The sequence below is a fragment of the Streptomyces sp. 5K101 genome (genome assembly GCF_046506645.1).
Classification (GTDB): Bacteria; Actinomycetota; Actinomycetes; order Streptomycetales; family Streptomycetaceae; genus Streptomyces.
Genome location: NZ_JBKFFO010000011.1, coordinates 57,672 through 172,122, shown reverse-complemented (window position 1 = coordinate 172,122; position 114,451 = coordinate 57,672). Strand labels below are relative to the sequence as shown.

The window sequence follows — 114,451 nt, the reverse complement described above, 5'->3', positions numbered from 1 at the left end:
CGCGTCCGGCTCGATCCGTGCCCCGAGCGCCGCCAGCGACGCCCCGGCCGCCGGGTCGTCCGTGACGACCACCACATCGCGCACCGCCGTGCAGGCCAGCGCCGCCGCCACGGTGTCCTGGGCGAAGGCGAGCGCGAGCCGCGGCCGCAGCACGTCGTCCGCGGCTTCCGCGAGCCTGCTCTTGGCGAGGGCAAGGGGCTTCAGCGGGACGATCAAGGACCACAGGAGGGTCGGCTTCGTGTCCGTGGCGGGCTCTCCGTCCGTACGCGTCGGGGCCCCATTGTCGCCCGGGGCGGCGAAGGGGCCCCCGGGGGCGGGTGCGGTGGCGAGGCGTACCGTGTCCTCGACAGACCAGGGGCGTGGGGCGACACTTGACCCCCAGCAGCCAGGCAGTAGCCCGGTCGTAGAGGAAGGTGTCCGAGTGTCCCGCCGTAGAATCGGCTTCTGGTACCGCCTGGCGGCGGTCATCGCCAAGCCGCCGCTGTTGCTTCTGTTCAAGCGGGACTGGCGGGGAATGGAACACATTCCGGCCGAGGGCGGATTCATCACCGCCATCAATCACAACTCGTATCTCGACATGTTCTCCTACGGGCACTTCCAGTACAACACCGGACGAGTGCCCCGCTTCCTGGCCAAGGCGGCGCTGTTCAAGGCGCCCGGTGTCGGGCTGATGCTGCGCGGCACGGGCCAGATCCCCGTCTTCCGCGAGTCCTCGAACGCGGTGGGCGCCTTCCGCGCCGCGGTCGAGGCCGTGCAGCGCGGCGAATGCGTGGCCTTCTACCCCGAGGGCACGCTCACCCGCGACCCCGGCCAGTGGCCGATGACCGCGAAGACGGGAGTGGCCCGCGCCGCCCTGCAGACCAAGGCGCCGGTCATTCCGGTCGCCCAGTGGGGCGCCAACTTGGCCATGCCGCCGTACGCCAAGGAGAACAAGGTCCGCCTCTTCCCGCGCAAGACGCTCCAGGTGCTGGCCGGCCCGCCCGTCGACCTCACGCGCTTCTACGGCCAGGACCCCACACCCGACGTGCTCAAGGCCGCGACCGAGGAGATCATGGCGGCGATCACCGCGCTCCTGGAGGAGATCCGCGGCGAGCAGGCGCCCGAGAAGCCGTACGATCTGCGCGAAGCCCGCGCCGAGCAGCGCCGCAAGGCCGCCGGGGAGGAAGTGAAGTGACCCAGCCGGTCAAGGCAGCCGTCTTCGGAACGGGCTCGTGGGGCACCGCGTTCGGCATGGTCCTCGCCGACGCGGGGTGCGACGTCACCCTCTGGGGCCGCCGCGCCGAACTCGCCGACGCGATCAACACCACCCGCAGCAATCCGGACTACCTGCCCGGCATCGAGCTCCCGGCGAACCTGCGGGCGACCACGGATCCGGCCGAGGCCCTCCACGGCGCCGACTTCACCGTCCTCGCCGTCCCCTCCCAGACGCTGCGCGGCAATCTCGCCGCCTGGGCCCCCGAACTGGCCCCGGACACCGTCCTCGTCTCGCTGATGAAGGGCGTCGAACTCGGCACCGCCAAGCGGATGAGCGAGGTCATCGAGGAGGTGGCCGAGGTCCCCGCCGACCGCGTCGCCGTGGTCACCGGACCGAACCTCGCCAAGGAGATCGCCTCCCGCATGCCGGCCGCCGCCGTGGTCGCCTGCCGCGACGAGGCCGTGGCCCGGCGGCTGCAGTCCGCCTGCCACACGCCGTACTTCCGCCCGTACACCAACACCGACGTCGTCGGCTGCGAACTGGGCGGCGCCGTCAAGAACGTCATCGGGCTCGCCGTCGGCATCGCCGACGGCATGGGACTCGGCGACAACGCCAAGGGATCGCTCATCACCCGCGGCCTCGCCGAGACCACCCGCCTCGGCCTCGCCATGGGAGCCGACCCGCTCACCTTCTCCGGACTCGCGGGCCTCGGCGACCTCGTCGCCACCTGCTCGTCGCCCCTGTCGCGGAACCACACCTTCGGCACCAACCTCGGCCGCGGCATGACGCTCCAGGAGACGATCGCCGTCACCAAGCAGACCGCGGAGGGCGTCAAGTCCTGTGAGTCGGTGCTCGATCTGGCGCGCCGGCACGATGTCGACATGCCGATCACGGAGACCGTCGTCGGCATCGTCCACGCGGGGAAGCCACCGGTCGTCGCGCTCAAGGAGCTGATGTCCCGCGCCGCCAAGTCCGAGCGGCGCTGACGCGCCACGAACCAGCGGGTAGTCTCATCGCGATATGAGCACCGACAACCTCCCCCAGAGCCCCGAGCAGCAGCTCCGCAAGCCGCGCGTAGCCGTCGTCTTCGGCGGCCGCAGCTCCGAACACGGGATCTCCGTGGTCACCGCGGGTGCGGTGCTGCGGGCCATCGACCGCACCAAGTACGACGTGCTGCCGATCGGCATCACCAGCGACGGCCGGTGGGCTCTGACCGCCGACGAGCCGGAGCGGATGGCGATCACCGATCGCCGTACCCCCAGCGTCGACGAGCTGGCCGAGTCCGCCGAGGGCGGCGTGGTGCTCTCCGTCGACCCGGGCAGCCGTGAGGTCGTCTACAGTGAGCCCGGCTCCGTGCCCAAGGTGCTCGGCGAGGTCGACGTCGTCTTCCCGATGCTGCACGGCCCCTACGGCGAGGACGGCACGCTGCAGGGACTCCTGGAGCTCTCCGGCGTCCCGTACGTCGGCTCGGGCGTGCTCGCCTCGGCGGTCGGCCAGGACAAGGAGTACATGAAGCGCGTCTTCATCTCCTTCGGTCTGCCCGTCGGCCCCTACGAGGTGATCCGCCCGCGCGAGTGGGCGGCCGACCCGTCCGCGGTCCGCAAGAAGATCGTGGACTTCGCGGCCGAGCACGGCTGGCCGCTGTTCATCAAGCCCGCACGCGGCGGCTCCTCGATGGGCATCTCCAAGGTCGACGGCCTCGCCGGACTCGACGACGCGATCGCCGAGGCGCAGCGCCACGACCCCAAGATCCTGGTGGAGTCGCTGCTGCGCGGGCGCGAGATCGAGTGCGGCGTGCTCGAGTTCGAGGACGGCCCGCGCGCCAGCGTGCCCGCCGAGATCCCGCCGGTCTCGTCGCACGACTTCTACGACTTCGAGGCCAAGTACATCGACTCGGCGGCCGGTCTCGTGCCCGCGCCGCTGACCGACGAGCAGACGGCCGAGGTGCAGAGGCTCGCGGTCAGGGCGTTCGACGCCGTCTCCTGCGAGGGCCTCGTGCGCGCGGACTTCTTCCTCACCGAGGACGGCCGGTTCGTCATCAACGAGATCAACACCATGCCGGGCTTCACCCCGATCTCGATGTATCCGCGGATGTGGCAGGAGAGCGGCGTGACGTACACCGAGCTGGTGGACCGGCTCATCCAGGCGGCGCTGAACCGTTCCACCGGACTGCGGTAGCCCCGAGCCGGGTCAGAGCGTGGCCGGGACCGTCTTCTCGACGGCCCCGGCCAGATCGGTGAGCGGGCTCGCGTCGTGCAGGTACTGCTTCCCGAGCGTGACCTCGACATAGGTCTTGCGGTACGTCGTGGTGAACCGCGGACCGTCGTCGCGCTCCTCCAGCAGCCAGTTGACCCCGTTCACCTCGACGCCCTGCGCCTGCGGATCGGACATCCGCTCCGGCCGTGGCACACCGCAGCGCAGTACGATCGCGGCATCGCCCCAGCCGGCGGTGAGTTCGGACGCGGGCTCGGGATCCTGCCGTTCCTGCCCCGCGACCGACTGGGGCAGCGCTCGGTCGAGCGCACGGCACAGGGCGGCTTCCGCGGCCGGGGGGCTGGGAACCGCCACCGACGCCGACGCGTCGCTGGAGGAACAGCCGGCCGCGGCCACCAGGAGCGCGGCGGCGGACAGGACAAGGGGCCGGCGGTCGAAAGACGTCACCGGCCAAGGGTAGACGGGGGCTACAGGTGGACGACGGGGCAGGTCAGGGTGCGGGTGATGCCGTCGACTTGCTGGACCTTGGCGACCACCATGCGGCCCAGCTCGTCGACCGTGTCGGCCTGGGCGCGCACAATGACGTCGTAGGGGCCGGTGACATCCTCGGCCTGGATCACGCCCGGGATCTTGCCGATGGTCTCGGCGACCGTCGACGCCTTGCCCACCTCGGTCTGAATGAGGATGTACGCCTGTACCACGGAACCTCCAGGGCGGCAGCAGGATCATGTCCCCTACCGTCGGTGGGGAGATCCCAAGGAGAAGGGTCGCCACGGTATCGCGTCGTCGCGGGCCACGGGGAGACCCGCGCGGATGACGGCGCCCGCAGCGTGGCGTACGCAGAGCAGAAGTTGACGTATCTCAGGACGGTACCGACGGCGTGACGGCCCGCGGCCGCGGCGCTCGGTCGTCGGCCCGGGCCGCCGGTGCGTCGGTTCCATCGGACACATCACAAACGGAGAGGTGAACCTCGGTGAAGGGCACTGTGGGCGAGTTGGGGGAGTACGGGCTCATCAGGGAGCTCACCTCCCGGCTCACCTCCACCCCCGCGGTGCGGCTGGGACCCGGCGACGACGCCGCGGTCGTGGCCGCACCGGACCGGCGGGTCGTGGCGAGCACGGACCTGCTGCTGGAGGGCCGGCACTTCCGCCGTGACTGGTCGACGGCGTACGACGTCGGGCGCAAGGCCGCCGCCCAGAATCTGGCCGACATCGCGGCCATGGGCGCGGTCCCGACCGCGCTGCTCCTCGGCCTCGTGGTGCCCGCCGAGCTGCCCGTCACCTGGGCCACCGAGCTGATGGACGGCATCCGGGACGAGTGCCAGGTCGCCGGGGCAGCCGTCGTCGGGGGCGACGTCGTACGCGGCGACGTGATCACCCTCGCGATCACGGCACTCGGCGACCTGCGCAACCACGAGCCGGTGACCCGCGCGGGCGCCCAGCCCGGCGACGTCGTGGCCTACACGGGCTGGCTGGGCTGGTCCGCCGCCGGGCACGCGGTGCTCTCCCGCGGCTTCCGCTCGCCGCGCGCCTTCGTCGAGGCGCACCGCCGGCCCGAGCCGCCGTACCACGCGGGCCCCGCGGCCGCCGGGCTCGGCGCCACGGCCATGTGCGACGTCAGCGACGGACTCGTCGCCGACCTCGGGCACATCGCCGAGGCGAGCAAGGTCCGCATCGACCTGCGCTCTGGGCTGATCGACATCCCCTCGCAGATGAACGACATCGGCCAGGCCGTCGGCGTCGACCCGCTCCAGTGGGTGCTCACCGGGGGAGAGGACCACGCGATCGTCGCGACGTTCCCGCCGGACGCCAAGCTGCCCGCCCGCTGGAAGGTGATCGGCGAGGTGCTCAACCCGTCGGCGCTGCCCCAGGTGACGGTCGACGGGGCGCCGTGGACCAGCAAGGGCGGCTGGGACCACTTCGGGGGCATCGAGGACGGCAGGCAGCCGGACGCCCGGTAGGTCCGGGCGCTCGGCGGTTCCGGACGCCCAGTAGATTCGGGGACATGCCCCTACCCCCTCGCGTGCTCACCGTCGCCGGGTCCGACTCCGGCGGCGGTGCCGGTGTCCAGGCGGACCTCAAGACCATGCTGGCCCTCGGCGTGCACGGCATGAGCGTGCTGACCGCCGTCACCGCCCAGAACTCGACCGGCGTGCAGGGCGCGTGGGAGCTGCCCGTGGAGGCCGTACGGGCCCAGTACCGCAGCGTCGTCGACGACATCGGCGTGCAGGCCGTGAAGACCGGCATGCTCGCCTCCGCCGAACTCGTCGGGGCCGTCGCCGAACTGCTCGCCGCCACCGACGTACCCGTGGTCGTCGACCCGGTCGGCGTCTCCAAGCACGGGGACCCGCTGCTGGCGGACTCCGCGCTCGACTCCGTACGGGAGAAGCTGCTGCCCACGGCCACCGTCGCCACCCCGAACCTCGACGAGGTCGCCCAGCTGACGGGCATCGAGGTGCTCGACGAGTCGGACATGCGCCGGGCCGCCGACGCCCTGCTCGGATTCGGGCCGCGCTGGGCGCTCGTCAAGGGCGGTCATCTCGCGGGGGACGCCGTCGACCTGCTGACCGACGGAACCGAGGAGCACTGGCTGCGCGCCGAGCGTCACGACAACCGGCACACGCACGGCACGGGCTGCACGCTGGCGTCGGCGATCGCGTCGGGGCTGGCCAAGGGGTTGTCCGTGCCGGACGCGGTACGGGCGGCCAAGGACTACGTCACCGGCGCGATCGCGGCAGGCTTCGCCCTGGGCTCGGGCATCGGCCCGGTCGACCACGGCTGGCGGTTCCGGTAGCGGGAAAGGCGAAAAGCCGGTCCACCGAGGTGGACCGGCTTTCAAGGCAACCGCAGGGGCTGCGCTACGACGAAACGTCGCGGTTAGCGCGAGACCTTGCCGGCCTTGATGCACGAGGTGCAGACGTTGAGCCGCTTCGGCGTCCGACCGACCACGGCACGCACGCGCTGGATGTTCGGGTTCCAGCGACGGGACGTACGGCGGTGCGAGTGCGAAATGTTGTTGCCGAAGCCCGGCCCCTTGCCGCAGACGTCGCAGTTGGCAGCCACGGGTCACTCCAAAGACTTCAGATGCACTTACAGTGAAATCCGGCGTGCCGGAATCAGTGATCTGAAGTGGCTTGCCGGGGGAATGGCCCGATTCTCATCGGGCAACCGGAGCAGCATACAACGGCTGCGTCCGAGATACGAAACTACCATGGCTTCCTCCGTACCCTCCCCCGTGCCTGGTGGGGGCCGGGGTCTACGCTGCGAGGCACCCCGCCGCCCACGGCCCGCACGGCCGACCGAGGAGGACCACCAGGTGCCGCAGACGATGGACGCCGCAGCGGTACGCGCCTGGTGCTCGCTGGCGCTGGAGGCCCTCGGCCGGGAGCGCGAGGAGATCGACGCGATCAACGTCTACCCGGTCGCGGACGGGGACACCGGCACGAACCTCTACCTGACGGCGGAGTCGGCTGCGCAGGCCGTGGAGGCCGTCTTCGCCGCCCACGAGACCGGGCGGTCGGCGCCCTCGCTCGCCGACGTGATGCACGCGATGGCCCACGGTGCGCTGATAGGCGCCCGGGGCAACTCGGGCACGATCCTCGCCCAGCTGCTGCGGGGCATGGCCGAGCGCATTGGAACCGGGGACCAGCTGGCCGGAGCCCTGCGGCGGGCCGCCGAGATGGCGCGCGAAGCCGTCGCCCACCCCGTCGAGGGCACCATCCTCACCGTGGCCGCGGCCGCCGCCGACGCGGCGGAGAACACCCCGTCCGACGCGCTCCACGCGGCCTACGCCGGCGCGCGGGCCGCCCTCGACGAGACCCCGCGCCAGTTGGCGATCCTGGGCCGGGCCGGCGTCGTCGACGCGGGCGGGCGCGGGCTGCTCGCGGTACTCGGCGCCCTGGTGGAGGCCGTGTCCGGCGAGGCGCCGGCCGCGCCCGAGCTCTCGGCGGTGCGGCCGGCGCTCCAGGCCCGTGCCGTCGAACCGTGCGAAGGCGGCGGGCCCGCCTTCGAGGTGATCTACCTGCTGGAGGCGGACGACGAGGCCGTCGCGGGGCTGCGCACCCGGCTCGACGGGCTCGGCGACTCGCTCGTCGTCGTCGGCGGCGACGGCCTGTGGAACGTCCACGTCCATGTGGACGACGCGGGCGCCGCCGTCGAGGCGGGCGTCGAGGCGGGGCGGCCGTACCGGATCCGGATCACCCACTTCGGCGCCCAGGCCGCCGAGCCGGCCGCGGAACCACGCGAGCGGGTGCAGCGGGCGGTCGTCGCGGTCGTTCCCGGCGACGGCCTGGTCGACCTGTGCGACCAGGCGGGCGCCACCACCGTGCCCATGCGGCCGGGGGAGCCGCCGGCCAGCGGCGAACTGGTCGACGCGATCCGCCGGGCGCACGCCCGCGAGGTCGTCCTGCTCCCCAACGACGCGTCCCTGCGGCACACCGCCGCGGCCGCGGCGGAACAGGCCCGCGCGGAAGGCGTGCGCGTGGCGCTCATCCCGACCCGCTCGGCGGTCCAGGGCATCGCGGCGCTCGCCGTCCACGAGCCGGACCGCCGCTTCGACGAGGACGTGGTCGCCATGTCGGCGGCCGCGGGCGCGACCCGGTACGCCGAACTCGCCGTGGCGGAACGGCAGTCGTGGACGTCGGCCGGCGTGTGCCAGGCCGGTGACGTACTGGGCCTGATCGACGGCGACGTCGCCGTCATCGGCAAGGACCTCACCGACACGGCGCTCACGGTCCTGGACCGGATGCTCTCCTCCGGCGGCGAGCTGGTCACCCTCGTGCTCGGCGACGGCGTCTCCGCCGTCCTCGCCGCACAGCTGGAGGCCCACGTCCGCGAGGGCTACCTCGCCGTCGACACCCTCGTCTACGAGGGCGGCGGCCGCGGGACGCCGCTGCTCATCGGCGTGGAGTAGGCGCACGGGCGCCGCCGGGCGCGCGTTGTCCACAGGTGCGCGACGACTGTCGGTGGTGTGGTGTGCAATGGATGGCGTGCCCGCGCTCGACGAACCTCTCAAGAACGCGCTCGGAGCCGCCACCGCGAAGGTGATGGCCGAGCACCTCGACCTGCACACCCTCGGTGACCTGCTGCACCACTACCCCCGGCGGTACGCGGAGCGCGGCGAGCTGACGTCGCTGGCCGAGCTGCCGCTGGACGAGCACGTCACGGTGGTCGCCCGCGTCGCCGACGCGCGCGTCCTGACCTTCAACCAGGGCCGAGGACGGAGGCTGGAGGTGACCATCACCGACGGCAGCGGCCGGCTCCAGCTGGTCTTCTTCGGCAAGGGCGTGCACAAGCCGCACAAGGACCTGCTGCCGGGCACCCGCGCGATGTTCGCCGGCAAGGTCTCGATGTTCAACCGCAGGCTCCAGCTCGCCCACCCCGCCTACGAGCTGCTGCGCGGCGACGACGGCGAGGAGGCCGTGGACAGCTGGGCCGGGGCGCTCATCCCGATCTACCCGGCCACCACCAAGCTGGAGTCCTGGAAGATCGCCAAGGCGGTCGACGCCGTCCTGCCCAGCGCGCGGGAGGCCGTCGACCCGCTGCCGCCCGCCCTGCGCGAGGGCCGCGGGCTGACCGACCTGCCCGACGCCCTGCACCGGATCCACCGGCCGCGCACCAAAGCCGACATCGAAGCCGCGCGGCAGCGGCTGAAGTGGGACGAGGCGTTCGTCCTCCAGGTCGCCCTCGCCCGCCGCAGGTTCGCGGACACCCAGCTGCCCGCCGTCGCCCGCAGGCCGGTGCCCGACGGCCTGCTCGACGCCTTCGACGCCAAGCTGCCCTTCACCCTCACCGAGGGCCAGCGCTCGGTGAGCAAGGAGATCTTCGACGACCTGGCCACCGAGCACCCCATGCACCGCCTCCTCCAGGGCGAGGTGGGCAGCGGCAAGACGATGGTCGCGCTGCGGGCGATGCTCGCCGTCGTCGACGCGGGCGGACAGGCCGCGATGCTCGCGCCCACCGAGGTCCTGGCCCAGCAGCACCACCGCTCGATCACCGAGATGATGGGCGACCTCGCGGAGGGCGGCATGCTGGGGGGCTCGGACCAGGGCACCAAGGTCGTGCTGCTGACCGGTTCGATGGGCGCGCCGGCGCGCCGCCAGGCGCTGCTCGACCTGGTCACCGGCGAGGCGGGCATCGTCATCGGCACCCACGCCCTGATCGAGGACAAGGTGCAGTTCCACGACCTCGGCCTCGTCGTCGTCGACGAGCAGCACCGCTTCGGCGTGGAGCAGCGCGACGCCCTGCGTTCCAAGGGGAAGCAGCCGCCGCATCTGCTGGTCATGACCGCCACCCCCATCCCGCGTACGGTCGCGATGACGGTCTTCGGCGACCTGGAGACCTCCGTGCTCGACCAGTTGCCGGCCGGACGGTCGCCGATCGCCAGCCACGTGGTTCCGGCCGCCGACAAGCCGCACTTCCTGGCCCGCGCCTGGGAGCGGGTGCGCGAGGAGGTCGAGGGCGGCCACCAGGCGTACGTGGTCTGCCCCCGGATCGGCGACGCCGAGGACGAGAAGCCGAAGAAGAAGTCGGCCGAGGACGAGGCGGAGAAGCGGCCGCCGCTCGCGGTCCTGGAGGTCGCCGAACAGCTGACGCGCGGCCCCCTCGCCGGACTGCGCGTCGAGATCCTGCACGGGCGGATGGCGCCCGACGACAAGGACGACGTGATGCGCCGCTTCGCCGCGGGCGACGTGGACGTGCTGGTCGCCACCACGGTCATCGAGGTCGGAGTGAACGTGCCGAACGCCACGGCCATGGTGATCATGGACGCGGACCGCTTCGGCGTCTCCCAGCTCCACCAGCTCCGTGGCCGTGTCGGTCGCGGCTCCGCGCCCGGGCTGTGCCTGCTGGTCACCGAGATGCCCGAGGCGAGCCCCGCCCGCGTCCGGCTCGGCGCGGTCGCGGCCACGCTGGACGGCTTCGAGCTCTCCCGGATCGACCTGGAGCAGCGCCGCGAGGGCGATGTGCTCGGCCAGGCCCAGTCCGGCGTGCGCTCCTCGCTGCGGATGCTCGCCGTCATCGAGGACGAGGAGGTCATCGCCGCCGCCCGCGAGGAGGCCGCCGCCGTCGTGCAGGCCGACCCGGACCTGGAGCACCTGCCCGGGCTGCGGATCGCGCTGGACGCCCTGCTCGACAAGGAGCGGGAGCAGTACCTCGACAAGGGCTGAGAGACTCGGGAGCGGTATCTCGACAAGGGCTGAGAGACTTGGGAGGTCAGCCCGCACAGAGAGGCCCGAGATGACCCGCGTGATCGCCGGTGCGGCCGGCGGACGCCGCCTCGCCGTTCCGCCCGGCAACGGCACCCGCCCCACGTCCGACCGCGCCCGGGAGGGGCTGTTCTCCAGCTGGGAGTCCCAGCTCGGCAGCCTCGACGGCGTGCGCGTCGCGGATCTGTACGCGGGCTCGGGCGCCGTCGGCCTGGAGGCCCTGTCCCGCGGCGCGGCCCACGCCCTGCTGGTCGAGGCCGACGCCCGCGCCGCCCGCACCGTCCGGGAGAACGTCCGCGCGCTGGGCCTGCCCGGTGCCGAGGTCCGTATCGGCAAGGCCGAGCAGATCGTCACGGGCCCGCCTCCCGAGCACCCCTACGACGTGGTCTTCCTCGACCCTCCGTACGCCGTCACCGACGACGATCTTCGGGAGATTCTGCTCACACTCCGCCGCGGGGGCTGGCTCGCGGACGCTGCGCTCGCCACCGTGGAGCGCAGCACCAGAGGCGGAGAATTCAACTGGCCCAAGGGTTTCGAGCCGCTGCGGGCCCGTCGCTACGGCGAAGGAACGCTTTGGTACGGTCGCGCCGCCTCTACGTGCGAAGACGCACCATGACCGGACCGGAGAGCGAGGGACTTCAGTTGCGCCGCGCAGTCTGTCCGGGGTCGTTCGACCCCATCACCAATGGACACCTCGACATCATCGCCCGCGCCTCCAAGCTGTACGACGTCGTACACGTGGCGGTGATGATCAACCAGTCCAAGAAGGGGCTGTTCACGGTGGAGGAGCGGATCGAGCTGATCCGCCAGGTCACCACCGAGTACGGCAACGTCGTGGTGGAGTCCCACCACGGTCTCCTCGTGGACTTCTGCAAGGAGCGCGACATCCCCGCGATCGTCAAGGGGCTGCGTGCCGTCAGCGACTTCGACTACGAGCTGCAGATGGCCCAGATGAACAACGGGCTCTCGGGCGTCGAGACCCTGTTCGTCCCGACCAACCCCACCTACAGCTTCCTCTCCTCCAGCCTCGTGAAGGAGGTCGCGGCCTGGGGCGGCGACGTCTCCCACCTGCTGCCGCCGGTGGTCCACGAGGCCCTCGTCCGGCGGCTCGCCGAGAAGTGAGCCGCTGACAGTCCGTCACCCGGTGTCGAGAGGGCGCCGACTGCCCGTACAGTCGACCCGTCCGTTTCCAATCCGGCTGTAGAGAGTGGCAAACACACGGTGGACGTGCAGAAGAAGCTCGACGAGATCGTCGAGGCGGTCGGGAGCGCCCGGTCCATGCCCATGTCGGCCTCCTGCGTGGTCAACCGCGCCGAGCTGCTCGCCATGCTCGAAGAGGTCCGCCAGGCGCTGCCCGGCTCCCTCGCCCAGGCCCAGGAGCTCATCGGCGGCCGGGAACAGCTCGTGCAGCAGGCCCGCCAGGAAGCCGAGCGGATCATCGAGTCCGCCCACGCCGAGCGCGGATCGCTCATCTCCGACACCCAGGTCGCCCGCGAGTCCCAGGAGCGGGCGGACCGGATCCTGGCCGAGGCGCGCCGGGAGGCGGAGGAGATCCGCGCGGAGGCCGACGACTACGTCGACTCCAAGCTCGCCAACTTCGAGGTCGTCCTCACCAAGACCATCGGCTCGGTCGACCGCGGGCGCGAGAAGCTGCTCGGCCGTGGTCCCGGCCTCGACGAACAGGGCTTCGCCGACGAGGACGCCCCCGAGCACAGCAGCGACCCGCAGACGCTGATCCGCCGCGCGGACGAGTACGTCGACGCCAAGCTGGGTGCCTTCGAGGCCGTGCTCTCCAAGACCCTCGACGCGGTCGGCCGCGGCCGGCAGAAGCTGCACGGCCGGATCGCCACCGACGATCTGGGCGCCCACATGGCCGCCCAGGACGCCGCGGGCGGCCACCAGCACACGAGCGACGCCGACTACCTGGCGGGCCTCGCCGAGCTGGCCGACCCCGCCCCGGAGCCCGAGCGGCAGGAGACGTACGCGGCGTACCAGCCGCAGCCGGCGCCGCAGATCCCGGCCCAGCAGGACGTGTACGGCTACCAGCCGCAGGAGGCGTACGCCGCCGACGGCATGTCCCACGCCGGGGGCTACGGGGCCCAGGTCACCGACCCGTACGCCGCGTACCAGCAGCAGGGCTACGACCCGCAGCAGTACGCGCAGCAGGACCCCTACGCCTATCAGCAGCCTCAGCCCCAGTCGCAGGCCCAGCAGGGCGCGGCGCTCGACGAGACCAGCCTCTTCGACACGAGCATGATCGACATGGAGCAGCTGCGCCGCTACGAGGAAGGCCGCTAGGCCCGGAAGGCCGCCGAGCAGCCCGGATTGGGTCTACGGCGGCCGGTCCAGTATCCTGGCTCTTCGGTCGCGCGTAGTTCCGCGATCTCGGCTGCCCGCTTCGCCCCGCGAATCGGGACGGCCCCTCCCCACGATCCGAAAGCAGGAAGAGCCGTGAGCACGCGCCTCGACCACCGCAACCCTCTCGTGTTCGACACGCACGAGCTGGGCCGGCGGCCCGGTGCGCTCCAGCGGCTGTCCCGCACGGTGGACGCGCCCAAGGACCTGGGCATCGAAGGCGTCATCGGAGTGCCCGAGGGCAAGCCGGTGGAGCTGGAGCTGCGGCTCGAGTCCGTCATGGAAGGGGTGCTCGTCACAGGCACCGCCCGTGCGAGCGCCGAGGGGGAGTGCGTAAGGTGTCTGGAGCCGCTGCGCCAAGAGGTCGCCGCGGACTTCCAGGAGATGTTCACGTATCCCGACGCCGACGACCGGGGCCGCCCCGCGGAGCCCGTCGACGACGAGGACGAGGACATTCTCTATCTCGAGGACGGCATGTTCGACCTCGAGCCCGTGCTGCGTGATGCGGTGGTGCTCGCACTGCCGATGCAGCCGGTGTGCCGGGAGGACTGTGCCGGCCTGTGTCCCCAGTGCGGGATCAGGCTGGACGACGACCCGGACCACCACCACGACGCCGTCGACATCCGTTGGGCGGCACTGCAGGGACTCACCGATTCACTCGGAACCGGTGAGAAGGACAACATGGGCGGCGCCGAAGCGGGCGTCGACGAGAAGCAGGAGAAGTAGCCGTGGCTGTTCCGAAGCGGAAGATGTCGCGCAGCAACACGCGCCACCGCCGGTCGCAGTGGAAGGCTGCGGTCCCCACCCTGGTTTCGTGTGAGCGTTGCCAGGAGCCGAAGCAGCAGCACATCGCGTGCCCGAGCTGCGGCACCTACAACAAGCGCCAGGTCCTCGAGGTCTGAGCGGCTGGTGAGAGGCCCGATGTCTGAGGTGTCCCCTGCCAAGAAGCAGGCAGACGCAACGAACACAGTCAACGCAGCCTCGTCCCACACGCTTCTGGAAGGGCGGCTCGGGTATCGCCTCGAGTCCGCCCTTCTGGTGCGCGCGCTGACCCACCGTTCGTACGCGTACGAGAACGGCGGTCTGCCCACCAACGAGCGTCTGGAGTTCCTCGGGGACTCGGTGCTCGGCCTGGTGGTCACCGACACGCTGTACCGCACCCACCCCGACCTGCCCGAAGGCCAGCTGGCCAAACTGCGGGCCGCGGTGGTCAACTCGCGTGCGCTGGCGGAGGTCGGCCGCGGCCTCGAACTGGGCTCCTTCATCCGGCTGGGCCGGGGCGAAGAGGGCACGGGCGGCCGGGACAAGGCCTCCATCCTCGCCGACACCCTCGAAGCGGTGATCGGCGCCGTCTATCTCGACCAGGGTCTCGAAGCGGCGTCCGAGCTGGTGCACCGGCTCTTCGACCCGCTGATCGAGAAGTCCTCGAACCTCGGTGCGGGCCTGGACTGGAAGACCAGTCTCCAGGAGCTCACCGCGGCCGAGGGACTCGGTGTGCCGGAGTACCTCGTCACCGAGACCGGACCCGACCACGAGAAGACCTTCACTGCTGCCGCCCGCGTCGGTGGTGTCTCGTACGGCACCGGCACCGGCCGCAGCAAGAAGGAAGCGGAGCAGCAGGCGGCGGAGTCCGCGTGGCGGGAGATCCGCGCCGCCGCGGACGAGCGCGCCAAGGCGGCGGCCCAGGCCGCGGCCGATCCGGACGCGGGCAGTGGCGAAGAGGCCGCCGACACCCCTGCCGCCCCGGCGCCGACGGACCGGGCCTCGGCCTGAGCCGGTCCTTCCCCGCGCAGACGCTTCCCCAGCAGTTCCTGTGAGGCCCCTCGCCCCAGCGGCGAGGGGCCTCACGGCTGCATGCCCCGCGTCGCGCGGTACGCTGCGGGCATCGTCCCGCCCTCCCGCGGAAGGAAACCCGTGCCCGAGCTGCCCGAGGTCGAAGTCGTACGCCGTGGACTGGCCACCTGGGTCGGCGGACGCACGATCGCCGAGGTACAGGTGCTGCACCCGCGCGCCGTTCGCCGGCACGTCGCGGGCGGCGAGGACTTCGCGGCCCGGCTGAAGGGGCAGGCCGTCGGGGATGCCTGCCGGCGCGGCAAGTACCTCTGGCTGCCGCTCACCGACACGGGCATCTCGATCCTCGGTCACCTCGGCATGAGCGGCCAGCTGTTGGTGCAGCCGCACGACGCCCCGGACGAGAAGCACCTGCGCGTCCGGCTCCGCTTCGACGACGCGCTCGGCACCGAGCTCCGCTTCGTCGACCAGCGCACCTTCGGCGGTCTGTCGCTGCACGACAACACCCCCGACGGACTGCCCGACGTCATCGCGCACATCGCCCGTGACCCGCTCGACCCGCTCTTCGACGACGCCGCCTTCCTCACCGCGCTCCGCGCCCGCCGCACCACGGTCAAACGCGCACTGCTCGACCAGTCCCTGATCAGCGGCGTCGGCAACATCTACGCGGACGAGGCGCTGTGGCGCTCGCGGCTGCACTACGACCGCCCGACGGCGACGCTCACCCGGCCGCGCTCGGCGGAACTGCTCGGCCACGTACGCGAGGTCATGACGGCCGCCCTCGCGGTCGGCGGCACGACCTTCGACCGCCTGTATGTGAACGTGAACGGCGAATCGGGGTACTTCGACCGCTCCCTGGACGCGTACGGGCGCGAGGGGGAGCCCTGCAACCGCTGCGGCACGCCCATGCGGCGCCGCCCCTGGATGAACCGGTCCAGCTACTTCTGCCCCCGCTGCCAGCGGGTCCCGCGCACCACGGCCTGACGCCGCCGTCCCCTAGCGGGCCGCCGTCGGGCGCCGGTCTCCGTCTGGCCGGCGTCGTACCGCAGCCGCGCCTGCAGCACCTCGGGCATCCGGCCCTCGACCAGGCGGATCAGACCGAGCAACTGCGCGGTGACGGCCCGGCCGAGCGGGGTGAGCTCGTAGTCCACGCGCGGCGGATTCGTCGGCTGCGCCTCGCGGTGCACGAGCCCGTCGCGCTCCAGCGCGTGCAGCGTCTGGGACAGCATCTCTCGCTCACGCCGTCGACCCGGCGGCGCAGCTCGTTGAACCGCAGCCGCTCCCCGTACAGGGCGCCCATCGTCAGGCTGCCCCAGCGACCCGTCACATGCTCCAGCGCGCCGCGCGAGGGGCACTGCCGGGAGAACACGTCGAATCCGCGGTCGTCGCCCATGGCCGCCACCCTACGCCGCCACAACGCTGTGCCCGAAACAGCCCATTGGACACGTCAGCGCCCCACGACACGTGTGGCAACGGGTCGGGCCCCCGGCGCCGAGGTACCAGGGGCCCGACCCTTGTCGCCTGTCGTGAGCGGCCGTCAGAAGCCGAAGAAGTGACGGGTCGGGTCTCTGACCTGCGGCCATGTAATCGATCAACGCTGCGGCCTGCGGCTTGGCTGTCGTCGGTTGTCAGCGTTGGTCGTCGTTTAGCACCCTTCGACGGCCCCACGGCGGCCCCGAGGGAGGGCTCTCCGGGAACGACGGGATGCGCGGGAACACTGGGCTGGCTGTACTGGAGCTATGGCAGATGATGACGACTTCCCCGAGCCGTACTCAGGGTGGCTATCTCGATTGGAGGGCTGGGGGCCCTCGTCGGAGGAGCGGCGGGATGCGCTGAAGATGAAGATTGAGGCCCAATTGGTCTTGGATCGGCTAGCAGCGGCGCGGGACGACCGAGCGGCTGCAAAGCTCGCTTCCGACAGCTTGAACAGGGCGACGTGGGTGCTGGCAGCGGCAACGATCGTCTTGGTGGTTGTAACCGTCGTAGACATCTTTGTGGACTGACGCTACGTCCAGTTGCGTTGCATCTCAGGTCGGCGTAGCGGCTTTGGGCGGGAGCTGCCATGGGGCGAGAGATCGGGGCCCGTACGCTGGTCAGCGAAATCGGGCAGTCTGTGGACCTGCCCGTTAAGGCCCGATGTGGGCCCCGATCTTCGAGGCTCGCCCCATGGTGGCTGCCTAAAGCCGTGGAGCCGACCGCCCCAGCCACAGCGGACCTCCTCCACCGTCAACCCTTCGCCGTTTCGGCGTGCGGCCGGCGGGCGGGTGGCCGTGGGGCGAAGACAGGAGCGGCGGCCCGGCCGACGGGCCGCGCGCTGCCGCGCCGTGCGCGGCAGAAGCGCCTTGATCGAGGTAGAGAAACCTGTAACAGGCCTAGCTTGCGCGACTCAGCGCGGTCAGGTGATCCAGGTACTCCCGGCCCGTCGCTTCCTTGGAGAAGTCTCGGTTGACGATGGCTGCAAGCTCGCGGCTGACCATGAGCAGGGACGGCAGTGACTGCCGGTCGCCTCGCAGGGCCCACTCGCCGTAGTTCACGGCCTGGTCCAAGTCGCCCTGTCGTGCCGCGACTACTCCGAGCGTGATCCGCGCCTCGGCCATGCGCATCGGTGAGCGCTCGGAACCGTCGAAGTCTGTGCCCGCCCGGATCACCTCGTGGGCAAGGTTCTCGGCGAACCGATCTTCTCCGAGCAGCCGGTAGCAGTCCATCGCGTAAAAGTCGAACTTCGCCGGGTCCACCACAAAGTGGTGATCCAGGTTCTCGGGGTACGGCATCCCTTCGAGGAGCTTTCGCCCTCGGTCCAACGCCACTTCGGTCTGTCGCCGGTCACCCAGCCGCGCCCACCCCTTCGCCTCCTGGGCGGCAAGCTGGACGGCAACGCCATGCGAGGGAGCCGACTCCGTCCCGGCCTGGGACGCCGCGAGGATTCCGCGGTAGTCACCGGTCGTCAGTGCGAACCAGGCGCGCATCTCGTGGGCCCAACCGGAGATCTCCGCGTTGCCGGACTCACGAGCTAAAGACAGGGCCGCCTTCCGGGTGCTCTCGGCTGCGGCCCGGTCGCCCATGTCGTACTCGACGCATCCGATCAGGAGTGCGAGCCAGCCGGACAGGGTGAGCACTTCGCGGTGCTGCGCGAGCGTGAGCCGCTGGGACTGGAGCGCTGCGACACGCTTGAGCCACTGCCTGCCCTCGGCGGCGAGCTGCCCGCTCGGCAGATACGGGTACTCGGAGCACAGCCGGTCGGTGGTGATCCGGAGGGCATCAAGCGTGGCGTTGTCGACGTCGGACGCCTGCAACCTGCTGATGATGTCCAGCGTCTCCATGCCGCTGACGGCGGCGATCTCCGCGTTCCCGTCTCGCTGCCCGGTTACCGGGAAGATCGCATGGGTGACGGTGCCGAAGGTGGCCGCGATGATCGGTTGGTAGAAGTCGCTCGGCATCACTTCGCCGGACTCCCACCGCTTCCACTGGCGGACCATGCTGGAGCCCTCGGGCAGTGGCTTCGGAGCGTGCGCGCGCAAGGCGGCAACCACTTCGGCTTGGGACCACTGTCGGGCTTCTCGCTCTGAGGCGATACGTCGCGCCCATGCCGGCCGTTCGTCGCTCATGTGCTGCCCTCCCGTCGGGGTGCTTGGCTTCGAGTCTGGCACTCGGGGAGCTGGTGACACGGGGGGTGACAGGGGGTTGGCCCCAAGGCTGTCCCCCAGTGACACCATGCCTGTCCCTAGTTACCCGGTCGCGCCGCCCGCATGGTGGATCACTGTCAGGCACTGCTCGGGGACTGGGCGCGCTTCTCCAACTCGGCTACTCGGGCGGCAAGTTGCTGAATCTCGGAGTGGATAGCGTTGATCTCGTCTCGGTTAACAGGCCCGCTGGCATCCCGCCCGGCCTCATTCGTGCCCGTCGGGGACTGTACGAAGTACCCCCGCGTCGGCACCGAGACGATCACGCCTTCATCGGCAAGCACCTTGAGCGCGCTTCCCACGGTCACGGTGGTGACCTTGAACCGCTCCGCCAACTCCCGCAGTGAAGCGAGCCGGTACCCCGCTGGGAGCGCTGCGATCTCACCGCGCAAGGCGTCGGCGATCTGGACCTTCTTCGGCCTGGGGTCGTGGGCTTCAACCGTCATGCGGCGAGCGTACCGACTAGCACGACATAACACAGCCTATGCCGCGCTATCCCTTGTGCTCTACTCTGCTCTATAGCAAGCTAGGTCATGCGGCTTCCAGGCCGTAAAACCCGGAGGGCGACGCATCTACCGCCAAGCAGTCCGCCGCCCTCCTTCGTCCCACGAAGGGAGCCTCCATCATGCCCGCGACGCTCTACGTCACGCACCTTGCGCCGTTAACCGCTCCGCTCTCCCGCACCGAGGACGCTCAGGTTGTCCCATCGCCGTGTCAGGCGTGCTCTGCCTCTGGTGGTGCTGACTGGGGGAAGCGCGATGGTGTCGGCGTCCTGGTCCACCGCTCCGGCGAGCGTTGCCCGGTGGCCGTGCCCTTCGACTGGGCGACCGGCAAGCCGCTGCCCGCCCTCGCTGTCGGGGCGGTGGCGGCATGATCACTGCGACGATCACCGTGAACGAGCGGCTGCGTGCGGCGTTGGTGGCCGCGAATGTGACGATCGAGGGCCTGGCCTCCCGGCTCGGTGTCGACCCGAAATCGGTGGAGCGCTGGATCACCCTCGGCCGCACTCCGCACGCGAGGAACGCGCACGCCGCCGCCAAGCTCCTCCACACGGACCCGTATCTCCTGTGGCCTGCCCTGGGTGATCGTCACCGGTCGGTGCCGACGCCTCGGGATGAGCTGGTGACCTGCTACCCGACCCGCAGCGTGGTCCCGCTCGATCTGTGGCGCTCGGTCCTCCTCAACGCTGTGGGCAGCATCGACCTGGCGGTCGCGCACCCGCTGTTCCTGGTCGACGCCGTGTGGGACCTGGCCGCGCTGGTCGCCGACAAGGCCGCCGCCGGTGTCCGGGTCCGAATCGTCGGCCCCGTCGGCACTTCTCCCGTGACGCTGGCGGACGTCTTCCCCTCGCTCCTGGCGGTGCCTGGTGTCCGGCTGGGCGAGCACTCGGGGCTGCACGCGGATGTGGTGCGGGCGGATGACGATCTCCTCGTGACCACGCCCGTTGACGGCTTGGTCCCGGTGCTCTCACCGGTCATGCATCTGCGTCGCCTCGGTCCGGCCCCGCTCACCTCGGGCTATCTGACCGCGCTCGATCACCTCTTCGCCACCGCCGCCCCGGTCCACGCTCCTCGGCTTCGGGCGGTGGCCGCATGACGCACTTCCCCATTCCCTCGGCCGCCGTTGCTGACGTGGCGACGGCCGTAGGCCAGGACCCGATCACCGTGGCCGACCTGCTGCGCGTCGCCAACACCCCCGGCTTCGACCGCTGGCGCGAACAGATCCGGCGCACGGGCGGCTGCTCGGACCCGATCCACCTCCAGGGCTGGACGATCACCAAAGACCGCAAGACCGCCGAGACGCTGTACTCCTACTCGACCGCCGCCGAACCCGGTGGACGGCTGCGGGTGGCCTGCGGCAACCGCCGCGCCTCGCGCTGCCCCTCCTGCGCCTGGACCTACGCGGGGGACACCTACCACCTGATCCGCGCCGGGATCACCGGCGACGAACGCAAGGACGTCCCCGCCACCGTCCGGGACCACCCCCGCGTCTTCGCCACCCTCACTGCCCCGTCGTTCGGCCCGGTCCACAACCGGCCCTCTTCGGGTCGCTGCCGCTGCGGCCTCGTCCACCAGGACGACGACCCCGCCCTGGGTACGGCCCTGAACCCGGACCGCTACGACTACGCCACGGCCGTGCTCTGGAACAACCACGCCGGGCAACTCTGGCAGCGGTTTACCATCTACCTGCGCCGGGAGATCGCCGCCCGCGCCGGGCTCTCCCAGCGTGCCCTGCCCGACGCGTGCCGGGTCTCGTTCGGCAAGGTCGCCGAGTTCCAAAAGCGCGGCGCCGTGCACTTCCACGCCGTGGTGCGGCTCGACGGTCCGGACGGGCCCGACTCGCCGCCCCCGGCCTGGGCCACCGTGCCCCTGGTCGATGACGCGATCCGGGCGGCTGCCGCTCGGGTCCTGGTCGTCGTCCCGCCCGCCGGCACTGCTCCGGAACGGGAACTGCGCTGGGGAACACAGGTCGACGTGCAGGCCATCGGGGCTCTCGGCCGTGAGGACCTGACCGAGCAGGCCGTGGCCGCCTACGTGGCCAAGTACGCCACCAAGGCCGCCGAGACGACGGGCACGGTGGACCGCCGGATTGTCGAACTGGGGGAGCTGGACCGTCTCGGCCTGCCCGCCCACACTCGGCGGCTCATCGAAGCCTGCTGGGAACTGGACGCCGACTACCCGGACCGGCTGCTGGCGCGCTGGTCGCACATGCTCGGCTTCCGCGGCCACTTCTCCACCAAGTCCCGCCGCTACTCCACCACCCTCGGCGCACTCCGCCAAGTGAGGGCCGACTACCGCGCCCGCCAGGAACGCCAAGCCCGCGGGCTCCCCGAAGACCTGGACGACACGGAGGGCTCCACACTCGTGCTCGCCCACTGGACCTACGCCGGGCACGGCCACACCCCCGGCGAATCCTGGCTCGCCCAATCAATCGCCAACGACATCCGGCAGAACCGCCAGCTCGGCCGCGAGGAACTGGCCTCCCTGGACGACTCGGAGGGGTGGGCATGAGGCGACCGCTTCCCGACCGCTACCTGACCCCGGTCGACCTGGCCGACCTCCTCGGCGTGCCGGTCGAGACCGTTTACCAGTGGCGCCGCAAAGACACCGGGCCCCGTGGCTTCCGTGTCGGCCGGCACCTCCGCTTCGACCCTGAGGACGTGCGCGTCTGGGTCGCCTCGCTCATGGACAAGGGAGAAGCCGCCTGATGGCCGGACACATCCAAGACCGCTGGTACAGGAGCGCGCCCGGCCCGAACGGCAAGCCGGTCAAGGTCAAGACTGAACGCCACGGCGTCGGCCTCCGCTACCGCGCCCGCTACGTCGGACCGGACGGCACAGAGAAGTCCAAGAGCTTCCCGGACAAGCAGAAGCGCAGGGCCGAGACGTGGTTGGCCAACATCGAGGCCGACATGTCGCGCGGCGACTACATCGCCCCTGAGGCAGGCAAGGTCACCTTCGAGCAGTACGCCACCAAGTGGATGAAGACGCAGATGACCGACCCTGCCACCCGCGAGACGGTCGAGATGCGGTTACGCCTGCACGCCCTCCCGCACATCGGCCCGCGTCCGATCGGCTCGTTCAACCCGACGCACCTCCGCCTCTGGATGCGCACCCTCGAGGACCTGGGCCTGTCGGCCTCCTACCGGCGCGGGATCTTTGCGCACGTCTCGACGGTCTTCACGGCCGCCGTGGAAGACCGCGTCATCCGGGCGAACCCGTGCAGCGCGCGGTCCGTCAAGGCTCCTCGCCTCGACCCACGCAAGGTCAAGCCGTGGTCGGTCGACCGGGTCAAGGCTGTGAGGGCTGCTCTGCCTGAGCGGTACCAAGCCCTGGTGGACCCTGCGGCCGGTTGCGGACTCCGCCAAGGCGAAGTGTTCGGCCTGGCTGTCGAGGATGTCGACTTCCTCGGCGGGGTCGTGCACGTGGTCCGCCAAGTGAAGCTGCTGCACAACCGTCCCGTGTTCGCTCCACCCAAGGGCGGCAAGGAGCGGGATGTTCCCCTGCCCGAGTCCATCGCCTTCGCTTTGGCCGGCCACCTGACCCTGTTCCCTGCGGCCGAGGTGACGTTGCCCTGGAAGACGTTGGACGGTCCGCCCGTCACGGCGTCTCTCATCTTCCGGAGTCCTGAGGGCCTCTCCCTGAACCGCAACCGGTTCAACGATCGCCAGTGGCGTCCTGCTTTACGAGCTGCTGGCGTGGCCACCGGGCGGGACAACGGAATGCACGCGCTGCGGCATTTCTACGCGTCCGTGCTCCTGGACGCGGGGGAGAGCATCAAGGCTCTGAGTGAGTACCTCGGTCACCATGACCCCGGCTTCACGCTGCGGACCTACACGCACCTGATGCCGTCGAGCGAGACCCGTACGCGGGCCGCCGTAGATACAGTCTGGGCCGCCTCGGTTGCCGATAACGGCCCCGAGACGGCCCAGGGAAGCTGACAGGTCGCTGACCTGCGGAAATCTCAATAGCCGAAGTTCTGCGTCCACCACGGGCCGCCGTCGCCCATGTACACGCCGACGCCGACGGTGGTGAAGTCGCAGTTCAGGATGTTGGCGCGGTGACCCTCGCTCTCCATCCACGCGTTCATCACCGCACCGGCGTCGGCCTGACCGCGCGCGATGTTCTCGGCGCCGAGGTTCGAGACACCGGCCGCGGCGGCGCGGTCCCACGGGTTCCGGCCGTCGGGGTTCGTGTGGTCGAAGAACCCGCGGGCCGCCATGTCCTTGGAGTGGGCGCGGGCCAGGTCCGCCAGGTCGGTGCTCGCCTTGAGGGGGGAGCAGCCGACGAGCGCGCGCTCCTCGTTGACCAGGTTGAGCACGGCGGCCTCGGCCGCCGACGCGTTCGAGGTGGGCGCGGTGGTCGAAGCGGACGGACGCGGCTTGGGCCGGTCCGCCTCGCGGGACTTCTCGGGCACCGGCGCCGACGTGGTCTTCTTCGGCTCGGGGTGCCGGGTCTTCTTCTCCGCGGGCTTGTCTGCGGGCTTGTCTGCGGGCTTCTTGGTGGGCGTCGCGGACGGCTTGGCCTTCTCGGCCTTCTTGGCCGGCTTGGTGGGCGACGGCTTCGCGGTGGGCTTCGACGACTCGGCGGTGCGGCTCGGCGACGAGGCGGACGGCGTCGGTGTCGGCGAGGTGCTCGCCTCCCCCTGCGTCTGGAGCAGGGCGGGTCCCCCGGTGCGTATCTCCACCGGGGACTCCTTGCTGGAGGAGCCGATCGTGTACGTGTCACCGACCGGCAGGAGTCCGGTGGTGACGGCCACGGCGCCTACCGCCATGGCAGCGGAGGCGCCGAGCAGCCCGGTGCGTACGGGCAGCCCCGCGCGCTTCTTCCGATGGCGACCCATCTGGTGTGCCTTCCCTGGTTCCCGACGCCGTCCCTCTGGGCGTCGAACGTCAACGAGTACACCCGAACGGGTGACGCTCATTGCGTCCGGACTGTACGCCATGGCACGCCGGGGGCGATGTGATCTGTGTGCATTCGGACGGTTACCGTGCACCCATGAACGACGATGCGCGCCTCACCGCGTGGGTACGCGGCCGGGTACAGGGAGTGGGCTTCCGCTGGTTCACCAGGGCGAACGCACTCGAGATCGGAGACCTCAAGGGCTTCGCCCTGAACCTGGAGGACGGCAGGGTGCAGGTGGTCGCCGAGGGCCCACGTGAGAATTGCCACCGTCTGCTGGACTGGCTGCGCTCCGGCGACACTCCCGGCCGGGTCGACGGCGTCACTGAGATCTGGGACACGCCGCGTGGCATCTACGCCGACTTCGCCGTCCGCTGAGCGTGCTCCGTCCGGGTGCTCGCCACGGCCTCCCCGCCTGGGGCCGGCATGTGCCGCGGGCATCGGTCCGCGAAGGAAACCGCCTGGTGGTTGCCAAGAAGAGGCTTGCCGTGCCAGGCTGCGGAGAGAAGGATGATCGCCACGCCCCCAGGGCCCCGCAGGTCAGGCACGCCGCTCGCCGGAGCGGCCGTATGCCCCCCGGGATGCCCGCCGATACGGGGTGTGATCGTGTTGACCGTCAAACTTTTTGGTGAGACCCTGGAAGCCCCGCGCACCTTAGCTGTTTGGCAGTAAAGAACCACAGCAGGACACCAGCAGTACGAGAAAAACTGTCAGCACCGCGGGTGCGAATCCCTCACGACCCACACCGCATCGGTCGGTCACTCAGTGTGGAGGACCATCCATCATGGCAAAGGCGCTTCTCGGTTACGTCGGCGGTTCCGATCCGCGACTCCTCGCCGAGATGCGACGGCTACAGCAGCGCGTCCAGGACCTCGAGTCCGAGCTCGTACGGATTCAGTCCGAGAACGACGCGCTCACGGCTGCCGCCGCTCAGCACCCGGGCGAGCCGCTTCTCAACGGCATCGACCTCGACGTACACCAGGGGGAGCCTGCGCTCACCTGAGCACGGACTCCGTCGCGCACCAAGATATGCAAGGGACGCCCAGGCGTCCCTTCTTTCTTTCCCCCGTCTCTCCCTGTCCCCGCCCTGTACATGCTTGCTTTACCGTCTGATGTGCCCTGCGCCTTCAGAGGCGAAACCGCGAGCGAAAGGTAGAGTCCGGCGGCGTGCACCTCAAGGCCATGACCCTCCGCGGGTTCAAATCCTTCGCGTCCGCCACGACGCTGCGCTTCGAGCCGGGGATCACCTGCGTCGTCGGCCCGAACGGCTCCGGAAAGTCCAACGTCGTGGACGCGCTGTCCTGGGTCATGGGGGAGCAGGGGGCCAAGTCGCTGCGCGGCGGCAAGATGGAGGACGTCATCTTCGCCGGGACGACCGGCCGGCCGCCCCTCGGCCGCGCCGAGGTCTCCCTCACCATCGACAACTCCGACGGCGCCCTGCCCATCGAGTACGCCGAGGTCACCATCACGCGGATCATGTTCCGCAACGGCGGCAGCGAGTACCAGATCAACGGGGACACCTGCCGGCTGCTCGACATCCAGGAGCTGCTGTCCGACTCCGGCATCGGCCGCGAGATGCACGTCATCGTCGGCCAGGGCCAGCTCGACTCGGTCCTGCACGCCGACCCCATGGGCCGCCGCGCCTTCATCGAGGAGGCGGCGGGCGTCCTCAAGCACCGCAAGCGCAAGGAGAAGGCGCTGCGGAAGCTCGATGCCATGCAGGCCAACCTCGCACGGGTGCAGGACCTCACCGACGAACTGCGCCGCCAGCTCAAGCCCCTCGGCCGTCAGGCCGCCGTCGCCCGCCGCGCCGCCGTCATCCAGGCCGACCTGCGCGACGCCCGCCTGCGGCTGCTCGCCGACGACCTCGTCACCCTTCGCGAGGCGCTGCGCGCGGAGATCGCCGACGAGGCCGCCCTCAAGCAGCGCAAGGAAGCGGCCGAGGCGCGGCTGAAGGCGGCTCTCACCCGCGAGGCGGAGCTGGAGGACGAGGTACGACGCCTCGCGCCACGTCTGCAGAACGCCCAGCAGACCTGGTACGAACTCTCCCAGCTCGCCGAACGGGTGCGTGGCACGATCTCGCTCGCCGACGCCCGGGTCAAGAGCGCCACCGCCCAGCCGCCGGAGGAGCGGCGCGGCCGCGACCCGGAGGACATGGAGCGCGAGGCGACCCGCATCCGCGAGCAGGAGGCGGAGCTGGAGGCAGCGCTGGAGGCGGCCGAGCGGGCGCTGGAGGACACGGTCGCGCACCGAGCCGAGCTGGAGCGGCAGCTCACGCTCGAGGAGCGCCGGCTCAAGGACGTCGCCCGCGCGATCGCCGACCGGCGTGAAGGGCTCGCCCGGCTGAGCGGTCAGGTCAACGCGGCGCGTTCCCGTGCGGCGTCCGCCCAGGCCGAGATCGAGCGGCTCGCCGCCGCCCGCGACGAGGCCCAGGAGCGGGCCGCCGCCGCGCAGGAGGAGTACGAGCAGCTCAAGGCCGAGGTCGAGGGGCTGGACGCGGACGACACGGCCCTGGCCGACCGGCACGAGACCGCCAAACGTGAACTGGCCGACGCAGAGAGCGCGCTGAGCGCGGCCCGCGAGGCCCTGACCGGTGCTGAGCGCCGCCGCGCCGCGGTCGCGGCCCGGCGCGAGGCGCTCGCCCTCGGGCTGCGCCGCAAGGACGGCACCGGCATCCTGCTCGCCGCGCGGGACCGGCTCGGTGGCCTCCTGGGCCCGGCCGCCGAGCTGCTCACGGTGACGCCCGGCTACGAGATCCCGGTGGCCGCGGCCCTGGGGCACGCCGCCGACGCGGTCGCCGTAGCCGACCCGGCCACGGCCGCGGAGGCGATGCGGCTGCTGCGCAAGGAGGACGGCGGGCGCGCGACCCTGCTCCTGGCGGACGCTGCGGCAGCCGCCGAGGCCCCGGACGCCCCCGCGGGTGACGGCCCCTCCGGACACCCGTACGCCGCCGGGCTGGTGCGCGGGCCCGAGGAACTGATGGGCGCCGTACGGCGGCTGCTGCACGACGTCGTGGTCGTCGGCACCCTGGCGGACGCCGAGGACGTCGTGTACGCGCACCCCGGGCTGACTGCCGCCACCGGCGAAGGCGACGTGCTCGGCGCGCACCTCGCGCAGGGCGGGTCCGCCGGGGCGCCGAGTCTCCTCGAAGTACAGGCATCCGTCGACGAGGCCGCCGCCGAGCTCGAACAGCTCGACGCCCGGTGCGAGGAGCTGACCGCCGTCCAGCGGGAGGCCGCGGCCCGACGCGGCACCTGCGCCGCACTCGTCGAGGAGCTGGGGGAACGCAGGCGCGCCGCCGAGCGGGAGAAGTCGGCCGTCTCCGGGCAGCTGGGACGCCTTGCCGGACAGGCCCGCGGTGCCGCGGGCGAGGCCGAGCGGGCCGGCGCGGCCGCCGCCCGGGCGCAGGAGGCGCTGGAGCGGGCGGCCGAGGAGGCCGAGGAGCTGGCCGAGCGGCTGCTCGTCGCGGAGGAGAGCCCGGTCGAGGAGGAGCCCGACACCCATGTGCGCGACCGGCTCGCCGCCGACGGGGCCAACGCCCGCCAGACCGAGATGGAGGCGCGGCTCCAGGTCCGTACGCACGAGGAGCGGGTCAAGGGCCTTGCCGGCCGGGCCGACGCCCTCGACCGGGGGGCGCGCGCCGAGCGCGAGACACGGGCGCGCGCCGAGCAGCGGCGCGCCCGGATGCGCCACGAGGCCGAGGTCGCCGCGGCCGTGGCGAGCGGTGCCCGCCAGGTGCTGGCGCATGTCGAGGTGTCCCTCGTACGGGCCCAGGCGGAGCGGGAGGCCGCGGAGGCGGCCAAGGCGGAGCGCGAGCAGCAGCTGGCGGCCGCCCGTAACGAGGGACGCGACCTCAAGAGCGAGCTGGACAAGCTGACCGACTCGGTGCACCGGGGCGAGGTGCTGGGTGCCGAGAAGCGGCTGCGCATGGAGCAGCTGGAGACCAGGGCCCTGGAGGAGCTCGGTGTGGAACCGGCCGGGCTCGTCGCCGACTACGGCCCCGACCAGCTCGTGCCGCCCTCCCCGCCGGCCGAGGGCGAACAGCTGCCCGAGGACCCGGAGCATCCGCTGGGCCAGCCGCGGCCGTTCGTCCGGGCCGAGCAGGAGAAGCGGCTGAAGGCTGCCGAAAGGGCGTACCAGCAGCTCGGAAAGGTGAATCCGCTGGCGCTCGAGGAGTTCTCGGCGTTGGAGGAGCGGCACAAATTCCTCTCCGAGCAGCTCGAAGACCTGAAGAAGACCCGCGCCGACCTGCTCCAGGTCGTCAAGGAGGTCGACGAGCGCGTCGAGCAGGTCTTCAGCGAGGCGTACCGGGACACCGCCCGTGAGTTCGAAGGGGTCTTCTCCCGGCTCTTCCCCGGCGGTGAGGGACGGCTCGTGCTGACCGATCCCGACAACATGCTCACCACCGGTGTCGATGTCGAGGCCAGGCCGCCCGGCAAGAAGGTCAAGCGGCTGTCGCTGCTGTCAGGCGGCGAACGGTCGCTGACGGCCGTGGCGATGCTGGTGTCGATCTTCAAGGCGAGACCGAGCCCGTTCTACGTCATGGACGAGGTCGAGGCCGCGCTCGACGACACGAACCTGCAGCGGCTGATCCGCATCATGCAGGAGCTCCAGGAGAGCTCCCAGCTGATCGTGATCACGCACCAGAAGCGGACCATGGAGGTCGCGGACGCGCTCTACGGCGTGTCCATGCAGGGGGACGGTGTCTCCAAGGTCATCAGCCAGCGCCTCCGCTGAGCGGCCGCTGCCGCGGTGGCCGCCGTGCCGGGGGAGGATGCGCTCCGGGCACCTTCGCTGAATCTTCAATACTTGAAGTCAATGTTTCGGTCGACGTCTTCTTACGGATTTTCAGCGACCCCTTGACTTCGAAACTTGAAGGCATAGTCTCTGCAACGTTGCTTTTACCTTCAAGTGGTGGGCGGCCAGAACTTGTGCGCCACTTGAAGGGCTCGCCCCACGCCCGGCGACGCTGCCGGTCGGCCCCAGGAGTACACGTGACCAGCACTGCGCAGCCCCCGCCGTCCTCGGGTGCCCGCGAAGCCCACCCCGAACACCTCGGGCATGTCGTCTTCATCACGGCGGCCGCCGCCATGGGCGGCTTCCTCTTCGGATACGACAGCTCCGTGATCAACGGCGCCGTCGAAGCCATCCGGGACCGCTACGACATCGGTTCGGGCACGCTCGCCCAGGTCATCGCCATCGCCCTGATCGGCTGCGCCATCGGCGCCGCGACCGCCGGCCGGATAGCCGACCGCATCGGACGCATCCGCTGCATGCAGATCGCCGCCACGCTGTTCACCGTCAGCGCCGTCGGATCGGCCGTCCCGTTCGCCCTGTGGGACCTGGCCCTGTGGCGCTGCGTCGGCGGCTTCGCCATCGGCATGGCGTCCGTCATCGGCCCCGCCTACATCGCCGAGGTCTCCCCGCCCGCCTACCGCGGCCGGCTCGCCTCCTTCCAGCAGGCCGCCATCGTCATCGGCATCGCCGTCTCCCAGCTCGTCAACTACGGCATCCTCCAGCTCGCCGACGGTGAGCAGCGCGGTGAGATCGGCGGACTCGAGGCCTGGCAGTGGATGCTCGGCGTCATGGTCGTCCCGGCCGTCCTCTACGGCCTGCTCTCCTTCGCGATCCCCGAGTCGCCGCGCTTCCTGATCTCCGTCGGCAGGACCGACCGGGCCAGGGCGGTCCTCGCCGAGGTCGAGGGCAAGACCGTCGACCTCGACGCACGGATCGAGGAGATCGACCTCGCGATGCGCCGCGAGCACAAGTCGACCTTCAAGGACCTGCTCGGCGGCCGCCTCGGCTTCCTGCCCATCGTCTGGATCGGCATCGGGCTCTCGGTCTTCCAGCAGCTCGTCGGCATCAACGTCGCCTTCTACTACTCGGCGACCCTGTGGCAGTCGGTGGGCGTCGACCCGGCCGGTTCGTTCTTCTACTCGTTCACCACGTCGATCATCAACATCGTCGGCACCGTGATCGCGATGGTCCTCGTCGACCGGATCGGCCGCCGGCCGCTCGCGCTCATCGGCTCCGCCGGTATGGCGATCGCGCTGGCCTTCGAGGCGTGGGCCTTCTCCGCGGACCTCGTCGACGGCAGGCTGCCCGAGACCCAGGGCGTCGTCGCCCTGATCGCCGCGCACGTCTTCGTGCTCTTCTTCGCCCTGTCCTGGGGTGTCGTGGTCTGGGTCTTCCTCGGCGAGATGTTCCCGAACAGGATCCGCGCCGCCGCGCTCGGCGTGGCCGCCTCCGCGCAGTGGATCGCCAACTGGGCCATCACCGCGAGCTTCCCGAGCCTCGCCGACTGGAACCTCTCGGGCACCTACATCATCTACACGGTCTTCGCCGTGCTCTCGATCCCCTTCGTGCTCAGGTACGTCAGGGAGACGAAGGGCAAGGCGTTGGAGGAGATGGGCTAATCCCCGCTGCCCCTCTCCTCGGCACGGAACTGCCCCGGCTCAGCGCGTGAGCCGGGGCAGTACGTCGTCGCACAGCAGGTGCAGACTGCGCCAGCCCTCGTCCACCGGCATCCCGCCGCACAGCGGATGGACCACCAGGCTCTCCGCGGCCAGGTCCACGCACTCGTCCGGCGTGACGACCCGGTACACGCCCTCCGCGCGCAGCTCCTCCACCGTGTCCGCGGCGGAGCGCACCGCCGAGCGGATGTCCTTCGACTGCCAGGACGCGTAGGTGCGCGCCTCGTGCAGCAAGTGGTGGCCGTACAGCGCCCACGCCCGGTCCGGGTCCTCGGCGACGTGCAGCAACGGCGTCGTGCGGGCGGGCATCATGCAGAAGCCCCCGGTGCCGTACTCGGCGCGCCGCTCGTGGTAGTACGCCTCCAGCTCCGGCAGGTGCGCGCTCGGGAAGAACGGCAGGCCGAGGCGCGCCGCCCGCCGGGCGGCCGCCCGTGACGAACCGCCGACCAGCAGCAGCGGATGCGGCTGGGTGAAGGGGCGGGGGGTGACGCGCACGGTGCGCCCCCGGTACACGAACTCCTCGCCCGTCCACGCGGCGATCAGCGTCTCGAGCAGCTCGTCCTGGAGCGCGCCCCGCCTGCCCCACTCCACTCCCGCCCGCTCGTACTCCTCCGGGCGGTAGCCGATGCCCGCGACCGTGACGAGCCTGCCCCGGCCGACGAGGTCGAGCACGGCGATGTCCTCGGCCATGCGCAGCGGATCGTGCAGCGGCCCGATGGCCGCGGACACGGTGACGGCGATCCGGCGGGTGGCGCCGAGGACCGCGCCCGCGAAGGCGAAGGGCGAGGGCAGCCAGTTGTTCGCCGCCCCGTGGTGCTCCTCGGTCTGGACGGTGTCGATGCCGCGGTCGTCGGCGTACGCGGCCATCTCCAGGGCCGCGCGGTAGCGGGCGGCGAGTGTGTCGGGCGTCGCGTCCGGCTCCACCAGGTTGAACCGGGCCACCGTGAAGGCCATGGGAAGTCCCCTCCGCCGGATGTGGGCATGGCGAGGGGGACGTTAGTTGACGCGGCGTCAGATGAGAACCCTGGTGTCGGCGGCGGTCGGCTCGGTCCGCTGCCTGGGCGGCCGACCCTGGGTGCACATCTGCGCACCGGGCGCCACCGCGTACCGAGTGGGCTGTGACTCCCCCCACAGGGGCTTCTCGCCGGTACCGGGCCCGGACGACGGACCAGCCCGGGCCCGCAGCGGAAACACCCCGCTGAGGGAGCGAACCGACATGCGAGAGGTCACGCCATACTGGGTTGCGTTATGGAAATCGTCATCCTTGCTGTAGTCATCGCCCTGGTCGCGATCGGCGCCATCAGCGGGCTCGTGGTCAGCAGCCGCAAGAAGAAGAAGCTGCCGCCCCCGGCACCGTCGAGCACGCCGACCATCACTGCTCCGCCCGCCGAACCGCACGTCGGCGACGAGGCGGAGACGCCGCGGGAGGAACCCCGCCGCACCATCGAGGAGGTCGACCTCCCGTCGGCCGAGGAGGCCGTCGGGACCCCGGTCGCCGTCGAGGACCCGGTCGTCGCGGAGCCTGTCGCGCCGGCGATCGAGATCCCGGAGCCGACCGCCGGCCGGCTCGTCCGGCTGCGCGCGCGCCTCGCCCGCTCCCAGAACTCCCTCGGCAAGGGACTGCTCACGCTGCTGTCGCGCGAGCACCTCGACGAGGACACCTGGGAGGAGATCGAGGACACCCTCCTCACGGCGGACGTCGGCGTCGCCCCGACCCAGGAGCTCGTCGAGCGGCTGCGCGAGCGCGTGAAGGTGCTCGGCACCCGTACGCCCGAGGAGCTGCGCACCCTGCTCCGCGAGGAGCTGCTCACCCTGGTCGGCACCGACCTGGACCGCGCGGTCAAGACCGAGAGCGGCCTCGACACCCCCGGCGTCGTCATGGTCGTCGGCGTCAACGGCACGGGGAAGACCACCACCACCGGCAAGCTCGCCCGGGTGCTCGTGGCCGACGGCCGTTCCGTGGTCCTCGGCGCCGCCGACACCTTCCGCGCCGCCGCCGCCGACCAGCTGCAGACCTGGGGCGAGCGCGTCGGCGCCCGCACCATCCGCGGCCCGGAGGGCGGCGATCCGGCCTCGATCGCGTTCGACGCGGTCAAGGAGGGCATCGCCGAGGGCGCGGACGTCGTGCTCATCGACACCGCGGGCCGGCTGCACACCAAGACCGGCCTGATGGACGAGCTCGGCAAGGTCAAGCGCGTCGTGGAGAAGCACGGCCCGCTGGACGAGGTCCTGCTGGTCCTGGACGCCACGACCGGTCAGAACGGTCTCGTGCAGGCGCGCGTCTTCGCCGAGGTCGTGGACATCACCGGCATCGTGCTGACCAAGCTGGACGGCACGGCCAAGGGCGGCATCGTCGTCGCGGTCCAGCGGGAGCTGGGCGTACCGGTGAAGCTCGTCGGTCTGGGCGAGGGTGCGGACGACCTGGCTCCGTTCGAGCCGGAGGCGTTCGTCGACGCCCTCATCGGGGACTGACCCGCTGACGTCACAGGGGCCCGGCCGCGTCGTGCGCGGCCGGGCCCCTGTGCGTGTCCGGGCGGAATCTCACCGGCTGCGGTGGCAGATGTACGCCAGCGTGCCGAGCAGCAGCCGGGCCTCGGGCGGCGCCACCGCCGTGTCGGGGGACGGCGCGCGCAGCCACCGCACCGGGCCGAGGCCGCCGCGGTCGGACGGCGGGGCGGTGATGTGGTCGCCGGGGCCCAGGCAGCGCAGATCCAGGTCGGCGTCGTCCCAGCCCATCCGGTACAGCAGGCGCGGCAGTCCGGCCGCGGCGCCCGGCGCCACGAGGAACTGGCAGCGGCCGTCGGGCGTCTGGGACACCGGACCGAGCCGCAGGCCCATGCGCTCCATGCGCACCATCGCCCGGCGGCCGGCCGGGGCCGCCACGTCGAGGACGTCGAAGGCGCGGCCCACCGGCAGCATCAGCGCGGCGCCCGGCACCTCCGACCACGCCTTGGCGGCCTCGTCGAGCGTGGCCCCGGGCGGGACCTCGAGTGCGAAGCCCAGGGGATGGGCGCCCGGCGCGGCGCACCGCGGGTCACCACAGGAGCAGCGGCCCGCGGCCGCGCGCGCTCCCGGGATCACGGACCAGCCCCACAGGCCCGTGTACTCGGCCACCGCGGTGGCCTCCGTCGCGCGTCCCCGGCGCCGGGAGCCGGACCGGATCTGACTGATCCCCCGGGTGCCGCCGATCGTGAAGCCCATGCCCCCTCCAACGGGTCGGGCGCGCCGGTGGTTACGAGCCGGAGCCTGCCGATGACTCTGCGTCGTCGACAGTCGGCTCCCGGATGCGCGTGGTGGCGTCCTGGGGAGCGCGGCGTGCGGCACGCGCCTGACCGTGCGACACTGCGCCACCTCTGAATCGTGCTGTGTCAAGTGAATCGTGCCTGGCCGTAACTGGGTTCACTCGCCGGGGTGGCGAATGGTGGCGTTTCCGCAATCCCACTCGCCGAGCCGTGATCGCGGGATTACTTTCAGTGCTCGAACCTGCAATTGCAGCGCACCGGCGAGTATGCCCCGGGCAACACGGCATCCTCGAGGACCGGGTGCAAGCGGGTCACCGGAGGCCGTGACGCACGGCATGCTGGTGGTGGGTTCGGACGGCACGGCATCGGCGGATGGGGGCACTCCAGTGAGCGGCAGCGGCGCAGACGGTACGAGCACCGGCAAGCGCCCGAACGAGCAGCTGAGCTCATGGTTCGTGCGGAGCGGCTGGTCGAAGGGCGAGCTCGCGCGCCAGGTGAACCGCAGAGCGCGCCAGATCGGCGCCCACCACATCAGCACGGACACCTCGCGCGTGCGCCGCTGGCTCGACGGCGAACAGCCCCGCGAGCCCATCCCGCGCATCCTGTCCGAGCTCTTCTCCGAGCGGTTCGGCAGCGTCGTCGCCATCGAGGACCTCGGCCTGCGCACCGCGCACCAGGCACCCTCCGTGTCCGGGGTCGACCTGCCCTGGGCGGGCGATCAGACCGTCACCCTGCTGAGCGAGTTCTCCCGCAGCGACCTGATGCTGGCCCGCCGCGGCTTCCTCGGCACCTCGCTCGCCCTCGCCGCCGGCCCCGCCCTCGTCGAGCCGATGCAGCGCTGGCTGGTGCCCACGCCCGGCGAGGGCGCGGCCCGCCCGGAGCCGCCCGCCCCGCTGCGCAAGTCGGCCCGGCTATCCGCCCCCGAGCTGGACCTGCTGGAGTCCACCACCGCCATGTTCCGCCAGTGGGACGCGCAGTGCGGCGGCGGGCTGCGGCGCAAGGCGGTCGTCGGCCAGCTCCACGAGGTCACCGACCTCCTCCAGGAGCCCCAGCCCGCCGCCACCGAGCGCCGCCTCTTCAAGGTCGCCGCCGAACTCGCCGAGCTGGCCGGCTGGATGAGCTACGACGTGGGTCTGCAGCCCACCGCGCAGAAGTACTTCGTCCTCGCCCTGCACGCCTCCAAGGAGGCCGGCGACAAGCCGCTGGGCTCGTACATCCTGTCCTCGATGAGCCGCCAGATGATCCATCTCGGCCGGCCCGACGACGCCCTGGAGCTCATCCACCTCGCGCAGTACGGAAGCCGCGACTGCGCCACCGCCCGCACCCAGGCCATGCTGTATGCGATGGAGGCCCGCGCGTACGCCAACATGGGTCAGCCCAGCAAGTGCAAGCGGGCCGTGCGGATGGCCGAGGACACCTTCGCCGACGTCGGCCTCGACGACGGCCCCGAGCCCGACTGGATCCGCTTCTTCTCCGAGGCCGAGCTCAACGGCGAGAACGCCCACTCCTACCGCGACCTCGCCTACGTCGCGGGCCGCAGCCCGACCTACGCCTCCCTGTCCGAGCCGCTCATGAACCGCGCCGTCGAACTCTTCAGCCGGGACGCGGAGCACCAGCGGTCGTACGCGCTCAACCTCATCGGCATGGCCACCGTGCACCTGCTGAACAAGGAACCGGAGCAGGCCACGGCCCTCGCCGACCAGGCCCTCGTGGTTGCCAAGAAGGTCCGCTCCGAGCGGGTCAACAACCGGCTGCGCAAGACCGTCGACACGGCGGCCAGGGACTTCGGGGACGTCCCCGAGGTGGCCCGGTTCACCGACCGTCTCACCGCCCAGCTGCCCGAGACCGCCGAAGCCGTCTGAGGGGCGGTCCACGCGCCCCGGCCGTGCCACCCACCCCGGACTTTCGACTCGGTTCCCCCTGTGCCAGGTCTTCCGGGTGGGTGACGCGGCCGGTCGCGCAATGCGCCAGAGGATACGCCCGGCACCGCTCGGCGATCACCCCGTTCATGGCGACGTAACACGCCGGACCCCTTCGTCACGGCCGCGAAACATCGAGTGGCATCGGCGGAAACCGCGCTGCGCCAACCTCGTGGCGCATAACCGGCCCGCTCTACCGCACCGGCTCCGCCCGCACGCGGCCGCACGACGACGAGGAGACGCCGATGCCCCCAGGCATCTCGACCCTTGCCGCAGACGCCCCCGAGCTGTCTGCCGCCAACACAGGGTTCATGCTCATCTGTTCCGCCCTGGTGATGCTCATGACCCCGGCCCTTGCCTTCTTCTACGGAGGCATGGTCCGCGTCAAGAGCACCCTGAACATGCTGATGATGAGCTTCATCAGCCTCGGGATCGTCACCATCCTCTGGGTGCTGTACGGCTTCAGCCTCGCCTTCGGCACCGACTCCGGCTCGATCATCGGCTGGAGCGCGGACTACGTCGGCCTCAGCGGCATCGGCGTCACCGAGCTGTGGGACGGCTACACCATCCCGGTCTACGTCTTCGCCGTGTTCCAGCTGATGTTCGCGATCATCACGCCCGCGCTGATCAGCGGCGCCCTCGCCGACCGTGTGAAGTTCACCGCCTGGGCGCTGTTCATCGCCCTGTGGGTCACCGTCGTCTACTTCCCGGTCGCGCACTGGGTGTGGGGCGCGGGCGGCTGGCTCTTCGAGATGGGCGTCATCGACTTCGCCGGCGGTACCGCCGTCCACATCAACGCCGGTGCCGCGGCGCTCGGCGTGATCCTCGTCATCGGCAAGCGCGTCGGCTTCAAGAAGGACCCGATGCGTCCGCACAGCCTCCCGCTGGTCATGCTGGGCGCAGGGCTCCTGTGGTTCGGCTGGTTCGGCTTCAACGCTGGATCGTGGCTGGGCAACGACGACGGCGTCGGCGCGGTGATGTTCGTCAACACGCAGGTCGCCACCGCCGCCGCCATGCTCGCCTGGCTCATCTACGAGAAGATCCGCCACGGCGCCTTCACCACCCTCGGCGCGGCATCCGGCGCGGTCGCCGGCCTCGTCGCCATCACCCCGGCCGGCGGCTCCGTCTCCCCGCTCGGCGCGATCGCGGTCGGCGCCATCGCCGGTCTGGTGTGCGCCATGGCCGTCGGCCTGAAGTTCAGGTTCGGCTACGACGACTCGCTCGACGTCGTCGGCGTCCACCTCGTCGGCGGTGTCATCGGCTCCCTGCTCGTCGGCTTCTTCGCCACCGGCGGCGTCCAGTCCGACGCCAAGGGCCTCTTCTACGGCGGCGGCCTCGACCAGCTGGGCAAGCAGGCCGTCGGTGTCTTCGCGGTCCTCGCCTACTCTCTGGTGGTCTCCGCGGTCCTCGCCCTCGTCCTCGACAAGACGATCGGCATGAGGGTCGACGAGGACGACGAGGTCGCCGGCATCGACCAGGTCGAGCACGCCGAGACCGCGTACGACTTCAGCGGCGCGGGCGGCGGTACGGGCTCCCGCAAGGCCGCACCCGTACCCGCGGACGCCGTCGCAGCCGCAGCCGAGAACAAGAAGGTGGACGCATGAAGCTCATCACCGCAGTCGTGAAGCCGCACCGGCTGGACGAGATCAAGGAGGCCCTGCAGGCCTTCGGCGTCCAGGGGCTCACGGTCACCGAGGCCAGCGGCTACGGCCGGCAGCGCGGCCACACCGAGGTCTACCGGGGCGCCGAGTACACCGTCGACCTCGTCCCCAAGATCCGCATCGAGGTGCTGGTCGAGGACGACGACGCCGAACAGCTCGTGGACGTGATCGTCAAGGCCGCGCGCACCGGCAAGATCGGCGACGGCAAGGTCTGGAGCGTTCCGGTCGACACCGCGGTCAGGGTCCGCACCGGCGAGCGCGGCCCGGACGCCCTCTGATCCCACGACGAACAGGAGCTGCTGGGTGAGTCTCGACGTGATCGGTGAAGCGGAAAGCTCGGACCCCAGCGGCTACGCGGCGGCCCGGCTGCGCCTCCTCGAGGAGAAGGCGCAGTCCGGGCCGCCGCGCCGTACGGCGCTCGCCAAGCTGACCGACGACTGGCTGTCCGCCCTCTTCGCCGCCGCGGTCCTCCAGACCGGGGTGCGGGGTGCGGCGCTCGTCGCCGTCGGCGGCTACGGGCGCGGCGAACTCTCGCCGCGCAGCGACCTCGACCTGCTCCTGCTGCACGACGGCAGCGCCGACCCCGCGGCCGTCGCCGCGGTCGCCGACCGGATCTGGTACCCCGTCTGGGACCTGGGCCTCGCCCTCGACCACTCGGTACGCACCCCCGCAGAGGCCCGCAGCACCGCGGGCGAGGACCTCAAGGTGCAGCTCGGCCTGCTCGACGCCCGCGCCGTCGCCGGTGACCTGGGACTCGTCGCCTCCCTGCGCACCGCCGTACTCGCCGACTGGCGCAACCAGGCCCCCAAGCGCCTGCCCGAACTCGACGAGCTGTGCCGCGAACGGGCCGCCCGCCAGGGCGAACTCCAGTACCTGCTCGAACCCGACCTCAAGGAGGCCCGCGGCGGCCTGCGCGACGTCACTGCCCTGCGCGCCGTCGCCGCCTCGTGGCTCGCCGACGCCCCCCGCGAGGGCCTGGCCGAGGCCCGCCGCACCCTGCTCGACGTCCGGGACGCACTGCACCGCACCACCGGACGCGCCACCGACCGCCTCGCCCTCCAGGAACAGGACCAGGTCGCCGCCGAGCTGGGCCTGCTCGACGCCGACGCCCTGCTGCGGCAGGTCTACGAGGCCGCGCGGACGGTCTCGTACGCCGGCGACGTCACCTGGCGCGAGGTCGGCCGCGTGCTGCGGTCCCGCGCCGTACGCCCCCGTCTGCGCGCCATGCTGGGCGGCGGGCGGAAGAGCGTGCAGCCGGAGCGCACCCCGCTCGCCGAAGGCGTCGTCGAGCAGGACGGCGAGGTCGTGCTCGCCCGCACCGCACGGCCCGACCGCGACCCGGTCCTGGCACTGCGGGCCGCCGCCGCGGCGGCGCAGGCCGGCCTGACCGTCTCCCGGCACGCGGTACGCCGCCTGAGCGAGGCGGCCGGCACGCACCCGCTGCCCGTGCCCTGGCCCGCGGAGGCCCGCGAGGAACTCGTCACCCTGCTCGGCGCGGGGAAGCCCACCGTTCCCGTCTGGGAGGCGCTGGAGGCCGAGGGCCTGATCACCAGGCTGCTCCCCGACTGGGAGCGGGTCCGCTGCCGGCCGCAGCGCAATGCCGTGCACACCTGGACCGTCGACCGGCATCTCGTCGAGACGGCCGTCAGGGCGTCCGCGCTGACCCGCCGCGTCGGCCGCCCCGACCTGCTGCTGGTCGCCGCGCTGCTCCACGACATCGGCAAGGGCTGGCCCGGCGACCACTCCGTGGCGGGCGAGACCATCGCGCGCGACGTCGCCGCCAGGATCGGCTTCGACCGCGCGGACGTCGAGGTCGTCGCCACCCTCGTACGCCACCACCTGCTGCTCGTCGAGACCGCGACCCGGCGCGACCTGGACGATCCGGCCACGGTCGCGTCCGTCGCCTCCGTCGTCGGCTCCAACGGCACGCTGGAGCTGCTGCACGCCCTCACCGAGGCCGACGCCCTCGCGACCGGACCGGCGGCCTGGTCCTCCTGGCGCGGCTCGCTCGTCGCGGACCTCGTGCGGCGTGTCGCCGCCGTCCTCGCGGGCGACGCGCCGCCCGAACCGGAGGAGCAGGCTCCCAGCGCCGAGCAGGAACGCCTCGCCGTCGAGGCCCTGCGCACCAGGGAGCCCGTCCTCACCCTGCACACCCAGGCCACGGCACCGCACGAGGAGGGCGAGAGGGAACCCGTCGGCGTGGAGCTGCTGATCGCCCTGCCCGACCAGCCCGGCGTCCTGCCCGCCGTCGCCGGCGTCCTCGCGCTGCACCGGCTCACCGTCCGCGCCGCCGACCTGCGTGCCATCGAGCTGCCGGACGACCTGGGCGGCGGCGCGGTCCTCGTCCTCGACTGGCGGGTGGCGGCCGAGTACGGATCGCTACCGCAGGCCACCAGGCTGCGCGCCGACCTGGTCCGCGTCCTGGACGGCTCGCTGGACATCCAGAGCCGCCTGGCCGAGCGCGAGGCCGCGTACCCGCGCAGGCGCGGCGTGACGGCCCCACCGCCCCGCGTCACGGTCGCGCCCGCAGCTTCCCACCACGCCACCGTGATCGAGGTGCGGGCCCAGGACGCTCCGGGCCTGCTGCACCGGATCGGCCGGGCGCTGGAGGGGGCCGGCGTACGGGTGCGCAGCGCCCATGTGTCGACGCTGGGAGCGAACGCCGTCGACACGGTGTACGTCGTCGGGAAGGACGGCGCACCCCTGCCGGACGGTGAGGCGCGGGAGCTGGCGCAGGCGATGGAGGAGGCGCTGCGGTGAGGGCGTGACCGGCGGCGGGGCCGTTCGTCGGTCACGAGGCGTGGTGGTCTTCAGGAGGACGGCGTCGTGGTCGACACCGCTGGTCGCTCCCGCCGAGATGTCTCCTCGGCCACCCGATCCGGCGGGCGGGGACGAAACATTTGCCGGGCCGGATACCCTTGAGGGCGATTCTCCGCCCCCGACCCCTGAGGACCGACGAGCGCCGTGTTCGATACCCTCTCCGACCGCCTTGCAGCGACATTCAAGAACCTCCGGGGCAAGGGCCGCCTCAGCGAGGCCGACATCGACGGCGCAGCCCGGGAAATCCGTATCGCCCTGCTCGAAGCGGATGTCGCCCTTCCGGTCGTCCGGGAGTTCATCAAGCAGGTCAAGACCCGCTCCCTCGGCGCCGAGGTCTCCAAGGCGCTGAACCCGTCGCAGCAGGTCATCAAGATCGTCAACGAGGAGCTGATCGGCATCCTCGGCGGCGAGACCCGCCGCCTGCGGTTCGCCAAGACCGCCCCAACCGTGATCATGCTCGCCGGTCTGCAGGGTGCGGGTAAGACCACCCTCGCCGGAAAGCTCGGCCTCTGGCTCAAGGGCCAGGGCCACTCCCCGCTCCTCGTCGCCTGCGACCTCCAGCGGCCCAACGCCGTCACGCAGCTCGGCGTCGTCGCCGAGCGCGCCGGCGTGGCGTTCTACGGCCCGCAGCCGGGCAACGGCGTCGGTGATCCGGTCCAGGTCGCCAAGGACTCCATCGAGTACGCGCGCACCAAGGTGCACGACATCGTCATCGTCGACACCGCCGGCCGCCTCGGCATCGACGCCGAGATGATGCAGCAGGCCGCGGACATCCGCGACGCGGTCTCGCCCGACGAGATCCTCTTCGTCGTCGACGCGATGATCGGTCAGGACGCCGTCAACACGGCCGAGGCGTTCCGCGACGGCGTCGGCTTCGACGGTGTGGTGCTGTCCAAGCTGGACGGTGACGCCCGAGGCGGTGCCGCGCTCTCCATCGCGCACGTCACCGGCAAGCAGATCATGTTCGCCTCCAACGGCGAGAAGCTGGACGACTTCGACGCGTTCCACCCGGACCGCATGGCGTCCCGCATCCTCGGCATGGGCGACATGCTCTCGCTCATCGAGAAGGCCGAGCAGACCTTCAGCCAGGAAGAGGCCGCCAAGATGGCCTCGAAGCTGGCGAGCAGCAAGGGCAAGGAGTTCACGCTCGACGACTTCCTGGCCCAGATGGAGCAGGTCCGCAAGATGGGCTCCATCTCGAAGCTGCTCGGCATGCTGCCCGGTATGGCGCAGATCAAGGACCAGATCAACAACATCGACGAGCGCGACGTGGACCGCACCGCCGCCATCATCAAGTCGATGACCCCGGGCGAGCGCCAGGACCCCATGATCATCAACGGCTCGCGGCGCGCCCGTATCGCCAAGGGTTCCGGCGTCGAGGTCAGCGCGGTCAAGTCGTTGGTCGAGCGGTTCTTCGAGGCCCGCAAGATGATGTCCCGGATGGCCCAGGGCGGCGGGATGCCCGGCATGCCCGGCATCCCGGGGATGGGTGGCGGCCCCGGCCGGCAGAAGAAGCAGCAGAAGCAGGCCAAGGGCAAGCGCAAGAGCGGCAACCCGATGAAGCGCAAGGCCGAGGAGGCCGCGGCCGCGGCCCGGCGCGAACAGGCCGCGCAGGGCGGCGCGTTCGGCCTGCCGGCCGGCCAGCCCGGTCAGGACTTCGAACTGCCGGACGAGTTCAAGAAGTTCATGGGCTGACGCCCACCGGTCCCGTGCGTACGAGGGGCCCGCGACCGATCCGGTCGCGGGCCCCTCGCGCGTAGCCGGGTCAGGGCGTGCGGGTGATCAGATAGCGGAAGACGTTCGGCATCCAGACCGTCCCGTCGGGCCGCACATGCGGGTGCAGCGCCTCGGTGATCTCCTTCTCCACCTGCGCCTGGTCGCTGTCCCGCACCGCCGCGTCGTACAGACCGGTCGACAGCAGCCCGCGCACGGCGCTGGCCACGTCCGCGTAGCCGAAGGGGCACGCGACCCGTCCGGAGCCGTCCGGCCGCAACCCGGCCCGTGCCGCCACGTCCTCCAGATCGTCGCGCAGCGCCGGCCGCCAGCGCCCTCCCCCCACGGCCTGGCGGCCGTGTGAAGTGCTCCCATCGGCGCGCCTGCGGCCGGAATGCCCCTCCGCGACCCGGAGCACGCCGGAGCTGGCGCACCGCTCCGGCGGTCCCCAGCCGGTGAGCACCACGGCACTGCCGCGCTCCGCGAGCGGGACGGCGCTCCGCAGTGCGGGGCCGAGCCCGTCCGCGTCGCCTGCTCGGCAGCCGATCGGCTGGAAGACCGTGATCAGGTTGTACGGGGGCCGGCCCGGATCGGCCGCGGCCCCTGCCTCACCGTCGAACAGGCGCGCGGCCTGTGCGGTGGAGTCGTGGGCGCTCATCCGCTCGCGCGCGAGGGCCAGCCGCTCGCGGTCCGTGTCCGTCCCGCTCACCGCGGCGCCGCGGGCGGCGGCGATCAGCAGCGCGAGACCCGAGCCGCAGCCGAGGCCCAGCACCCTAAAGCCCGCGCCGACCTCCAGACGTTCGTACACGGCTTCGTACAGCGGCACCAGCATCCGTTCCTGGATCTCGGCCCAGTCCCGGGCCCGTTCGCACGCCTGAGCAGAGGACATTGACGCCGCATGGGCTCGGTGCTGGACGAGCGTGGATGTCATCTGTGCGCCCCATTCCGCCGAGAGAGTCGGTTGTGCCCTGAAGGACTTCCCCCGTGTGCTTCCGCCGCGCCCCCGTAAGCCAGGGAACTGCGCGTGCGCCCCCACGTCCAGGGGTTGTACTGCACCGCTTGTGCGCCCAGGGCGTGCGCCCCGGCCGGCCTGGCCGATTCCCGATCCGGTCGCGCCCCGCCGTACCATGCGCGCCATGGCCAAGACACCTGTCCTGACGCCTCAGGCGGAGGACTTCCCACGCTGGTACCAGGACCTGATCAACAAAGCCGAACTGGCGGACAACGGCCCGGTGCGCGGCACCATGGTCATCCGGCCGTACGGCTACGGCCTGTGGGAGCGGATGCAGCAGGAGATGGACGCCCGCATCAAGGCCGCGGGCGCTCAGAACGCCTACTTCCCGCTCTTCATCCCCCAGTCTTACCTGACTCGGGAGGCTGAGCACGTCGAGGGCTTCGCCCCCGAGCTCGCCGTGGTCACCCACGGCGGCGGCAAGGACCTCGAGGAGCCCGTCGTGGTGCGGCCGACCTCCGAGACGATCATCAACGACTACTTCTCGAAGTGGGTCCAGAGCTACCGGGATCTGCCGCTGCTGATCAACCAGTGGGCGAACGTGGTCCGTTGGGAGATGCGCCCGCGGGTGTTCCTGCGCACCACCGAATTCCTCTGGCAGGAGGGCCACACGGCGCACGCCACCTACGAGGACGCCCGCGACTACGCCGCCCACATCCACCGGGACGTCTACGCGGACTTCATGGTCAATGTGCTCGGCATCGACGTCGTGCTCGGCCGCAAGACGCCCAGGGAGCGGTTCGCCGGAGCCATCAACACGCTCACCCTGGAAGGGATGATGGGCGACGGCAAGGCCCTGCAGATGGGCACGAGCCATGAGCTCGGCACCAATTTCGCCAAGGCCTTCAACACCAGCTACCTCTCCGGCGAGGGGCACCAGGAGCTCGTCTGGCAGACCTCCTGGGGCACCTCGACCCGGATGGTCGGCGGGCTGATCATGTCGCACGGCGACGACAACGGACTGCGCGTCCCGCCCCGGCTCGCCGCGGTCCAGATCGTCGTCATGGCGATCAAGGGCGACGAGGCGGTCGCCAAGGTACGCGAGCTCGGCGAGCGGCTCAGGGCGGCGGGCCTGCGCGTGCACGTCGACGACCGCGTGGACACCCCCTTCGGCCGCCGCGCGGTGGACTGGGAACTCAAGGGCGTGCCCGTACGGATCGAGATCGGCCCGCGGGACCTGGCAGCGGGCACCGCGATGCTGACGCGCCGGATTCCGGGAGGCAAGGAGCCGGTGAGCATCGAGTCGCTCACCGCGCTGCTGCCCAAGGTCCTCGACGACGACCAGGCGCTGCTGCTGGAGCAGTCCCGTCGGCGACGCGAGGAGCGCACCAGCGACGTGTCGACCGTCGCCGAGGCCGCCGAGGCGGCCGCGGCGGGCGGCTGGGCCCGTATCCCGTGGGCCACCCTGGGCGAGGAGGGTGAGGCCGAGCTCGCGGAACAGGCGGTGTCGGTGCGCTGCCTGGTCGCGGAGGACGGGTCGGTGCCCGAGTCCGACGACGCACCCGGTACTGTCGCGATCGTGGCCCGCGCCTACTGACGCGCCCCCCTTCGGTAGCACGCCCCGGCGCGAAGGGACCCGCCCCAGCGCCGGGGGCGTACGCCTTCGGTGGCATTCCGGGCGGGGCGCGCTACGTACCACCTTGTTGCGAGCTGCGAGGCTTCTCCGCAGATCAGCGCACCCGCCCTCGTCCGGACGCATCAACGGCAACTGACGGGTACGTGCAAAATATTTGGGATGCCCCGGAATGGAACCCGGCGGGGTCCCGGCTCGTTATCACGACGTGAGCACGACACCACCTGTTCTCGCCGCAGAGCTGGCACAGGCGTGGGCCGACATTCAGCGGCACCACCCCGAGCTGCCGGATCTTGCCGCGCCCGAGTCCCTGATCGGAGAGTCGTCGTCCGCCTGTGGCGCCGAGCTCTCCTTCGAGCGACTGCTCCACGAGGCAGTCCACGGCATCGCCGCCGCGCGAGGCGTCCGCGACACCTCGCGCGCCGGCCGCTATCACAACCGACGGTTCCTCGCGATCGCCGAGGAGATGGGCCTCGACCACGTGGAGGAGCCGCACCCGAGCAGCGGTTTCTCCCTGGTCGTCCTCAATCCCGAGGCCAAGCGGCGGTACCGCCCGACGATCGAGCGGCTGCAGCGCGCGCTCAAGGCGCACACGGCAGCGACGGCCTCCGACACCAAGCGCTCCTTCCGCGGGCCCGCCGCCCGGCACGGCTCCTCGGGCGGAGGCGTGCGGGTGAAGGCCGTCTGTGACTGCGGCCGCAACGTGAGAGTGGTGCCGTCGGTCCTCGCCCAGGCGCCCATCGTCTGCGGAGGGTGCGGAAAGCCGTTCCGTATCCCGGAAGCGGTCGGCGCCGCGAGCTGACCGGCGTACCGAGCACCGGCGTCGACGACACGGCGGCGCCGGCGTCTGAGCGGGCGCGTCCACCCGCCGGCTCACGCTTCCGCCTGCCTTCGGGGGCGGCGTGGCAGGCGGTCGCGGTGTGCCGGGCGGGTGAGATGCCGTCGCGTGCGTATGGCACAATGGCTAGCTGTACTCGACAGCCGCACAGGAACCCTCTCGCCTCCGGCTGACGCGTCCATCGGGCACCCGAGTACCGCAACCCCACGTGGCATCTCGTTGTGCCCAACCACGTCAAGACCAGGAGACACCACTCCCGTGGCAGTCAAGATCAAGCTGAAGCGTCTCGGCAAGATTCGCCAGCCCCACTACCGCATCGTCGTCGCCGACTCCCGCACCCGCCGTGACGGCCGGGCCATCGAGGAGATCGGCCTCTACCACCCGACGTACAACCCGTCGCGCATCGAGGTCGACTCGGAGCGTGCGCAGTACTGGCTGTCCGTCGGCGCCCAGCCGACCGAGCCGGTCCTCGCCATCCTGAAGCTCACCGGCGACTGGCAGAAGGCCAAGGGCCTGCCGGCCCCGGAGAAGCCGCTGCTGGCCCCGGCGACCAAGGAGGACAAGCGCGCCTCCTTCGACGCCTTCGCCAAGGCTCTGGAGGGCGACGACGCCAAGGGTGAGGCCATCACCCCGAAGGCGAAGAAGGCCGACAAGAAGGCGGACGAGGCTGCTGAGTCGGCGGCTCCCGCCGAGTCGACCGAGGCCTGAGCATGCTCGAGGAGGCTCTCGAGCACCTCGTGAAGGGCATCGTCGACAACCCGGACGATGTGCAGGTCGCCTCGCGCAATCTGCGCCGCGGCCGCGTGCTGGAGGTCCGGGTGCACCCCGACGACCTCGGTAAGGTGATCGGCCGCAACGGCCGCACCGCGCGCGCACTGCGTACCGTCGTGGGCGCCATCGGCGGCCGTGGCATCCGCGTCGACCTCGTCGATGTGGACCAGGTCCGCTGATCGAAGATGAGTGTGGATCCGGGAGCTCCCCGGGTCCCTGCAGCACCGGCTCGGGCCGGGGAGGGCCTATGGGCCCGCCCCGGCCCGTCGTCGTATCGAAGGAGACACAAGCGTGCAGCTGGTAGTGGCGCGGATCGGCCGCGCCCATGGCATCAAGGGCGAGGTCACCGTCGAGGTGCGCACGGACGAGCCGGAACTGCGGCTCGGTCCGGGCGCCGTGCTGGCCACCGACCCGGCCGCCGCTGGGCCGCTGACCATCGAGTCGGGCCGGGTGCACAGCGGCCGACTCCTGCTGCGGTTCGAGGGCGTACGGGACCGGAACGCCGCCGAGGCGCTGCGCAACACCCTGCTCATCGCCGAGGTGGACCCCGAGGAGCTTCCCGAGGACCCCGACGAGTACTACGACCACCAGCTGATGGACCTCGACGTGGTGCTCATGGACGGCACCGAGATCGGGCGGATCACGGAGATCAGCCATCTGCCCTCGCAGGACCTGTTCATCGTCGAGCGGCCCGACGGCAGCGAGGTGATGATCCCGTTCGTCGAGGAGATCGTCACCGAGATCGACCTGGCCGAGCAGAAGGCCGTCATCGACCCGCCGCCCGGCCTCATCGACGAGAGCCAGGCCGAGATCGCCTCCAGCCGCGAGGACGAGTCCTGATGCGGCTCGACGTCGTCACGATCTTCCCGGAGTACCTGGAGCCGCTGAACGTCTCCCTGGTCGGCAAGGCCCGCGCCCGCGGACAGCTCGGCGTCCACGTCCACGACCTGCGCGACTGGACCTACGACCGCCACAACACGGTCGACGACACCCCGTACGGCGGCGGCCCGGGCATGGTCATGAAGACCGAGCCCTGGGGCGAGGCGCTCGACGACATCCTCGCGAGCGGCTACGAGTCGGGTGCCCACGGCCCCGCCCTGGTCGTCCCGACGCCCAGCGGCCGCCCCTTCACGCAGGAACTCGCCGTCGAGCTCTCCGAGCGTCCCTGGCTGGTCTTCACGCCCGCCCGCTACGAGGGCATCGACCGCCGGGTGGTCGACGAGTACGCGACCCGCATACCGGTGTACGAGGTCTCCATCGGCGACTACGTGCTGGCGGGCGGCGAGGCCGCCGTCCTGGTCATCACGGAGGCCGTGGCCCGGCTGCTGCCCGGTGTCCTCGGCAACGCCGAGTCGCACCGGGACGACTCCTTCGCGCCCGGCGCCATGGCCAACCTGCTGGAGGGGCCCGTCTACACCAAGCCCCCCGTGTGGCGTGGACGCGCGATCCCGGACGTGCTGATCAGCGGCCACCACGGGAAGATCGCGCGCTGGCGGCGGGACGAGGCGTTTCGCCGTACGGCCCTCAACAGGCCCGACCTGATCGAGCGTTGCGACCCCGCGGCCTTCGACAAGAAGGACAGGGAGATCCTCTCCCTGCTCGGCTGGGTCCCCGAGCCCGGCGGCCGATTTTGGCGCAGGCCCGAGGCCGTGGAAGAATAGGCCGCTGTTGTACGTCCGGCTGGCGCCCCTGCCACAGGGGGAACGACGCCCGCCCGACGACGGCACCCCTTCTCATCACGACATTCCGTCGATGACCTGTGGCATCGGCGAGGAAGCAGACCACCATGTCTCACCTGCTCGACAGCGTCAACGCGGCTGCGCTGCGGACCGACGTCCCGGCCTTCCGTCCCGGTGACACCGTGAACGTCCACGTTCGCGTCATCGAGGGCAACCGCTCCCGTATCCAGCAGTTCAAGGGCGTCGTCATCCGCCGCCAGGGCGCGGGTGTGAGCGAGACCTTCACGGTCCGCAAGGTCTCCTTCTCCGTCGGCGTCGAGCGCACCTTCCCGGTGCACAGCCCGATCTTCGAGAAGATCGAGCTCGTCACCCGCGGTGACGTCCGTCGCGCCAAGCTGTACTACCTGCGCGACCTGCGCGGCAAGGCCGCCAAGATCAAGGAGAAGCGCGACAACTGAGCTCCGGCTCACACGCGCGCCCGGTGTCACAGGGCAGCCGGATAGGCTCTGCCACCCATGGACACCGAAGCACAGCACACGGAGCGCGACCGCTCTTCCGCACCCGACGACGGGACGCAGGGAGAGGGGTCGCGCTCCGCGCGTCGTTCCGGCTTCTCCCGGATGTCCCTGCGCAGCGCGGCGCTGACCGGTGTCGCCTGCACCGTCCTCGTGCTGCTGTTCAGCCACTTCGTGGTGCAGCCCTTCCAGATCCCGAGCAGTTCCATGGAACCCACCCTGCAGGTCGGCGACCGGGTGCTGGTGAACAAGCTGGCCTACGGATCCGGCTCCGGGCCGGCGCGCGGAGACGTCGTCGTCTTCGACGGCAGGGGTTCCTTCGTGCCCGAGGAACTGACGGAAAACCCCGTCAGTTCCGTAGTACGAGAGGGGCTCGCCATGCTCGGGCTCGCCGAGCCGGCCGAGACGGATTTCGTCAAACGCGTAGTGGGCACGGGCGGGGACCGGGTGGTCTGCTGCGATACGGAGGGCAGGATCGAGGTGAACGGTGTACCGGTCGAGGAGAGATACCTCCACCCCGACGGCGTGCCCTCGGAGGTGGCCTTCGACATCGTCGTCCCCGAGGGGACGCTGTGGGTCATGGGCGACCACCGCAGTGCGTCCCGCGACTCCCGGGACCACCTCGGTGAGCCCGGCGGCGGCATGGTGCCCGTGGACAAGGTGATCGGCCGGGCCGACTGGATCGGCTGGCCCGCGGGGCGCTGGACCGGCCTGGAGCCCACCGACGCCTTCTCCGGCGTCCCGGATCCCGGTCCGCTGTCCGGCGGTGTCCATGGGTAACCGCGGACGCCGTGCCAGCCACCGTGCCGACACCCGGCTGCCCACCGGGACACGGCCCACGGACGGCGGACGGCCCCTGCCCGGCCGGGCCGAGCGGCGCCGGCTCGCGCAGAAGGTCCGGCGCAAACGCCGCCGCTCGGCCGTCAAGGAGATACCCCTCCTGATCACCGTGGCGCTGCTCATCGCGCTGGTGCTCAAGACCTTCCTGGTGCAGGCCTTCGTCATCCCGTCCGGCTCGATGGAGCAGACGATCCGCATCCAGGACCGGGTCCTGGTCGACAAGCTCACGCCCTGGTTCGGCTCGAAGCCGCAGCGCGGCGACGTCGTCGTCTTCAAGGACCCCGGCGGCTGGCTGCCGCAGGACGAGAAGCCGAAGACCGCCGATCCCGTCGTGATCAAGCAGGTCAAGCAGGGGCTGACGTTCATCGGACTGCTGCCGTCCGACGACGAGCGCGACCTGATCAAGCGGGTCGTGGCGGTCGGCGGGGACACCGTGAAGTGCTGCGACGCGAACGGCCGCGTCACCGTCAACGGCGTACCGCTGAACGAGCCCTACCTGCACCCCGGGAACGTTCCGTCGACCATGAAGTTCGATGTGAAGGTGCCCGCCGGGCGGCTGTTCGTGATGGGCGACCACCGCTCCAACTCCGCCGACTCCCGCTTCCACCTCGACGAGGAGGGCGAGGGCACCGTGGCCGAGGACCAGGTCGTCGGACGCGCCGTCGTCATCGCCTGGCCGCTGGACCACTGGCGCAGACTGGAAGAGCCGGAGACATACGCATCCGTTCCGAACGCGCGCGCCGGGGAGACCGCGGCGGCACCGGGGTCGAATAGTGTGTCCTCTCAGGATCTGAACGGAATGGTCCTGCTCCCGAGCCCTGCGGAACTCCCGCTCGTTATGGGAGTGGTGGGCCTGCTCCATGTGCGGGGCAGGCGGTCGGCGTGGAGTGAGGAGTGGATGTGGGGGACGTGGCGGTCGGCGCACGGTCCGGACACGACGATCCCGAGGACAGGCAGGGGCGACCCCCCGAGCAGTCCTCGGACGTGACGGACGGGGCGGTGCCGACGACCGGGGACGACGACGCGTCGGAGGGCAGCGGTACGGGACAGAAGAAGCAGCGATCCTTCTGGAAGGAACTGCCGCTCCTGATCGGTATCGCGCTGCTCCTCGCGCTTCTGATCAAGACCTTCCTGGTGCAGGCGTTCTCCATCCCGTCGGAATCGATGATGAACACCTTGCAGCGCGGGGACCGGGTGCTCGTCGACAAGCTCACGCCGTGGTTCGGCTCGGAGCCCGAGCGCGGCGAGGTCGTCGTCTTCCACGACCCGGGCGGCTGGCTGGAGGGCGAGCCCACGCCGGAGCCGAACGCCCTGCAGGAGGTCCTCAGCTTCATCGGGCTGATGCCGTCCGCCGAGGACAAGGACCTCATCAAGCGGACGATCGCGGTCGCTGGCGACACCGTGGAGTGCAAGAAGGACGGCCCGCTCAAGGTCAACGGCGTACCGCTGAACGAGCCGTACATCTACCCGGGCAGCACCCCGTGCGACGCGCAGTCCTCCTTCGGGCCGCTGACCGTGCCGAAGGACCGCATCTGGGTGATGGGCGACAACCGCCAGAACTCCCAGGACTCCCGGTACCACATGGAGGACGTCAACGGCGGTTTCGTCCCCGTCGAGAAGGTCGTCGGCCGTGCGGTCGTCGTGGCCTGGCCGGTGGACCGCTGGTCCACGCTCCCCGTGCCGGCCACTTTCGAGCAGCCGGGAGTCTCCGCCGCGCTCTCCGCGGCTCCCGCGGCCCTCGGCCTGGCCGGTGCCGTGCCGATCGTGCTGTGGCGCAGGAGGAGGCTGACCGACAGGCGTACCGCCGGGTAGTGTGCGGTCCCGGACAGCAGACCCGGGACCGGCATCCGGGGACGGGATCTCCGAGGCGGGAGCGCTGGGATGAGCGGTGCACGACGTGAGGGCGACGGTCAGGGCCGGCTCGGGGCCGCTTTGTCGGGCATGGCCGTGGCCGTGGGCTGTGTGCTCTTCCTCGGGGGATTCGTCTGGGGCGCGCTCGTCTACCAGCCGTACACGGTCCCGACCGATTCCATGTCGCCGACCGTGCAGGCGGGCGACCGGGTCCTCGCCGAGCGCATATCCGGCGACGAGGTGCGGCGCGGCGACGTCGTCGTCTTCCGCGACACGACCTGGGGCGACATGCCCATGGTCAAGCGCGTGGTCGGGGTCGGGGGCGACGAGATCGCCTGCTGCGACGACGGGCGCCTGACGGTCAACGGCAAGGCCGTCGACGAACCGTACCTGCACAGCTCGGGGCCGGCCGCGGAGCAGTTCGGCGCGGAGGTACCCGAGGGCCAGCTGTTCCTGCTCGGAGACGAGCGCAAAAGCTCGCTGGACTCCCGGTCCCACCTCCAGGACGCGGGCCGGGGATCGGTGCCCCGCTCGGCCGTGGAGGCGCGCGTGGACGCCGTGGCCTGGCCGCTGAGCGGTGGGACGGTGGACCGTCCCGAGTCGTTCGCCGAGCTGCCCGGCGGGGTGTCCCGGCCGGGGCCCGTGGGGCTTATGGTCGCGGCCGTCGTGGCCGGTGCCGTCCTCATCGTGGGCGGCGCGGCGTACGGCCCGGTGGCGGCCCGGATCGGCCGGGGACGGCGCGGGAGGGCGGTGACCGCGGGTGCCGCATGAGGCATCGGGCGCGGCGCCCGGGGCGCGCAAGGTCGCCCGGGTCGTGCTGCTCGACCCCCAGGACCGGATCCTGCTCCTGCACGGCTTCGAGCCGGACGATCCGGCGGACGACTGGTGGTTCACCCCGGGCGGCGGTGTCGAAGGCGACGAAAGCCGCGAGGAGGCGGCGCTGCGCGAGCTGGCCGAGGAGACCGGGATCACCGAGGTGGACCTGGGCCCCGTCCTGTGGCAGCGGCACTGCTCGTTCCCGTTCGCCGGGCGGCGCTGGGACCAGGACGAGTGGTACTTCCTGGCGTACACCACCTGCACCGATGCGGTCCCGCAGGCGCTCACCGAACTGGAGCTGCGGAGCGTCAGGGGCCTGAGGTGGTGGACCTCCGCCGAACTGTCCGCGGCCCGTGAGACGGTGTACCCGACCAGGCTCGCCGAGCTGCTGCGTACGCTGCTCGACGAAGGACCTCCGCGTGTGCCCGTGGTGCTCGCCCCGGAAATCGTCTAGGGGTGCAGGACGCTGGCGCACAATAGGGGGACGCAAGGCTGAAGGGGAACATGCCATGAGCGCCGAGGACCTCGAGAAGTACGAGACCGAGATGGAGCTGAAGCTCTACCGGGAGTACCGAGACGTCGTCGGGCTGTTCAAATTCGTGATCGAGACCGAGCGTCGCTTCTACCTCACCAACGACTACGAGATGCAGGTGCACTCGGTGCAGGGTGAGGTCTTCTTCGAGGTCTCGATGGCCGACGCCTGGGTCTGGGACATGTACCGCCCGGCCCGCTTCGTCAAGCAGGTGCGGGTGCTCACCTTCAAGGACGTGAACATCGAGGAGCTCAACAAGAGCGACCTGGAGCTGCCCGGAAGCTGACCGCTGTCCCCGTCCGGGTGACGGAGTTTTCCACAATCCGTTGGTTGTCCACGGTTTTCCACCAAGATCCACAAATCCGGGGCGGGCGTATCAGAGTCGGTGCCGGAGGTGGTGCCGAGATGAACGCGACGGGGGCACTGGGACGGTACGGCGAGGACCTGGCGGCACGGCTGCTGGTCCGGTCCGGAATGCGCCTGCTGGCGAGGAACTGGCGCTGTGGACGCGCCGGAGAGATCGACATCGTCGCCCGCGACGGCGACACGGTGGTCGTCTGTGAGGTCAAGACCCGCAGAGCCGGCTGCTACGAGCATCCGATGGCGGCCGTCACACCGGCCAAGGCCAGACGGCTCCGGCACCTCGCCGACTGCTGGGTCGAGCGGTGCGGAGGCCCGCCGCCGGGCGGGGTGCGCATCGATCTCGTGGGCGTGATGCTGCCCAGGCGCGGGGCCGCCGTGGTGGAGCACGCGCGGGGGGTGGCCTAGATGGGGTTCGCGCGTGCGTGTTCCGTGGCGCTCGTGGGCGTCGAGGGCGTGGTCGTCGAGGTCCAGGCGGACCTGGAGCCGGGGGTCGCCGCGTTCACCCTGGTCGGGCTGCCGGACAAGAGCCTGGTGGAGAGCCGGGACCGGGTGCGCGCGGCCGTGGTCAACTCCGGCGGCGAGTGGCCCCAGAAGAAGCTCACCGTGGGGCTCAGCCCGGCCTCCGTGCCCAAGGGCGGGAGCGGATTCGACCTGGCGGTGGCCTGTGCCGTGCTGGGTGCCGCCGAGCGCATCGACCCGCGGCAGATCGCCGATCTCGTGCTGATCGGGGAGCTCGGGCTCGACGGTCGGGTCAGACCCGTGCGCGGCGTGCTCCCGGCCGTGCTCGCCGCGGCCGAGGCGGGATACGAGCACGTGGTCGTCCCGGAGCAGACGGCCGGGGAGGCCGCGCTCGTGCCGGGCGTCTCGGTGCTCGGTGTGCGCAGCCTGCGCCAGCTCATCGCCGTCCTGGCGGACGAGCCGGTCCCGGACGAGGAGCCCGTCGAGCCGGGCCGCCCCGACGCCATGCTCGCGGGCCTCCTGGTCCCCGGCGCGGGCGTCGGCACGGGACTGGCGGTCGACCGGGCGCACGGCGACGGACCCGACCTGGCGGACGTGGCGGGCCAGCACGCGGCGCGCACCGGGCTGGAGGTCGCGGCGGCCGGCGGACACCATCTGCTGCTGTCGGGGCCGCCCGGCGCGGGCAAGACGATGCTGGCCGAGCGGCTGCCCGCCGTCCTGCCGCCGCTGAGCCGGCGGGAGTCCCTGGAGGTCACGGCGGTCCACTCGGTGGCCGGCATCCTGCCGCCGAGCGAGCCGCTGGTGCGGACCCCGCCGTACTGCGCGCCGCACCACTCGGCCACCATGCAGGCCCTGGTGGGCGGGGGCAACGGGCTGCCGAAGCCGGGCGCGGTCTCGCTGGCGCACCGCGGGGTGCTCTTTCTCGACGAAGCCCCCGAGTTCTCGGGAAAGGCCCTCGACGCTCTGCGTCAGCCGCTGGAGTCCGGTCATGTCGTGGTCGCCAGGAGCGGGGGAGTGGTGCGGCTGCCCGCCCGGTTCCTGATGGTGCTCGCGGCCAATCCCTGCCCGTGCGGGAGGCACACGCTGCACGGCGCGGGCTGCGAGTGTCCCGCGTCGCTGATCAGGCGGTACCAGGCGCGGCTGTCGGGGCCGCTGCTCGACCGTGTCGACCTGCGGATCGAGGTCGAGCCGGTGAGCCGTTCCGACCTACTCGGCCAGGGCGGGCGGGGGGAGTCGTCGGCGACGGTCGCCGACCGCGTGCTGGAGGCCAGACAGCGGGCAGCCGCCCGCCTCGACGGCACGCCGTGGACGGTCAACAGCGAGGTGCCCGGCCATGAACTGCGCACCCGCTGGACCGTCGCGCCCGGTGCCCTGGGCGCGGCCGAGCGGGACGTGGAGCGCGGGCTGCTCACGGCCCGCGGCCTCGACCGGGTGCTGCGCGTCGCGTGGACGATCGCCGACCTCGCGGGGCACGACCGGCCGGAGGCGCAGGACGTCGCCCTCGCTCTCGAACTGCGTACCGGCATCTCCAGGGGTGTCCCGGCGGTCGCGGGAGCGGCGCGGTGACGGGCGCGGTGCGACAGGAGGGCGCCAGGGGCGGGCCGGGTCAGGAGCCCTCGCCGGGCGGGCCTGGACATGACGCGCCGCCGGGCGCACAGCGGCGCGAGCACTCGCCGGGCGGGCCTGTTCACGAGCACTCGCCGGGCGGGACGGGGCCGGAGGGCGAGGCGGAGCGGGTGGCGCGGTCGGCGCTGACGCAGATCCTGGAGCCGGGGGACGAGAAGGGCGGCCGCTGGCTGAGGGAGTTCGGCGCGCAGGGGCTGCTGGCGCTGCTCATGTCGGACGCGTGCGAAAAGGGGGCGCTGCCGGGGGCGACCGAGCGCCGGGTGAGGGGGCTGCTGACCCGTGCCGCCGCAGTCTTGCCGGGGCAGCGGCTGGCGGCGATCCGCGCGCTCGGGGGCAGGTTCGTCATCCCTGGGGACGCGGAGTGGCCGAGCCAGCTCGACGACCTCGGTGACGCCCGCCCGGTCGGCCTGTGGGTGCGGGGCCGGCCCGACCTGCGCACCTGGGCACTGCGGTCGGTGGCCGTGGTCGGAGCCCGTGCCTGCACGCCGTACGGGGCGCACTGCCTTTCTCTTGGGCTGGAAGCCGACGCGATGCTGTGATGAGCGTGACTGTGCAGCTCAGCGCGGGATTGGTCGACCTGTGCGGTGCGCGACACCTGTTGCTTTCATGCGAAGTCGTCCGGAGATCGTTTTTACTCATTAGGCAGGGTTGGGTGCGCAAAGTTATCGGCCTATGCCAAGGGCATCAATCAGGTTGGGCAAGGTAACGTGAATGACGTAATCGCGTAGGTCGACGGCAACCACTCCGTCCTCGGGACTGAGTAAGGCCTGACCCCGACAACCCCTGGAACTCCGCCGTTGTAAACGACGCTTCCTTGAGGAGCCGAGGTCAGGCCACTCTTGTCTCCGCCCTTTTCTGCCTAGTCATGGAGAGGGGGTGAGCGTGAATACCCCTAACGGCATAGGCGCCTTGCTCGCATGGCTCCGCTGGGTTCTGGCAAAACCGCAGCGATGGCTCGGACTCGTTGTGCTGGTTGTGGTTCTGGCGATGGCGATCAAAGTCGCCGGGCCTGGGTTCTGCGACATCGTTGATGCACTGTCACGCAGTGTGTTCCGCGAGGTAGCAGACATGGTTGTTCGGATCAGGAACAACCGGTAATTCACTCATGACCGGGTGGGCATGGAAGGGTAGCGCCGACCATGTCCGCCCCTTACTCCCTCAGGAGTCTTCCGACTCTAACTCCGATTCGCCCATAGCGAGAAATCGATCGTTATCGTTCTGTTGTCTTAGATCTTGTGGATGACGGTGTGTTGAGCTGGGCCATGAGTTCGCGGTTCGTAGCGCGCGCGGCGGCGAGGTCCTCGTCCCGTTCAGCGACGTCGGCCCGGAGGTCGAGGATCTGCTGCTCTAGCTCGGTGACCCGGCGGGTGAGCGTCTCGACGTCCGCGGGGGCTCCGAGACCGGAGGCCTCCCAGGCGGCTTGGCCGAGGGCCTCGGAGAGGCGTCGTTCAAGCCGGGTGACGTGGGCGGACAAGCGCCGGTTGCGGGCCGTTAGGTTGGCGACGTCGGCCAGCAGCGACTGACGACTGACCTGGTTTCCGGTGGTTGTGCCGGGCGGCGCTTCGGCCGCGCGGGCAACGACGGCCGCGTGGAGGTCGCCGTGGCGGTGGATCAGGCTGCGGTGAACGCCGGCTGCGCGGGCGACCGAGGAAACGGTGATCTCCTCGCCACTCGCGGCGAGCTGGTCGAGTGCCTTGAGGACGCGGGCTCGTCTGCGTTCGGAGTCGGCGGCTCGCGCTTTGGCCAGGTGGTCCGGTGATGTGGTCATGCGTCTCGCTCCAGCCGCAGGTTCGGCTCGGGCGGGCGGGTGCCGGGCATGCCCAGGGAGACCGTGCGGGTCTTGCGCAGCGTCCGGGTGGCTTCATTGATCTGCCCGCGTTCCTCGTCGGTGAGCCCTTCGAGGTCGGTTTCGACCCGCCGGATCAGGGCGCGGATGCGCTTGATCTCTTCCTCGGAGGGGGTGGCCTCGGTGCGGGCCCAGTCGTCCAGGTCGGCTGCGGCGGCGAGTCGTTCACGGTCCCGCAGCAGCGTGTCGAGATAGGTCCGAAGATCCGGCAGGTAGGACGGGTCGGTGCGGAAGTGGTCGCAGCCGACGCAGCGGAACCGGAACGGGCAGCCGTGGCCGCCGGCCTTGACGTTGCTCGGCTCGACGCAGATGCCGTAGGGGACGGAGACCTGCCCGATCCGCAGACGGGCGTGCTCATGGCCCAGGAGCTGGCGGGCCTCGGTCCAGACGCGGTTGCCGTGCCGGTCGAACTGGTGCGAGACGAGCTTGTCGACCGCGGACCGGGTCCGCTTCTCAGTGACTCGGTAGTAGCCCTGGGTCGTTTGCAGCGACCGGTGCCCCATGAGTTCGCGCAGGACATCCGGGAGGGTGCCGGCGTCGGCGTGCCGTTGCGCGTAGGAGTGCCGGTAGGAGTAGGGCACGAGCTCCAGCTTCGGGAACTCGGTGCCGTCGGCCAGCAGCAGGGGCGGCATGGCGTTGATCCAGCGGCGGTGGACGTTGCCGATGTGCTGGAAGCGGAAGGTGTGGGTGCCGTCGGAGTTCTGCCGGGGACGGGGGAAGAGAGCCAGCTGGGTGAGATCCGTGTCAGGGAAGCGGGCCCGGACGGACTTCTTCTGCCGGACGATGATCTCGGCGGTGGAGTCCGGGATCGGTAGCCGGCAGCCGACGCGGTTGTTCTTGAAGTCGGTGTAGACGAGGACGGATTTGCCGTGCTCGTCGGTCTCCATGCAGTCCCAGGGCAGAGAGCCAATCTCGTCGGGGCGGCGTCCGGTGTCGATGAGGATCTCGATCGCGTTGCGCATGTCCGCGCTGCCGTCGCGGATCTCGTCGAGGCTGGCCAGTCGTTTGCAGAGCTGGGCGAGGATCTCCTTCGGCAGGGCCCGACCCTGTCCTTCTTCCGCCACCGGTGGGGGCATGTCGTGCCGGCGGAGGATGAAGTCGTCGGGAAGGTCGGCCAGCATTTCGCCGGGCCGGGTGATGCCCAGGTCGCGGATCTCGTTCAGGAACCTGCGGACCCAGCGGCAGACGGTCACACGCCGGAAGGGGCTGACCTCGCCGGTGTGCTCCAGGTGAGCCATGTACTGGGTGAAGGCTTCAAGGTCGCGTCGGCCGAGGGCAGCCGGGTCCTTCCCGCCGTCCTCGCGGCTGCGTACCAGGCTCTGGGACAGGTGCCTCAGGCAGAGGATCATCTCGGAGAGGCTGTTGGGAATGTTCTTGCCGTAGCGGCGCGGGATCTCGTCCAGCACCCATGCCTTGCAGGCCCGGCGCATCCACTCCTGGAGGAGCTGGGTGAAGTCCAGCCGCCGCCACTGGCCCAGGCCGAAGGCACCCATGTTCCAGACGTCTTTGATCTGCTCCAGCTCAGGGGTGGAGACACCTGCGGCGATCAGCTGCCGCATCTTGTTGACCGTCCCGCTGACCTTTGTGTTGGGCCGGACCTGGATGTCGGTGAACTGTTCGACGCGCTGTTCACGCAGGTGCTGGACGATGCTGCGCAGCTGCATCGGCGGTGTCTTCACTTCGGCGTCCGTGCGGGCCTGGAGCACGTAGAGGACTTCGGTGACCACGAGGGGCGCCAGGCCCCGCAGGCTCACGGCCGTCGATTCAGCCGTTCCCGGCTCTGTGCGGCACCAGGTCTCGAAGTTGGAGCCGCGGGCCTCGGCGTCCTTCCAGCGCACCCAGTGCGGAGGGCAGAACGCCTTCGAGCTGGTCGATCGCATCCGGTGGCAGGCGTCCACCGAGCAGGGACCGAACCCGGGCATCGGCTTCACCCGCGGGTGGGCGAAGAACTCCTCAAGCGGCGGGCAGCCCTGCTTCTTGAACTGCTCGCGGTGCCAACTGCACAACTGCGTGCGAGACGAGGTCCAGGGCCGCTCGCACTTCGGGACAGCACAGGCTCCGGACGTGCCGCTGATGACCTTCGGCTGGCTGGCTAGGAACTCCTCGATGGGTTGCCCGGTCCGCTTCCAGCGGCTGCGGCAGGCCGAGCACAACCACAGCTCTGTCCGGCGGGCCTGTGCCCAGCAGCCGGGGCGGGCGCAGATCACCAAGCCCAGAAAGGGGTGATCTGGTGAAGGGCGTAAGACCTGGAACGTGTCGTCCCAGTTCAGCAGAGTCAGCGTCTCCGGGCGGATCAGTTCCCGCAGCCGGTTCGCGCGTGCGGGCAGCAGGTCCGATGCCGGGGGCGGCACCAGTTGCAAGGCTGCGGTCATGTGTTCCTCCTCGGAGCGAGAGCTGCGACTCGTTCGACTGCGGCTCTCAGCCGCTGCGGGTCGGGCTGCAGGTAGACCTGCGAGCTGGACGGGCTGGCGTGGCCGAGCAGGTCGGCGATCTCGTCCAGGACGGCGCCCGCGTCGGCGGCGTTGCTGGCGAACGCGTGCCGCAGGGCATGGGGGTGGACCCCGTCCTTCATGCCGGCCCGGCGCGAGAGCCGGTCGAACAGGTCGTTCAGGGCCGCGGGCGGCATGGGAGCACCAAGTGGCGGGCGGAAGAGGTTGACCAGCACGAAGTCGCTGTCCCGGGCCATCGGGCAGCCGTCTCGTTCGGTGACGTATTGGTCGTAAGCCTGGACCAGCAGGAAGTCGACGGGGACGGCGCGCGAGCGTTTTGACTTCGCCATGGCGCCGTTGTCGTTGTCTCGGCGCACCACGTGCAGGTGGGAGCCGGGAACCCGGCAGCCCAGTCCGCTGGCGTCGAGGACGAAGTGGATGTCCTGGCGGCGCAGGCCGCACGCCTCGCTGCGGCGCAGCCCGGCTCTGGCCAGCAGGAGCACGATGAACCGGTCCCGGGCGTTGCGGCAGGCCCGCAGCAGGGCCAGGACCTCTTCGTCGCTGGCGCGGTCGACCGGCTCGTCCGGTTCGGCGGCCCGGTGCCGGGCTTTGGCGAAGTAGCGCAGCCCGCTGCCCTCGCCGCGGGCATCGGGCGGCAGGTCACGGTCGTCGGCGATTTCGTAGAGCTGGGACAGCACGAACATCGGCACCGTGCCCAGGCTCGTGCCGTGCGCGAGGAACTCGCGGACTCCTGCGAGCACGGTGTTGATCCGGCGCGGCCCTCGGACCGGCTCGCTGCCCGGACCTACCACCACCGTGCTGTCGTCCCCGGCCCAGTGGCGCAGCCAGAGCATGAAGCTGCCCAGGCGGCCCGCAGCCGTCGTCCAGTCCCGCCCGGTGCACCGGCACCAGGTCAGGTAGAGGGCGACCGCGCCGGCGTACGTGCGCGTCGTCGACTCCGCTTGATCCCGCCCGAACCGCACGTGCCGCAGAAACTCGTCCGCCGCCGGAACGGGCGCCAGACAGTCATCGTCCAGCACTGTCCAGTACCGCTGGCCCGACGGCATCACTACACGGAAAGGTCGGAGTCTTCCGAAGATCTGATGAGTCACACGCCTTCAACGACAACCCCGACGTGCCCGACACGGCCTCGAGAAGCGTCGTACACAACACTCCACCTGCGGGTGACACGACAGTGCACGACAAGTCCACAAACACGAGAGAACATGGCGGCCGCGCTCGCCACCGGGCTCGCCGAGCGGGGCTGGGTCGTGGTGTCCGGGGCGGCGTTCGGGGTCGACGGCGCGGCGCACCGGGGCGCGCTCGCGGCCGGTGGCGCCACCGTCGCCGTGCTGGCCTGCGGGGTCGACGTCGGCTACCCGCCCGGGCACACGGCGTTGATCAAGCGCATCGTGCAACAAGGGCTCGTCGTCGGTGAGTTGCCGCCCGGAGACCATCCCACGCGGAGCCGGTTCGTCCTGCGGAACAGGGTGATCGCCGCCCTCACCCGGGGCACCGTCGTCGTCGAGGCCGAGTACCGCAGCGGCTCCCTGGTCACCGCCCGCCGGGCCCAGCAGCTCGGACGCTTCACGATAGGCGTTCCCGGGCCCGTGACCAGTGGTCTCTCGGCCGGGGTGCACGAACTGCTGCGCGGCGGCGCCGTGCTCGTCACCGACGCCGCCGAAGTCGTCGAGCTGGTGGGGGACATGGGCGACCTCGCGCCCGAGCGCACTGGTCCCGTCCTGCCCAGGGACCTGCTCGATCCCCGCAGCAGGCGGGTCCTCGAGGCGTTGCCCGCACGGCGCGCGGTCTCCTGCGCCGAGGCCGCCCGGTGCGCCGGTACGACGGAGGACGAGGCGCTCGGCAGGCTGTACGAACTGCATTCGCTCGGCTTCGTCGAGCGGTGCACGGAAGGATGGAGGTTGACGTCTTGCGCCAGAAGCGGTTCGAACGCGCGGCGAGGCGATGCTTGACCTGGAGCATTCGGGTGAAAAGGTTAAGGCGATGACCTTCGGAGTCCCGTGCGCGACGCCTGAGGGGCCGGTGCGCTGGGCATCGGCCCCGAATCGAAGCTGTGGGCGAGGGCGAATACCCGGGCAGGTTCCTTCCGCTTCCCTCGCCCACCGCGACGGCGTAGTCACGCTACGCTCACCGGGTTCCGGCCTCGGCCGCCCCTCACCGCCCCCTCACAGCAGAACGGCTCAAGGCAACGCATGCCCCAGCACACGTCCGGGTCTGACCGCGCGGCAGTGCCACCCGCTGCCCGTGGCACCGTGCGGCCCTCGGCTCCCTCGTCGGTCGAGGAGCTGTGGCGGTCGTACAAGGCCACGGGTGACGAGCGGTTGCGGGAGCAGCTGATCCTGCACTACTCGCCGCTGGTCAAATACGTGGCGGGCCGCGTCAGTGTGGGGCTGCCGTCCAACGTCGAGCAGGCCGACTTCGTCTCCTCCGGCGTCTTCGGTCTCATCGACGCCATCGAGAAGTTCGACCTCGACCGGTCGATCAAGTTCGAGACGTACGCGATCACCCGCATCCGGGGCGCGATGATCGACGAGCTGCGGGCGCTGGACTGGATCCCGCGTTCGGTGCGACAGAAGGCACGCGCCGTCGAACGCGCCTACGCCACCCTGGAGGCCCAGCTGCGGCGCACACCCTCCGAGGCGGAGGTCGCGGCCGAGATGGGCATCACGATCGAGGAACTGCACGCGGTTTTCAGCCAGTTGTCCCTGGCCAATGTCGTGGCGCTGGAGGAGCTGCTGCATGTGGGAGGCGAGGGCGGCGACCGGCTCAGCCTCATGGACACCCTGGAGGACACGGCCGCGGACAACCCGGTCGAGGTCGCCGAGGACCGGGAGCTGCGCCGGCTGCTCGCCCGGGCCATCAACACACTCCCCGAGCGGGAGAAGACCGTCGTCACGCTCTACTACTACGAAGGGCTCACCCTGGCCGAGATCGGCCATGTCCTCGGGGTCACCGAGAGCCGCGTCAGCCAGATCCACACGAAGTCGGTCCTGCAGCTGCGGGCGAAGCTGGCCGACGTAGGACGTTGACGCCGAGTCGCCACGGCCGCATCCGTACAGTGGAGGCGTGCCCAGGATTCGAGCGGCCTCCGTGGCCGAGCACCGGACGATGCAGCGAGGCGCCCTGCTGGACGCCGCGCGCTCACTCCTGTCCGAAGGCGGTACGGAGGCGCTGACCTTCCCCGCACTCGCCGAGCGCACGGGTCTCGCGCGGTCCTCCGTTTACGAGTACTTCCGCTCGCGCGCCGCGGTCGTCGAAGAGCTCTGTGCCGTGGACTTCCCGGTGTGGGCGGCGGAGGTCGAGGCCGCGATGGACCGCGCGGACACGCCCGAGGGCAAGGTCGAGGCGTATGTGCGCCGTCAGCTCGACCTGGTCGGCGACCGGCGCCACCGGGCCGTCGTCGCGATCTCCGCGAGCGAGCTGGACGCCGGGGCACGCGAGAAGATCCGCGCCGCCCACGGGGGACTGATCGCGATGATCGTCGAGGCGCTGGGGGAGCTCGGCCAGGAGCAGCCCCGGCTCGGGGCGATGCTGCTGCAGGGCGTCGTGGACGCCGCGGTCCGCCGTATCGAGCTCGGCGTGGCCGAGGACCCGTCCACCGTCGCCGACGCGGCGGTCGCGATGGCGCTGCACGGCGTCCGGGGCTGAGGCGGACCGCGGGACCCCGGGAGCGCGGGGCTACGGCAGTGGTGCGCGTAAGGCCGCGGGGCCGTGGGCTACGGCAGTGGTGCGCGTAAGGCCGCGGGGCCGTGGGCTACGGCAGTGGTGCGCGTAAGGCCGCGGGGCCGCGGGCTACGGCAGTGGTGCGCCGAGGGCCGTGGGAGCCACGGGCTACGGGAGCGGTGCGCGGAAGGCTCGGGGACCGCGGCTACGGCAGCGGCACGTGGAGGGCCGCAGGGGCCGGGGGCCACGGCAGTGGTGCGCGTAAGGTCGTCGGCCCGTCGGCTACGGGAGCGGTACGCCGAAGACGGGGAGCAGTCTGGAGGGCGGGCGGCGCAGCATCGACGGCGGGAGCAGGGACAGCGGGTCGAGGTACTCCGTCCCGCGCAGCAGCCCCCAGTGCAGACACCCCGCGGCGCAGTGCCACGGCCCCTCGGCGACCGTCGCCACCACCTGCCCGGCGGCGACCTCTTCGCCCTTGCCCACCTGCGGGCGGACCGGTTCGTATGTGGTCCGCAGCGGCGGGTCGCCCGTACCGGTGAGGCTGATCACCAGCACGCCGCGGTGCGCGACCCGGCCGGCGAAGGCGACCCGGCCGGCCGCCGCCGCGCGGACGGGGCTGCCGGGCGGCGCGGCGAGGTCGACGCCGCGGTGCCCGGCGCCGTAGCGCGAAGCGGGCGGCGCCCAGCCCCGTACGACGACGGGCCGGGGCGCCCCGACGGGCCAGCTCCGCGCCCCGCCGTTCCCGTCCGCGCGGAACCGCGGCGGCGCCACCGCCGCCACGCCCTCCGCCCCGGCACGGACCGTGAAGCCCCCGCCCGGCGCCCCCGCCGCCGCTCCCGCGGCGAGCGCCGGCCCCGAACCCGGCCCCGCACCCGGCCCGCGTGGGGACGACGAGGCGAGCAGCGTGAGCAGCAGCAAGACGGGCAGGGAGCGGCACAGGTGCCTCGCGGGAAGTGCGCAGTTCATGGGGACACCGTCCCGCGGCCCGCCCGACCCGCGCTGATCTTGGTCCTGATCTGTGGACAACCGGGTGGTTGTGGACAGCGCCGTCACCCGGCACGTCACGGGTCCCGTACACTTCTTCTGGCGATCCGGGTCACCGGGTCGACTTCGCACGCCCCGCCACCCACCCCTCGTCGGTCGGTGGCCGCGCTCCTCGGTCCCTTGCGGCACGGCGCGTATCGGGGCGTCAGGACACAACCGAGTACCCAAGGAGATACGGCCATGGCCGTCGTCACGATGCGGGAGCTGCTGGAGAGCGGCGTCCACTTCGGTCACCAGACCCGTCGTTGGAACCCGAAGATGAAGCGCTTCATCTTCACCGAGCGCAACGGCATCTACATCATCGACCTGCTCCAGTCGCTGTCGTACATCGACCGCGCCTACGAGTTCGTCAAGGAGACCGTCGCGCACGGCGGCTCCATCATGTTCGTCGGTACGAAGAAGCAGGCCCAGGAGGCCATCGCCGAGCAGGCGACGCGCGTCGGCATGCCGTACGTCAACCAGCGCTGGCTGGGCGGCATGCTCACCAACTTCTCCACCGTCTACAAGCGTCTGCAGCGCCTCAAGGAGCTCGAGCAGATCGACTTCGAGGACGTGGCCGCCTCCGGCCTCACCAAGAAGGAGCTCCTGGTCCTCTCCCGCGAGAAGGCCAAGCTGGAGAAGACCCTCGGCGGTATCCGCGAGATGCAGAAGGTGCCGAGCGCCGTCTGGATCGTCGACACCAAGAAGGAGCACATCGCCGTCGGTGAGGCGCGCAAGCTCCACATCCCGGTCGTCGCGATCCTCGACACCAACTGCGACCCCGACGAGGTCGACTACAAGATCCCGGGCAACGACGACGCGATCCGCTCCGTCACCCTGCTCACCCGCGTGATCGCCGACGCCGTCGCCGAGGGCCTCATCGCCCGCTCCGGCGCCGCGACCGGCGACCAGAAGCCGGGCGACAAGGCCGCCGGCGAGCCGCTGGCCGAGTGGGAGCGCGACCTGCTCGAGGGCGAGAAGAAGGCGGACGAGGCCAAGGCGGACGAGGCCAAGCCGGCCGAGGCCGCTGCCGAGGCTCCGGCCGCCGAGGCCGAGCAGGCCTGACCTACGGCCTGACCTTCACAGGTTCGGTTGACGACGGCGGGGGCGCGCAGCCCCCGCCGTCCACCCGTAGATCTTCCAGATCTTCGTAGATCTTTCAGACTTCGAGAGAGAAACTCAGACTCATGGCGAACTACACCGCCGCTGACGTCAAGAAGCTCCGCGAGCTCACCGGCGCCGGCATGATGGACTGCAAGAAGGCGCTGGACGAGTCGGACGGCAACGTCGACAAGGCCGTCGAGGCCCTGCGCATCAAGGGCCAGAAGGGCGTCGCCAAGCGCGAGGGCCGCTCCGCCGAGAACGGCGCCGTCGTCTCCCTGATCGCCGACGACAACACCTCCGGTGTCATCGTCGAGCTGAAGTGCGAGACGGACTTCGTCGCCAAGGGCGAGAAGTTCCAGGCCGTTGCCAACGCGCTCGCCGCGCACGTCGCCGCCACCTCCCCGGCCGACATCGAGGCGCTGCTCGCCTCCGAGATCGAGCCCGGCAAGACCGTTCAGGCGTACGTCGACGAGGCCAACGCCAACCTCGGCGAGAAGATCGTCCTGGACCGCTTCGCGCAGTTCTCCGGTGGCTACGTCACGGCGTACATGCACCGCACCATGCCCGACCTGCCCCCGCAGATCGGTGTTCTCGTCGAGCTCGACAAGCAGAACGCCGAGATCGCCAAGGGTGTCGCGCAGCACATCGCCGCCTTCGCCCCGAAGTACCTCTCCCGCGAGGACGTCCCGGCCGAGGTCGTCGAGGCCGAGCGCCGCGTCGCCGAGGAGACCACGCGCGCCGAGGGCAAGCCCGAGGCCGCTCTCCCGAAGATCGTCGAGGGTCGCGTCAACGGCTTCTTCAAGGAGGCCACCCTCCTCGGCCAGCCGTACGCGCTCGACAACAAGAAGTCGGTCCAGCAGATCCTGGACGAGGCCGGTGTCACCCTGAAGCGCTTCACCCGCATCAAGGTCGGCATCTGAGTCCGTACGCGACGGACCCCGGACCCCGGTAGGGTCTGAAGCAGTCGGCCGCGTTCGCGCCGGACGACCGCAGATCTGACGAGGAGGCCATTGCCGACAGGGAGAGCACGAACCCACGGCAATGGCCTTCTTCGCATGTGCACGAGGAGATCTCCATGAATCAGGGCGCCGCACAAGGCGACGACAACAACGGCAAAACGGCCGGCCGCTTCATGCTGAAGCTGTCCGGAGAGGCTTTCTCCGGCGGCACCGGTCTGGGCGTCGACCCCGACGTCGTACACGCCATCGCACGGGAGATCGCAGCGGTCGTCCGCGACGGCGCAGAGATCGCCGTCGTGATCGGCGGCGGAAACTTCTTCCGCGGAGCCGAACTCCAGCAGCGCGGCATGGACCGGGCACGCTCCGACTACATGGGCATGCTCGGCACCGTCATGAACTGCCTCGCCCTCCAGGACTTCCTGGAGAAGGAGGGCATCGACTCGCGCGTGCAGACCGCCATCACCATGGGGCAGGTCGCGGAGCCGTACATCCCGCTGCGCGCCGTACGGCACCTGGAGAAGGGCCGCGTCGTCATCTTCGGCGCCGGTATGGGCATGCCCTACTTCTCCACCGACACCACCGCCGCCCAGCGCGCCCTGGAGATCGACGCCGAAGCACTGCTGATGGGCAAGAACGGGGTCGACGGCGTCTACGACTCCGATCCCAAGTCCAACCCGGACGCGGTGAAGTTCGACGCGCTGGAGTACGGCGAGGTGCTGTCCCGCAACCTCAAGGTCGCCGACGCCACCGCCATCACCCTCTGCCGCGACAACGCCCTCCCGATCCTCGTCTTCGAACTCCTCGCCGAGGGCAATATCGCTCGGGCGGTCCGGGGTGAGAAGATCGGCACGCTCGTGAGCGACCGGGACACCCGGGCCTGACCCGAGGGCCTCGGGGGCGCCCTCGGGGGATGGACAAAGCCCTGCCGGTCGTACACCGTGCAGGGAACACGCGACGCAGGTTCCGCCGGCCCAGTCCGATGCCGGGCCCAACTCAAGACACGCAGGAGCAAGTGGTGATCGAAGAGACCCTCCTCGAGGCCGAGGAGAAGATGGAGAAGGCCGTCCTGGTCGCCAAGGATGACTTCGCCGCGATCCGCACCGGACGTGCGCACCCGGCGATGTTCAACAAGATCGTGGCGGACTACTACGGTGCCCTGACCCCGATCAACCAGCTGGCGTCGTTCTCGGTCCCGGAGCCGCGGATGGCCGTCGTGACGCCGTTCGACAAGACCGCGCTGCGCAACATCGAGCAGGCGATCCGCGACTCGGACCTCGGTGTCAACCCGAGCAACGACGGCAACATCATCCGCGTGGTCTTCCCGGAGCTCACGCAGGACCGCCGCAAGGAGTTCATCAAGGTCGCCAAGTCGAAGGCCGAGGACTCGAAGATCTCGATCCGCTCCGTCCGCCGCAAGGCGAAGGAGACCATCGACAAGTTCATCAAGGACGGCGAGGTCGGCGAGGACGAGGGCCGGCGTGCGGAGAAGGAGCTCGACGACACCACCGCGAAGTACGTGGCGCAGGTCGACGAGCTGCTCAAGCACAAGGAAGCCGAGCTGCTCGAGGTCTGATGAACGACTCTTCCTGGGGGGCCTCGCACGGCGCCGGATACGCCGGTGCATGGCCACCGCCCGACCAGGGGCCCCTCCCGGCGGGTCCTGCCGCCGATGGGCACGGCGCGCGGTATACATCAGAGACGCAGCCCATGCCCATCGTGCCGGTCTTTCCCGACGCAGGTAGAGACGCCGAATTCCCCGAGGGACCCAGCGGCCGGGCCGGCCGCGAGGACCGCGACCGGGGGGCCGCACGGCTCGGTGGCCCCCTGTTCCGCGACGAGAACACGCAGGAGCCCATGCCCAGCCCGCCGTCGGCAGCGCCCCAGCAACCGCAGCCGCCGCAGAAGAAGCGGGCCGGCCGCGATCTGCGGGCGGCCATAGGGGTCGGTGTGGGGCTCGGCGCGGTGATCGTCGCGTCGCTCTTCATCGTCAAGGCCGTCTTCGTCGGCGTGATAGCGGTCGCCGTCGTCGTCGGCCTGTGGGAGCTGACCACCCGCCTCCAGGAGCGCAAGCAGATCAACGTGCCGCTGGTGCCGCTCGCGATCGGCGGCGCGGCCATGGTCGCCGCCGGTTACGTGCGCGGTGCCGAGGGCGCCTGGGTGGCCATGGCGCTGACCGCGCTCGCGGTGCTCGTCTGGCGTATGACCGAGCCGCCCGAGGGCTACCTCAGGGACGTGACGGCGGGTGTGTTCGCCGCGTTCTACGTGCCCTTCCTCGCCACGTTCGTGGCGCTGATGCTCAGCGCGGACGACGGGCCGGAACGGGTGATCACCTTCCTGGTGCTCACGGTCGTCAGCGACACCGGCGCGTACGCGGTCGGCTGGCGATTCGGCAAGCACAAGCTCGCGCCGCGCATCAGCCCCGGAAAGACCCGCGAGGGACTGGTCGGAGCGGTCGCCTTCGCGATGGCGGCGGGCGCGCTGTGCATGCAGTTCCTCGTCGACGACGGCACCTGGTGGCAGGGCCTGCTGATCGGCCTCGCGGTCGCGGCCAGCGCGACGCTGGGCGACCTCGGGGAGTCCATGATCAAGCGGGATCTCGGCATCAAGGACATGGGCACCCTGCTCCCCGGCCACGGCGGCATCATGGACCGGCTGGACTCGCTCCTGCCGACGGCCCCGGTGGTGTGGCTGCTGCTGGTGCTGTTCGTGGGGGCCGGCTGACCCCGCGGGGCGGCACGCGCCGGGACCGTCGGGCAGCGACCGGCTGAACGGCTCCGGCCGGCTCCACCCGCTGTGCGGGGCCGACTGGCCTGCGGTCTTCTTCGTGAGGGCTCGTCGTCCATAGGGCGGCGAGCCCTCCGTCGCATCTCTGCGACACGAAGTCAGCGGGGTAGGCGCGAAGGCGCAGCCTCTCGCTCAGTGCCCTGTCCCTTGACGTCACGTTCTTCGTTTCCGACGCGACGGGCGGCCCTGCCCTCCAAGGGAAGGGCAGGCGTCGGGCGGTTTCAGGAGGTTGTCGGCGTCATGATCCGGCTGAGGATGTCGCTTGCGGTGGACAGCTGCCCTGGGTGCTGACCGTCCTTGTCTTTGCCTTTGTCGTCCTTGCCGATGGTCCCGATCGCCACCTGCTGCGGGGAGTCGCCCACCTGAACGGTGCTGATGACGGCGTTGAGGTTGGTGTTGATCACCGACACGGTGTCGTCACCGGCGTTGGTGACGTAGACGCGGCGACCGTCCGGGGTGATGGCCACGCCGGTGGGCGCGTCGCCGACCGGGATCGTGGTGACGGTTCTGGTGTTCCCTGTACTACTGCGATAACCGACACAAAGACCTCCTGCAGTGCACTTGATGCGGAGCTGACGATCGCTGCAGTGACGCTAAATGCCGGTATCTGCCAGATGGTTGGAGGTCACATGATTGGGGCCGTATGGGCGATTTGAATCCCCCTCTTGGCCACCTGTCGGCAGCATCGGGCACCGGGCTCCGACGCGACGCGTGGCCCTCCAGCGGTGTTCGGACCGGCGGCCTCCATGCCGACCGCCTGGCGGCTATTCGGTCGGCATCGCCCCTTCGGACCCGGCTGCGCTGCGGGCCTGCTCGGCCAGGTCTGGCTTGCTGTGGTCGGGCGCTGGTTCGGCAGGGACCACGCGCGGGGGAGAGGTTCGCCCTGCCGTGGTCGACGGCTCGTGCGGTCGTTCAAGCCGCTCCTTGCCCTGCCGGCCAGCCAGAACGTGTTCCGGCTGGGCCGTCTGCGGGCCGTCCAAGGTTGCCCCACAGCGACCGGCAACGACCGATGACGCCCACCGCCGGCATCGAGGCCCGCGGGTCACCGGACTCCGTCTGCGACACTGGTAGCACCATGCCCAAGCCCGGAGAACTCACTTTCGTCGCGCCCCGCGGAGCCAAGAAGCCCCCGCGGCACCTCGCCGACCTCTCGCCTGCCGAGCGCAAGGACGCCGTCGCCGCGATCGGCGAGAAGCCGTTCCGCGCCAAGCAGCTGTCCCAGCACTACTTCGCGCGGTACGCGCACGACCCCGCGCAGTGGACCGACATCCCCGCTGCCGCGCGCGAGAAGCTCGCCACGGAGCTGCTGCCCGATCTGATGTCGGTCGTGCGGCACATCTCCTGCGACAACGACACCACCCGCAAGACGCTGTGGCGCCTCCACGACGGCACGCTCGTCGAGTCCGTCCTGATGCGCTACCCGGACCGGGTCACGATGTGCATCTCCTCGCAGGCGGGCTGCGGGATGAACTGTCCGTTCTGCGCGACCGGACAGGCCGGTCTCGACCGGAACCTGTCCACCGCCGAGATCGTGCACCAGATCGTCGACGGCATGCGCGCGCTGCGGGACGGAGAGGTCCCCGGCGGCCCGGCCCGGCTGTCCAACATCGTGTTCATGGGCATGGGCGAGCCGCTCGCCAACTACAAGCGGGTCGTCGGTGCCATCCGCCGGCTGACCGACCCCGAGCCCGACGGTCTCGGCCTCTCGCAGCGCGGCATCACCGTCTCCACGGTGGGCCTGGTCCCCGCGATGCTGCGCTTCGCCGACGAGGGCTTCAAGTGCCGCCTCGCCGTCTCCCTGCACGCGCCGGACGACGAGCTGCGCGACACGCTCGTGCCGGTCAACACCCGTTGGAAGGTCCGCGAGGTCCTCGACGCCGCCTGGGAGTACGCGGAGAAGTCCGGCCGCCGGATCTCCGTCGAGTACGCGCTGATCCGCGACATCAACGACCAGGCGTGGCGCGGCGATCTGCTCGGCCGGCTCCTCAAGGGCAAGCGGGTCCATGTCAACCTGATCCCGCTGAACCCCACGCCCGGCTCCAAGTGGACCGCGTCGCGGCCGGAGGACGAGAAGGCGTTCGTGGAGGCCATCGCCGCCCACGGTGTGCCGGTCACGGTCCGGGACACTCGCGGGCAGGAGATCGACGGCGCGTGCGGGCAGCTGGCGGCGCAGGAGAGGTGACCGGGGGCCGTCGGCCGGGTGGCTGATACTGTGCCCTGTGCGTTCGCACAAATGAACAACGAAACATTCCGACAGGGGAGCGCAGCAGCGCTGAGAGTGCGGCAGGGCGTGCGAAGACGCCCAGGGGCCGCAGACCCTCGGACCTGATCCGGGTCATACCGGCGTAGGGAGTCAGCACCATCATGAACAGCCAGCTTCGGCGTGCCGCCGGCGCAGCACTCGCCGCCGCCCTCGGCGTCACCGCCCTCGCGGCCTGCGGCGGCGGGTCCGAGGACTCCGGGTCCGGCACAAGCGGCGGGTCCAAGACCGTCACCCTTGTCAGCCACGACTCCTTCGCGGCGTCCGACGCCGTCCTCAAGGAGTTCACCCGGCAGACCGGGTACACCATCAAGGTCCTCAAGAGCGGGGACGCCGGCGCCGCGCTCAACAAGGAGATCCTCACCAAGGGCTCCCCGCAGGGCGACGTCTTCTTCGGCGTCGACAACACCCTGCTCTCCCGCGCCCTCGACAACGACCTGTTCACGCCCTACGAGGCCCAGGGGCTGGACCAGGTGGCGGACGAGGCGCGGCTCGACGGGGACAAGCACCGTGTCACGCCCGTCGACACCGGCGACATCTGCGTGAACTACGACAAGAAGTACTTCGCCGACGAGAAGCTCGCGCCCCCGAAGACCTTCGCCGACCTCGCGAAGCCCGCGTACAAGAACCTGCTCGTCGTCGAGAACCCGGCGACGTCCTCGCCCGGCCTCGGCTTCCTGCTCGGCAGCGTCGGTGCGTTCGGCGAGTCCGGCTGGCAGGACTACTGGAAGAAGCTCAAGGCCAACGGCGTCAAGGTCGTCGACGGCTGGGAGCAGGCGTACAACGAGGAGTTCTCCGGCTCGGCGGGCGGCAAGAAGGCGGGAGCCGACCGTCCCCTCGTCGTCTCGTACGCCTCCAGCCCGCCGGTCGAGGTCCTCTACGCCGACCCGCAGCCCGCCGAGGCGCCCACGGGTGTCGCGACCGGCACCTGCTTCCGCCAGATCGAGTTCGCCGGGCTGCTCAAGGGTGCGAAGAACGAGGCGGGCGGCAAGGCGCTGCTGGACTTCCTGATCACCAGGACGTTCCAGGAGGGCATGCCGCTCACCATGTTCGTCAACCCCGTGGTCGAGGGCGCGAAGCTGCCCGAGCTGTTCACCGAGCACGGCGTGGTCGTCGACAAGCCCGAGACCGTCGCTCCCGGCACGATCGCCGAGAACCGTGAGCAGTGGGTCCGGTCGTGGTCCTCGCTCGTCCTGAAGTAAGGCAGTTGCTGCGGGGGAACGCGGCACGGTTCGCCCTGATGGCCGGACCCGTCGCGTTCTTCGCCGTCTTCTTCGCCTATCCGGTCACCGCGATCGTCGGCCGCGGCCTGCGCGTCGAGGGCGCCTGGCAGTTCGGGCGGTTCGGTGAGGTCCTCGGACGCCCGGACATCCTGCACGTCCTGTGGTTCACCACCTGGCAGGCGCTCGCCTCCACCGCGCTCACCCTGCTCGTCGCCCTGCCCGGCGCCTACGTGTTCGCCCGGCTCGACTTCCCCGGCAGGCGCCTCCTGCGTGCCGTGGTCACTGTGCCGTTCGTGCTGCCGACGGTCGTCGTCGGCACGGCCTTCCTCGCCCTTTTGGGCCGCGGCGGGCTGCTCGACGAGCTGTGGGGCGTGCGCCTGGACACCACGGTCTGGGCGATCCTGCTCGCGCACGTCTTCTTCAACTACGCCGTGGTCGTCCGCACCGTCGGCGGCCTGTGGTCGCAGCTCGACCCGCGTCAGGAGGAGGCCGCGCGGGTGCTCGGCGCCGGGCGGCTGACGGCCTGGCGGCGGGTGACGCTTCCCGCGCTCGTGCCGTCCGTCGCCGCGGCCGCGCTGATGGTCTTCCTGTTCACCTTCAGCTCCTTCGGCATCGTGCAGATCCTCGGCGGTCCCACCTTCGCCACCCTCGAAGTGGAGATCTACCGGCAGACGGCCGAGATGCTCGACCTGCCGACGGCGGCCGTGCTCACGATGCTGCAGTTCGCCACCGTCTGCGTCGTCCTCGCCGTCCACGCCCGTGTCGTGCGGCGCCGTGAGGGCGCGCTCAGGCTCGTGGACCCGGCCCGTACCGCACATCGTCCGCGCGGAGCTGCCCAGTGGAGCGTGCTCTGCGGGGTGCTGGGCAGCGTCGCCCTGCTGCTGATCGCGCCGCTCGGCGTACTGGTCGAGCGGTCCTTCGACACTCCCCGCGGCTACGGGTTCGACTACTACCGCGCGCTCACCGTGCTCGACGAGACCGGCGGCGCCTTCCTCGTCCCGCCGGTCGACGCCGTGGCCAACTCGCTGGAGTACGCGCTCGTCGCGACCGCCGTCTCGGTACTGGTCGGCGGGCTCGCGGCGGCCGCCCTCACCCTCCGGGCCGGCCGGCTCGTCCGGGGATTCGACGCCCTGCTGATGCTGCCCCTCGGGGTCTCGGCGGTGACCGTCGGCTTCGGCTTCCTGATCGCGCTCGACGAGCCGCCGGTCGACCTGCGCGGCTCGTGGATGCTGGTGCCGCTCGCGCAGGCGCTGGTCGGCGTGCCCTTCGTCGTACGGACGATGCTGCCCGTGCTGCGCGCCGTCGACGTCCGGCTGCGCGAGGCGGCGGCCGTGCTCGGCGCGTCGCCGCTGCGCGCCTGGCGCGAGGTCGATCTGCCGCTGGTGAGCCGGGCGCTGCTGGTGGCGGCGGGATTCGCGTTCGCCGTGTCACTCGGCGAGTTCGGGGCGACCGTCTTCATCGCCCGGCCCGACCAGCCGACGCTGCCCGTCGCCGTCGCCCGGCTGCTGGGCAGGCCCGGAGAGCTCAACTACGGGCAGGCGATGGCCCTCGGCACGATCCTGATGGTGGTGTGCGCCGCCGCGCTGCTCCTCCTCGAACGCCTCCGTACCGACACCACCTCCGAGGAGTTCTGATGGCGCTGCTGGAACTGGAGGGCGTCACCGTACGGTTCGGCTCCCGGGCCGCCCTCGAAGCGGTCGACCTGAAGGTCGCCGAGCACGAGATCGTCTGCGTGCTGGGACCGAGCGGCAGTGGCAAGTCCACGCTGCTCAGGGTGGTCGCCGGACTCCAGCGTGCCGACGCGGGCCGGGTGCTGCTCGCGGGCGCCGACCAGGCCGGAGTGCCGGTCCACCGCCGGGGCGTGGGGCTGATGTTCCAGGACCACCAGCTCTTCCCGCACCGCGACGTGGCGGGCAACGTCGCCTTCGGCCTGCGCATGCGTCCCTCCGGAGCGGGGGAGACCTCGCGCGTCGGCCGCCGCAGCCGCCGGGTGGACGAGTTGCTCGAGCTCGTCGGGCTGCCGGGGGCGCAGCGACGGTCCGTGGCCGCGCTGTCCGGTGGTGAGCAGCAACGGGTCGCGCTCGCCAGGGCGCTGGCGCCGGAGCCCAAGCTGCTGATGCTCGACGAGCCGCTCGGCCAGCTGGACCGCGGGCTGCGCGAGCGGCTCGTCGTCGAACTGCGCGGGCTGTTCGGCCGGTTGGGAACCACGGTCCTCGCCGTCACCCACGACCAGGGGGAGGCCTTCGCGCTCGCCGACCGTGTCGTGGTCATGCAGGAGGGGCGCATCGCCCAGACGGGGACGCCGCTGGAGGTGTGGCAGCGCCCGGCGTCGGAGTTCGTCGCACGCTTCCTCGGCTTCGACAACGTCGTGCCGGCCACGGTCAGTGGCGCGGCAGCCGACACCCCCTGGGGCAAGATTCCCGTCCCGGACTGCTCGCCGCAGGGCGAACGCTCGCTGCTCGTACGGCCGTCCGGGGTGCACGTCGTGGAGCCGGGCCAGGGCCTGGCGGCCACGGTCGTCTCGCGGACGTTCCGCGGCAGCCACGTCGCCCTGCGTCTGCAGCCTGCCGAGGGACCCGTGCTGGAGGCCGAGTGTTCCCTGCGCGCCGCGCCGGGCGAGGGGGCAGCGGTCGGCGTGGTGATCACCGCGGACGACGTGGTGGTCCTGACACCCGGCCCCTGACCCACGGGCCCGGTCCCGGCGCCCGGCACCCGACGCACGGTTACGTTGCCTGACCCGCGGTCCCTGTGCTGGTGCGCGGCGTACGGGCCTCGGTGTCGTTGCCGGGCCACGGTGCCGGTGCCGGTGCCGGACCAACGATACCGGTACCGGCCGCCGGGCCCACGGTCCCGCTCGCCTCGCCTACGCGCCGGTCCCCAGCCGCAGCAGCGCCCCGGGCACCTCGTCGACCGAGTCCACCAGGGCGATCCGGGACTCCATGGCCCGGCCCCGGGCCAGCGAGCGCAGCAGCGGCCACGTGGGCAGGTGGTCGGTCCAGTGGGCGCGGTCGACCAGCACCATGGGGGTCGGTTCGCCGCGTGAACCGTAGTAGTTCGGGGTCGCGTTGTCGAAGATCTCCTGCACCGTTCCCGCCGCGCCCGGCAGGAAGACCACCCCCGCGTCGCAGCGGGCCAGCAGACCGTCCTCGCGCGTGGCGTTGGCGAAGTACTTGGCGATGTGCCCCGCGAACGCGTTCGGCGGCTCGTGCCCGTAGAACCAGGTGGGGATGCCGACCGAGTCGGCGCCCAGCGGCCAGCGGACGCGCACCTCGAAGGCCGCCTGGGCCCAGTCGGTCACCGAGGGCATGAACGAGGGTGCCTTCGCCAGCAGTTGGAGGGCGTCCGCCAGCATCTCATCGGCGTGCCCAGCGGCGTACGCGCCGAGGTTGGCGGCCTCCATCGCACCCGGCCCGCCCCCCGTCGCCACCGTGAACCCCGCGCGGGTGAGGGAGCGGCCGAGCCGGGCCGCGCCCGCGTACGCCTCGGTCCCCCGGCCCATCGCGTGGCCGCCCATCACCCCCACGACGCGGGCGGTGACGAGGAGTTCGGCGAGGGCGTCCGAGACGGCGTCGTCGTGGATCGAGCGGAGCATCGAGGCGAAGACGTCGCCGTCGGCCTTGGTCCGCTGGAACCAGTCGTAGGTGAGGGCGTCCGGAGTGGCCGCGTATCCGCTGTCGAGCCCGGTGAACAGCTCGCCCGCGGTGTAGAGACTGCCGCGGTACGGGTTGAAGGGCAGGTCCGGTACGGGTGGGAAGACGAGCGCCCCGTCGGCACGGACCTTGGCCGCGGCCGCGGGCTCCATCGGGCAGCCGAGGAACACGGCACCGTCGGCGTCCGTGGCCAGCAGCACGGACGTGCGCCGGGTGAGGTCGACGGACTGGACGCGCATTCCGGCGAGCGACCCGCGGGAGACCACCCGGTCGAACGCGTCGAGTGACTCGATCTCGCGGTGCTCCGCCTGCGGCTCGGGGTGCGTCATGGGCCTACGATAGGCCGCGGGGGTGCCTACGACGCCGCGGGGAAGGGCCGGGCCCGCGCGCAGACGGTGAACGGGACGGAGAGAGGGCCTAGCCCCGCAGCGGCGCGGCCGCCAGGGTCGCGAACGTCAGGGTCAGCGGCGCGAACAGCGCGAGCAGGGCCCCCGCGCGCAGCCACGCCGCCTGGCGCAGTGCCGCCGGGTGCGCGCCCAGCCGCAGCAGGGCCTCGGTCGTGGCGGCGCGCGACTGCCGGACCTCCAGCGCCGCCGTGAGCAGTGTGGCCGTCGTGCAGGCGGCGACGAGCGTCGTGCCCAGAGCGGTCATCGGGCCCCAGGGGCGGACCACGTCGCCGTGGACCGCGATCACCGCGAGCGCGCCGGAGGCCACCGCGCACACCACGCCGAGCGGACGGCCGACGCGGCGGGCCTCCTCCATGAGGATGCGGCCCGCGAGCAGCCGGGTCGCACCGGGGCGTACGGCCTGCAGGACGCGGCCGCACAGATGGGTGAGCGCCGGACCCGCGAGCCACAGGCCGGCCGCGGCCAGCACCCAGCCCGCGAGGACCCCGGCCGGGTGGCCGCCGATCTGGCCGGCCAGGGCGAGCGTCTGCCCGGAGGGCCGTCCGCTCGTGTACGCCTCGACCGCGAGACCACCGGCGATCATGGCGATCCCCCACGGCAGTCCGGCGGGCGCCGAGGCGGGCGCCCCCTCCTCGGCGGCCGGCCGGGGGCGCAGCGCGAGCGCGGCGCCCGCCGTCGCGGCCACCGGGACGAGCGACAGCAGCAACAGCACGGCGCCGGGCGGCAGCCAGAAACCGGCCGCCAGCAGGTCGGCGGCCGCTCCGTCGAACGGCAGCCCGCTCAGGTCGCCCCGCAGGTGCAGGAAGAACAACAGCGCCACGACGCTCCCGAGCGTCGTCGCGACAGCCGTCGCCGTCGCGGCGACCACCGAGAGCCTGGCCGGCCCGAGACCGACGGCCGACAGGGCGGGCCGCGGCCGGGTGGTGGGATCGGCGCGGGCGACGGCGACGGCGAAGTACACGGTCACCGCGAGCGGGATCGCGCACCACAGCAGCCGCTGGGTGGCGGTCCCGGAGTCGGCGGGATGGGACAGCGCGTACGTCAGGGTGCACAGCAGCAGGAACCCGACGCCCGCCGACGTCGCGGCCACCACGAGCCGCCGCAGCTGGACGAGGGCGTGAGCGCCGCGAGTCAGACGGAGAGCGAGCACGCGGCCCGGCCTTCCACCTCGGCGAACTGGGGGGAGCCGGCCCGGCGGCCGTCGGCGAGCACGATCACGCGGTCGGCGACGGCGGCCACGTCGGCATCGTGCGTGGCGAGGACCATGGTCATGCGATGGGACCTGGCGGCGGCCGCCACCGTACGCAGCACGTGCGTGCGGTCGGTGCTGTGCAGCGCCGCGGTCGGCTCGTCGGCGAAGAGTACGGACGGCGTGGTGACGAGCGCCCGGGCGACGGCGACGCGCTGCTCTTCGGCCCGCACGAGGGCGTACGGCCGCTTGTCCACGGCGGCCCCGATGTCCAGGCGGCCCATCCACTCCAGGGCGGCCTTCTTGGCCGTGCGGCGGCCGACGCCGCACAGCAGCAGCGGCAGGGCGACGTTCTCCCACGCCTTGAGCTCGGGGACGAGCGTCGGTTCGGGGTCGATCCAGCCGAACCGGTCGCGGCGCAGCCGCTCCCGCTGGAGCGGGGGCATGGTGTGCACGGGCGCGCTGTTGAACCACACCTCGCCCTGCTGCGGGACGAGCTGACCGGACAGGCACCGCAGGAGCGTGGTCTTTCCACTGCCGCGCGCTCCGTGCACGGCGAGGATCTCGCCGTCACGTACTCCGAGCGACACCCCGACGAGCGCCGGTGAGCCGCGGTGGGAGTGGTGCAGGGAACGAGCCCAGATCACGTCGTTGTCCGGCGGGAGCACCATCGCGTACACCTCGGTTCTGATCAGATTTCCGACCCCCCGTACGGGGGAACGAGAACAGGGCCGATCGGTAACTGGCACGCTAAGGAGTCACTGCCGGGCTCCGGGGAAGCACGCGGCCCGGGCACCGCCCATCTCACTCGGATGGGGGCACCCGGGCCGTTCGTACGGGGGGGCCGGAGCCGGGGAGGCTAGAGCTTCGTCCAGGCCTCGGTGAGGACCGAGCGCAGGATCTGCTCGATCTCGTCGAAGGTCGACTGGTCGGAGATCAGCGGCGGCGCCAGCTGGATCACCGGGTCGCCGCGGTCGTCGGCCCGGCAGTACAGGCCGGCGTCGAACAGCGCCTTGGAGAGGAAGCCGTACAGGACGCGCTCGGTCTCCTCGTCGGTGAAGGACTCCTTGGTGACCTTGTCCTTCACCAGCTCGATGCCGTAGAAGAAGCCGTTGCCGCGGACGTCGCCGACGATCGGCAGGTCGTGCAGCTTCTGCAGCGTCGACAGGAAGTTGCCCTCGTTGTCGAGCACGTGCTGGTTGAGCTTCTCGTTCTCGAAGATGTCGAGGTTGGCGAGGCCCACGGCCGCGGAGACCGGGTGGCCGCCGAAGGTGTAGCCGTGCAGAAAGGTGTTGTCGCCCTTGTAGAACGGCTCGGCGATGCGGTCCGAGACGATGCAGGCACCGATCGGCGAGTAGCCCGAGGTCATGCCCTTGGCGCAGGTGATCATGTCCGGCACGTAGCCGAACTTGTCACAGGCGAACGTCGTGCCGAGGCGGCCGAAGGCGCAGATGACCTCGTCGGAGACGAGCAGCACGTCGTACTGGTCGCAGATCTCGCGGACCCGCTGGAAGTACCCGGGGGGCGGCGGGAAGCAGCCGCCCGCGTTCTGCACCGGCTCCAGGAAGACCGCGGCGACGGTCTCGGGGCCCTCGAAGAGGATCTGCTGCTCGATCTGGTCGGCGGCCCAGCGGCCGAAGGCCTCCGGATCGTCGCCGTGGATCGGCGCGCGGTAGATGTTGGTGTTCGGCACCTTGTGGGCACCGGGGACGAGCGGCTCGAAGGGGGCCTTGAGCGCCGGCAGGCCGGTGATGGACAGGGCGCCCTGCGGGGTGCCGTGGTAGGCGACCGCGCGGGAGATGACCTTGTACTTGGTCGGCTTGCCCTGGAGCTTGAAGTACTGCTTGGCGAGCTTCCAGGCGGTCTCGACGGCCTCGCCGCCGCCGGTGGTGAAGAAGACCTTGTTGAGGTCGCCCGGGGCGTGGTGCGCGAGGCGCTCGGCGAGCTCGACGGCCTTCGGGTGGGCGTAGGACCACACCGGGAAGAACGCCAGTTCCTGTGCCTGCTTGGCGGCGACCTCGGCCAGGTCCTTGCGGCCGTGGCCCGCCTGGACCACGAAGAGGCCGGCGAGGCCGTCCAGGTAGCGCTTGCCCTTGTCGTCGAAGATGTAGGTGCTCTCGCCACGCACGATGGTGGGCACGGGTGCGTTCTCGTACGACGACATGCGGGTGAAGTGCATCCACAGGTGGTCGTAGGCGGTCTTGGAGAGGTCCTTGCTCACGGCTATCGGGTTCCCCACATATAGGTCTGCTTCTTGAGCTTGAGGTAGACGAAGCTCTCGGTGGAGCGCACGCCGGGGAGCGCACGTATCCGCTTGTTGATCACTTCGAGCAGGTGGTCGTCGTCCTCGCAGACGATCTCCACCATCAGGTCGAAGGAGCCCGCGGTCATCACCACGTACTCGCACTCGGCCATGGCCGTCAGCGCATCCGCCACGGGGTCCAGGTCGCCCTCGACCTTGATGCCGACCATCGCCTGGCGCCGCAGTCCCACGGTGAGCGGGTCCGTGACGGCGACGATCTGCATCACGCCTTGGTCGAGCAGCTTCTGGACGCGCTGTCGCACGGCCGCCTCGGAAAGGCCCACGGCCTTGCCGATCGCTGCGTACGGACGGCGCCCGTCCTCTTGGAGCTGTTCGATGATGCCGAGGGAGACGGCGTCGATCGTCGGGGACGACGAACCGCTGCCCACCTGGTTCCTGGAGTCTGCGCTACGACTGGCCACGACCTCACTGTGCACCGGTACCCGTCGATCTGGCAAGCTCTGAATGATGAAATTCGTTGTTCAGGCGATAGAATCTCACCGAATCCGAAGTTGACGGCCGTCGGCCCTGTTGAAAACGTCGCACAAGCGATTAGGGTGGGGGTGTCTCACCCATCGGACATCTGACAGGAGGGGTGGCAACAGTGACCACCGAGCTGCGTCGTCTGCGCAACTACATCAACGGGGAGTTCAGGGACGCCGCCGACGGCCGGACCATCGACGTCGTCAACCCCGTCACCGGCGAGGTGTACGCCACGTCGCCGCTCTCCGGACAGGCTGACGTCGACGCCGCCATGGAGGCCGCCGCCGCCGCGTTCCCCGCCTGGCGTGACACCACGCCCGCCGAGCGCCAGAAGGTGCTCCTGAAGATCGCGGACGCCTTCGAGGAGCGGGCCGAGGACCTGATCGCGGCCGAGTCGGAGAACACGGGCAAGCCGCTCGGGCTGACCCGCACCGAAGAGGTCCCGCCGATGGTGGACCAGATCCGCTTCTTCGCGGGCGCCGCGCGCATGCTCGAAGGCCGCTCCGCCGGCGAGTACATGGAGGGCATGACCTCCATCATCCGCCGCGAGCCGGTCGGCGTCTGCGCCCAGGTCGCGCCGTGGAACTACCCGATGATGATGGCCGTCTGGAAGTTCGCCCCGGCGCTCGCCGCGGGCAACACCGTGGTGCTCAAGCCGTCCGACACGACCCCGGCGTCGACCGTGCTGATCGCGGAGATCATCGGCTCCGTGGTGCCCAAGGGTGTCTTCAACGTCATCTGCGGCGACCGCGAGACCGGCCGCGCGATGGTCGAGCACCCGACGCCGGCGATGGCCTCCATCACCGGCTCCGTACGCGCCGGCATGCAGGTCGCCGCCTCCGCCGCCAAGGACGTCAAGCGCGTCCACCTGGAGCTCGGCGGCAAGGCGCCGGTCGTGGTCTTCGAGGACACCGACATCGCCAAGGCCGTCGAGGACATCTCGGTCGCGGGCTTCTTCAACGCAGGCCAGGACTGCACGGCCGCCACGCGCGTGCTCGTGCAGGACTCCATCCACGACGAGTTCGTGGCGGCGCTCGCGAAGGCCGCGTCGGAGACCAAGACGGGTGCGCCGGACGACGACGACGTGCTCTTCGGCCCCCTCAACAACGCCAACCAGCTCGCGCAGGTCAGCGGCTTCATCGACCGCTTGCCGGCGCACGCCAAGGTCGAGGCGGGCGGCCACCGCGTGGGCGACAAGGGCTACTTCTACGCCCCGACCGTCGTCTCCGGCCTCAAGCAGGACGACGAGATCATCCAGAACGAGGTCTTCGGCCCGGTGATCACCGTCCAGTCCTTCTCGGACGAGGCGCAGGCGCTGGAGTGGGCGAACGGCGTGGAGTACGCGCTGGCGTCGTCGGTGTGGACCAAGGACCACGCGCGTGCGATGCGCATGTCGAAGGCACTGGACTTCGGCTGCGTGTGGATCAACACCCACATCCCGCTGGTGGCGGAGATGCCGCACGGCGGTTTCAAGAAGTCGGGCTACGGCAAGGACCTGTCGGCGTACGGGTTCGACGACTACACGCGGATCAAGCACGTGATGACGTCGCTCGACGGCTGATCGCGCCCGGTCGCGAGGGGCGGGGCGGGGAGGTTTCCCCGTCCCGCCCTTTTCGTGTCCGGGGGCATTGGTGTGGGGCAGACTGGCGATCATGAGCGATGACCGCCTGAACCCCCTTGTCACGTATGGCTTGTTGGCCGCCTGGGTCCTTCACGACGCCGAGGAGCTGGCCACCGGACCGCGCTGGCTGCGGGAGAACGTGCCCGTCCTGCGCAAGCGGTTCCCGCGGGTGCCGGAGCGTGTGTGGCGTGCGGCGGAGGCGGTCGACGAGCGCGAGTTCGCGGCCGCCGTGGGCGTGATGGCCGCGATCGTCGGCTCCGCCGCTGTCGCCGGTCACCGCTCGGGCGGCCGGTCCGGCTTCTACCAGGGCGTGTTGGACGGCTTCGGGCTGCACGGTCTGGTCCATCTCGCCCAGGCCGCCGCCGTCCGGGGCTACACCCCGGGCTCCGTGACCTCGCCGCTGATCGTGGTGCCGTTCACCCTCTGGGCGCGCGGGCGGCTGCGGCGCGCAGGGGTGCTGCGGCCCGCCCGGGCGCGGGACGCGGCGCTCGGGCTCGCCGTGGCCGCGGGTGCCACCGCCGTCGCGCACCTGATCGCCCGGAGAGTCACTGCGTAACCCGCTTTTGAACGCGTTCACTTCTCGCGTACTGTGGCGCCATGAGTGAGCGACAAGCCCTCCTTGGGGATACGCGTGTGGCTGGTCTTCTTCGTCGTGTGCCTGGTGCTCAGCGGTGCCACCGCCTTCCCGCTGGTCACCGAACTCCGCTGGCTGGAGGAGCTGGTGAACTCCGCCGCCTCGCCCGTCCCGGAGCACCTGCCCGGCCTCGCGGAGTGGATCGGCCGGGTGCGGGAGGGGCTCGACGCCACCGATGCGGCCCATCCCTTCGTGCTGTACGGCACCGACTGGCTGGCCTTTGCCCACCTGGTGATCGCAATCGCCTTCTACGGGCCCTACCGCGATCCCGTGCGCAACATCTGGGTGATCGAGTTCGGCATGATCGCGTGCGCCGGGATCATCCCGCTCGCCTTGATCTGCGGCCCGATCCGGGGCATCCCCTTCTGGTGGTCCGTCATCGACATGTCCTTCGGCGTCTTCGGCGTGATCCCGCTGTACGCGGTGCGCCGCAGGATCAAGCGGCTGGAGGGGCTGAGCACCACGGGGTCGGCTGCCGTCCCCTCCCCGGCGGGCGCCTGACGCACTGAAGGTCCGGAAGCCCGGGCCGTTGACTGCTCGAGGCGGCCGTCATGGGATGCGGCCCCGTCCCGCCGAACCGCGCGGACTCGGCCCGTAGTGCCGAACTGCGCGGTCTCGCCCGGCGCGCCGAACCGCGTGCCCTTCGGACCACCTACGGCGAACCGCATGGTCTCGGCCCGCCGTTCGGCGCCACGCCCCCCGCTCCCAGGCTGATGCGTCGGTGTGAGGGATGCCGGACAGGGTGGGCAGGGCCGCCGTCACGGACGACGGTCCTGCGCGAGCCGTGACTCGCGCAGGACGGTGCCGAGCGCGTCCACGCGGTTGGTGGTGATCGAGTCCACGCCGCAGGCGACCAGCCGGCGCATCGTGCGCCGGGTGTCCGCGGTCCATGCCGACACCAGCATGCCCTGCCGGTGGACCCGCTCGGTCAACTCCCGCCCGATCAGCCCGAACCGGTAGTTCAGCCAGTGCGGCCGCACCGCGTCCAGCAGGACCGGGCGCGGCGGGGCGAGCGTCGTCCAGGTCATCGCGATCTCGGCCGACGGGTCGGCGGACCGGACGGCCAGCATGGTCGCGGGGCCGGCGCAGTAGTACACCCGCTCGCCGGCCCCGCACTCGCGGACCGTCCCCACCACGGTGCGCACCGACTCCGCCGTGGCGCCGGGCAGATCGATCATCAGCCGGTGCGCGCCCGTCTCGGCCAGTGCCTGCCGCAGCGTCGGCACACCACCGCCGGTCAGGGACTCGATCTCGGCGTGCGTGAGCCGCGCGAGCGGCACGTCGCGTCCCCACAGCCGCTTCAGCGAGTCGTCGTGCAGCAGCACGGGCACGCCGTCCCGGGTCAGCCGCACGTCGATCTCGACCGCGTCCGCGCCGTGGTCGATCGCCGACCGCAGCGACGGCAGGGTGTTCTCCCGCGCCCGGTAGGGGTCGCCGCGGTGGGCGACGACGGTGACCGGACGTACCGCCCCGGCGTCCTGAGGGCCGGTACGTCCGGTCAGCGGGCGAGCCACGCGGCGGTGTACTCGTCGATCTCGGCGGCGATGCGGGATTTGCCCGCCGGGTCCAGGAACGACGCCTCGACCGCGTTCTTCGCCAGGTCGGCCAGTCCGCGCTCGTCGAGACCGAGCAGACGCGCGGCCACCGCGTACTCGTGGTTGAGGTCCGTGCCGAACATCGGCGGGTCGTCGCTGTTGATCGTCACCAGCACACCCGCCGCGACCATGTCCTTGATCGGGTGCTGGTCGAGGTCGATGACGGCCCGGGTGGCGATGTTGGAGGTGGGGCAGACCTCCAGCGGGATGCGCCGCTCGGCCAGGTGCGCCAGCAGCCGCGCGTCCTGCGTCGAGCTGGTGCCGTGGCCGATGCGCTCGGCACGCAGGTCGTTCAGCGCGTCCCAGACCGTCTGCGGCCCGGTCGTCTCGCCGGCGTGCGGCACGGAGTGCAGGCCCGCGGCGATCGCGCGGTCGAAATACGGCTTGAACTGGGGGCGCGGGACACCGATCTCGGGACCGCCGAGCCCGAACGACACGAGGCCCTCCGGGCGCAGATCCACCGCGAGCCGGGCCGTCTCCTCGGCCGCCTCCAGGCCCGCCTCGCCGGGGATGTCGAAGCACCAGCGGAGCACGACCCCGAGCTCGCTCTCCGCCGCCTTGCGGGCGTCCTCGATCGCCGCCATGAACGCCTTCTCGTCGATGCCGCGGCGCGTCGAGGAGAACGGCGTGATCGTCAACTCCGCGTAGCGGATGTTCTGCCGGGCCATGTCACGGGCCACCTCGAACGTGAGGAGCCGTACGTCGTCCGGGGTGCGGACCAGGTCGACGACCGAGAGGTAGACCTCGACGAAGTGGGCGAAGTCGGTGAAGGTGAAGTAGCCGGCCAGGGCCTCGGGGTCGGTCGGCACCTTGGAGTCGGGGTGGTTCGCGGCCAGTTCGGCGACGATGCGGGGGGAGGCCGAGCCGACGTGGTGCACATGCAGTTCGGCCTTGGGCAGCCCTGCGATGAAGGGGTGCAGATCGGTCATCGGGTACCTCCGTGTGCGATGCGCCGCGCCTGGTCAGGGGATCATCGTAGGCGGCCGGTCGGAGCCGCGGACCGAGGTCGTAGCATGACCGGACCACCTATGGGGGAGATCCATGTCTGACAACCAGGGCAACCAGGGCGGGCCGACGGGCGCGCCCCAGCCGAACGACCCGTGGGCCCCGCCGGCCGGCGGGACCCCGCAGGACAAGGTGCCGCTGGACAAGCCGCAGTCCGCGCCCACGCCGCCGAGCGTGCACGACCAGCCCGCGGTCATCGGGATGCCCGGCGACACCGGCTCCGTGCCGCCGCCCCCGGTCGCGCCGGGCGGGCCCGCGCCCGGCTACGGCTACCCGGCCGCCACGAGCCTGCCCCAGCCCCCGGCCTCCGGCACCTCGGGCGGCTTCGGCGCACCCACGGAGGGCTTCGGCGCGCCCTCCGACCCGTACGGCGCCGCCTACCCGGGCTATGCGCCGTACGCAGGCCCCACGCCGGGCTGGACGCAGGGCCCGTCCAACGGCATGGGCACGGCGGCGATGGTGCTCGGCATCCTCGCGGTCACCATCGGCTGGTGCTACGGCGTGCCCGCACTGGTTCTGGGCCTGCTCGCCCTGATCTTCGGGATCGTGGGGCGCAAGCGCGCCCAGCGGGGCGAGGCGGACAACGGCGGCCAGGCGCTGGCCGGCATCATCATGGGTTCGATCGGCCTGCTGATCTTCGTGATCTTCGTCGTCGGCATCGGCCTGGTCATCGCGAACGCGGACAAGTTCGAGGACGACACCTACGACGACGATCCCTTCCAATCGAGCCTGGTCACCTCCGTCCACTGACGTCGCCCGTCCATGACGTGCGGCGGGCCCCGCCAGGGGTCCCGCCGCACCGGGCCTACCCCCGCCCCCGCAGCTCCTCCCGCGCCTCCATCAGCGCGAAACCCAGCAGATTGAGCCCCCGCCAGCGCGCCGGGTCCTGCGCCCGCTCGTCGTCCGCGGCGAGCCCGATGCCCCAAATGCGGTCGACCGGGCTGGCCTCCACGAGCACCCGGTCGCCGGTGCCCAGCAGGAAGTCCCGCAGCGCGGCGTCCTGGCCGAACTTGTGCACGCTGCCGGCGCGCACGATCGCGAACCGCTCACGCCGCCATATCGCCTCGTCGAAGCCGCGCACCAGCCGCCCCGCCTTCTTCGCCTCGGCGGGGCTTTTCGCCTCCAGTGCCCGGCGCTCCGCCTCCGCGTCCTCGAAGAGCCGGGCCTTGGCCGCCATCATCCAGTGCTCGGCGGTCGCGTACCGCACGCCGTCGGCCTCGAACGGCGAGGGCCACCACTGACTGAGGCAGCTCGCTCCGATCCGGCCGTCGCGGCGCGGCGCGTGCCCCCAGAAGTGCAGGTACTTGATTCGCTGCCCCTCGGCGGCCAGCTTGATCAGTTCGTCCGTCCCCATGCACGCGAGTCTGTCAGCCGCCACCGACAGTCCGTCTGGGCACGGCGTCGCCAGCGCGACACATGGTCGACCGATTCCGTCGCGTAATCAAAAGGCAACAACGGAATCCCTTGTTGCATGGGTCACCCTCTGCCAGGATCGGCACTCACTTCGAGCTGGAACAACGGAGAGCATCATGGGCAACGGCCACCCGATGCGGGACCGCTTCGCGGCCGGCACGCAGTACATCGGCGGACGGCTTCGATCCGGTACCTCGGGACGCACGCAGGACGTGGTGAACCCTGCGACGGGCGAGACCGTCCACACCTACGAGCTCGCGTCGGCCGCGGACGTCGACGCGGCTGTCGCCGCCGCGCGGGAGGCGCTGCCCGGCTGGGCGGGCGCCACCCCGGGCGAACGGTCCGACGCGCTGCACCGGTTCGCGGGCGTGCTGGCGGACCGGGCGGCGGACCTGGCACACACGGAGTCCGTCCAGTGCGGCAAGCCGATCAAGCTGACCACCGAGTTCGACGTCCCCGGCACCGTGGACAACACCGCCTTCTTCGCCGGGGCCGCCCGCCACCTCCAGGGCCAGTCGGCCGGCGAGTACAGCGGCGACCACACCTCGTACGTACGGCGGGAGCCCATCGGCACGGTCGGCTCGATCGCACCCTGGAACTACCCGCTCCAGATGGCGGCGTGGAAGATCCTCCCGGCGATCGCGGCGGGGAACACCATCGTCCTCAAGCCTGCCGAGATCACCCCGCTCACCTCGCTGATGTTCGCGGAGGCCGCCGCGGCAGCGGCTGTTCCGGACGGGGTCGTCAACATCGTCAACGGAGCGGGCCGGGACGCGGGCGAGCACCTGGTCGGCCACCCGGACGTCGCGATGACCTCGTTCACCGGCTCCACCGCCGTCGGCAAGCGCGTCGCGGAGATCGCCACCGCGAGCGTCAAGCGGCTCCACCTCGAACTCGGGGGCAAGGCCCCCTTCGTGGTCTTCGACGACGCCGACGTGGAGGCCGCCGCGCACGGCGCGGTCGCGGGCTCCCTCATCAACTCCGGCCAGGACTGCACGGCGGCCACCCGCGCCTACGTGCAGCGGCCGCTGTACGACGCCTTCGTCGCCGCCGTCGCCGACCTGATGGCCATGGTCCGGCTCGGGGACCCCCTCGACCCCGCGACCGACCTCGGCCCGCTCGTCTCGCACCTCCAGCGCGACCGCGTCGCCGGTTTCGTCGACCGGGCGCGGGCCTACGCCACCGTCGTCACCGGCGGCGAAGCGCCCCAGGGCGAGCTCAAGCGTGGTGCGTACTACCGGCCTACGTTGATCACAGGAGCCGCCCAGGACAGCGAGATCGTCCAGTCCGAGGTCTTCGGCCCGGTCCTGGTCGTGCTCCCCTTCGACACCGACGACGAGGGCATCGCCCTCGCCAACGACACCCCCTACGGACTCGCCGCCTCCGCCTGGAGCCGCGACGTCTACCGGGCCGGCCGGGCCACCCGCGAGATCAAGGCGGGCTGCGTCTGGGTCAACGACCACATCCCGATCATCAGCGAGATGCCGCACGGCGGATACAAGGCATCCGGCTTCGGCAAGGACATGTCGGCGTATTCCTTCGAGGAGTACACGCAGGTCAAACACGTCATGTACGACAACACCGCGGTCGCCAGGAAGGACTGGCACCGCACGATCTTCGGGGACCGTCCGTAACGACGTGCCGCTGCCGGTCACGCGTGACCGGCGGTCGCACTCCACCCGAAAGGGCAAAGCGTCATGGAGCAGTACGAGTCCGAGCGCCTCTCGGCGGCGCAGATCGCCGCGATGCGGCGCAGCCTGGCCAACGGGCGGGGTGCCCTCTCCCGCCGTTCGCTGCTGCGTGCGTCCGGCATCGGCGCACTCACGGCCGGCGGCGCCGGCCTGCTGAGCGCCTGCGGCATCCCGCCGGCCAAGCGCGAGGCCGGGGCCGAGGGCTCCGACGACTTCTCGGACAAGGAGAAGCGGCTGACCTTCTCCAACTGGACCGAGTACATGGACATCAGCGAGGACGAGAAGAGCCGTCCCACGCTGCAGGAGTTCACCCGGCGGACCGGGATCACGGTCAAGTACACCGAGGACATCAACGACAACGTCGAGTTCTTCGGCAAGATCCAGCCGCAGCTCGCGGCCGGCCAGGACACCGGCCGTGACCTGATCAACGTCACCGACTGGCTGGCCGCGCGGATCATTCGCCTCGGCTGGGCGCAGAAGCTCGACCCCGCACTGCTGCCGCACGCCTACGCCAACCTCTCCCAGCAGTTCCGCAGCCCCGAATGGGACCCGGGCCGCGCGTACAGCTACCCGTGGACGGGCATCCCCACCGTCATCGCGTACAACATCAAGGCCACCGGCGGCCGCAAGGTGGACTCCGTCACCCAGCTGCTGGACGACCCGCGGCTCAAGGGCCGGGTCAGCTTCCTCACCGAGATGCGCGACACGGTCGGCATGACTCTCCTCGACATGGGCAAGGACCCGGTCAAGGTCACCGACGCCGACTACGACGCCGCGCTCGGCAGGCTGCAGAAGGCCGTCGACAAGAAGCAGATCCGCCGCTTCACCGGCAACGACTACACGTCGGACCTCGACAAGGGCGACATCGCCGCCTGTATCGCCTGGGCCGGCGACCTCATCCAGCTCCGGGTCGACAACCCCGACATCCGCTACGCGATCCCCGCCGCCGGCTACATGACGGCCACCGACAACCTGCTGGTCCCGGCGCAGGCACGGCACCGGAAGAACGCCACCCGGCTGATCGACTACTACTACGAGCTCCCGGTCGCCGCGAAGCTCGCCGCGTACATCAACTACGTCACCCCGGTCGCCGGAGTCGGCCCCGAACTGGCGAAGATCGACCCGGAGCTGGCCAAGAACCCGCTGATCATCCCGGACGAGGCCATGGCGGCCAAGTCCCACTCCTTCCGCTCGCTCAGCAGCGAGGAAGAGACGGCGTACGAGGAGAAGTTCGCCAAGCTCATCGGCGCCTGACCGCCGCCCTGCCCTGACGACACGACACCCCCTGGGACCGCGACCCATGACTGACAAGACAGCGGGCGGCGACGTCCGCCTCTCCGGGATCAGCAAGACCTACGGCTCCTTCACCGCCGTCCACCCGCTCGACCTGACCGTTCCGCAGGGGTCGTTCTTCGCCCTGCTCGGCGCGTCCGGCTGCGGCAAGACCACCACGCTGCGCATGATCGCCGGCCTGGAGGACCCCACCACCGGCACCGTCTCGCTCGGCGCGCGCGACGTCACGGCCCTGCCGCCGCACAAGCGCCCCGTCAACACGGTCTTCCAGAGTTACGCGCTCTTCCCGCACCTGAGCATCTACGAGAACGTCGCCTTCGGACTGCGCCGGCGCGGCGTGACATCCGTGACGAAACAGGTCGGCGAGATGCTCGACCTCGTCCAGCTCGGCGACTTCGCCCAGCGCAAGCCGCACCAGCTCTCCGGCGGCCAGCAGCAGCGCGTCGCCGTCGCCCGCGCGCTGATCAACCATCCGCAGGTCCTCCTGCTCGACGAGCCGCTCGGCGCGCTCGACCTGAAGCTGCGCCGCCAGATGCAGCTGGAGCTCAAGCGCATTCAGACCGAGGTCGGCATCACCTTCGTCCACGTCACCCACGACCAGGAGGAGGCCATGACCATGGCCGACACGGTCGCGGTCATGAACGGCGGACGGGTCGAGCAGCTCGGCGCGCCCGCCGAGCTCTACGAGAACCCCCGCACCACCTTCGTCGCCAACTTCCTCGGCACCTCCAATCTCATCGAGGCGGAGGTCGTGGACAGCAGCGGCGACGAGGTCGTCGTCACCGCGGGCGGCGGCAAGCTGCGCCTGCCCGCGGACCGCTGCCCCGACGCCGTGCGCACGGGCGGCAGGCTGCTGGTGGGGGTGCGCCCCGAGAAGATCTCCCTCACCGCCGCCGACGAGGCCGAGACCGTCGCCGCCGGCCGGAACGCCGTCACCGGCCGGATCGTGGACTCCTCCTTCATCGGCGTCTCCACGCAGTACGTGGTGGAGAGCCCGGCAGGCAGGGCGCTCGAGGTCTACGCACAGAACGTGGAGCACCGCGCCGGACTCGTACCGGGCACCGAGGTCGTCCTGCACTGGAACCCGGAGCACACCTTCGGGCTCGACGCCGCCCAGGACATCGCGGCGGGTGTGGAGACGGTGGAGGAGACGCCATGACCGTCACCGAGGCGCCGCCGGCCGCCCCGGCCCCCGCCGGACCACCGGCCCACAAGACCCCCGTGCGCCGCCGGCTCGTCCCGTACTGGCTGCTGCTGCCGGGCATCCTGTGGCTGCTCGTGTTCTTCGCGCTGCCGCTCGTCTACCAGGCGTCGACCTCCGTGCAGACCGGCTCCCTGGAGCAGGGCTTCGAGGTCACCTGGCACTTCGCGACCTACTGGGACGCGCTGACCGAGTACTACCCGCACTTCCTGCGCTCGCTGCTGTACGCGGGCACCGCCACGGTCCTGTGCCTGCTGCTCGGCTACCCGCTCGCGTACCTGATCGCCTTCCGGGCGGGCCGCTGGCGCAATCTCCTGCTGGTGCTGGTCATCGCCCCGTTCTTCACCAGCTTCCTGATCCGTACGCTCGCCTGGAAGACGATCCTCGCGGACGGCGGACCGGTGGTGGATGTCCTGAACACCGTCGGGTTCCTCGACGTCACCAGCTGGCTCGGCATGACCGAGGGCGACCGCGTCCTCGCCACCCCGCTCGCCGTCGTCACCGGCCTGACGTACAACTTCCTGCCGTTCATGATCCTGCCGCTGTACACCTCGCTCGAACGGATCGACCCGCGCCTGCACGAAGCGGCCGGCGACCTGTACGCGACGCCCGCCACGGTCTTCCGCAAGGTGACGTTCCCGCTGTCCCTGCCGGGCGTCGTCTCCGGAACGCTGCTGACGTTCATCCCCGCGAGCGGCGACTACGTCAACGCCGAACTGCTGGGCTCCACCGACACGCGCATGATCGGCAACGTCATCCAGGCGCAGTTCCTGCGCGTGCTCGACTACCCGACGGCGGCCGCGCTGTCGTTCATCCTGATGGCGATCGTCCTGATCATGGTCACCGTCTACATCCGCCGGGCCGGAACGGAGGACCTGGTCTGATGCGTTGGATACGGCGCAACCTCGTGGTGGTCATGGGCCTGCTCACGCTCGCCTATCTCATCGTGCCGAACATCATCGTGACGGTGTTCTCCTTCAACAAGCCGGCGGGGCGGTTCAACTACTCCTGGCGGGAGTTCTCCACCGACGCCTGGCAGGACCCGTGCGGCGTCGCCGACCTGTGCGGCTCGCTCGCGCTGTCCCTGCAGATCGCGCTGTGGGCGACCGTCGGCGCGACCGTCCTCGGCACGATGATCGCGTTCGCGCTCGTGCGCTACCGCTTCCGCGCACGCGGCACGATCAACTCGCTGATCTTCCTGCCGATGGCGATGCCCGAGGTGGTCATGGCCGCCTCGCTGCTCACCCTCTTCCTCAACCTGGGCGCGGAGCTGGGCTTCTGGACCATCCTCATCGCCCACACCATGTTCTGCCTCAGCTTCGTGGTGGTCGCCGTCAAGGCACGCGTGATGTCGATGGACCCGCGCCTGGAGGAGGCCGCCCGCGACCTGTACGCGGGACCCGTGCAGACGTTCCTGCGGGTCACCCTGCCGATCGCCGCCCCCGGCATCGCGGCCGGCGCGATGCTCGCCTTCGCGCTGTCCTTCGACGACTTCATCATCACCAACTTCAACTCCGGAAACACCGTCACCTTCCCCATGTTCGTGTGGGGTTCGGCCCAGCGCGGTACGCCCGTGCAGATCAACGTCATCGGCACGGCCATGTTCGCCCTCGCCGTGCTGATCGTGGTCGCGGGCCAGGTCGTCAGCAACCGGCGCAACAGAGCCGGGCTGCCCCAGTAGGCCCTTCCGGGCCCCTAAGGAGTGGAAACCATGGCCCCCGCCGCCATGACCGTCGCCTCGTCCCTCGCCGACGCCCGGCCCGTCCCCTTCTGGCTGGACGACCCCGGCAGGCCCGGTGCGCTGCCCGCCCTCACCGGCACCGAACGCTGCGACCTCCTCGTCGTCGGCGGCGGCTACAGCGGCCTGTGGACCGCGCTCCTCGCCAAGGAGCGCGACCCCGGGCGGGACGTCGTGCTGATCGAGGGCCGGGAGGCGGGCTGGGCGGCCTCCGGCCGCAACGGCGGCTTCTGCGCGGCCTCCCTCACCCACGGGCTCGGCAACGGGCTCGCCCGCTGGCCGGACGAGCTCGCGAAGCTGGAGGAGCTCGGGGCGCGCAACCTGGACGCGATCGGGGACACCGTCGCCCGCTACGGGATCGACTGCGACTTCGAGCGCACCGGCGAGATCGACGTGGCCACCGAGCCCCACCAGCTCGCCGAACTGCACGAGCTGCACGAGGAGGCGACCCGCCTCGGGCTCGGCGGACTGCAGCTGCTCGACCGGGACGCGGTGCGCGCCGAGGTCGACTCGCCGACCTTCCTCGGGGGCCTGTGGGACCGCGACGGCGTCGCCATGCTGCACCCGGCCAAGCTCGCCTGGGGGCTCAAGCAGGCGTGCCTCGGCCTCGGCGTCCGCATCTACGAGAACACCCGCGGGCTCGAACTGGCCGCCTGCGGGCCGGGCATGGCCGTGCGCACCCCGTACGGCCGTGTCCTGGCCCGGCGGGTCGCGCTCGGCACCAACGTGTTCCCGTCGCTGGTCAAGCGGCTGCGCCCGTACACCGTCCCGGTCTACGACTACGCCCTGATGACCGAACCGCTCGGCGGCGAACAGCTCGCCGCCGTGGGCTGGAAGCGCAGGCAGGGACTCGGCGACAGCGCCAACCAGTTCCACTACTTCCGCATCACCGCCGACCACCGCATCCTGTGGGGCGGATACGACGCGGTCTACCCGTTCGGCGGCCGGCTCAGCGCCGAGCTGGACCACCGGCCCGAGACGTATCTCCGGCTCGCCGGGCACTTCTTCCGGTGCTTCCCGCAGCTGGAGGGGCTCCGGTTCAGCCACGCCTGGGGCGGGGCCATCGACACGTGCTCGCGGTTCGCCGCGTTCTTCGGCACCGCGCACGGCGGCAAGGTCGCCTACGCCGCCGGGTACACCGGACTCGGTGTCGGGGCGACCCGGTTCGGCGCCGACGTGATGCTCGACCTTCTGGGCGGCGAACGCACCGAGCGCACCGCGCTGAAGATGGTGCGCAGCAAGCCGATGCCGTTCCCGCCCGAGCCCGTGGCCTGGGCCGGCATCGGGCTCACCAAGTGGTCGCTGGCCCGGGCGGACGCCAACGGCGGCCGGCGCAATCTGTGGCTGCGGACGATGGACAGGCTCGGTCTCGGCTTCGACAGCTGAGCCGCCGCCACCCTTCGAGTGAGCGGCGGTGGCGACAGGTATCGCGCGCGGCGAGAGGGGCGCGAACGGCCCGGAGTGCTGAGGGCGGGGGGAGTGGGGCGTGCCAGAGGTCTTGACAACGGAATTGGTCTGGACCATGTTGTGCGCGCCGCCCCACTCCGAAACCCCCATGCCCGGAGGCAGTTGTGGACCGCACCCGACTCAAGGCTGCCCTTGTGGCAGTCGCACTCGCCGCATCAGGACTCCTCGCCACGGCCCGGCCCGCGACAGCCGCCGACGCCGAACTCGCCCGCAACGGCGGCTTCGAGGCCGGTCTCACCGGCTGGAGCTGCACCGCGGACAGCGGCGCAGCGGTCACCTCGCCCACCCACGGCGGGACGTCCGCCCTCAAGGCCACCCCGGTCGGCAGCGACAACGCCAAGTGCTCTCCCTGTCGCTGAACACCGGCGACACCGACTTCCGCAACCCGACCTCGCCGGTGATCGTCAACCTCATCTCGGCGCTCAAGACCCTCAAGGCCAGGTACGGCTCCGACTTCGTCCTGACCATGGCGCCCGAGACGTTCTTCGTCCAACTCGGCTACCAGTACTACGGCTCCGGGCCCTGGGGCGGCCAGGACCCGCGCGCCGGCGCGTACCTCCCGGTCATCCACGCCCTGCGCGACGACCTCACGCTGCTGCACGTCCAGGACTACAACTCCGGCCCGATCATGGGACTCGACAACCAGTACCACTCCATGGGCGGCGCCGACTTCCACATCGCGATGACCGACATGCTGCTCACCGGCTTCCCCGTCGCCGGCGACCAGAGCAAGGTCTTCCCCGTGCTGCGCCCCGACCAGGTCGCGATCGGCCTGCCGGCCTCCACCCAGGCGGGCAACGGCCACACCGTCCCGGCCGAGGTGAACAAGGCGCTGAACTGCCTGACGAGGAAGGCCGACTGCGGCTCGTACACGACCCACGGCACCTGGCCCGCACTGCGCGGCCTGATGACCTGGTCGATCAACTGGGACCGCTTCAACCAGTGGGAGTTCGCCAAGAACTTCGACGCCTACCCGTGGAGCTGAGCACCAGCAGCACCGCGCCGGACAGGCACCCGCTGCCCGCCACGTCCAGCGGCCAGTGGTAGCCGCGCAGCACGAGTCCGACGCCCGTCGCCAACGTGAGCACCACGGCGACGGGCACCGGCCACCGGCGGCGGGTGTACGGGGCGAGGAGCAGGGCGGCGCCGCAGTAGGCGACCATCGCGGTCGCGGTGTGCCCCGACGGGTACCAGCCCGTGCCCGGCTCCAGCGGCCCCGGCCGGGCGATCCACGCCTTGAGCGGGATCACCAGGGCGGGCACCGCCGCCATGGCGAGCGCGGTGGCCAGTACGGGGCGCCACCGTCCGCCGCGCCACAGCGTCCACGCGAGGGCGGCGGCGAGCACGGGCAGGGCGACGGTCATGCTGCCGAGGTCGGCGAGCGGTTCGGTCAGGGCGTCGGGCACGTCGCGGAAGACGGCACGTCCCAGGCGCTCGTCGGCCCTGCGCAGGGGGCCGTGCGCGGCGACCTGCCAGGTGATCAGTGCGAAGAGCGTGCAGCACACCGCGAACGCGGCGGCCCGAGAACGCCGAGAGGCCGGCCACATCGGAACAGGGGGGGTGGTTCCGATGCGGCCGGCCGGACCGGTGCGCCGCGCGCCCCGGGGGGTTTGGGGCGAGCGGCCATCCGATCGGTGAGGAGCTCCGGAGCGTGAGACTCCAGCGGTGTGCGCGAGGGCACGACCGGGTCGGGGCTGGGGAGGCTCCGGCCCGGGGTCGCCCGCGGTGCCCCGCGAGCTGGGTGTTTCTCTCATCTGCAGGAACCGTACGGCAGAGGCCGGGGGGACCGACAGACGGATTCCCATCCCGCCATCGGCCCCCCACACTCTCTTCACAGAGCGGCTCCGTCGTCCCCGGTCAGACGCCTGCGAACGCCTGCTCGATGATGTCCAGGCCCTCGTTCAGCAGGTCCTCGCCGATGACCAGCGGGGGCAGGAAGCGCAGCACGTTGCCGTAGGTGCCGCAGGTGAGGACGATCAGGCCCTCGGCGTGGCAGGCCTTGGCGAGCGCGCCGGCGGCCTCCGGGTTCGGCTCCTTGGTCGCCCGGTCCTTCACCAGCTCGATCGCGATCATCGCGCCGCGGCCGCGGATGTCGCCGATGATGTCGAACTTCTCGGCCATCGCGGTCAGGCGGCCCTTCATGACCTCCTCGATGCGCTTGGCCTTGCCGTTGAGGTCGAGCTCCTTCATCGTCTCGATGGAGCCGAGCGCACCGGCGCAGGCCACCGGGTTGCCGCCGTAGGTGCCGCCGAGGCCGCCCGCGTGCGGGGCGTCCATGATCTCGGCGCGGCCGGTGACGGCGGCGAGCGGCAGACCGCCCGCGATGCCCTTGGCGGTGGTGATCAGGTCCGGGACGATGTCCTCGTCCTCGCAGGCGAACCACTGGCCGGTGCGGCAGAAGCCGGACTGGATCTCGTCGGCGACGAAGACGATGCCGTTGTCGTTGGCGAACTTCACGATCGCCGGCAGGAAGCCCCTGGCCGGCTCGATGAAGCCGCCCTCGCCGAGGACCGGCTCGATGATGATCGCGGCGACGTTCTCGGCGCCGATCTGCTTGGTGATCTGGTCGATGGCCTGGGCGGCGGCCTCGGGGCCGCAGTTCTCCTGGCCGGTGGGCCAGCGGTAGCCGTACGCGACCGGGACGCGGTAGACCTCGGGGGCGAACGGGCCGAAGCCGTGCTTGTACGGCATGTTCTTGGCGGTCAGCGCCATCGTGAGGTTGGTGCGGCCGTGGTAGCCGTGGTCGAAGACGACGACGGCCTGGCGCTTGGTGTACGCACGGGCGATCTTGACGGCGTTCTCGACGGCCTCGGCGCCCGAGTTGAACAGCGCGGACTTCTTGGCGTGGTCGCCCGGAGTCAGCTCGGCGAGCGCCTCGCAGACCTCCACGTAGCCCTCGTACGGGGTCACCATGAAGCAGGTGTGGGTGAAGTCGGCGAGCTGCGCGGAGGCGCGGCGCACGACGGCCTCGGCGGAGGCGCCGACGGAGGTCACGGCGATGCCGGAGCCGAAGTCGATCAGACGGTTGCCGTCGATGTCCTCGATGATCCCGCCGCCCGCACGGGCCGTGAAGACGGGCAGCACGGATCCCACACCGCCGGCGACCGTGGCCGTACGGCGGGCCTGCAGCTCCTGCGACTTCGGGCCGGGGATGGCGGTGACGACGCGGCGCTCCTGCGGGATTGCGGTCATGAGGGGCTCCTGGGGGTGTATCCGGACGCTTCTTGTCTTTCTCCGCAGGCTAGGTGCGGGGAGGGGATGGGGGCATGCGCCGTTCGGGAGTGTTGGGGGTGTGTCGTTGTCCTCGACGTCCATACGCACACGAGCACGCGTCGGGTCGGGGTGGCGCGTGGCGTCGGGGTGCCGCCGTCCCGGGCGGGCGGGTCGCGGCCGCAGGCCCCGTGGCGTCGGGGGCCGCCGTCCGGGCGGAGCCGGGTGGACCGGGCCGCCGGCTGGTCGGGGCGGGCGCGGGTACCACCGCCGCCGTGGCCCAGCGGCGCGGGACGTACCTCCGGAACGGCCGTCCTGGCCGGGACGTGTTGCCCGGGACGCACTGCCGGGACGTGCTGCCGGGCCAGGGCGGCCGGGCCGCGGGCCGCCGGCTCGTCCGGTGGGCGGGTTGACGGCCACCGCGGCCGAGTGCACGGGCCTGCACCGGACCGCCGTCCGGTGCCAGGCTGTGCTGCCGGGCCCGGGCGGCCGGGTGTGGTGGGCCGGCGCGGGCCCCGGCCCCTTGGTGCCGTCCCGGGATGCCCGCATCGGGGTCGCCGTCCCGGGTGCCCCCGGCCCGCAACCGGGCGCGGGTGCAACCTCAGGGCGAGCGCCCGCCGCGCGCACGGCCCCGCCGCGCGACGGGGCCGGGCACCGCACGCGGTGGTGTGCGGCGGGCACGACACCGGGGCGAGTCGCTGAACTCCCTCCGCGCGGGCACTAGATTGACCGTGCACAGACGGGCCTGGCTGGTCAGGGGGCAGCGGTTCAATGGAATCCGAAGGCACATTCGACGCACGCGGCACACGCGCCAACCCCGTGCCCCGTCCGGCCGGACCACCGCCCGAGGCACCCGCCCCGCCCCTGCCGCCGGGGACCCCCGCCGTGCCGGGGCACGCACCCACCACCCGCCCCGCCGTACTGGAGTGGCTGCGCACCCCCCGCCCCCAGGCCGAGCCCGGCGTGTGGCGGCTCGGGCACCGGCCGCGCCCGGAGGAGGAACCCGAGCTCGTCCCGGCCAGGCGGCTGTTCTCCGGCGCGATCATCTCGCTGCTCAGCGGCTGGCTGCTGTGGTCCCTGCTCTGGAACGGCTACCTCGGCCGCTACTGGCTGTGGCCCCTCCTCGTGCTCACCCCCGACTCCTGGCGCGCCGACGCCACCACCTGGGCCAACGCCAGCTACGTCTACTACGCCGTGGTCGGCGGCGGAATGCTGGTGTTCTTCGCCCGCATCGGCCACGTACCCGAGATCTGGCAGCGCTACGTCGTCCGCCGCCGCACACCCGCCCGCCCCGCCCCGCCCGCGCCCGAGGCCGATCTCGCCGACTGGCCCGAGCTGCGCGGCGCCGGGCTCTCCGACGCCGCCGCGCGCCTCGGTGAGGCCGCCCGTTCCGGCGCGCTCGGCGACGTCGACTTCGCGCGCATCCGGCGCGCCTGGCAGAGCGTCCACGCCAGGCCCGAGCGGCTCACCGCGTTCGCCGACACCGTGCGCAGGCACGGACCCGCCGCCTGCGCCCACCCCTCGGGCCTGCGGGACCTGCCCGTACGCGCCGCCACCCACGACCTGGTCACCGGCCAGGTCAAGATCGGCACCGTCGTCGACGACGCCCGCAACCCCTACGCCCGGCGCACCACCGGCGTGGCCCTGGAGCCCGCGCTGCTCGGGACCTCGCTGCTGGCCGTCGGCCCCTCGGGGTCCGGCAAGAGCGTGCGGCTCGTCCGGCCCGTCGTCGAATCGCTGTGCCTGCTCGCCCTCGCCAACCGCGCCGCCGTCGTCGCCGTCACCGCCCACGGCTCCGCCGTCGCCCCGGACGGCGACTTCGACCTGGTCGTCTCCGTGGGACGGCCCGGATCCACCCATGACCTCGACCTGTACGGCGGCGCCGAAGACCCCGACGAGGCCGCCCGCATGCTCGCCGAGGCGCTCGTCGGCGACCTCGCGGCCGGTCTCCCCGGCGGGGACAGCCGCCGCGCCGCCACCGCCCTCGCCCAGCTCATCGGTCCCTACCAGTGCGTCCACGGCCACTTCCCGGCCGTCCCGGAGCTGCGCGAGCTCCTCGGCGGTGCGACCGCGGCCCTGGACGGCCTGCGCGCGGCGCTGGAGGCCCGGGGAGAGGCATCACAGCTGCGCGAACTGGACGCGCGCACACGGCAGTCGGCGCGCGGCGACGACATCGGCGTGCTGCTGTCCGAGCGGATCGCGTTCCTGGACCGGCCCGCCTTCGCGGAGTTCTTCCGTACCGACGGCGAGGGCCGGCAGTTCTCGCTGCGCTCCATCGAGCACCCGTTGCGGGTCCGCATCGACCTTCCCGAGCGCGGTCACGCCGAGGCGTCCCGGATCATCGCGCGGCTGGTGCTGGCCCAGTTCACCGAGGCCGCGCTGACCCGCGGCGACCGCTCGCTGTTCGCCTGCCTGGTCCTCGACGACGCCTCCTACACGGTGACCGGCGACTCGGTGCGCGCGGTGCAGCGGCTGCGCAGCGCCAACGCCGGTGTCGTGTTCGCGCTGCGGACGCTGGAGGACGTACCGGAGCCGCTGCGCGGACCGCTGCTCGGCGCGGTCGGCTGCCGCATGGCGTTCGCCGGCCTCGCCCCCTGGGACGGCGGGCACTTCGCCGAGACCTGGGGCACCGAGTGGGTGCAGACCCGCGACGTCACCAACCGGCAGATCGTCTCCGACGAACCGCTCACCAAGGCGTTGCACATGCTCCGCCGGCTGGCCACGGGCAAGGCGGCGACTGCCGAGGCGGTCACCGTGCGCGAGGTCGAACGGCCCCGCTGGTCGGCCTCCGACCTGGCCCACGGACTGCCCGCCGGGCACGCGGTACTGTCACTGACCAGCGTCCGCGGGGAACACGCGCCGCCGCTCCTGGTCGACCTGCGGACCTGAGCGGATTTCCGGACTGCTCCGCCCTGGCAGAATCGAGGTAGGCCGTTCATACGGGACGGCGAAACTCGCACCTCTGCTCGAAGGGCCCCCGGTCCATGCCGCCCACCCTCGCCTCGCTGGTCCAGCACTCGGCGCTCAAGCTCACCGTGCGCGCCGGTGAGGACCGCCTCGAGACGCCCGTGCGCTGGGCCCACGTCAGCGAGCTCGCCGACCCCGTGCCGTACCTGGAGGGCGGCGAGCTGCTGCTCGTCACCGCCATGACGCTGGACGCCGAGGACCCCGAGGCGATGCGGCGCTATGTGCGCAGGCTGGTCGCGGCGGGAGTGGTCGGCCTCGGCTTCGCGGTCGGCGTCAACTACGAGGACGTGCCCGACGCGCTGGTCGACGCGGCCAAGGAGGAGCGGCTGCCGCTCCTCGCGGTGCCGCGCCGCACCCCGTTCATCGCCATCTCCAAGGCGGTCTCGGCCGCGATCGCCGCCGACCAGTACCGGGCCGTGACCGCCGGTTTCGAGGCGCAGCGCGAGATGACCCGCGCGGCGCTCGCCGAGGGGCCGGCCGCGGTCGTGGCCCGGCTCGCCGCGCATGTCGACGGCTGGGCCGCCCTGTACGACGCCTCCGGCGCGGTCGTGGCCGCCGCCCCCGAGTGGGCGGCCCGCCGGGCCGCCCGCTTCACGGGCGACGTGAAACGGCTGCGCGAGCGGTCCGCGCCCGCGAGCGCGGTCGTCGGCGGCGCGCAGGACGACGACCGTGTCGAGCTGCAGTCCCTCGGCTCCGGCCGCCGCGTGCGCGGCGCGCTCGCCGTCGGCACCGGAGCGCCCCTCGGCACGGCCGAGCGCTACGCGGTCCACTCGGCCGTCGCCCTGCTCACGCTCGCCACGGAACGGTCCCGCTCTCTCCAGGCCGCGGAACAGCGCCTCGGCGCCGCGGTGCTGCGGATGCTGCTGGCCGGTCAGCCGGACCACGCCCGCGCGGTCGCGGGCGACCTGTACGGCGGGCTGCTCGACGCGCCCTTCCGGCTGCTGATCGCCGAGCTGTCCGGCGAGCCGGACACCGACGCCGACGACCCGCTGCCCGCGTTCGCCGAGTCGGTGGAGTCGGCGGCGGCCCGGGCCGGCGAGACGGTGCTGGTGGTGCCCGAAAGCGACGGCCGGCTGGTGATACTGGCCGCCGACGGCGGCGCGGTGGTCGCCTCCTGCACGGCGGCGTACGCGGACAAGGAGGCCGAGGACGCGGAGACCGTCGTCGGGCTCTCCGCGCCGACGGGGACGACGGCGGCCGCCGGGGCGTACAAGCAGGCCGAGCAGGCGCTGTCGGTGGCCCGGCGGCGGTGCCGCGCGCTGGTCGAGCACGAGGAGCTGGCAGCAGGCTCGATCCTGCCGCTGCTCGCGGACGACGCGGTACGCGCCTTCGCCGACGGCATGCTGCGCGCCCTCCACGAACACGACGCCACCGGCCGCGGCGACCTCGTCGCGTCGCTGCGCGCATGGCTGTCCCGCCACGGCCAGTGGGACGCGGCGGCCGCGGACCTCGGCGTACACCGCCACACGCTGCGCTACCGGATGCGCCGCGTGGAGGAGATCCTCGGCCGCTCCCTGGACGACCCGGACGTCCGGATGGAGCTGTGGCTGTCCCTGAAGACGACGGCGACTCCTGTGGCGGATTGACGCCGGCGCGCGTGTGCTCGGCTCGCCTCGCGGCAGTTCGACGCCCCACGCTCGGCGGGGCGAGCCCTCGGGCCGGTCGGGCCAGCTGACGTGCCCCCGCGTCTTCCCGCGTCTGCCGGGCCACCCGGCCCGCGTGCCATGCCACGTCCCGGGCGGGCTTCCACCCGCCCGTCCCAGCTGCCGGGCCGCGCCCCCGGGCGGGCCCCATGCGTCTGCCCGAGCCCGCTGGGCCACGCCGCTCGCGTTCCGTGCCGCGCCCCGGCGGCCCCACGCGTCCGGCTCCAGGCTGCCGGGCCACGCGGGCGGGCCCCACGTGTCTGCCCGCGTCTGCCGGGCCACGCCGCTCGCGTTCCGTGCCGCGCCCCGGCGGCCCCACGCGTCCGGCTCCAGGCTGCCGGGCCACGCGGGCGGGCCCCACGTGTCTGCCCGCGTCTGCCGGGCCACGCCCACTCGCGTTTCGTTCCGCGCCCCGGCGGGCCCCACGCGCCTTCCCGAGCTCGCCGGGCCGCGGCCCCGGGCGCGCCCCACGCGCCTGCCGGGCAGCGCCGCCCGCGTGCCGTGACGCGCCGCCCGCGTGCCCCGCCCGGGACGCGGGTCGAGCGGTGGAGAGCTCCACGCGTCGCGGAAAACCCCACCCACGGCGTGGATTTCACCGTCTCCCTGCCCGATTGCGGGCAGAATCATTGCAGTTCGGCTGGCGACTTCCTATCTTCCTGGCTTGTAACGGCGCGTCACGGCCGAGGCTGCGGCGCGCACATCCAGGAGACGAGGAGCATCGATGCCCCCACGCGTGACCGACTTGGACATGACTGTCGAGGGCATCGAGCCTGCTGCTCCCCAGGGGCGGCGGATCAGCGGTGCCGTCTGGGCCGCCCTCGTCATCGTGTACGTCGTCTGGGGCTCCACCTACCTCGGCATCCGCGTCGCGGTCGAGACCATGCCGCCCTTCCTGTCGGCCGCCGCCCGGTTCGTCGTCGCGGGTATCGTCCTCGGCGCGATCGTCGCCTGGCGCTACGGACCCGCGGCGCTGAAGGCCACCCGGGCCCAGCTGGGCTCCGCCACCCTCGTCGGCCTGCTGCTCCTGCTCGGGGGCAACGGGCTCGTGGTCCTCGCGGAGACCTCGGTGCCCTCCGGACTGACCGCCCTGCTGATCGCCGTCGTCCCCGCCTGGGTCGTCGTCCTGCGCAGGTCCTTCGGCGAACGCCCCGGCCCCGGCGCCTACTTCGGCGTGCTGCTGGGCCTCGCCGGACTCGCCGTCCTCACCCTGCCCGGGCTCAGCGGCGACGTACGGATCGGCGGCGTGCTGACGGTGGTCGTCGCGACCGTCCTGTGGGCGGTGGGCTCGTTCTCGTCGTCCCGCATCCCGATGCCGGCCAATCCGTTCGCGGCCTCCGCGTACGAGATGGTCGCGGGCGGCCTCGGCTGCGCCGCCGTCGCCCTCTCCCGGGGCGAGCAGCACGGTTTCCGCCTGGAGGACGTGTCGGCCCGGTCCTGGACCGCCCTCGCCTACCTGATCGTCTTCGGCTCGCTGATGGCGTTCACCGCGTACGCCTGGCTGCTGCACTCCGCTCCGCTGTCGCTCGTGGCGACGTACGCCTACGTGAACCCGGTCGTCGCCGTGCTGCTGGGCGCGCTCGTCCTCGACGAGCGGCTGTCCTGGCCGATCGCTGTCGGCGGCGCGGTCGTCGTGGCCGGTGTGTGCCTCATCGTCAGCACCGAACGGCGGCGCTGACCTGGGATTCTGCCCGCGCTGCGGCGGCAGCGCCCCGCGCTCTCGCCAAAGCGTCGCAGATCGCCCGGCGACCAGTACACCTCGGACAAACACATCCGCCGGTTCCCGGTCCTACGGTGGGCACAGACCAACCCCCATCTACTTCGGAAGGGCCGGGACCCGGACATGACTGCCACCCACGCCTTCTGGCTCGCCGGCCGCCAGGCCACCGGCGAGGCCGCCTTCGACGTCACCTCCCCCTGGGACGGCCGGGTCGTCGGCCGGGTCTCCGTGCCCACCGAGGCGCAGGTCGAGGAGGCCGTCGCCGCGGCGCACGCCGTGATCGACGAGTTCGCCGCGACCCCGGCCCACGTACGCGCCGCCGCCCTGGACCACGTCTCGAAGCGCCTCGTCGAGCGCACGGAGGGGATCGCCCAGCTGATCTCCGCCGAGAACGGCAAGCCGATCAAGTGGGCGCGCGGCGAGGTCGGCCGCGCCGTCTCGGTCTTCCGCTTCGCCGCCGAGGAGGCCCGCCGCTTCAACGGCGGCGAGGCCCAGCGGCTCGACACCGACGCCGGCGGCCAGGGCCGCCTCGCACTGACCCGCCGCTTCCCCAAGGGCGTCGTCCTCGGCATCGCGCCGTTCAACTTCCCGCTGAACCTGTGCGCCCACAAGATCGCTCCGGCGATCGCGGTCGGTGCGCCGATCATCCTCAAGCCCGCCCCGGCGACCCCGCTGTCCGGGCTGATCCTCGGCGAGCTGCTCGCCGAGACCGATCTGCCCGCCGGCTCCTGGTCCGTGCTGACCGTCCCGAACGAGCAGATGCCCGCCCTCGTGAAGGACGAGCGCCTGCCGGTCATCTCCTTCACGGGCTCCGACAAGGTCGGCTACGCGATCATGGACTCCGTCCCGCGCAAGCACTGCACGCTGGAGCTCGGCGGCAACGGCGCGGCGGTCGTCCTCTCCGACTTCGCGAGCGAGCAGGACCTGGACTGGGCGGCGACCCGTATCGCCACGTTCTCCAACTACCAGGGCGGCCAGTCCTGCATCTCCGTGCAGCGCGTGATCGCCGACGCGTCCGTCTACGACCGGCTGCTGCCGAAGATCGTCGCGGCGGTGGAGGCCCAGGTCACCGGTGACCCGTCCGACTCCGCGACCGACGTCGGCCCGCTCGTCAACGAGGACGCCGCCCAGCGCGTGGAGTCCTGGGTCGACGAGGCCGTCCAGGGCGGCGCGAAGCTGCTGACCGGAGGCAAGCGCGACGGCGCCACCTACGCGCCCACCGTCCTCACCGACGTCCCCGCCGACGCCACCCTCGCCTGCGAGGAGGTCTTCGGCCCTGTCCTGACGGTGACGAAGGTCGACGGCGAGGACGAGGCGTTCGCCGCCGTCAACGACTCCAAGTACGGCCTGCAGGCAGGTGTGTTCACGCACGACCTGCAGACCGCCTTCCGCGCGCACCGCGCCCTGGAGGTCGGCGGCGTGATCGTCGGCGACGTCCCGTCCTACCGCGCCGACCAGATGCCCTACGGCGGTGCGAAGCAGTCCGGCGTCGGCCGCGAGGGCGTGGCCTTCGCGATGGACGACTACACGTACGAGCGGGTGCTGGTCCTCACGGGCCTGGCCCTCTAGTACGTCACCGAACCAACGGCCGGAGCCCACTGTGCGGGGGCTCCGGCCGTTGCCTTGCATGTCTCCTGCCCCCGCCGCGACGGAGACCGCATGGGGGAGCGGACTCGCCCGTACGGCCCTCATCCACCGGCTACGAACGGGCACGGGCTGATCAGGGCACCTAGCGTCGGCTGCGGCGATCATCAGCGCCGCGGCGATCCGGACGTCCCTGACAGGCCATCGATCGCCGCCTTCATCCATAGCACGCAAAGCACTTCGGTGCCGTGCACTGCAGGAGGTCTTCATGTCAGGTATCGCAGTCTCGGGGGCGCCGGGGCGGGGCAATACGGGGCGAAGTCGCGGGGGCGGGGGTTCGTGGTGGGTCATGGTGCGGGCCTGGGTGGCGGGTCTGGCGGTGCTGGCGGGCCTGGCCGTCCCGCTCGCCGTGGCGACGCCCGCGGCCGCGCAGGACGGAACGTTCGCTTACGTCGCCAACCGCGGTTCTGACACGGTGTCGGTGATCAACGACGCCACCAACACGGTCATCACCACCATTCCCGTGGGCGACAGTCCGGAAGGGGTGGTACTCACCCCCGACGGCACCCGCGCCTACGTCTCCGCCTCCGGCGATGACACGGTGACGGTGATCGACACCGCCACCAACACCGTCATCACCACCATCCCCGTGGGCCTCGGCCCCCACACGTTGGCGGCCAGCCCGGACGGCACCCGCGTCTACGTCACCAACTTCTTCGAGGGCACCGTCTCGGTGATCGACACCGCCACCAACACCGTCATCGACACCATCACCGTCGGCAACGGTCCTACCGGGGTGGTCGTTACCCCGGACAACACCCGTGTCTATGTCGCCAATTTCGTCGACAACACGGTGTCGGTGATCGACACCGCCACCAACACCGTCATCGACACCATCACCGTGGGCGTCGCCCCGGAGGGGGTGGCGGTGACCCCGGACGGCGCCCGCGTCTACGTCACCAACAACGGCGATGACACGGTGTCGGTGATCGACACCGCCACCGACACCGTGATCGACACCATCCCGGTCGGCGACGGCCCTGCCTTGCTCGCGGTGACCCCGGACGGCGCCCGCGTCTACGTCGCCAACTCCAACGACGACACCGTGTCGGTGATCTCCACCACCACCGACACCGTCATCGACACCATCCCGGTCGGCGACGGCCCGGAGGGGGTGGCGGTCACCCCGAACGGCGCCCGCGTCTACGTCACCAACGCCAACGCCAACACCGTGTCGGTGATCTCGACCGCCACCGACGCCGTCATCGCCACCATCCCCGTGGAGATCGACCCGCAGAGCGTGGCGATCGGAACCGACCGGACCCCGACCAAGCTGACCCTGAAGCTGGAGAAGAAGAAGGGGAAGGGGAAGGACGTCGTGGACGCCCTGGGCGACGGGGGCAGGAAGGCCCTGGTTCTGAAGGCCAAGCTGACCGCCGAGGGCGAGCCGCTGGAGGGGCAGTGGATCGCGTTCACCACTGACTCCGTCGAGCTGTGCACCGAGACGACCGACAGGCGGGGCAAGGCCACCTGCAAGGTTCCGCGCAAGCAGGACAGCGAGAACTGCTACACCGCGACCTTCGCCGGCGACGACACGTATGAGCCCTCCTCGGCCACCGTCTGCAGGTTCGACGACAAGTCCGACCAGTCGTCAGAGATGGAGGACCTGGAAGGGCCGAGCGGTATCCATGACCTGGCGCAGGCCGCCATGTCCGCGGCGGGCTTGCGGGGCTGAGGCCGCCGGTAACCGTTCGCCCGATGGCGTACGGATCAGGTACGGAGAGTCGCAGGACGACCTGGTCCGTACGCCCCGAGCCCTCGCTCGGCCGTCCGGCGACGCACCGCTCCTGTGGGCGGTGACGTCCTCGGTCCCCGGTCGGGCCGCCCTGCCGGCCGCGGTGCGGTATAAGCGCCAAGGATGGCCCGCAGGGCGCGCGAAGGCTGGTGAGAGTCGGCCGGATCGGGTAGAGACTCACAAGTAGCACCGACCGGTAGTTCCCGACGGATCGAGTGATTCCAGGACTCCACCACACCGCGGCGAGGTGACTCCCTTCATGTCCGCACCGACCAAGCCCAAAGTCTCCGAGCGTGAAGCCCGCCAGGTCGCCGAGGCGGCGCGCGAGCAGGACTGGCGGAAGCCCAGCTTCGCCAAGGAACTGTTCCTCGGCCGCTTCCGGCTGGACCTCATCCACCCCCACCCCCTGCCGTCCACGGAGGACGCGCAGCGCGGCGAGGAGTTCCTCGCCAAGCTCCGCGACTTCTGCGAGACGAAGGTCGACGGCGCCCAGATCGAGCGCGACGCCCAGATCCCCGACGCGGTGATCGACGGCCTCAAGGAGCTCGGCGCCCTCGGGATGAAGATCGACACCAAGTACGGCGGCCTCGGACTCACCCAGGTGTACTACAACAAGGCCCTGGCCCTGGCCGGCTCGGCGAACCCCGCGATCGGCGCGCTGCTCTCCGCCCATCAGTCGATCGGCGTACCCCAGCCCCTCAAACTTTTCGGCACGCAGGAGCAGAAGGACACCTTCCTGCCACGACTGGCCCGCACCGACATCTCCGCCTTTCTGCTCACCGAGCCGGACGTCGGCTCGGACCCGGCGCGCCTGGCCACCACGGCCGTCCCCGACGGGGACGACTACATCCTCGACGGGGTCAAGCTCTGGACGACCAACGGCGTCGTCGCCGACCTCCTCGTCGTCATGGCACGGGTGCCGAAGAGCGAGGGACACAAGGGCGGCATCACCGCCTTCGTCGTCGAGTCGAGCTCGCCCGGCATCACCGTCGAGAACCGCAACGCCTTCATGGGCCTGCGCGGCCTCGAGAACGGCGTCACGCGCTTCCACCAGGTCCGCGTCCCGGCGGCGAACCGCATCGGCCCCGAGGGCTCCGGCCTCAAGATCGCCCTGACCACCCTCAACACCGGCCGGCTCTCCCTGCCCGCGATGTGCGCCGGCGCGGGCAAGTGGTGCCTGAAGATCGCCCGCGAGTGGACCTCCGTCCGCGAGCAGTGGGGCAAGCCGGTCGCCCACCACGAGGCCGTCGGCTCGAAGATCTCCTTCATCGCCGCCACCACCTTCGCCCTCGAAGCCGTCCTCGACCTGTCCAGCCAGATGGCGGACGAGAACCGCAACGACATCCGCATGGAGGCCGCCCTCGCCAAGCTGTACGGCTCCGAGATGGCCTGGCTGATGGCCGACGAGCTGGTCCAGATCCGCGGCGGCCGCGGCTTCGAGACCGCCGACTCCCTCGCCGCCCGGGGCGAACGAGCCGTCCCCGCCGAGCAGTTGCTGCGCGACATGCGCATCAACCGCATCTTCGAGGGATCGACGGAGATCATGCACCTGCTGATCGCCCGCGAGGCGGTCGACGCGCACCTCGCCGTCGCCGGCGACATCATCGACCCCGACAAGTCCCTCGGCGACAAGGCGAGGGCGGGCGCCCACGCCACCGCCTTCTACGCCCGCTGGCTGCCCAAGCTGGTCGCGGGCCCGGGCCAGCTCCCGCGCTCGTACGCCGAGTTCCACCCCCGCGGCCACGCGGACCTGTCGACCCATCTGCGCTACGTCGAACGGGCCGCGCGCAGGCTCGCCCGGTCCACGTTCTACGCCATGTCCCGGTGGCAGGGCCGGATGGAGACCAAACAGGGCTTCCTCGGCCGCATCGTCGACATCGGCGCCGAGCTGTTCGCGATGAGCGCCGCCTGCGTACGGGCGGAACTGCTGCGGAGCACCGACGACCACGGCCGCGAGGCGTACCAGCTCGCCGACGCCTTCTGCCGGCAGTCGCGCATCCGCGTCGAGGAGCTCTTCGGCCGGCTCTGGAACAACACCGACGACCTGGACCGCACGGTGGTCAAGGGTGTTATGGCCGGCACGTACACGTGGCTCGAGGAGGGCGTCATCGACGCGAGCGGTGACGGGCCCTGGATCGCGGACGCCACTCCCGGCCCTTCCCAGCGGGAGAACGTGCACCGGCCGATCCGCTGACCGGCACCGGGGTGCGGCCGGGACGTCCCGGCCGCACCCGCGGGCCCGCCGCGCTCCCGGGCCCGCCGCACCCCGAGCCCGCCGGCCCTCGGCCCGGCCCTCGCCGTGCCCGGAAGGTGGCGCACGCAGCCCCCGCTGATCCACAATCGGCCTTCGATCACGGTCAACAGGGGAGCGCGGCACGGATGTTCGGGGCGGGACACGTCAACAGCGGCAACCGGCACACCCGCCGGCTGCTGCGGATCCGCGGCCTCGCGCTGGCCGGACTGCTCGCCGCCACGGCCGCCTGCGGTGGCGGTGGCGGTGACGGCGGCACGGACGCAGCGGACGGGAACGGCGGCGATCGGTCCGCCTCCCCGTCCCGCTCCGCGCAGCCGGCCGGCGGTGGCGCGCTCACCGAGGCCGCCCTGGAGGCCGTCGCCTTCACGGACGGCGAGCGGATCGGCCCGTACACCGCGAGAGAGCCCGACTTCGCCCCGCTCGGCGAGGACTACACCGCGGATCCGGCCCGGTGCCAGCCCCTCGTCAGCCTCGCCGCGGGCGCGACCGCGCACGACCCGGCCGCCGAGGTCCACCGCGAGGCCGACGTCGCGGACGAGCCGGCCGGCATCGGCGTCCTGGTGCAGCTGCGGTCGTACGCGGGGGACGGGGCCGCCGCCGTGATGAAGGACCTCGCCGGCGCGGGCGACGCCTGCGCCGGCGGCTACACCGAGGTGCGGGTCCTCGTGCGGGCCCGGGTGCTGAAGGCCGAACGCGTCGAGGCGCCCGCCATCGGCGACGAGGCCGAGGCGTTCCGCCTCACCGTCCTCGACGTGAAGGACGATCTGAAGCTGTACGAGTACCTGACCGTCGTCCGTTCCGGTACGGTCACGCTCTCCTTCCGTGCCGACTTCCTCGGCACGAAGGACATCGGCGCCGTGCCCCCGGAGATCATCGACGCCCAGTGGAAGAAGTTCTCCGCCGTCCACGCCGGCGGCGCGTAGTTCCACCTGCCCAGGAGGCGCACGGGGGACGCCCTGTCCGGGCGGACCGGCCTAACGGCCACAATGGAGGGATGAGCGACAGCCCATCACCCCTCGCCGACCCGCACCTGACCTTCGATCCCTCTCAGGGACGCCGGGACATCGTCGTCCTCGGCTCGACCGGGTCCATCGGCACGCAGGCCATCGACCTGGTCCTGCGCAACCCCGACCGCTTCCGCGTCACCGCGCTGTCCGCCGCCGGCGGACGGGTCGGCCTGCTCGCCGAGCAGGCGCACCGGCTGCGCGTCGAGACCGTCGCCGTGGCCCGCGAGGACGTCGTTCCCGCGCTGCGCGAGGCGCTGGCGGCCCAGTACGGCAGCGAGCCCCTGCCCACGATCCTGGCCGGCCCCGACGCGGCCACCGAGCTCGCCGCCTCGCCGTGCCACACGGTGCTCAACGGCATCACGGGCTCCATCGGCCTCGCGCCCACCCTCGCGGCGCTCGAGGCCGGCCGTACGCTCGCTCTGGCCAACAAGGAGTCGCTCATCGTCGGCGGGCCCCTGGTCAAGGCGGTCGCCAAGCCGGGCCAGATCATCCCCGTCGACTCGGAGCACGCCGCGCTTTTCCAGGCACTGGCCTGCGGCACCCGCGCCGACGTGCGCAAGCTCGTGGTCACCGCGTCCGGCGGGCCCTTCCGGGGCCGTACGAAGGCGGAGCTCGCGGACGTCCGGCCCGAGGACGCCCTCGCGCATCCCACCTGGGCCATGGGCCCCGTCATTACGGTCAACAGCGCGACCCTCGTCAACAAGGGCCTCGAGGTCATCGAGGCCCACCTCCTCTACGACATCCCCTTCGACCGCATCGAGGTCGTCGTCCACCCCCAGTCGTATGTCCACTCGATGGTGGAGTTCTCCGACGGCTCGACGCTCGCCCAGGCCACCCCGCCGGACATGCGCGGGCCGATCGCGATCGGCATCGGCTGGCCCGAGCGGGTCCCCGACGCGGCTCCCGCGTTCGACTGGTCCAAGGCGTCGACCTGGGAGTTCTTCCCCCTCGACAACGAGGCGTTCCCGTCCGTGGGACTCGCCCGGCACGTGGGGGAGCTGGGCGGCACGGCGCCGGCGGTGTTCAATGCGGCGAACGAGGAGTGCGTCGAGGCGTTCCTCGACGGGCGGCTGCCGTTCAACGCCATCATGGATACGGTCACCCAAGTGGTCGCCGAGCACGGGACACCCGCGCCGGGAACCTCGCTCACGGTGACGGACGTCCTCGAAGCGGACGCCTGGGCCCGGGCGAGGGCCCGTGAGACGGCGGCGACGTACACACACAGCGGCGAAGAACGGCCTGCGGAGGCTCGCGCATGACGATGGTGTTGACGGTTCTCGGCATAGTGCTGTTCGGCGTGGGGCTGCTGTTCTCCATCGCCTGGCACGAGCTGGGCCATCTGTCGACGGCGAAGCTGTTCGGCATCCGGGTGCCGCAGTACATGGTCGGCTTCGGCCCGACCTTGTTCTCCCGGCACAAGGGCGAGACCGAGTACGGCATCAAGGCCATCCCGATGGGCGGCTACATCCGCATGATCGGGATGTTCCCGCCCGGGGACGACGGCCGGATCGAGGCCCGCTCCACGTCCCCGTGGCGCGGGATGATCGAGGACGCCCGCTCCGCCGCGTACGAGGAGCTGCGGCCCGGCGACGAGACGCGGCTGTTCTACACGCGCAAGCCGTGGAAGCGCGTCATCGTGATGTTCGCGGGGCCGTTCATGAACCTCGTGCTGGCAGTGGCGATCTTCGTCGGCGTGATGATGACCTTCGGCACGCCGACGCAGACCACCGAGGTGGCAGGCGTGCAGAAGTGCGTCATCGAGCAGAGCGAGAAGCGCGACACGTGCGCCGAGGGCGACCCCGACTCGCCCGCCGCGCTCGCCGGGCTCAAGGAGGGCGACAGGATCGTCGCCTTCGACGGGGAGCGCATCGACGACTGGCCCACGCTCTCCGAGCGCATCCGCGACACGATCGGCCCGGCCGAGATCACCGTCGAACGCGACGGGCGCGAGCAGGTCCTGAAGGCGACGCTCATCGAGAACATGGTGGTCAAGAAGGACGAGGACGGCGAGGTCGTCTCCGGCTACGAGCCCGCGGGCTACCTCGGCTTCGCCGCCAGGACCGAGATCCTGCCGCTGTCGTTCGGCGAGTCCGTCGACCGCATGGGCGGCATGATCGAGAACGGCGCCGAGTCGATCATCGCCCTGCCCTCCAAGGTTCCGGATCTGTGGGACGCGGCCTTCGGCGACGGGGAGCGCAAGGACGACTCCCCCGTGGGTGTGGTCGGCGCGGCCCGGCTCAGCGGCGAGGTCCTCAACCTCGACATGCCGACGACCAACATCGTCGCCACGTTCCTGATGCTGCTCGCCGGCTTCAACCTCTCGCTGTTCCTGTTCAACATGCTGCCGCTGCTGCCACTGGACGGCGGGCACATCGCGGGCGCCCTGTGGGAGTCCGTACGGCGGGGGATCGCCAAGCTGTTCCGGCGTCCGGACCCGGGCCCGTTCGACGTGGCGAAGCTGATGCCCGTCGCCTACGTGGTGGCCGGGATCTTCATCTGCTTCACGCTGCTCGTGCTGGTCGCCGACATCGTGAACCCGGTGAAGATCAGCTGACGGAAAGATCAGGGAGATCATCCTCGCGACGGCCGGACACCCTGCGTGTCCGGCCGTCCTCTTTGGGTGGACTCCGGGCGGCGGATGTGCCCGCCCGAACGCCCGTGGCGTAACCTCGGGTGCTGGAGCCCGCCGATCTCGGGACCTCGATCCATACCTTGGGGTTGCACAGCAGATGACTGCAATTTCTCTCGGAATTCCGTCCGTTCCGACGAAGCTCGCCGACCGGAGGGTCAGCCGGAAGATCCAGGTCGGTTCCGTCGCGGTCGGCGGCGACGCACCTGTCTCGGTGCAGTCCATGACGACGACCCGGACCTCCGACATCGGCGCGACGCTGCAGCAGATCGCCGAACTGACGGCGTCGGGCTGCCAGATCGTCCGCGTCGCGTGTCCCACGCAGGACGACGCGGACGCCCTCGCGACCATCGCCAAGAAGTCGCAGATCCCGGTCATCGCCGACATCCACTTCCAGCCGAAGTACGTCTTCGCGGCGATCGACGCCGGCTGCGCGGCGGTGCGGGTCAACCCGGGCAACATCAAGCAGTTCGACGACAAGGTCAAGGAGATCGCGAAGGCGGCCGGGGAGGCGGGCACCCCCATCCGCATCGGCGTCAACGCGGGCTCGCTGGACCGCCGCCTGCTGGAGAAGTACGGCAAGGCGACCCCCGAGGCGCTCGTCGAGTCCGCCCTGTGGGAGGCGTCGCTCTTCGAGGAGCACGGTTTCCACGACATCAAGATCTCGGTCAAGCACAACGACCCCGTCGTGATGGTCAACGCCTACCGCCAGCTCGCCGCCCAGTGCGACTACCCGCTGCACCTCGGCGTCACCGAGGCCGGCCCCGCCTTCCAGGGCACGATCAAGTCCGCGGTCGCCTTCGGCGCGCTGCTCTCCGAGGGCATCGGCGACACCATCCGCGTCTCCCTCTCCGCCCCGCCGGCGGAGGAGGTCAAGGTCGGCATCCAGATCCTGGAGTCGCTGAACCTGCGCCAGCGCCGCCTGGAGATTGTCTCCTGCCCGTCCTGCGGCCGCGCCCAGGTCGACGTCTACAAGCTGGCGGACGAGGTCTCGGCGGGCCTCGAGGGCATGGAGGTCCCGCTGCGCGTCGCCGTCATGGGCTGCGTGGTGAACGGCCCCGGCGAGGCCCGCGAGGCCGACCTCGGTGTCGCCTCCGGCAACGGCAAGGGCCAGATCTTCGTCAAGGGCGAGGTCATCAAGACCGTGCCCGAGTCGAAGATCGTCGAGACGCTGATCGACGAGGCGATGAAGATCGCCGAGCAGATGGAGAAGGACGGCGTCGCCTCCGGCGAGCCCCAGATCTCCGTCGCCGGCTGACGCGTCCCCGCGTTTCCGAGGCCCCGCTCCCACCGGGAGGCGGGGCCTCGCGCCGTCCTGCGCATTCCCGCAGCCGCTCGCGCGGGCCGGTCCCTTTCCCGCAACCGGACACGACGCCGAAGCGGCGGGTACAGTGCCAGGATCAGCAAACCGCATGGTGAGGCCCCTCGTGTTGACGCAGACCACCACCCGGGTCCTCGACCCCGGCGAACTCGGCGCAGCGCTCGCCATCCTCGAGAGCGATCCCGTGGCGAATGCTTTCGTCACCGCCCGGGTCCAGGCAGCCGGTCTCGATCCCTGGCGCCTCGGCGGCGAGATGTGGGGCTGGTACGCGGACGGGCAGTTGCGCTCCCTCTGCTACACCGGCGCCAACCTCGTCCCGGTCTGCGCCACGCCCGAGGCCGTGCGCGCCTTCGCCGACCGGGCCCGCAGGACCGGACGCCGCTGCTCGTCCATCGTGGGCCCCGCCGAACCGACCGCCGCGCTGTGGCGTCTGCTCGAACCGAGCTGGGGCCCCGCCAGGGACGTACGCGCGCACCAGCCACTGATGATCACCGAGAAGGTGCCCGACGACATCGAGCCCGACCCGTACGTCCGCCGCATCCGCAAGGACGAGATGGACGTGATCATGCCGGCGTGCGTGGCGATGTTCACCGAGGAGGTCGGCGTCTCCCCGCTCGCCGGTGACGGCGGCCTGCTCTACCAGGCCCGCGTCGCCGAACTCGTCGGTACGGGACGCGCGTTCGCGCGCATCGAGGACGGCAAGGTCGTCTTCAAGGCCGAGATCGGCGCCGCGACCGCCAAGGCCTGCCAGATCCAGGGCGTCTGGGTCGCGCCCGAGTA

The 114,451-nt window shown here is 71.3% G+C and carries 103 protein-coding genes, 3 pseudogenes and 1 riboswitch (2 of these 107 only partly in view); of the genes and pseudogenes, 80 read left to right on the top strand and 26 right to left on the bottom strand.

Going from position 1 to position 114,451, the window contains the following annotated elements; translation table 11 throughout:
• Positions 1-216, bottom strand: partial view of a 2-phospho-L-lactate guanylyltransferase gene (gene cofC / locus ACLB9X_RS22095; protein WP_410362106.1) — the start only. 417 nt of this gene lie to the left of the window's left edge; only the first 216 of its 633 coding nucleotides appear in the window; the start codon lies at positions 214-216; the stop codon falls past the left edge of the window.
• 205 nt (positions 217-421) lie between these two features.
• On the opposite strand from cofC, the gene ACLB9X_RS22090 reads away from it, so the two are divergent.
• The 3 genes from ACLB9X_RS22090 to ACLB9X_RS22080 are packed head-to-tail and all read left to right on the top strand — an operon-like array spanning position 422 to position 3,373.
• Entirely contained in the window at positions 422-1,174 is a 753-nt protein-coding gene (locus tag ACLB9X_RS22090) for a lysophospholipid acyltransferase family protein (RefSeq protein WP_410362105.1), read from the top strand.
• Positions 1,171-2,181, top strand: coding sequence for an NAD(P)H-dependent glycerol-3-phosphate dehydrogenase (locus ACLB9X_RS22085; protein WP_410362104.1), 1,011 nt, complete (start codon positions 1,171-1,173; stop codon positions 2,179-2,181). Before ACLB9X_RS22090 ends, ACLB9X_RS22085 begins: the two co-directional genes overlap by 4 nt.
• A 34-nt stretch (positions 2,182-2,215) precedes the next feature.
• Positions 2,216-3,373: a D-alanine--D-alanine ligase family protein gene (locus ACLB9X_RS22080; RefSeq protein ID WP_410362103.1), complete on the top strand. Its 1,158-nt coding sequence runs from the start codon at positions 2,216-2,218 to the stop codon at positions 3,371-3,373.
• A 12-nt stretch (positions 3,374-3,385) separates the two neighbouring features.
• On the opposite strand, the gene ACLB9X_RS22075 is transcribed toward ACLB9X_RS22080, so the two are convergent.
• Together ACLB9X_RS22075 and ACLB9X_RS22070 are read right to left on the bottom strand one after the other, a co-directional pair.
• Positions 3,386-3,856 (bottom strand): DUF3515 domain-containing protein, encoded by a 471-nt coding sequence (locus tag ACLB9X_RS22075; protein WP_410362102.1) that lies wholly within the window; start codon positions 3,854-3,856, stop codon positions 3,386-3,388.
• Positions 3,857-3,876: 20 nt separating this feature from the next.
• On the bottom strand, positions 3,877-4,110 hold the full coding sequence (locus tag ACLB9X_RS22070) for an Lrp/AsnC family transcriptional regulator (protein ID WP_037625030.1): 234 nt from the start codon (positions 4,108-4,110) through the stop codon (positions 3,877-3,879).
• Between the two features lie 272 nt (positions 4,111-4,382).
• Here ACLB9X_RS22070 and ACLB9X_RS22065 point away from each other — a divergent pair, with 272 nt between their 5' ends.
• Together ACLB9X_RS22065 and thiD are read left to right on the top strand one after the other, a co-directional pair.
• Positions 4,383-5,369 (top strand): thiamine-phosphate kinase, encoded by a 987-nt coding sequence (locus tag ACLB9X_RS22065; RefSeq protein WP_410362101.1) that lies wholly within the window; start codon positions 4,383-4,385, stop codon positions 5,367-5,369.
• Between the two features lie 44 nt (positions 5,370-5,413).
• Positions 5,414-6,202, top strand: coding sequence for a bifunctional hydroxymethylpyrimidine kinase/phosphomethylpyrimidine kinase (gene thiD, locus ACLB9X_RS22060; protein WP_410362100.1), 789 nt, complete (start codon positions 5,414-5,416; stop codon positions 6,200-6,202).
• 83 nt (positions 6,203-6,285) lie between these two features.
• Here thiD and rpmB read toward each other — a convergent pair whose 3' ends face one another.
• Positions 6,286-6,471, bottom strand: a complete 186-nt coding sequence (gene rpmB / locus ACLB9X_RS22055) for a 50S ribosomal protein L28 (RefSeq protein ID WP_003957616.1) — start codon at positions 6,469-6,471, stop codon at positions 6,286-6,288.
• 265 nt (positions 6,472-6,736) lie between these two features.
• On the opposite strand from rpmB, the gene ACLB9X_RS22050 reads away from it, so the two are divergent.
• From ACLB9X_RS22050 to mutM, 9 genes are all read left to right on the top strand, one after another.
• Positions 6,737-8,320, top strand: a complete 1,584-nt coding sequence (locus tag ACLB9X_RS22050; protein WP_410362207.1) for a DAK2 domain-containing protein — start codon at positions 6,737-6,739, stop codon at positions 8,318-8,320.
• A 67-nt stretch (positions 8,321-8,387) separates the two neighbouring features.
• The gene (recG, locus tag ACLB9X_RS22045) at positions 8,388-10,574 is read left to right on the top strand and encodes an ATP-dependent DNA helicase RecG (RefSeq protein ID WP_410362099.1); all 2,187 of its coding nucleotides are present in this window, start codon (positions 8,388-8,390) and stop codon (positions 10,572-10,574) included.
• A 70-nt stretch (positions 10,575-10,644) separates the two neighbouring features.
• Positions 10,645-11,229, top strand: a complete 585-nt coding sequence (gene rsmD / locus ACLB9X_RS22040) for a 16S rRNA (guanine(966)-N(2))-methyltransferase RsmD (RefSeq protein ID WP_410362098.1) — start codon at positions 10,645-10,647, stop codon at positions 11,227-11,229.
• 26 nt (positions 11,230-11,255) lie between these two features.
• Positions 11,256-11,735 (top strand): pantetheine-phosphate adenylyltransferase, encoded by a 480-nt coding sequence (gene coaD, locus ACLB9X_RS22035; protein WP_218183855.1) that lies wholly within the window; start codon positions 11,256-11,258, stop codon positions 11,733-11,735.
• A gap of 99 nt (positions 11,736-11,834) precedes the next feature.
• Positions 11,835-12,911: an ATP synthase F0 subunit B gene (locus ACLB9X_RS22030; RefSeq protein ID WP_410362097.1), complete on the top strand. Its 1,077-nt coding sequence runs from the start codon at positions 11,835-11,837 to the stop codon at positions 12,909-12,911.
• A gap of 153 nt (positions 12,912-13,064) precedes the next feature.
• On the top strand, positions 13,065-13,694 hold the full coding sequence (locus tag ACLB9X_RS22025) for a YceD family protein (RefSeq protein WP_410362096.1): 630 nt from the start codon (positions 13,065-13,067) through the stop codon (positions 13,692-13,694).
• Positions 13,695-13,696: 2 nt separating this feature from the next.
• On the top strand, positions 13,697-13,870 hold the full coding sequence (rpmF, locus tag ACLB9X_RS22020; protein ID WP_026165248.1) for a 50S ribosomal protein L32: 174 nt from the start codon (positions 13,697-13,699) through the stop codon (positions 13,868-13,870).
• 19 nt (positions 13,871-13,889) lie between these two features.
• Complete coding sequence (rnc, locus tag ACLB9X_RS22015) at positions 13,890-14,741, top strand: ribonuclease III (protein ID WP_410362095.1); 852 nt, start codon at positions 13,890-13,892, stop codon at positions 14,739-14,741.
• A gap of 141 nt (positions 14,742-14,882) precedes the next feature.
• A complete protein-coding gene (mutM, locus tag ACLB9X_RS22010) occupies positions 14,883-15,743 on the top strand; it encodes a bifunctional DNA-formamidopyrimidine glycosylase/DNA-(apurinic or apyrimidinic site) lyase (protein WP_410362094.1) in 861 nt (286 codons plus the stop codon).
• On the opposite strand, the pseudogene ACLB9X_RS22005 reads toward mutM, so the two are convergent.
• A pseudogene (locus ACLB9X_RS22005) lies at positions 15,698-16,152 on the bottom strand (winged helix-turn-helix transcriptional regulator). The gene mutM and the pseudogene ACLB9X_RS22005 overlap by 46 nt on opposite strands.
• Before the next feature lie 346 nt (positions 16,153-16,498).
• Here ACLB9X_RS22005 and ACLB9X_RS22000 point away from each other — a divergent pair.
• Positions 16,499-16,762: a hypothetical protein gene (locus ACLB9X_RS22000; protein ID WP_410362093.1), complete on the top strand. Its 264-nt coding sequence runs from the start codon at positions 16,499-16,501 to the stop codon at positions 16,760-16,762.
• Between the two features lie 369 nt (positions 16,763-17,131).
• Here the strand turns inward: ACLB9X_RS22000 and ACLB9X_RS21995 are convergent, their stop codons facing one another.
• Both ACLB9X_RS21995 and ACLB9X_RS21990 read right to left on the bottom strand, forming a co-directional pair.
• On the bottom strand, positions 17,132-18,277 hold the full coding sequence (locus ACLB9X_RS21995; protein ID WP_410362092.1) for an XRE family transcriptional regulator: 1,146 nt from the start codon (positions 18,275-18,277) through the stop codon (positions 17,132-17,134).
• 242 nt (positions 18,278-18,519) lie between these two features.
• Entirely contained in the window at positions 18,520-18,885 is a 366-nt protein-coding gene (locus ACLB9X_RS21990; protein ID WP_410362091.1) for a GntR family transcriptional regulator, read from the bottom strand.
• A 424-nt stretch (positions 18,886-19,309) separates the two neighbouring features.
• Between ACLB9X_RS21990 and ACLB9X_RS21985 the strand changes: the two genes are divergently transcribed.
• The 4 genes from ACLB9X_RS21985 to ACLB9X_RS21970 are packed head-to-tail and all read left to right on the top strand — an operon-like array spanning position 19,310 to position 22,879.
• Entirely contained in the window at positions 19,310-20,035 is a 726-nt protein-coding gene (locus tag ACLB9X_RS21985; protein ID WP_410362090.1) for a helix-turn-helix domain-containing protein, read from the top strand.
• Entirely contained in the window at positions 20,032-21,450 is a 1,419-nt protein-coding gene (repSA, locus tag ACLB9X_RS21980; protein WP_410362089.1) for a replication initiator protein RepSA, read from the top strand. Before ACLB9X_RS21985 ends, repSA begins: the two co-directional genes overlap by 4 nt.
• Positions 21,447-21,647 carry a helix-turn-helix transcriptional regulator gene (locus tag ACLB9X_RS21975; RefSeq protein ID WP_410362088.1) on the top strand — a complete coding sequence of 67 codons (201 nt, stop codon included), beginning with the start codon at positions 21,447-21,449 and terminating at the stop codon, positions 21,645-21,647. Before repSA ends, ACLB9X_RS21975 begins: the two co-directional genes overlap by 4 nt.
• Positions 21,647-22,879 (top strand): tyrosine-type recombinase/integrase, encoded by a 1,233-nt coding sequence (locus ACLB9X_RS21970; protein WP_410362087.1) that lies wholly within the window; start codon positions 21,647-21,649, stop codon positions 22,877-22,879. Before ACLB9X_RS21975 ends, ACLB9X_RS21970 begins: the two co-directional genes overlap by 1 nt.
• 23 nt (positions 22,880-22,902) lie before the next feature.
• Here ACLB9X_RS21970 and ACLB9X_RS21965 read toward each other — a convergent pair whose 3' ends face one another.
• Entirely contained in the window at positions 22,903-23,781 is an 879-nt protein-coding gene (locus ACLB9X_RS21965) for a CAP domain-containing protein (protein ID WP_410362086.1), read from the bottom strand.
• Between the two features lie 155 nt (positions 23,782-23,936).
• On the opposite strand from ACLB9X_RS21965, the gene ACLB9X_RS21960 reads away from it, so the two are divergent.
• The 4 genes from ACLB9X_RS21960 (at position 23,937) to ACLB9X_RS21945 (ending at position 30,256) form a co-directional block, all read left to right on the top strand.
• The gene (locus ACLB9X_RS21960) at positions 23,937-24,218 is read left to right on the top strand and encodes an acylphosphatase (protein ID WP_177151414.1); all 282 of its coding nucleotides are present in this window, start codon (positions 23,937-23,939) and stop codon (positions 24,216-24,218) included.
• 406 nt (positions 24,219-24,624) lie between these two features.
• The gene (locus tag ACLB9X_RS21955) at positions 24,625-24,843 is read left to right on the top strand and encodes a hypothetical protein (protein WP_410362085.1); all 219 of its coding nucleotides are present in this window, start codon (positions 24,625-24,627) and stop codon (positions 24,841-24,843) included.
• A 164-nt stretch (positions 24,844-25,007) separates the two neighbouring features.
• A complete protein-coding gene (gene smc, locus ACLB9X_RS21950) occupies positions 25,008-28,577 on the top strand; it encodes a chromosome segregation protein SMC (protein ID WP_410362084.1) in 3,570 nt (1,189 codons plus the stop codon).
• A 257-nt stretch (positions 28,578-28,834) separates the two neighbouring features.
• A complete protein-coding gene (locus ACLB9X_RS21945) occupies positions 28,835-30,256 on the top strand; it encodes a sugar porter family MFS transporter (protein WP_410362083.1) in 1,422 nt (473 codons plus the stop codon).
• A 39-nt stretch (positions 30,257-30,295) separates the two neighbouring features.
• On the opposite strand, the gene ACLB9X_RS21940 is transcribed toward ACLB9X_RS21945, so the two are convergent.
• On the bottom strand, positions 30,296-31,267 hold the full coding sequence (locus ACLB9X_RS21940) for an LLM class flavin-dependent oxidoreductase (RefSeq protein ID WP_410362082.1): 972 nt from the start codon (positions 31,265-31,267) through the stop codon (positions 30,296-30,298).
• Positions 31,268-31,561: 294 nt separating this feature from the next.
• Here ACLB9X_RS21940 and ftsY point away from each other — a divergent pair, with 294 nt between their 5' ends.
• On the top strand, positions 31,562-32,785 hold the full coding sequence (ftsY, locus tag ACLB9X_RS21935; RefSeq protein WP_410362081.1) for a signal recognition particle-docking protein FtsY: 1,224 nt from the start codon (positions 31,562-31,564) through the stop codon (positions 32,783-32,785).
• A 69-nt stretch (positions 32,786-32,854) separates the two neighbouring features.
• On the opposite strand, the gene ACLB9X_RS21930 is transcribed toward ftsY, so the two are convergent.
• Entirely contained in the window at positions 32,855-33,514 is a 660-nt protein-coding gene (locus ACLB9X_RS21930) for a bifunctional DNA primase/polymerase (protein WP_410362080.1), read from the bottom strand.
• Positions 33,515-33,941: 427 nt separating this feature from the next.
• Between ACLB9X_RS21930 and ACLB9X_RS21925 the strand changes: the two genes are divergently transcribed.
• The 5 genes from ACLB9X_RS21925 to ffh all read left to right on the top strand — a co-directional run bounded on the left by ACLB9X_RS21925 (position 33,942) and on the right by ffh (position 41,650).
• Complete coding sequence (locus ACLB9X_RS21925) at positions 33,942-35,417, top strand: hypothetical protein (RefSeq protein WP_410362079.1); 1,476 nt, start codon at positions 33,942-33,944, stop codon at positions 35,415-35,417.
• Between the two features lie 302 nt (positions 35,418-35,719).
• Positions 35,720-37,078, top strand: a complete 1,359-nt coding sequence (locus ACLB9X_RS21920) for an ammonium transporter (protein WP_410362078.1) — start codon at positions 35,720-35,722, stop codon at positions 37,076-37,078.
• Entirely contained in the window at positions 37,075-37,413 is a 339-nt protein-coding gene (locus tag ACLB9X_RS21915) for a P-II family nitrogen regulator (RefSeq protein ID WP_005311372.1), read from the top strand. The genes ACLB9X_RS21920 and ACLB9X_RS21915 overlap by 4 nt, the downstream gene beginning before the upstream one ends.
• 25 nt (positions 37,414-37,438) lie before the next feature.
• Positions 37,439-39,895: a [protein-PII] uridylyltransferase gene (locus ACLB9X_RS21910; protein ID WP_410362077.1), complete on the top strand. Its 2,457-nt coding sequence runs from the start codon at positions 37,439-37,441 to the stop codon at positions 39,893-39,895.
• Between the two features lie 204 nt (positions 39,896-40,099).
• The gene (gene ffh, locus ACLB9X_RS21905; RefSeq protein ID WP_410362076.1) at positions 40,100-41,650 is read left to right on the top strand and encodes a signal recognition particle protein; all 1,551 of its coding nucleotides are present in this window, start codon (positions 40,100-40,102) and stop codon (positions 41,648-41,650) included.
• A gap of 70 nt (positions 41,651-41,720) precedes the next feature.
• Here the strand turns inward: ffh and ACLB9X_RS21900 are convergent, their stop codons facing one another.
• Positions 41,721-42,599, bottom strand: a complete 879-nt coding sequence (locus ACLB9X_RS21900; RefSeq protein WP_410362075.1) for an SAM-dependent methyltransferase — start codon at positions 42,597-42,599, stop codon at positions 41,721-41,723.
• Between the two features lie 205 nt (positions 42,600-42,804).
• On the opposite strand from ACLB9X_RS21900, the gene proS reads away from it, so the two are divergent.
• The 16 genes and pseudogenes from proS (at position 42,805) to ACLB9X_RS21820 (ending at position 55,082) form a co-directional block, all read left to right on the top strand.
• A complete protein-coding gene (proS, locus tag ACLB9X_RS21895) occupies positions 42,805-44,217 on the top strand; it encodes a proline--tRNA ligase (RefSeq protein WP_410362074.1) in 1,413 nt (470 codons plus the stop codon).
• Between the two features lie 244 nt (positions 44,218-44,461).
• Complete coding sequence (locus ACLB9X_RS21890; protein ID WP_177151401.1) at positions 44,462-45,055, top strand: hypothetical protein; 594 nt, start codon at positions 44,462-44,464, stop codon at positions 45,053-45,055.
• Positions 45,056-45,349: 294 nt separating this feature from the next.
• A complete protein-coding gene (rpsP, locus tag ACLB9X_RS21885) occupies positions 45,350-45,799 on the top strand; it encodes a 30S ribosomal protein S16 (RefSeq protein ID WP_410362073.1) in 450 nt (149 codons plus the stop codon).
• A 2-nt stretch (positions 45,800-45,801) separates the two neighbouring features.
• Positions 45,802-46,041, top strand: coding sequence for an RNA-binding protein (locus ACLB9X_RS21880; RefSeq protein WP_005311361.1), 240 nt, complete (start codon positions 45,802-45,804; stop codon positions 46,039-46,041).
• A 112-nt stretch (positions 46,042-46,153) separates the two neighbouring features.
• Positions 46,154-46,702, top strand: coding sequence for a ribosome maturation factor RimM (gene rimM, locus ACLB9X_RS21875; protein WP_410362072.1), 549 nt, complete (start codon positions 46,154-46,156; stop codon positions 46,700-46,702).
• The gene (gene trmD, locus ACLB9X_RS21870; protein ID WP_410362071.1) at positions 46,702-47,523 is read left to right on the top strand and encodes a tRNA (guanosine(37)-N1)-methyltransferase TrmD; all 822 of its coding nucleotides are present in this window, start codon (positions 46,702-46,704) and stop codon (positions 47,521-47,523) included. The genes rimM and trmD overlap by 1 nt, the downstream gene beginning before the upstream one ends.
• 125 nt (positions 47,524-47,648) lie before the next feature.
• Positions 47,649-47,999, top strand: coding sequence for a 50S ribosomal protein L19 (rplS, locus tag ACLB9X_RS21865; protein ID WP_410362070.1), 351 nt, complete (start codon positions 47,649-47,651; stop codon positions 47,997-47,999).
• 57 nt (positions 48,000-48,056) lie between these two features.
• A complete protein-coding gene (lepB, locus tag ACLB9X_RS21860; RefSeq protein WP_410362069.1) occupies positions 48,057-48,836 on the top strand; it encodes a signal peptidase I in 780 nt (259 codons plus the stop codon).
• A pseudogene (gene lepB, locus ACLB9X_RS21855) lies at positions 48,829-49,906 on the top strand (signal peptidase I); the annotation flags it as partial. The gene lepB (ACLB9X_RS21860) and the pseudogene lepB (ACLB9X_RS21855), both read left to right, overlap by 8 nt.
• Positions 49,806-50,708, top strand: a complete 903-nt coding sequence (gene lepB, locus ACLB9X_RS21850; protein WP_410362206.1) for a signal peptidase I — start codon at positions 49,806-49,808, stop codon at positions 50,706-50,708. The pseudogene lepB (ACLB9X_RS21855) and the gene lepB (ACLB9X_RS21850), both read left to right, overlap by 101 nt.
• 69 nt (positions 50,709-50,777) lie before the next feature.
• Complete coding sequence (gene lepB / locus ACLB9X_RS21845) at positions 50,778-51,518, top strand: signal peptidase I (RefSeq protein ID WP_410362068.1); 741 nt, start codon at positions 50,778-50,780, stop codon at positions 51,516-51,518.
• Entirely contained in the window at positions 51,508-52,017 is a 510-nt protein-coding gene (locus tag ACLB9X_RS21840) for an NUDIX hydrolase (protein WP_410362067.1), read from the top strand. The genes lepB (ACLB9X_RS21845) and ACLB9X_RS21840 overlap by 11 nt, the downstream gene beginning before the upstream one ends.
• Before the next feature lie 55 nt (positions 52,018-52,072).
• On the top strand, positions 52,073-52,381 hold the full coding sequence (locus ACLB9X_RS21835; RefSeq protein ID WP_056791138.1) for a DUF2469 domain-containing protein: 309 nt from the start codon (positions 52,073-52,075) through the stop codon (positions 52,379-52,381).
• A 119-nt stretch (positions 52,382-52,500) separates the two neighbouring features.
• Entirely contained in the window at positions 52,501-52,863 is a 363-nt protein-coding gene (locus ACLB9X_RS21830) for a YraN family protein (RefSeq protein ID WP_410362066.1), read from the top strand.
• Positions 52,864-54,483, top strand: coding sequence for a YifB family Mg chelatase-like AAA ATPase (locus tag ACLB9X_RS21825; protein WP_410362065.1), 1,620 nt, complete (start codon positions 52,864-52,866; stop codon positions 54,481-54,483).
• Entirely contained in the window at positions 54,480-55,082 is a 603-nt protein-coding gene (locus tag ACLB9X_RS21820) for a DNA-processing protein DprA (protein WP_410362064.1), read from the top strand. The genes ACLB9X_RS21825 and ACLB9X_RS21820 overlap by 4 nt, the downstream gene beginning before the upstream one ends.
• A gap of 671 nt (positions 55,083-55,753) precedes the next feature.
• Here the strand turns inward: ACLB9X_RS21820 and ACLB9X_RS21815 are convergent.
• From ACLB9X_RS21815 to ACLB9X_RS21805, 3 genes are read right to left on the bottom strand one after another with little or no spacing between them, the layout of a single operon-like run.
• Positions 55,754-56,311 (bottom strand): DUF6262 family protein, encoded by a 558-nt coding sequence (locus tag ACLB9X_RS21815; RefSeq protein WP_410362063.1) that lies wholly within the window; start codon positions 56,309-56,311, stop codon positions 55,754-55,756.
• A complete protein-coding gene (locus ACLB9X_RS21810; protein WP_410362062.1) occupies positions 56,308-58,761 on the bottom strand; it encodes a tyrosine-type recombinase/integrase in 2,454 nt (817 codons plus the stop codon). The genes ACLB9X_RS21815 and ACLB9X_RS21810 overlap by 4 nt, the downstream gene beginning before the upstream one ends.
• On the bottom strand, positions 58,758-59,522 hold the full coding sequence (locus ACLB9X_RS21805) for a tyrosine-type recombinase/integrase (RefSeq protein WP_410362205.1): 765 nt from the start codon (positions 59,520-59,522) through the stop codon (positions 58,758-58,760). The genes ACLB9X_RS21810 and ACLB9X_RS21805 overlap by 4 nt, the downstream gene beginning before the upstream one ends.
• Positions 59,523-59,546: 24 nt before the next feature.
• On the opposite strand from ACLB9X_RS21805, the gene ACLB9X_RS21800 reads away from it, so the two are divergent.
• The 3 genes from ACLB9X_RS21800 to ACLB9X_RS21790 all read left to right on the top strand — a co-directional run bounded on the left by ACLB9X_RS21800 (position 59,547) and on the right by ACLB9X_RS21790 (position 62,487).
• On the top strand, positions 59,547-60,791 hold the full coding sequence (locus ACLB9X_RS21800) for a DNA-processing protein DprA (protein WP_410362061.1): 1,245 nt from the start codon (positions 59,547-59,549) through the stop codon (positions 60,789-60,791).
• Between the two features lie 240 nt (positions 60,792-61,031).
• Positions 61,032-61,868: an RNA polymerase sigma factor WhiG gene (gene whiG, locus ACLB9X_RS21795; protein ID WP_410362060.1), complete on the top strand. Its 837-nt coding sequence runs from the start codon at positions 61,032-61,034 to the stop codon at positions 61,866-61,868.
• 61 nt (positions 61,869-61,929) lie between these two features.
• Positions 61,930-62,487, top strand: coding sequence for a TetR/AcrR family transcriptional regulator (locus ACLB9X_RS21790; RefSeq protein ID WP_410362204.1), 558 nt, complete (start codon positions 61,930-61,932; stop codon positions 62,485-62,487).
• A gap of 297 nt (positions 62,488-62,784) precedes the next feature.
• On the opposite strand, the gene ACLB9X_RS21785 is transcribed toward ACLB9X_RS21790, so the two are convergent.
• Complete coding sequence (locus tag ACLB9X_RS21785; RefSeq protein ID WP_410362059.1) at positions 62,785-63,468, bottom strand: M23 family metallopeptidase; 684 nt, start codon at positions 63,466-63,468, stop codon at positions 62,785-62,787.
• A gap of 258 nt (positions 63,469-63,726) precedes the next feature.
• Between ACLB9X_RS21785 and rpsB the strand changes: the two genes are divergently transcribed.
• The 5 genes from rpsB (at position 63,727) to ACLB9X_RS21760 (ending at position 68,309) form a co-directional block, all read left to right on the top strand.
• Complete coding sequence (rpsB, locus tag ACLB9X_RS21780; protein ID WP_410362058.1) at positions 63,727-64,590, top strand: 30S ribosomal protein S2; 864 nt, start codon at positions 63,727-63,729, stop codon at positions 64,588-64,590.
• A gap of 122 nt (positions 64,591-64,712) precedes the next feature.
• Positions 64,713-65,549: a translation elongation factor Ts gene (tsf, locus tag ACLB9X_RS21775; protein ID WP_410362057.1), complete on the top strand. Its 837-nt coding sequence runs from the start codon at positions 64,713-64,715 to the stop codon at positions 65,547-65,549.
• A gap of 155 nt (positions 65,550-65,704) precedes the next feature.
• Positions 65,705-66,469, top strand: a complete 765-nt coding sequence (gene pyrH / locus ACLB9X_RS21770; protein ID WP_410362056.1) for a UMP kinase — start codon at positions 65,705-65,707, stop codon at positions 66,467-66,469.
• Positions 66,470-66,603: 134 nt separating this feature from the next.
• Positions 66,604-67,161, top strand: coding sequence for a ribosome recycling factor (frr, locus tag ACLB9X_RS21765; RefSeq protein ID WP_177151386.1), 558 nt, complete (start codon positions 66,604-66,606; stop codon positions 67,159-67,161).
• The gene (locus ACLB9X_RS21760; protein WP_410362055.1) at positions 67,161-68,309 is read left to right on the top strand and encodes a phosphatidate cytidylyltransferase; all 1,149 of its coding nucleotides are present in this window, start codon (positions 67,161-67,163) and stop codon (positions 68,307-68,309) included. Before frr ends, ACLB9X_RS21760 begins: the two co-directional genes overlap by 1 nt.
• 284 nt (positions 68,310-68,593) lie before the next feature.
• Here the strand turns inward: ACLB9X_RS21760 and ACLB9X_RS21755 are convergent, their stop codons facing one another.
• Positions 68,594-68,839, bottom strand: a complete 246-nt coding sequence (locus ACLB9X_RS21755) for a hypothetical protein (protein WP_410362054.1) — start codon at positions 68,837-68,839, stop codon at positions 68,594-68,596.
• A 608-nt stretch (positions 68,840-69,447) separates the two neighbouring features.
• Between ACLB9X_RS21755 and rlmN the strand changes: the two genes are divergently transcribed.
• The 4 genes from rlmN (at position 69,448) to ACLB9X_RS21735 (ending at position 74,538) form a co-directional block, all read left to right on the top strand.
• On the top strand, positions 69,448-70,554 hold the full coding sequence (gene rlmN, locus ACLB9X_RS21750; RefSeq protein ID WP_410362053.1) for a 23S rRNA (adenine(2503)-C(2))-methyltransferase RlmN: 1,107 nt from the start codon (positions 69,448-69,450) through the stop codon (positions 70,552-70,554).
• A gap of 63 nt (positions 70,555-70,617) precedes the next feature.
• Positions 70,618-70,741: riboswitch (TPP riboswitch) on the top strand.
• Entirely contained in the window at positions 70,737-71,834 is a 1,098-nt protein-coding gene (locus ACLB9X_RS21745; RefSeq protein WP_410362052.1) for a thiamine ABC transporter substrate binding subunit, read from the top strand. (Overlaps the previous riboswitch by 5 nt.)
• A 38-nt stretch (positions 71,835-71,872) precedes the next feature.
• Entirely contained in the window at positions 71,873-73,489 is a 1,617-nt protein-coding gene (locus ACLB9X_RS21740) for an ABC transporter permease (protein ID WP_410362051.1), read from the top strand.
• A complete protein-coding gene (locus ACLB9X_RS21735; protein WP_410362050.1) occupies positions 73,489-74,538 on the top strand; it encodes an ABC transporter ATP-binding protein in 1,050 nt (349 codons plus the stop codon). The genes ACLB9X_RS21740 and ACLB9X_RS21735 overlap by 1 nt, the downstream gene beginning before the upstream one ends.
• Before the next feature lie 180 nt (positions 74,539-74,718).
• On the opposite strand, the gene ACLB9X_RS21730 is transcribed toward ACLB9X_RS21735, so the two are convergent.
• From ACLB9X_RS21730 to ACLB9X_RS21710, 5 genes are all read right to left on the bottom strand, one after another.
• Complete coding sequence (locus ACLB9X_RS21730) at positions 74,719-75,834, bottom strand: LOG family protein (protein ID WP_410362049.1); 1,116 nt, start codon at positions 75,832-75,834, stop codon at positions 74,719-74,721.
• Between the two features lie 88 nt (positions 75,835-75,922).
• The gene (locus tag ACLB9X_RS21725; protein ID WP_410362048.1) at positions 75,923-77,062 is read right to left on the bottom strand and encodes a hypothetical protein; all 1,140 of its coding nucleotides are present in this window, start codon (positions 77,060-77,062) and stop codon (positions 75,923-75,925) included.
• Positions 77,044-77,772, bottom strand: a complete 729-nt coding sequence (locus ACLB9X_RS21720) for an ABC transporter ATP-binding protein (protein WP_410362047.1) — start codon at positions 77,770-77,772, stop codon at positions 77,044-77,046. The genes ACLB9X_RS21725 and ACLB9X_RS21720 overlap by 19 nt, the downstream gene beginning before the upstream one ends.
• A 188-nt stretch (positions 77,773-77,960) precedes the next feature.
• Complete coding sequence (locus tag ACLB9X_RS21715; RefSeq protein WP_410362046.1) at positions 77,961-79,340, bottom strand: aspartate aminotransferase family protein; 1,380 nt, start codon at positions 79,338-79,340, stop codon at positions 77,961-77,963.
• Positions 79,325-79,840 (bottom strand): Lrp/AsnC family transcriptional regulator, encoded by a 516-nt coding sequence (locus ACLB9X_RS21710; RefSeq protein WP_410362203.1) that lies wholly within the window; start codon positions 79,838-79,840, stop codon positions 79,325-79,327. The genes ACLB9X_RS21715 and ACLB9X_RS21710 overlap by 16 nt, the downstream gene beginning before the upstream one ends.
• Positions 79,841-80,007: 167 nt before the next feature.
• On the opposite strand from ACLB9X_RS21710, the gene ACLB9X_RS21705 reads away from it, so the two are divergent.
• The 3 genes from ACLB9X_RS21705 to ACLB9X_RS21695 all read left to right on the top strand — a co-directional run bounded on the left by ACLB9X_RS21705 (position 80,008) and on the right by ACLB9X_RS21695 (position 82,642).
• Entirely contained in the window at positions 80,008-81,447 is a 1,440-nt protein-coding gene (locus tag ACLB9X_RS21705) for a gamma-aminobutyraldehyde dehydrogenase (protein WP_410362045.1), read from the top strand.
• A gap of 91 nt (positions 81,448-81,538) precedes the next feature.
• On the top strand, positions 81,539-82,063 hold the full coding sequence (locus ACLB9X_RS21700; RefSeq protein ID WP_410362044.1) for an HXXEE domain-containing protein: 525 nt from the start codon (positions 81,539-81,541) through the stop codon (positions 82,061-82,063).
• Positions 82,064-82,108: 45 nt separating this feature from the next.
• Positions 82,109-82,642 (top strand): hypothetical protein, encoded by a 534-nt coding sequence (locus tag ACLB9X_RS21695; protein ID WP_410362043.1) that lies wholly within the window; start codon positions 82,109-82,111, stop codon positions 82,640-82,642.
• 257 nt (positions 82,643-82,899) lie between these two features.
• Here ACLB9X_RS21695 and ACLB9X_RS21690 read toward each other — a convergent pair whose 3' ends face one another.
• Both ACLB9X_RS21690 and ACLB9X_RS21685 read right to left on the bottom strand, forming a co-directional pair.
• Complete coding sequence (locus tag ACLB9X_RS21690) at positions 82,900-83,655, bottom strand: glycerophosphodiester phosphodiesterase (protein ID WP_410362042.1); 756 nt, start codon at positions 83,653-83,655, stop codon at positions 82,900-82,902.
• On the bottom strand, positions 83,640-84,665 hold the full coding sequence (locus ACLB9X_RS21685) for an adenosine deaminase (RefSeq protein WP_410362041.1): 1,026 nt from the start codon (positions 84,663-84,665) through the stop codon (positions 83,640-83,642). The genes ACLB9X_RS21690 and ACLB9X_RS21685 overlap by 16 nt, the downstream gene beginning before the upstream one ends.
• 112 nt (positions 84,666-84,777) lie before the next feature.
• Here ACLB9X_RS21685 and ACLB9X_RS21680 point away from each other — a divergent pair, with 112 nt between their 5' ends.
• Positions 84,778-85,491 (top strand): DUF4190 domain-containing protein, encoded by a 714-nt coding sequence (locus tag ACLB9X_RS21680; RefSeq protein ID WP_410362040.1) that lies wholly within the window; start codon positions 84,778-84,780, stop codon positions 85,489-85,491.
• Positions 85,492-85,546: 55 nt separating this feature from the next.
• Here ACLB9X_RS21680 and ACLB9X_RS21675 read toward each other — a convergent pair whose 3' ends face one another.
• On the bottom strand, positions 85,547-86,095 hold the full coding sequence (locus tag ACLB9X_RS21675) for an NADAR family protein (protein WP_410362039.1): 549 nt from the start codon (positions 86,093-86,095) through the stop codon (positions 85,547-85,549).
• A 175-nt stretch (positions 86,096-86,270) separates the two neighbouring features.
• On the opposite strand from ACLB9X_RS21675, the gene ACLB9X_RS21670 reads away from it, so the two are divergent.
• The 8 genes and pseudogenes from ACLB9X_RS21670 to ACLB9X_RS21635 form a co-directional block, all read left to right on the top strand.
• Complete coding sequence (locus ACLB9X_RS21670; protein ID WP_410362038.1) at positions 86,271-87,788, top strand: gamma-aminobutyraldehyde dehydrogenase; 1,518 nt, start codon at positions 86,271-86,273, stop codon at positions 87,786-87,788.
• 63 nt (positions 87,789-87,851) lie between these two features.
• Positions 87,852-89,099: a PotD/PotF family extracellular solute-binding protein gene (locus tag ACLB9X_RS21665; protein WP_410362037.1), complete on the top strand. Its 1,248-nt coding sequence runs from the start codon at positions 87,852-87,854 to the stop codon at positions 89,097-89,099.
• 46 nt (positions 89,100-89,145) lie between these two features.
• On the top strand, positions 89,146-90,297 hold the full coding sequence (locus tag ACLB9X_RS21660; RefSeq protein ID WP_410362036.1) for an ABC transporter ATP-binding protein: 1,152 nt from the start codon (positions 89,146-89,148) through the stop codon (positions 90,295-90,297).
• On the top strand, positions 90,294-91,223 hold the full coding sequence (locus ACLB9X_RS21655; RefSeq protein WP_410362035.1) for an ABC transporter permease: 930 nt from the start codon (positions 90,294-90,296) through the stop codon (positions 91,221-91,223). Before ACLB9X_RS21660 ends, ACLB9X_RS21655 begins: the two co-directional genes overlap by 4 nt.
• Positions 91,223-92,020 carry an ABC transporter permease gene (locus ACLB9X_RS21650; RefSeq protein ID WP_410362034.1) on the top strand — a complete coding sequence of 266 codons (798 nt, stop codon included), beginning with the start codon at positions 91,223-91,225 and terminating at the stop codon, positions 92,018-92,020. Before ACLB9X_RS21655 ends, ACLB9X_RS21650 begins: the two co-directional genes overlap by 1 nt.
• 30 nt (positions 92,021-92,050) lie before the next feature.
• Positions 92,051-93,463, top strand: a complete 1,413-nt coding sequence (locus ACLB9X_RS21645; RefSeq protein ID WP_410362033.1) for an NAD(P)/FAD-dependent oxidoreductase — start codon at positions 92,051-92,053, stop codon at positions 93,461-93,463.
• A gap of 185 nt (positions 93,464-93,648) precedes the next feature.
• On the top strand, positions 93,649-93,903 hold the full coding sequence (locus ACLB9X_RS21640) for a carbohydrate binding domain-containing protein (protein ID WP_410362032.1): 255 nt from the start codon (positions 93,649-93,651) through the stop codon (positions 93,901-93,903).
• Positions 93,888-94,529: pseudogene (locus ACLB9X_RS21635) on the top strand (chitinase); the annotation flags it as partial. The gene ACLB9X_RS21640 and the pseudogene ACLB9X_RS21635, both read left to right, overlap by 16 nt.
• On the opposite strand, the gene ACLB9X_RS21630 reads toward ACLB9X_RS21635, so the two are convergent.
• Together ACLB9X_RS21630 and gabT are read right to left on the bottom strand one after the other, a co-directional pair.
• Positions 94,480-95,298, bottom strand: a complete 819-nt coding sequence (locus ACLB9X_RS21630; RefSeq protein WP_410362031.1) for a phosphatase PAP2 family protein — start codon at positions 95,296-95,298, stop codon at positions 94,480-94,482. The pseudogene ACLB9X_RS21635 and the gene ACLB9X_RS21630 sit on opposite strands and share 50 nt — an antisense overlap.
• Positions 95,299-95,401: 103 nt before the next feature.
• Positions 95,402-96,736: a 4-aminobutyrate--2-oxoglutarate transaminase gene (gene gabT, locus ACLB9X_RS21625; RefSeq protein WP_410362030.1), complete on the bottom strand. Its 1,335-nt coding sequence runs from the start codon at positions 96,734-96,736 to the stop codon at positions 95,402-95,404.
• Between the two features lie 789 nt (positions 96,737-97,525).
• Here gabT and ACLB9X_RS21620 point away from each other — a divergent pair.
• From ACLB9X_RS21620 to ACLB9X_RS21570, 11 genes are all read left to right on the top strand, one after another.
• Entirely contained in the window at positions 97,526-99,643 is a 2,118-nt protein-coding gene (locus ACLB9X_RS21620) for an ATP-binding protein (RefSeq protein ID WP_410362029.1), read from the top strand.
• A gap of 95 nt (positions 99,644-99,738) precedes the next feature.
• Entirely contained in the window at positions 99,739-101,307 is a 1,569-nt protein-coding gene (locus ACLB9X_RS21615; RefSeq protein ID WP_410362028.1) for a PucR family transcriptional regulator, read from the top strand.
• A gap of 778 nt (positions 101,308-102,085) precedes the next feature.
• Complete coding sequence (locus ACLB9X_RS21610; protein ID WP_410362027.1) at positions 102,086-103,039, top strand: EamA family transporter; 954 nt, start codon at positions 102,086-102,088, stop codon at positions 103,037-103,039.
• A 165-nt stretch (positions 103,040-103,204) separates the two neighbouring features.
• Positions 103,205-104,650, top strand: a complete 1,446-nt coding sequence (locus tag ACLB9X_RS21605; protein WP_410362026.1) for an aldehyde dehydrogenase family protein — start codon at positions 103,205-103,207, stop codon at positions 104,648-104,650.
• A gap of 364 nt (positions 104,651-105,014) precedes the next feature.
• Positions 105,015-106,400: a beta-propeller fold lactonase family protein gene (locus ACLB9X_RS21600; RefSeq protein WP_410362025.1), complete on the top strand. Its 1,386-nt coding sequence runs from the start codon at positions 105,015-105,017 to the stop codon at positions 106,398-106,400.
• A gap of 319 nt (positions 106,401-106,719) precedes the next feature.
• Positions 106,720-108,654 (top strand): acyl-CoA dehydrogenase family protein, encoded by a 1,935-nt coding sequence (locus ACLB9X_RS21595; RefSeq protein ID WP_410362024.1) that lies wholly within the window; start codon positions 106,720-106,722, stop codon positions 108,652-108,654.
• Positions 108,655-108,839: 185 nt separating this feature from the next.
• Positions 108,840-109,637: a hypothetical protein gene (locus ACLB9X_RS21590; protein ID WP_410362023.1), complete on the top strand. Its 798-nt coding sequence runs from the start codon at positions 108,840-108,842 to the stop codon at positions 109,635-109,637.
• A 71-nt stretch (positions 109,638-109,708) separates the two neighbouring features.
• On the top strand, positions 109,709-110,980 hold the full coding sequence (gene dxr, locus ACLB9X_RS21585; protein WP_410362022.1) for a 1-deoxy-D-xylulose-5-phosphate reductoisomerase: 1,272 nt from the start codon (positions 109,709-109,711) through the stop codon (positions 110,978-110,980).
• A complete protein-coding gene (locus ACLB9X_RS21580) occupies positions 110,977-112,275 on the top strand; it encodes a M50 family metallopeptidase (protein ID WP_410362021.1) in 1,299 nt (432 codons plus the stop codon). Before dxr ends, ACLB9X_RS21580 begins: the two co-directional genes overlap by 4 nt.
• Positions 112,276-112,450: 175 nt before the next feature.
• Positions 112,451-113,608, top strand: coding sequence for a flavodoxin-dependent (E)-4-hydroxy-3-methylbut-2-enyl-diphosphate synthase (gene ispG / locus ACLB9X_RS21575; RefSeq protein WP_410362020.1), 1,158 nt, complete (start codon positions 112,451-112,453; stop codon positions 113,606-113,608).
• A 154-nt stretch (positions 113,609-113,762) separates the two neighbouring features.
• On the top strand, positions 113,763-114,451 hold the 5' portion of the coding sequence (locus ACLB9X_RS21570; protein ID WP_410362019.1) for a GNAT family N-acetyltransferase. It continues 172 nt past the right edge of the window; the window shows 689 of its 861 coding nt (coding positions 1-689); it begins with the start codon at positions 113,763-113,765; its stop codon lies off the right edge, out of view.

Coding starts and splice junctions, on each gene's coding strand:
- ACLB9X_RS21990 (WP_410362091.1), bottom strand. CDS start 18,885: ATGACGGTTGAAGCCCACGACCCCAGGCCGAAGAAGGTCCAGATCGCC.
- ACLB9X_RS21720 (WP_410362047.1), bottom strand. CDS start 77,772: ATGGTGCTCCCGCCGGACAACGACGTGATCTGGGCTCGTTCCCTGCAC.
- rpsB (WP_410362058.1), top strand. CDS start 63,727: ATGGCCGTCGTCACGATGCGGGAGCTGCTGGAGAGCGGCGTCCACTTC.
- ACLB9X_RS21805 (WP_410362205.1), bottom strand. CDS start 59,522: ATGTTCGTGCTGTCCCAGCTCTACGAAATCGCCGACGACCGTGACCTG.
- ACLB9X_RS21960 (WP_177151414.1), top strand. CDS start 23,937: ATGAACGACGATGCGCGCCTCACCGCGTGGGTACGCGGCCGGGTACAG.
- ACLB9X_RS21595 (WP_410362024.1), top strand. CDS start 106,720: ATGTCCGCACCGACCAAGCCCAAAGTCTCCGAGCGTGAAGCCCGCCAG.
- ACLB9X_RS21975 (WP_410362088.1), top strand. CDS start 21,447: ATGAGGCGACCGCTTCCCGACCGCTACCTGACCCCGGTCGACCTGGCC.
- ACLB9X_RS21880 (WP_005311361.1), top strand. CDS start 45,802: ATGCTCGAGGAGGCTCTCGAGCACCTCGTGAAGGGCATCGTCGACAAC.
- ACLB9X_RS21825 (WP_410362065.1), top strand. CDS start 52,864: ATGGGGTTCGCGCGTGCGTGTTCCGTGGCGCTCGTGGGCGTCGAGGGC.
- proS (WP_410362074.1), top strand. CDS start 42,805: ATGGCCAAGACACCTGTCCTGACGCCTCAGGCGGAGGACTTCCCACGC.
- ACLB9X_RS21940 (WP_410362082.1), bottom strand. CDS start 31,267: ATGGCCTTCACGGTGGCCCGGTTCAACCTGGTGGAGCCGGACGCGACG.
- ACLB9X_RS21670 (WP_410362038.1), top strand. CDS start 86,271: ATGGGCAACGGCCACCCGATGCGGGACCGCTTCGCGGCCGGCACGCAG.
- ACLB9X_RS21735 (WP_410362050.1), top strand. CDS start 73,489: ATGGCGCTGCTGGAACTGGAGGGCGTCACCGTACGGTTCGGCTCCCGG.
- ACLB9X_RS22080 (WP_410362103.1), top strand. CDS start 2,216: ATGAGCACCGACAACCTCCCCCAGAGCCCCGAGCAGCAGCTCCGCAAG.
- recG (WP_410362099.1), top strand. CDS start 8,388: ATGGATGGCGTGCCCGCGCTCGACGAACCTCTCAAGAACGCGCTCGGA.
- ACLB9X_RS21675 (WP_410362039.1), bottom strand. CDS start 86,095: ATGGGGACGGACGAACTGATCAAGCTGGCCGCCGAGGGGCAGCGAATC.
- rnc (WP_410362095.1), top strand. CDS start 13,890: ATGTCTGAGGTGTCCCCTGCCAAGAAGCAGGCAGACGCAACGAACACA.
- ACLB9X_RS21600 (WP_410362025.1), top strand. CDS start 105,015: ATGGTGCGGGCCTGGGTGGCGGGTCTGGCGGTGCTGGCGGGCCTGGCC.
- ACLB9X_RS21900 (WP_410362075.1), bottom strand. CDS start 42,599: ATGACATCCACGCTCGTCCAGCACCGAGCCCATGCGGCGTCAATGTCC.
- ACLB9X_RS21830 (WP_410362066.1), top strand. CDS start 52,501: ATGAACGCGACGGGGGCACTGGGACGGTACGGCGAGGACCTGGCGGCA.
- ACLB9X_RS21970 (WP_410362087.1), top strand. CDS start 21,647: ATGGCCGGACACATCCAAGACCGCTGGTACAGGAGCGCGCCCGGCCCG.
- ACLB9X_RS21835 (WP_056791138.1), top strand. CDS start 52,073: ATGAGCGCCGAGGACCTCGAGAAGTACGAGACCGAGATGGAGCTGAAG.
- ACLB9X_RS21650 (WP_410362034.1), top strand. CDS start 91,223: ATGCGTTGGATACGGCGCAACCTCGTGGTGGTCATGGGCCTGCTCACG.
- ACLB9X_RS21810 (WP_410362062.1), bottom strand. CDS start 58,761: ATGACCGCAGCCTTGCAACTGGTGCCGCCCCCGGCATCGGACCTGCTG.
- ACLB9X_RS21610 (WP_410362027.1), top strand. CDS start 102,086: ATGCCCCCACGCGTGACCGACTTGGACATGACTGTCGAGGGCATCGAG.
- ACLB9X_RS21630 (WP_410362031.1), bottom strand. CDS start 95,298: ATGAGAGAAACACCCAGCTCGCGGGGCACCGCGGGCGACCCCGGGCCG.
- rsmD (WP_410362098.1), top strand. CDS start 10,645: ATGACCCGCGTGATCGCCGGTGCGGCCGGCGGACGCCGCCTCGCCGTT.
- ACLB9X_RS21965 (WP_410362086.1), bottom strand. CDS start 23,781: ATGGGTCGCCATCGGAAGAAGCGCGCGGGGCTGCCCGTACGCACCGGG.
- ACLB9X_RS21985 (WP_410362090.1), top strand. CDS start 19,310: ATGATCACTGCGACGATCACCGTGAACGAGCGGCTGCGTGCGGCGTTG.
- ACLB9X_RS21620 (WP_410362029.1), top strand. CDS start 97,526: ATGGAATCCGAAGGCACATTCGACGCACGCGGCACACGCGCCAACCCC.
- ACLB9X_RS22050 (WP_410362207.1), top strand. CDS start 6,737: ATGGACGCCGCAGCGGTACGCGCCTGGTGCTCGCTGGCGCTGGAGGCC.
- ACLB9X_RS21615 (WP_410362028.1), top strand. CDS start 99,739: ATGCCGCCCACCCTCGCCTCGCTGGTCCAGCACTCGGCGCTCAAGCTC.
- ACLB9X_RS21930 (WP_410362080.1), bottom strand. CDS start 33,514: ATGGGCTTCACGATCGGCGGCACCCGGGGGATCAGTCAGATCCGGTCC.
- ACLB9X_RS21580 (WP_410362021.1), top strand. CDS start 110,977: ATGACGATGGTGTTGACGGTTCTCGGCATAGTGCTGTTCGGCGTGGGG.
- ACLB9X_RS21745 (WP_410362052.1), top strand. CDS start 70,737: ATGAACAGCCAGCTTCGGCGTGCCGCCGGCGCAGCACTCGCCGCCGCC.
- dxr (WP_410362022.1), top strand. CDS start 109,709: ATGAGCGACAGCCCATCACCCCTCGCCGACCCGCACCTGACCTTCGAT.
- ACLB9X_RS21655 (WP_410362035.1), top strand. CDS start 90,294: ATGACCGTCACCGAGGCGCCGCCGGCCGCCCCGGCCCCCGCCGGACCA.
- ACLB9X_RS21680 (WP_410362040.1), top strand. CDS start 84,778: ATGTCTGACAACCAGGGCAACCAGGGCGGGCCGACGGGCGCGCCCCAG.
- ACLB9X_RS21920 (WP_410362078.1), top strand. CDS start 35,720: ATGCCCCCAGGCATCTCGACCCTTGCCGCAGACGCCCCCGAGCTGTCT.
- ACLB9X_RS21955 (WP_410362085.1), top strand. CDS start 24,625: ATGGCAAAGGCGCTTCTCGGTTACGTCGGCGGTTCCGATCCGCGACTC.
- ACLB9X_RS21915 (WP_005311372.1), top strand. CDS start 37,075: ATGAAGCTCATCACCGCAGTCGTGAAGCCGCACCGGCTGGACGAGATC.
- rplS (WP_410362070.1), top strand. CDS start 47,649: ATGTCTCACCTGCTCGACAGCGTCAACGCGGCTGCGCTGCGGACCGAC.
- trmD (WP_410362071.1), top strand. CDS start 46,702: ATGCGGCTCGACGTCGTCACGATCTTCCCGGAGTACCTGGAGCCGCTG.
- ACLB9X_RS21815 (WP_410362063.1), bottom strand. CDS start 56,311: ATGACCACATCACCGGACCACCTGGCCAAAGCGCGAGCCGCCGACTCC.
- tsf (WP_410362057.1), top strand. CDS start 64,713: ATGGCGAACTACACCGCCGCTGACGTCAAGAAGCTCCGCGAGCTCACC.
- ispG (WP_410362020.1), top strand. CDS start 112,451: ATGACTGCAATTTCTCTCGGAATTCCGTCCGTTCCGACGAAGCTCGCC.
- ACLB9X_RS21660 (WP_410362036.1), top strand. CDS start 89,146: ATGACTGACAAGACAGCGGGCGGCGACGTCCGCCTCTCCGGGATCAGC.
- ACLB9X_RS21645 (WP_410362033.1), top strand. CDS start 92,051: ATGGCCCCCGCCGCCATGACCGTCGCCTCGTCCCTCGCCGACGCCCGG.
- lepB (WP_410362069.1), top strand. CDS start 48,057: ATGGACACCGAAGCACAGCACACGGAGCGCGACCGCTCTTCCGCACCC.
- ACLB9X_RS21700 (WP_410362044.1), top strand. CDS start 81,539: ATGAGCGATGACCGCCTGAACCCCCTTGTCACGTATGGCTTGTTGGCC.
- ACLB9X_RS21730 (WP_410362049.1), bottom strand. CDS start 75,834: ATGACGCACCCCGAGCCGCAGGCGGAGCACCGCGAGATCGAGTCACTC.
- gabT (WP_410362030.1), bottom strand. CDS start 96,736: ATGACCGCAATCCCGCAGGAGCGCCGCGTCGTCACCGCCATCCCCGGC.
- ACLB9X_RS21665 (WP_410362037.1), top strand. CDS start 87,852: ATGGAGCAGTACGAGTCCGAGCGCCTCTCGGCGGCGCAGATCGCCGCG.
- pyrH (WP_410362056.1), top strand. CDS start 65,705: ATGAATCAGGGCGCCGCACAAGGCGACGACAACAACGGCAAAACGGCC.
- ACLB9X_RS21760 (WP_410362055.1), top strand. CDS start 67,161: ATGAACGACTCTTCCTGGGGGGCCTCGCACGGCGCCGGATACGCCGGT.
- ftsY (WP_410362081.1), top strand. CDS start 31,562: ATGGAAATCGTCATCCTTGCTGTAGTCATCGCCCTGGTCGCGATCGGC.
- ACLB9X_RS21740 (WP_410362051.1), top strand. CDS start 71,873: ATGGCCGGACCCGTCGCGTTCTTCGCCGTCTTCTTCGCCTATCCGGTC.
- thiD (WP_410362100.1), top strand. CDS start 5,414: ATGCCCCTACCCCCTCGCGTGCTCACCGTCGCCGGGTCCGACTCCGGC.
- repSA (WP_410362089.1), top strand. CDS start 20,032: ATGACGCACTTCCCCATTCCCTCGGCCGCCGTTGCTGACGTGGCGACG.
- rlmN (WP_410362053.1), top strand. CDS start 69,448: ATGCCCAAGCCCGGAGAACTCACTTTCGTCGCGCCCCGCGGAGCCAAG.
- lepB (WP_410362068.1), top strand. CDS start 50,778: ATGAGCGGTGCACGACGTGAGGGCGACGGTCAGGGCCGGCTCGGGGCC.
- ACLB9X_RS22000 (WP_410362093.1), top strand. CDS start 16,499: ATGGCAGATGATGACGACTTCCCCGAGCCGTACTCAGGGTGGCTATCT.
- whiG (WP_410362060.1), top strand. CDS start 61,032: ATGCCCCAGCACACGTCCGGGTCTGACCGCGCGGCAGTGCCACCCGCT.
- ACLB9X_RS21605 (WP_410362026.1), top strand. CDS start 103,205: ATGACTGCCACCCACGCCTTCTGGCTCGCCGGCCGCCAGGCCACCGGC.
- ACLB9X_RS21685 (WP_410362041.1), bottom strand. CDS start 84,665: ATGACCGATCTGCACCCCTTCATCGCAGGGCTGCCCAAGGCCGAACTG.
- ACLB9X_RS21785 (WP_410362059.1), bottom strand. CDS start 63,468: ATGAACTGCGCACTTCCCGCGAGGCACCTGTGCCGCTCCCTGCCCGTC.
- ACLB9X_RS21590 (WP_410362023.1), top strand. CDS start 108,840: ATGTTCGGGGCGGGACACGTCAACAGCGGCAACCGGCACACCCGCCGG.